Origin of the sequence: Ideonella lacteola (genome assembly GCF_038066555.1) — a bacterium.
Lineage (GTDB): Bacteria > Pseudomonadota > Gammaproteobacteria > Burkholderiales > Burkholderiaceae_C > Ideonella > Ideonella lacteola.
The window spans coordinates 286079-401160 of the sequence record NZ_JBBUTG010000003.1 but is presented as its reverse complement, the minus strand read 5'-3'; the positions used below and the strand labels follow the sequence as shown (position 1 = coordinate 401160).

The 115082-nt window shown below is 66.3% G+C and carries 99 protein-coding genes and 1 pseudogene (2 of these 100 running past the window's edge); 31 read left to right on the top strand and 69 right to left on the bottom strand.

Annotated elements, in window-relative coordinates; genetic code table 11:
* The 6 genes from AACH06_RS07540 to AACH06_RS07515 form a co-directional block, all read right to left on the bottom strand.
* Positions 1-777, bottom strand: the 5' portion of a protein-coding gene (locus tag AACH06_RS07540; protein ID WP_341425037.1) for a WecB/TagA/CpsF family glycosyltransferase. Its footprint begins 120 nt before the window's first position; the window shows 777 of its 897 coding nt (coding positions 1-777); it begins with the start codon at positions 775-777; its stop codon lies off the left edge, out of view.
* A gap of 53 nt (positions 778-830) precedes the next feature.
* On the bottom strand, positions 831-2015 hold the full coding sequence (locus tag AACH06_RS07535) for a glycosyltransferase family 2 protein (RefSeq protein ID WP_341425036.1): 1185 nt from the start codon (positions 2013-2015) through the stop codon (positions 831-833).
* Positions 2012-3229, bottom strand: a complete 1218-nt coding sequence (locus AACH06_RS07530) for a glycosyltransferase family 4 protein (protein ID WP_341425035.1) — start codon at positions 3227-3229, stop codon at positions 2012-2014. Before AACH06_RS07530 ends, AACH06_RS07535 begins: the two co-directional genes overlap by 4 nt.
* A 14-nt stretch (positions 3230-3243) precedes the next feature.
* Positions 3244-5367 (bottom strand): NAD-dependent epimerase/dehydratase family protein, encoded by a 2124-nt coding sequence (locus AACH06_RS07525; RefSeq protein ID WP_341425034.1) that lies wholly within the window; start codon positions 5365-5367, stop codon positions 3244-3246.
* Between the two features lie 21 nt (positions 5368-5388).
* Positions 5389-6399: a glycosyltransferase family 2 protein gene (locus AACH06_RS07520; protein WP_341425033.1), complete on the bottom strand. Its 1011-nt coding sequence runs from the start codon at positions 6397-6399 to the stop codon at positions 5389-5391.
* 118 nt (positions 6400-6517) lie between these two features.
* Positions 6518-8050, bottom strand: a complete 1533-nt coding sequence (locus AACH06_RS07515; protein WP_341425032.1) for an O-antigen ligase family protein — start codon at positions 8048-8050, stop codon at positions 6518-6520.
* Positions 8051-8302: 252 nt separating this feature from the next.
* Between AACH06_RS07515 and AACH06_RS07510 the strand changes: the two genes are divergently transcribed.
* Positions 8303-9667: an oligosaccharide flippase family protein gene (locus tag AACH06_RS07510; RefSeq protein ID WP_341425031.1), complete on the top strand. Its 1365-nt coding sequence runs from the start codon at positions 8303-8305 to the stop codon at positions 9665-9667.
* 7 nt (positions 9668-9674) lie between these two features.
* Positions 9675-10622 (top strand): glycosyltransferase family 2 protein, encoded by a 948-nt coding sequence (locus tag AACH06_RS07505; RefSeq protein ID WP_341425030.1) that lies wholly within the window; start codon positions 9675-9677, stop codon positions 10620-10622.
* A gap of 36 nt (positions 10623-10658) precedes the next feature.
* Here the strand turns inward: AACH06_RS07505 and AACH06_RS07500 are convergent, their stop codons facing one another.
* The 10 genes from AACH06_RS07500 to AACH06_RS07455 all read right to left on the bottom strand — a co-directional run bounded on the left by AACH06_RS07500 (position 10659) and on the right by AACH06_RS07455 (position 23292).
* Positions 10659-11921: a glycosyltransferase family 4 protein gene (locus tag AACH06_RS07500; RefSeq protein WP_341425029.1), complete on the bottom strand. Its 1263-nt coding sequence runs from the start codon at positions 11919-11921 to the stop codon at positions 10659-10661.
* A 104-nt stretch (positions 11922-12025) separates the two neighbouring features.
* Positions 12026-13873: a hypothetical protein gene (locus tag AACH06_RS07495; RefSeq protein ID WP_341425028.1), complete on the bottom strand. Its 1848-nt coding sequence runs from the start codon at positions 13871-13873 to the stop codon at positions 12026-12028.
* Between the two features lie 307 nt (positions 13874-14180).
* Entirely contained in the window at positions 14181-16082 is a 1902-nt protein-coding gene (locus tag AACH06_RS07490; RefSeq protein ID WP_341425027.1) for a hypothetical protein, read from the bottom strand.
* A gap of 195 nt (positions 16083-16277) precedes the next feature.
* Positions 16278-16988: an exosortase-associated protein EpsI, B-type gene (epsI, locus tag AACH06_RS07485; RefSeq protein WP_341425026.1), complete on the bottom strand. Its 711-nt coding sequence runs from the start codon at positions 16986-16988 to the stop codon at positions 16278-16280.
* A complete protein-coding gene (xrtB, locus tag AACH06_RS07480; protein WP_341425025.1) occupies positions 16985-17875 on the bottom strand; it encodes an exosortase B in 891 nt (296 codons plus the stop codon). Before xrtB ends, epsI begins: the two co-directional genes overlap by 4 nt.
* A gap of 208 nt (positions 17876-18083) precedes the next feature.
* The gene (locus AACH06_RS07475) at positions 18084-18992 is read right to left on the bottom strand and encodes a polysaccharide biosynthesis tyrosine autokinase (RefSeq protein WP_341425024.1); all 909 of its coding nucleotides are present in this window, start codon (positions 18990-18992) and stop codon (positions 18084-18086) included.
* The gene (gene epsF, locus AACH06_RS07470; RefSeq protein WP_341425023.1) at positions 18992-20416 is read right to left on the bottom strand and encodes a chain length determinant protein EpsF; all 1425 of its coding nucleotides are present in this window, start codon (positions 20414-20416) and stop codon (positions 18992-18994) included. Before epsF ends, AACH06_RS07475 begins: the two co-directional genes overlap by 1 nt.
* Positions 20417-20435: 19 nt before the next feature.
* Positions 20436-21302 (bottom strand): polysaccharide export protein EpsE, encoded by an 867-nt coding sequence (gene epsE, locus AACH06_RS07465; protein WP_341425022.1) that lies wholly within the window; start codon positions 21300-21302, stop codon positions 20436-20438.
* Entirely contained in the window at positions 21299-22339 is a 1041-nt protein-coding gene (locus AACH06_RS07460; RefSeq protein ID WP_341425021.1) for an EpsD family peptidyl-prolyl cis-trans isomerase, read from the bottom strand. Before AACH06_RS07460 ends, epsE begins: the two co-directional genes overlap by 4 nt.
* 119 nt (positions 22340-22458) lie before the next feature.
* Positions 22459-23292 (bottom strand): hypothetical protein, encoded by an 834-nt coding sequence (locus AACH06_RS07455; RefSeq protein WP_341425020.1) that lies wholly within the window; start codon positions 23290-23292, stop codon positions 22459-22461.
* 283 nt (positions 23293-23575) lie between these two features.
* Between AACH06_RS07455 and AACH06_RS07450 the strand changes: the two genes are divergently transcribed.
* Positions 23576-24568 carry a hypothetical protein gene (locus tag AACH06_RS07450; RefSeq protein ID WP_341425019.1) on the top strand — a complete coding sequence of 331 codons (993 nt, stop codon included), beginning with the start codon at positions 23576-23578 and terminating at the stop codon, positions 24566-24568.
* A 72-nt stretch (positions 24569-24640) separates the two neighbouring features.
* On the opposite strand, the gene AACH06_RS07445 is transcribed toward AACH06_RS07450, so the two are convergent.
* Positions 24641-25423 carry a sulfotransferase family 2 domain-containing protein gene (locus AACH06_RS07445; protein WP_341425018.1) on the bottom strand — a complete coding sequence of 261 codons (783 nt, stop codon included), beginning with the start codon at positions 25421-25423 and terminating at the stop codon, positions 24641-24643.
* Between the two features lie 11 nt (positions 25424-25434).
* Here AACH06_RS07445 and AACH06_RS07440 point away from each other — a divergent pair, with 11 nt between their 5' ends.
* The gene (locus AACH06_RS07440; protein ID WP_341425017.1) at positions 25435-26586 is read left to right on the top strand and encodes a hypothetical protein; all 1152 of its coding nucleotides are present in this window, start codon (positions 25435-25437) and stop codon (positions 26584-26586) included.
* Between the two features lie 45 nt (positions 26587-26631).
* On the opposite strand, the gene AACH06_RS07435 is transcribed toward AACH06_RS07440, so the two are convergent.
* Entirely contained in the window at positions 26632-27561 is a 930-nt protein-coding gene (locus tag AACH06_RS07435; protein ID WP_341425016.1) for a sulfotransferase family protein, read from the bottom strand.
* Between the two features lie 112 nt (positions 27562-27673).
* Positions 27674-28366 carry a sulfotransferase family protein gene (locus AACH06_RS07430; RefSeq protein WP_341425015.1) on the bottom strand — a complete coding sequence of 231 codons (693 nt, stop codon included), beginning with the start codon at positions 28364-28366 and terminating at the stop codon, positions 27674-27676.
* A 74-nt stretch (positions 28367-28440) separates the two neighbouring features.
* Here AACH06_RS07430 and AACH06_RS07425 point away from each other — a divergent pair, with 74 nt between their 5' ends.
* Positions 28441-29151 (top strand): sulfotransferase family 2 domain-containing protein, encoded by a 711-nt coding sequence (locus AACH06_RS07425; RefSeq protein ID WP_341425014.1) that lies wholly within the window; start codon positions 28441-28443, stop codon positions 29149-29151.
* A gap of 137 nt (positions 29152-29288) precedes the next feature.
* Here the strand turns inward: AACH06_RS07425 and AACH06_RS07420 are convergent, their stop codons facing one another.
* The 20 genes from AACH06_RS07420 to AACH06_RS07325 all read right to left on the bottom strand — a co-directional run bounded on the left by AACH06_RS07420 (position 29289) and on the right by AACH06_RS07325 (position 57143).
* Positions 29289-30026 (bottom strand): sulfotransferase domain-containing protein, encoded by a 738-nt coding sequence (locus tag AACH06_RS07420; protein ID WP_341425013.1) that lies wholly within the window; start codon positions 30024-30026, stop codon positions 29289-29291.
* An 89-nt stretch (positions 30027-30115) separates the two neighbouring features.
* The gene (locus AACH06_RS07415; protein WP_341425012.1) at positions 30116-30925 is read right to left on the bottom strand and encodes a hypothetical protein; all 810 of its coding nucleotides are present in this window, start codon (positions 30923-30925) and stop codon (positions 30116-30118) included.
* Positions 30926-30999: 74 nt separating this feature from the next.
* On the bottom strand, positions 31000-33336 hold the full coding sequence (locus tag AACH06_RS07410; RefSeq protein ID WP_341425011.1) for a glycosyltransferase: 2337 nt from the start codon (positions 33334-33336) through the stop codon (positions 31000-31002).
* Positions 33333-34097, bottom strand: a complete 765-nt coding sequence (locus AACH06_RS07405; protein WP_341425010.1) for a hypothetical protein — start codon at positions 34095-34097, stop codon at positions 33333-33335. Before AACH06_RS07405 ends, AACH06_RS07410 begins: the two co-directional genes overlap by 4 nt.
* A gap of 111 nt (positions 34098-34208) precedes the next feature.
* Positions 34209-35393 carry a glycosyltransferase gene (locus AACH06_RS07400; RefSeq protein ID WP_341425009.1) on the bottom strand — a complete coding sequence of 395 codons (1185 nt, stop codon included), beginning with the start codon at positions 35391-35393 and terminating at the stop codon, positions 34209-34211.
* Positions 35393-36418 (bottom strand): hypothetical protein, encoded by a 1026-nt coding sequence (locus AACH06_RS07395; RefSeq protein ID WP_341425008.1) that lies wholly within the window; start codon positions 36416-36418, stop codon positions 35393-35395. Before AACH06_RS07395 ends, AACH06_RS07400 begins: the two co-directional genes overlap by 1 nt.
* On the bottom strand, positions 36415-37716 hold the full coding sequence (locus tag AACH06_RS07390; RefSeq protein ID WP_341425007.1) for a glycosyltransferase: 1302 nt from the start codon (positions 37714-37716) through the stop codon (positions 36415-36417). The genes AACH06_RS07395 and AACH06_RS07390 overlap by 4 nt, the downstream gene beginning before the upstream one ends.
* Positions 37717-37737: 21 nt before the next feature.
* Positions 37738-38703: a hypothetical protein gene (locus tag AACH06_RS07385; protein ID WP_341425006.1), complete on the bottom strand. Its 966-nt coding sequence runs from the start codon at positions 38701-38703 to the stop codon at positions 37738-37740.
* A gap of 75 nt (positions 38704-38778) precedes the next feature.
* Entirely contained in the window at positions 38779-39534 is a 756-nt protein-coding gene (locus AACH06_RS07380) for a DUF6478 family protein (protein ID WP_341425005.1), read from the bottom strand.
* Between the two features lie 93 nt (positions 39535-39627).
* Entirely contained in the window at positions 39628-40590 is a 963-nt protein-coding gene (locus AACH06_RS07375) for a sulfotransferase family protein (RefSeq protein WP_341425004.1), read from the bottom strand.
* 47 nt (positions 40591-40637) lie between these two features.
* Positions 40638-42314, bottom strand: a complete 1677-nt coding sequence (locus AACH06_RS07370) for a beta-1,6-N-acetylglucosaminyltransferase (protein ID WP_341425003.1) — start codon at positions 42312-42314, stop codon at positions 40638-40640.
* Entirely contained in the window at positions 42302-43066 is a 765-nt protein-coding gene (locus tag AACH06_RS07365; RefSeq protein ID WP_341425002.1) for a sulfotransferase domain-containing protein, read from the bottom strand. The genes AACH06_RS07370 and AACH06_RS07365 overlap by 13 nt, the downstream gene beginning before the upstream one ends.
* Positions 43067-43241: 175 nt before the next feature.
* The gene (locus AACH06_RS07360; protein WP_341425001.1) at positions 43242-44939 is read right to left on the bottom strand and encodes a sulfotransferase family 2 domain-containing protein; all 1698 of its coding nucleotides are present in this window, start codon (positions 44937-44939) and stop codon (positions 43242-43244) included.
* 12 nt (positions 44940-44951) lie between these two features.
* Positions 44952-45938, bottom strand: coding sequence for a glycosyltransferase family 2 protein (locus AACH06_RS07355; protein WP_341425000.1), 987 nt, complete (start codon positions 45936-45938; stop codon positions 44952-44954).
* Positions 45929-50131 (bottom strand): glycosyltransferase family 2 protein, encoded by a 4203-nt coding sequence (locus tag AACH06_RS07350; RefSeq protein WP_341424999.1) that lies wholly within the window; start codon positions 50129-50131, stop codon positions 45929-45931. Before AACH06_RS07350 ends, AACH06_RS07355 begins: the two co-directional genes overlap by 10 nt.
* The gene (locus tag AACH06_RS07345; RefSeq protein ID WP_341424998.1) at positions 50128-52746 is read right to left on the bottom strand and encodes a glycosyltransferase; all 2619 of its coding nucleotides are present in this window, start codon (positions 52744-52746) and stop codon (positions 50128-50130) included. The genes AACH06_RS07350 and AACH06_RS07345 overlap by 4 nt, the downstream gene beginning before the upstream one ends.
* A gap of 70 nt (positions 52747-52816) precedes the next feature.
* Complete coding sequence (locus AACH06_RS07340) at positions 52817-54574, bottom strand: polysaccharide biosynthesis/export family protein (RefSeq protein ID WP_341424997.1); 1758 nt, start codon at positions 54572-54574, stop codon at positions 52817-52819.
* A 5-nt stretch (positions 54575-54579) separates the two neighbouring features.
* A complete protein-coding gene (locus AACH06_RS07335; RefSeq protein ID WP_341424996.1) occupies positions 54580-55608 on the bottom strand; it encodes a KpsE/RkpR family capsule polysaccharide export protein in 1029 nt (342 codons plus the stop codon).
* 65 nt (positions 55609-55673) lie between these two features.
* Positions 55674-56348 (bottom strand): ABC transporter ATP-binding protein, encoded by a 675-nt coding sequence (locus tag AACH06_RS07330; protein ID WP_341424995.1) that lies wholly within the window; start codon positions 56346-56348, stop codon positions 55674-55676.
* Positions 56349-56357: 9 nt separating this feature from the next.
* On the bottom strand, positions 56358-57143 hold the full coding sequence (locus tag AACH06_RS07325) for an ABC transporter permease (RefSeq protein WP_341424994.1): 786 nt from the start codon (positions 57141-57143) through the stop codon (positions 56358-56360).
* 287 nt (positions 57144-57430) lie between these two features.
* Here AACH06_RS07325 and AACH06_RS07320 point away from each other — a divergent pair, with 287 nt between their 5' ends.
* Both AACH06_RS07320 and AACH06_RS07315 read left to right on the top strand, forming a co-directional pair.
* Positions 57431-58660 (top strand): glycosyltransferase, encoded by a 1230-nt coding sequence (locus tag AACH06_RS07320; protein WP_341424993.1) that lies wholly within the window; start codon positions 57431-57433, stop codon positions 58658-58660.
* Positions 58661-58691: 31 nt separating this feature from the next.
* A complete protein-coding gene (locus AACH06_RS07315; protein WP_341424992.1) occupies positions 58692-59687 on the top strand; it encodes a glycosyltransferase family protein in 996 nt (331 codons plus the stop codon).
* 3 nt (positions 59688-59690) lie between these two features.
* Here AACH06_RS07315 and AACH06_RS07310 read toward each other — a convergent pair whose 3' ends face one another.
* Complete coding sequence (locus AACH06_RS07310; protein WP_341424991.1) at positions 59691-61229, bottom strand: YifB family Mg chelatase-like AAA ATPase; 1539 nt, start codon at positions 61227-61229, stop codon at positions 59691-59693.
* A gap of 298 nt (positions 61230-61527) precedes the next feature.
* Between AACH06_RS07310 and AACH06_RS07305 the strand changes: the two genes are divergently transcribed.
* The 5 genes from AACH06_RS07305 (at position 61528) to AACH06_RS07285 (ending at position 67317) form a co-directional block, all read left to right on the top strand.
* Complete coding sequence (locus tag AACH06_RS07305; RefSeq protein ID WP_341424990.1) at positions 61528-62262, top strand: TorF family putative porin; 735 nt, start codon at positions 61528-61530, stop codon at positions 62260-62262.
* Between the two features lie 25 nt (positions 62263-62287).
* Positions 62288-62626, top strand: a complete 339-nt coding sequence (locus tag AACH06_RS07300) for a P-II family nitrogen regulator (protein ID WP_329723913.1) — start codon at positions 62288-62290, stop codon at positions 62624-62626.
* A gap of 25 nt (positions 62627-62651) precedes the next feature.
* Positions 62652-64193 carry an ammonium transporter gene (locus AACH06_RS07295; protein WP_341424988.1) on the top strand — a complete coding sequence of 514 codons (1542 nt, stop codon included), beginning with the start codon at positions 62652-62654 and terminating at the stop codon, positions 64191-64193.
* A gap of 360 nt (positions 64194-64553) precedes the next feature.
* On the top strand, positions 64554-65846 hold the full coding sequence (gene gshA / locus AACH06_RS07290) for a glutamate--cysteine ligase (protein WP_341424986.1): 1293 nt from the start codon (positions 64554-64556) through the stop codon (positions 65844-65846).
* A gap of 211 nt (positions 65847-66057) precedes the next feature.
* A complete protein-coding gene (locus AACH06_RS07285; protein ID WP_341424985.1) occupies positions 66058-67317 on the top strand; it encodes a cation:proton antiporter in 1260 nt (419 codons plus the stop codon).
* Positions 67318-67332: 15 nt separating this feature from the next.
* On the opposite strand, the gene AACH06_RS07280 is transcribed toward AACH06_RS07285, so the two are convergent.
* From AACH06_RS07280 to AACH06_RS07260, 5 genes are all read right to left on the bottom strand, one after another.
* Positions 67333-69240, bottom strand: a complete 1908-nt coding sequence (locus AACH06_RS07280) for a potassium transporter Kup (protein WP_341424984.1) — start codon at positions 69238-69240, stop codon at positions 67333-67335.
* A 135-nt stretch (positions 69241-69375) separates the two neighbouring features.
* Positions 69376-70071, bottom strand: a complete 696-nt coding sequence (locus AACH06_RS07275; protein WP_341424983.1) for a response regulator — start codon at positions 70069-70071, stop codon at positions 69376-69378.
* The gene (locus AACH06_RS07270; RefSeq protein ID WP_341424982.1) at positions 70068-71681 is read right to left on the bottom strand and encodes a sensor histidine kinase; all 1614 of its coding nucleotides are present in this window, start codon (positions 71679-71681) and stop codon (positions 70068-70070) included. Before AACH06_RS07270 ends, AACH06_RS07275 begins: the two co-directional genes overlap by 4 nt.
* Before the next feature lie 50 nt (positions 71682-71731).
* Positions 71732-73792, bottom strand: coding sequence for an ATP-dependent helicase (locus AACH06_RS07265; RefSeq protein WP_341424981.1), 2061 nt, complete (start codon positions 73790-73792; stop codon positions 71732-71734).
* Positions 73793-73829: 37 nt separating this feature from the next.
* Complete coding sequence (locus AACH06_RS07260) at positions 73830-74252, bottom strand: Lrp/AsnC family transcriptional regulator (RefSeq protein WP_341424980.1); 423 nt, start codon at positions 74250-74252, stop codon at positions 73830-73832.
* 258 nt (positions 74253-74510) lie between these two features.
* Between AACH06_RS07260 and AACH06_RS07255 the strand changes: the two genes are divergently transcribed.
* The 5 genes from AACH06_RS07255 to AACH06_RS07235 all read left to right on the top strand — a co-directional run bounded on the left by AACH06_RS07255 (position 74511) and on the right by AACH06_RS07235 (position 79683).
* Complete coding sequence (locus tag AACH06_RS07255; RefSeq protein WP_341424979.1) at positions 74511-75581, top strand: ornithine cyclodeaminase; 1071 nt, start codon at positions 74511-74513, stop codon at positions 75579-75581.
* A gap of 233 nt (positions 75582-75814) precedes the next feature.
* Positions 75815-76399: a CBS domain-containing protein gene (locus tag AACH06_RS07250; protein ID WP_341424978.1), complete on the top strand. Its 585-nt coding sequence runs from the start codon at positions 75815-75817 to the stop codon at positions 76397-76399.
* A gap of 61 nt (positions 76400-76460) precedes the next feature.
* On the top strand, positions 76461-77060 hold the full coding sequence (locus tag AACH06_RS07245; RefSeq protein WP_341424977.1) for a shikimate kinase: 600 nt from the start codon (positions 76461-76463) through the stop codon (positions 77058-77060).
* Positions 77041-78570 (top strand): alkaline phosphatase D family protein, encoded by a 1530-nt coding sequence (locus tag AACH06_RS07240; RefSeq protein ID WP_341424976.1) that lies wholly within the window; start codon positions 77041-77043, stop codon positions 78568-78570. Before AACH06_RS07245 ends, AACH06_RS07240 begins: the two co-directional genes overlap by 20 nt.
* 96 nt (positions 78571-78666) lie before the next feature.
* On the top strand, positions 78667-79683 hold the full coding sequence (locus AACH06_RS07235) for an AEC family transporter (RefSeq protein WP_341425122.1): 1017 nt from the start codon (positions 78667-78669) through the stop codon (positions 79681-79683).
* Positions 79684-79716: 33 nt separating this feature from the next.
* Here the strand turns inward: AACH06_RS07235 and AACH06_RS07230 are convergent, their stop codons facing one another.
* Both AACH06_RS07230 and AACH06_RS07225 read right to left on the bottom strand, forming a co-directional pair.
* Positions 79717-80319 (bottom strand): GNAT family N-acetyltransferase, encoded by a 603-nt coding sequence (locus AACH06_RS07230; protein ID WP_341424975.1) that lies wholly within the window; start codon positions 80317-80319, stop codon positions 79717-79719.
* Positions 80316-81401, bottom strand: coding sequence for a S66 family peptidase (locus AACH06_RS07225; RefSeq protein WP_341424974.1), 1086 nt, complete (start codon positions 81399-81401; stop codon positions 80316-80318). Before AACH06_RS07225 ends, AACH06_RS07230 begins: the two co-directional genes overlap by 4 nt.
* Before the next feature lie 101 nt (positions 81402-81502).
* Here AACH06_RS07225 and AACH06_RS07220 point away from each other — a divergent pair, with 101 nt between their 5' ends.
* Positions 81503-82447 carry a peptidylprolyl isomerase gene (locus AACH06_RS07220; RefSeq protein ID WP_341424973.1) on the top strand — a complete coding sequence of 315 codons (945 nt, stop codon included), beginning with the start codon at positions 81503-81505 and terminating at the stop codon, positions 82445-82447.
* Between the two features lie 32 nt (positions 82448-82479).
* Here the strand turns inward: AACH06_RS07220 and AACH06_RS07215 are convergent, their stop codons facing one another.
* The 3 genes from AACH06_RS07215 to AACH06_RS07205 form a co-directional block, all read right to left on the bottom strand.
* Positions 82480-83160 carry a helix-turn-helix transcriptional regulator gene (locus AACH06_RS07215; protein ID WP_341424972.1) on the bottom strand — a complete coding sequence of 227 codons (681 nt, stop codon included), beginning with the start codon at positions 83158-83160 and terminating at the stop codon, positions 82480-82482.
* Between the two features lie 16 nt (positions 83161-83176).
* The gene (locus AACH06_RS07210) at positions 83177-83566 is read right to left on the bottom strand and encodes a VOC family protein (RefSeq protein WP_341424971.1); all 390 of its coding nucleotides are present in this window, start codon (positions 83564-83566) and stop codon (positions 83177-83179) included.
* 74 nt (positions 83567-83640) lie between these two features.
* Entirely contained in the window at positions 83641-84036 is a 396-nt protein-coding gene (locus tag AACH06_RS07205) for a VOC family protein (RefSeq protein ID WP_341424970.1), read from the bottom strand.
* A 142-nt stretch (positions 84037-84178) separates the two neighbouring features.
* Between AACH06_RS07205 and AACH06_RS07200 the strand changes: the two genes are divergently transcribed.
* The 4 genes from AACH06_RS07200 (at position 84179) to AACH06_RS07185 (ending at position 89515) form a co-directional block, all read left to right on the top strand.
* Positions 84179-84763, top strand: a complete 585-nt coding sequence (locus AACH06_RS07200) for an ECF-type sigma factor (protein WP_341424969.1) — start codon at positions 84179-84181, stop codon at positions 84761-84763.
* A gap of 49 nt (positions 84764-84812) precedes the next feature.
* Positions 84813-87827: a protein kinase domain-containing protein gene (locus tag AACH06_RS07195; RefSeq protein ID WP_341424968.1), complete on the top strand. Its 3015-nt coding sequence runs from the start codon at positions 84813-84815 to the stop codon at positions 87825-87827.
* An 89-nt stretch (positions 87828-87916) separates the two neighbouring features.
* Complete coding sequence (locus AACH06_RS07190; RefSeq protein WP_341424967.1) at positions 87917-88609, top strand: hypothetical protein; 693 nt, start codon at positions 87917-87919, stop codon at positions 88607-88609.
* 294 nt (positions 88610-88903) lie between these two features.
* Positions 88904-89515, top strand: a complete 612-nt coding sequence (locus AACH06_RS07185; protein ID WP_341424966.1) for a DUF2087 domain-containing protein — start codon at positions 88904-88906, stop codon at positions 89513-89515.
* Positions 89516-89561: 46 nt separating this feature from the next.
* Here AACH06_RS07185 and AACH06_RS07180 read toward each other — a convergent pair whose 3' ends face one another.
* Positions 89562-90614 carry a hypothetical protein gene (locus AACH06_RS07180; RefSeq protein ID WP_341424965.1) on the bottom strand — a complete coding sequence of 351 codons (1053 nt, stop codon included), beginning with the start codon at positions 90612-90614 and terminating at the stop codon, positions 89562-89564.
* 140 nt (positions 90615-90754) lie between these two features.
* Here AACH06_RS07180 and AACH06_RS07175 point away from each other — a divergent pair.
* From AACH06_RS07175 to AACH06_RS07145, 7 genes and pseudogenes are all read left to right on the top strand, one after another.
* Positions 90755-91093: pseudogene (locus AACH06_RS07175) on the top strand (arginine deiminase-related protein); the annotation flags it as partial.
* Positions 91094-91196: 103 nt separating this feature from the next.
* The gene (locus tag AACH06_RS07170; protein ID WP_341424964.1) at positions 91197-92807 is read left to right on the top strand and encodes an FAD-binding oxidoreductase; all 1611 of its coding nucleotides are present in this window, start codon (positions 91197-91199) and stop codon (positions 92805-92807) included.
* Positions 92804-94450, top strand: coding sequence for a glycerol-3-phosphate dehydrogenase/oxidase (locus tag AACH06_RS07165; protein WP_341424963.1), 1647 nt, complete (start codon positions 92804-92806; stop codon positions 94448-94450). The genes AACH06_RS07170 and AACH06_RS07165 overlap by 4 nt, the downstream gene beginning before the upstream one ends.
* Positions 94451-94460: 10 nt before the next feature.
* Positions 94461-96026: an FGGY-family carbohydrate kinase gene (locus AACH06_RS07160; protein WP_341424962.1), complete on the top strand. Its 1566-nt coding sequence runs from the start codon at positions 94461-94463 to the stop codon at positions 96024-96026.
* Between the two features lie 60 nt (positions 96027-96086).
* A complete protein-coding gene (locus AACH06_RS07155) occupies positions 96087-97169 on the top strand; it encodes an AraC family transcriptional regulator (RefSeq protein WP_341424961.1) in 1083 nt (360 codons plus the stop codon).
* Positions 97170-97303: 134 nt separating this feature from the next.
* Positions 97304-98608 carry a tryptophan--tRNA ligase gene (locus tag AACH06_RS07150; RefSeq protein WP_341424960.1) on the top strand — a complete coding sequence of 435 codons (1305 nt, stop codon included), beginning with the start codon at positions 97304-97306 and terminating at the stop codon, positions 98606-98608.
* Between the two features lie 73 nt (positions 98609-98681).
* The gene (locus AACH06_RS07145) at positions 98682-99422 is read left to right on the top strand and encodes a glycine-rich domain-containing protein (RefSeq protein WP_341424959.1); all 741 of its coding nucleotides are present in this window, start codon (positions 98682-98684) and stop codon (positions 99420-99422) included.
* Between the two features lie 22 nt (positions 99423-99444).
* Here the strand turns inward: AACH06_RS07145 and AACH06_RS07140 are convergent, their stop codons facing one another.
* Both AACH06_RS07140 and AACH06_RS07135 read right to left on the bottom strand, forming a co-directional pair.
* Positions 99445-100239: a hypothetical protein gene (locus tag AACH06_RS07140; RefSeq protein ID WP_341424958.1), complete on the bottom strand. Its 795-nt coding sequence runs from the start codon at positions 100237-100239 to the stop codon at positions 99445-99447.
* An 84-nt stretch (positions 100240-100323) separates the two neighbouring features.
* Positions 100324-101349, bottom strand: coding sequence for a Gfo/Idh/MocA family protein (locus tag AACH06_RS07135; RefSeq protein WP_341424957.1), 1026 nt, complete (start codon positions 101347-101349; stop codon positions 100324-100326).
* A gap of 295 nt (positions 101350-101644) precedes the next feature.
* Between AACH06_RS07135 and AACH06_RS07130 the strand changes: the two genes are divergently transcribed.
* Entirely contained in the window at positions 101645-103324 is a 1680-nt protein-coding gene (locus tag AACH06_RS07130; RefSeq protein ID WP_341424956.1) for a helix-turn-helix domain-containing protein, read from the top strand.
* 5 nt (positions 103325-103329) lie between these two features.
* On the opposite strand, the gene AACH06_RS07125 is transcribed toward AACH06_RS07130, so the two are convergent.
* The 15 genes from AACH06_RS07125 to AACH06_RS07055 all read right to left on the bottom strand — a co-directional run bounded on the left by AACH06_RS07125 (position 103330) and on the right by AACH06_RS07055 (position 112495).
* Positions 103330-104073 carry a glycoside hydrolase family 25 protein gene (locus tag AACH06_RS07125; protein ID WP_341424955.1) on the bottom strand — a complete coding sequence of 248 codons (744 nt, stop codon included), beginning with the start codon at positions 104071-104073 and terminating at the stop codon, positions 103330-103332.
* Positions 104074-104101: 28 nt separating this feature from the next.
* A complete protein-coding gene (locus tag AACH06_RS07120; RefSeq protein WP_341424954.1) occupies positions 104102-104365 on the bottom strand; it encodes a hypothetical protein in 264 nt (87 codons plus the stop codon).
* 79 nt (positions 104366-104444) lie between these two features.
* Entirely contained in the window at positions 104445-104852 is a 408-nt protein-coding gene (locus tag AACH06_RS07115) for a hypothetical protein (RefSeq protein WP_341424953.1), read from the bottom strand.
* Positions 104853-104861: 9 nt separating this feature from the next.
* Positions 104862-107036: an alpha/beta hydrolase gene (locus AACH06_RS07110; protein WP_341424952.1), complete on the bottom strand. Its 2175-nt coding sequence runs from the start codon at positions 107034-107036 to the stop codon at positions 104862-104864.
* A gap of 15 nt (positions 107037-107051) precedes the next feature.
* The gene (locus tag AACH06_RS07105) at positions 107052-107696 is read right to left on the bottom strand and encodes a hypothetical protein (RefSeq protein ID WP_341424951.1); all 645 of its coding nucleotides are present in this window, start codon (positions 107694-107696) and stop codon (positions 107052-107054) included.
* Positions 107693-108409, bottom strand: coding sequence for a hypothetical protein (locus AACH06_RS07100; RefSeq protein ID WP_341424950.1), 717 nt, complete (start codon positions 108407-108409; stop codon positions 107693-107695). Before AACH06_RS07100 ends, AACH06_RS07105 begins: the two co-directional genes overlap by 4 nt.
* 65 nt (positions 108410-108474) lie before the next feature.
* A complete protein-coding gene (locus AACH06_RS07095; RefSeq protein WP_341424949.1) occupies positions 108475-108885 on the bottom strand; it encodes a hypothetical protein in 411 nt (136 codons plus the stop codon).
* Positions 108882-109997, bottom strand: a complete 1116-nt coding sequence (locus AACH06_RS07090; RefSeq protein WP_341424948.1) for a hypothetical protein — start codon at positions 109995-109997, stop codon at positions 108882-108884. The genes AACH06_RS07095 and AACH06_RS07090 overlap by 4 nt, the downstream gene beginning before the upstream one ends.
* A 24-nt stretch (positions 109998-110021) precedes the next feature.
* The gene (locus tag AACH06_RS07085; protein WP_341424947.1) at positions 110022-110369 is read right to left on the bottom strand and encodes a hypothetical protein; all 348 of its coding nucleotides are present in this window, start codon (positions 110367-110369) and stop codon (positions 110022-110024) included.
* Between the two features lie 25 nt (positions 110370-110394).
* On the bottom strand, positions 110395-110988 hold the full coding sequence (locus AACH06_RS07080) for a RebB family R body protein (RefSeq protein WP_341424946.1): 594 nt from the start codon (positions 110986-110988) through the stop codon (positions 110395-110397).
* A complete protein-coding gene (locus AACH06_RS07075; RefSeq protein WP_341424945.1) occupies positions 110985-111221 on the bottom strand; it encodes a RebB family R body protein in 237 nt (78 codons plus the stop codon). Before AACH06_RS07075 ends, AACH06_RS07080 begins: the two co-directional genes overlap by 4 nt.
* Positions 111222-111256: 35 nt before the next feature.
* Complete coding sequence (locus AACH06_RS07070) at positions 111257-111529, bottom strand: RebB family R body protein (protein ID WP_341424944.1); 273 nt, start codon at positions 111527-111529, stop codon at positions 111257-111259.
* 62 nt (positions 111530-111591) lie between these two features.
* Positions 111592-111858 carry a RebB family R body protein gene (locus AACH06_RS07065; RefSeq protein WP_140626220.1) on the bottom strand — a complete coding sequence of 89 codons (267 nt, stop codon included), beginning with the start codon at positions 111856-111858 and terminating at the stop codon, positions 111592-111594.
* A gap of 32 nt (positions 111859-111890) precedes the next feature.
* The gene (locus tag AACH06_RS07060; RefSeq protein WP_341424943.1) at positions 111891-112160 is read right to left on the bottom strand and encodes a RebB family R body protein; all 270 of its coding nucleotides are present in this window, start codon (positions 112158-112160) and stop codon (positions 111891-111893) included.
* Positions 112161-112204: 44 nt separating this feature from the next.
* Entirely contained in the window at positions 112205-112495 is a 291-nt protein-coding gene (locus AACH06_RS07055; protein WP_140626222.1) for a RebB family R body protein, read from the bottom strand.
* 464 nt (positions 112496-112959) lie between these two features.
* Here AACH06_RS07055 and AACH06_RS07050 point away from each other — a divergent pair, with 464 nt between their 5' ends.
* Positions 112960-113490, top strand: a complete 531-nt coding sequence (locus tag AACH06_RS07050) for a hypothetical protein (RefSeq protein ID WP_341424942.1) — start codon at positions 112960-112962, stop codon at positions 113488-113490.
* Between the two features lie 48 nt (positions 113491-113538).
* Here the strand turns inward: AACH06_RS07050 and glpK are convergent, their stop codons facing one another.
* Positions 113539-115082, bottom strand: partial view of a glycerol kinase GlpK gene (gene glpK, locus AACH06_RS07045; protein ID WP_341424941.1) — the 3' portion only. It continues 34 nt past the right edge of the window; 1544 of the gene's 1578 nt are visible here — the last part of the coding sequence; the start codon falls outside the window, past its right edge — the gene reads right to left on this strand; the stop codon is at positions 113539-113541.

Below are 115082 nucleotides of genomic sequence, written 5' to 3'. Positions count from 1 at the left end.
GTAGCGGCGGGGTTCGCTGATCACGCGGTAGGCCCACTCGAGGCCCAGGCGGCGCATCCAGACGGGCGCACGCTTGACCTCGCCGGCCTCGTAATCGATCGTCGCGCCCACGCCCATCAATACTTTCACGCCAGGCATCTGATGGCGATACCGCGCCAGCCAGATCTCCTGCTTCGGCGCGCCCAACCCCACCATGAGGGTCGTGGCACCGCAGTCGCGGATCATCGCCAGCACGCTGGCGATCTCCGCGTCGTCGTCAACAAAGCGCATCGACGGTCCGTGCGCCCCGACCACGAGCTCGCGGCCAGCCGTGGCATTCAGGCGCTGCCGCGCGCGCTCGGCCACCCCGGGCATCGCGCCTAGCAAGAAGATGCGGACGTTCGGGTTGGACGCATGACGGCGGCAGTACGCGGGCACCAGATCAGAGCCGGTGATCTTTTCCTGCACCCCATGGCCCTGCCAACGCAGGGCACTGAAGACGTAGTGGCTGTCGACGGTGATGAAGTCCGCTTGACGGTAGGCCGCAGTGAAGGCGGCATGGTTCTGCAGGTGGTAGAGGTGATCCGGGTTGATCGTGAAGACCAGCCCCCCTTCGGCGTCCAGCCGGTCGAGCAACTGCGCCTGGGTGAGGTCGTCGGCCCAGACGTTGAGCAAGGGCACGCGCGGCCAGGGGCGGGCCGATATCTGGAAGCCTGGGGCGCCAGCGGCGGTCACGACAGACGACCGCTCGTTCACGGAAGCGGCGGGTGCGGCAGAAGGAGGCGGCGGGCGGCTCATCGGCAACGAGTTCCTGTCTGGATGCTACGGGCGGCGGCGGGCGTTCGTGGCGGCTACTGGCGGTCCGTTCGGACCCAGTCTTTCTGGCGCCGCGACCAGAACCGCAAGTAGATCGCCAGCTTGGACAGGGCGTACCAGGGCGCTCGCAAGAGGTCCCAGGGGCTCAGAACCGCTCGGCCCCACAGCGCCCACGCCACCAGCACGGCCGCGGCCACCACGCCCAGGAGCGCCCCCGCGCCCCACACCGCCACCGCACCGGCGCCGATCCAGCCGCACAGCAGCGCGACGCCACCGAGCGCCCCCACCAGCATCACCAACAGGGCCAGGGGCGGCACGGCGAGATCCAGCGCCAGCCCCAGCAGCCGCCAATCGGCGCGGCGCAACGCCTGCCGCATCATCGGCCAGGCGTGCTCCGTCAGCATGCCCAGGTGGCCATGTTCCCAGCGCGTTCGCTGGGTCGCGATGGCGGTCGCACTGGTGGGGAAATGGCTGGAGACAGTGGCGGCCTCACAGAAGCGCGGCGCGTGTCCGCTGCGCGCCAGCACCAAGCCCAGTTGCATGTCTTCGACGATGCTGCCATTGGCCAGCGGCGCCGACTCGATCAGCGCCCAAGGAAACGCCATGCCGCTGCCGGTCAATTGGCAGGGCCAACCCAAGCGACCGGCGCCGCGCGGGCGCACCCAGTTCTTCACGCGCCAGGCGAATTCGGCCACGCGGCCATTGAGCCCCACGTCGCCTTCGTGCGTCATCAGGTACTTGGCCTGGATCGGCGCGCCGGTGCGGTCGCACGCTGCGGCCAGCGCGTCGAGTGCGCCCGCCTCGAGTTCACAGTCGGCGTCGACGATCACCACCACCGGCGGGGGCGATCGACGCAGCGTCTCGATGCCGAAGGCCAGTGCAAATCCCTTGCCCCGCTCCGTGGCGTGCTGCCGCTCGACCACCTCGGCACCTTCGGCGCGCGCCCGATCGGCCGTGTCGTCGCTGCAATTGTCGGCCACCACCAGCAGGCGATCTCCGGGTCGCATCTGGCTGCGCAGATTGCGCAAGGTCGCGGCGATCCCCAGGGCCTCGTTGTGGGCGGGCACCAGCAACGCCACCGGCGGGCGCATCGATGCCCCGGCGCTGCGCCGCCGAGGCAAGCACGCAGCGGCAATTTCGAGGGCGAACACGCACACCGGCACCGCCAGGACCAACGCCAGCAGCCCGAGCAGCCATGACACGAGGCCCAACCAGCTCATCGTGCAGCCCCCGCCGCCGAACGCCACACCGCGAGCAAGCGCGCCGCCTCGGTGTCGACATGGTGGCGAGCCAACACCCGCTCGCGCCCCGCACGGCCCATCGCGTCCAACACCTCGGGCGTCGCGGCCAGGCAGGCCCGCATCGCGCGTGCCGCGGCCTCGGGCGAACCGGCCTCGAACAACCATCCGTCCACGCCATCACGAACCAGCTCGGGAATGCCGGCGACATAGGTGGTCAGCACCGGCCGGCCCACGGCCATCGCCTCCATGATGACCACCGGCAACCCCTCGGCAAAGCTGGGCAGCACCATCGCCCGAGCGGCCGCCAACTCGTCGCGCACCTGCGCACTGGAGATCCACCCGGTGATGCGAACGCGATCTGCGAGGTGGTGGCGGCGGATCGCCGCCTCGACGTCTGGCCGCATCTCGCCGTCACCTGCCAGCACCAGCTCGAACGGCAGGCCCTCCGCGGCCAACTGGGCCGCGGCGTCAACCAGCAGCAACTGGCCCTTCTGCTCGCACAGCCGGCCCACGCAGACCAGCCGCGGGGCGCTGGACGGGGGCACCACCGCATCGCCGAAAAACTGCGGCTCCAGCCCGCAATGGACGATGTGCACCTTGGCCCAATCCGACAGCGCCGCCCAGCGCCACAGCTGGCTGCGACCGTAGGCGCTGATCGCCACCACCGCATTCGCGCGGTGGATCTTTTCAGCCAAGCCTAGAAACTGCGGCTTGTCGAACTCTTCCGGGCCATGCACGGTGAAACTGAAGGGCGGGCCACCCAGCGCATGCGCCAGCATGGCCACTTCGGCGGCGTTGGTTCCGAAGTGCGCATGCAGCTGTTCAGCGCCGCCCTGCGCCGCCAAGGCTCGGACGAGCGCACAGGCCTCGGCCAGATAGATGAGGTGGAAAGGCCATGGCCGATCAGCGCGGCGCGACATGCGCAACGCCAGCGCCAGTGCCGCCAGAAACCTCGACGGCGTCGCCACCGCCTGGGCCACGGTGGCCCGCAGCAGATGCCCCAGCCCGCCTTGCAGCAGGTAGTGGGTGCGGCCCCGCTCGGCCTGGTCGTCCGGGTCGACGACTTCGGCATCCCAGCCGCGCACCGCAAAGCGCAGCACCTGGGCGCCCAGACGTTCCAGCGCGGCGATTTCACGCCGGATGAAGGTGTGGCTCACCTTCGGGTACTGGTTGACCAGATAGGCCACACGCATGCCGGCGCCCTCGATCAGCGCAGGTAGTGGCGCACCGATGCGGCGATGCCGCGCTCGATGAGGCCTTCGCGGGTGCCGGCGGGCTGCCAGCCCAGCACCTGGCGGCTGCGGCTGTTGTCGAAGCGCGAGGTCAGCTGACGACACGCCCAGTCGTGGTAGCTGGGCACCTTGCGGTTGGGGTGGCGGATCGCGTTCTTGACCAGTTCCTTGGCCACATCCAACGCGAAGAACTTCCAAATGGGCGTCGGCGTGGCGCGCAGTTGCGTCTGCGTGAGTCGGGACACCTCGGCCACATACTCGCGCGCGCTCAGCAGCGGGCCATCGGTGAGAAGGAACGACTGCCCCTCAATGCCGGGCTTGTCCAGCCCGAGCACCAGCGCATCGGCGACGTCATCGACCAAGACCAACGGCAGCTTGTTCTCGCCGTCGCCCCAGTACTGGACACGGGTGTCGCTGTGGAACATGCCCACGCCCCAATGGGCCGGCGGACAGCCCTCCCCGATGACCACCGCGGGGCGGAAGATCACCAATGGCAAGCCCTTGTCGCGGTGCATCTCGAGCAGCAAGGCTTCGCAGGCCGCCTTGGAGCGCGCGTAGAGGTTGCGTGTCTCGATCGCCGGATCGAGCGGCGTGCTGCCATCGATCACCTTGGAAGGGTCGGCCGCGTCGTAGGAGTCGATGGTGCCGGTGTAGATGAAACGCTTCACCCCGGCGGCCAATGCCGCCTCGGCCAGCACACGGGTGGGCTTCACGTCATTGTCGACGTAGTCCTGCCAGCGTTGCCCCACCGCCTTGGCCAGGTCATAGACCACCTCGATGCCCTGCAAGGCCCGGCCCACGGCCGCGGCGTCGTCCAGTGCGCCTTCCGCCACCTCGACGGGCAAGCCTTCGAGCTCGTACAGGGCCGTGGCCTTGCTGCGCGACAGCACCCGCACGCCATGGCCCTGGGCGAGCAGCGCGCGCACCAGCCGCTTGCCGATGAAGCCGGTACCCCCGATGACGAGCACATTCGACGGCCTGCTGGGCGCGGCCGGAGCCGCCGGCTGCGAACGCGGCGTGAGCGACACGCCAGCACTGTCCGCCACCTGCTCACACGTGCGGATGACGGTGGCCCCGAAGCGGCCGTCCAGGCGCTCGTCCAGCTGGCCCGATTGAACGCCGGCGTAGAAGGCCGCGACGCTGCGCGCGATGCTGTCGAGGAAGACGTTGGCGTGCGGCCCCTTCTTCAGCGTGGACAGGAACTGCCTCTGGAAGTTGCCCCACGCTTGGGCCCGCCAGGCTGCGCTGCCGCGGCGGCCCTGGCCCAGCCCATCGAACAGCGCGCTGTTGGTGCGCGCCTCGAAGAAGTGCAGCAGGTCCCGATCGAAATCGAGCTCGGCACTCGCGGCGTAGCCTCGCACACGAACGCTGCGGTCGGCTTGGCCCGGTTGCACCGAGAGTTCCAGGCTGACGCCCGTGGTCCCCTGCCGGCCGATCAGGCTCCAATGGCGAAAGACTCGCTGCCCCCCGGGCAGGTCGATGGGCAGCGAGGCCTGGGCCTTCAGCTCATCGAGCGGCCCCACCAGGTCCGTCATGAACGCCACCAAGTGCGGGCCCAGTTCGTAGAACAGGTTCGCCTCGGCCCGCAACATCCAGTTGTTGTACGGGCCAAACTGGATCAATCCCAAGGGGTAGAGCCAACGCAGCGAGACATGGTCCAGCCGGCCGATCACGCCTTGCTTGACTTGCTGGCGCAGCCGTTCGTAGGAGGGAAGGAACAGAAAGTTGTGGTTGACCCCCAGCTTGACGCCCTTGGCGGCCGCCAGATCGGCAAGCGCCGCACAAGCCTGTGAATCCAGCCCCATCGGCTTTTCGACAAAAGCGTGCACGCCGGCTTCCAGGATTTGGCGCGTCACGTCGATGTGCAGCTGCGGCGGCACCAGCACATGCACCGCGTCGATGCCGGACTTCAGCATCTCCGCCAGCGACGTGAAGACGCCCTGGATGCCGAAGCTGGCAGCGGCGGCCTCGGCGCGTCCGCGCGAGACATCGCAAACCGCGGTGATGTCGACATTCGGCAGCGCCTGAAGCGCCTTGGCGTGAGCCTGCAGGATGTAGCCGGCGCCAAGCAGGCCGACGCGCATACGCTGGGTGGTCATGACAGTTGTTCTTCTCGCGGTTTACTTGTATTCGATGATGCGGAAGCGCCCCCTCAGGCGGTTCCATTGGAAGCGCAGCAAGCCGCGTCCATTGGCCAACTTGGCCAGCAGGTTGAAACGGGTGTAGAGCCAGGCATCCGCCACGGTGTCGCCGCGCCCGCGCCGGTAGCGAAAGATGCGCCAACCGAGCAAGGCGTAACCGCCCAGCAGCAGCAGGCTGAGGCCCCGTGTCGGCCACGCCAGCCCCGCCACCAGCAGCGGCAACGCCACACCCCAGACCCACGTGCTGCGGCGCTCGCGCGCGCAATCGCGCAATGGGCCGTCGCCGTGAAGAAAGGCGCGCTGCCCGATGGCGTGCCCGGCACGCACCGAACGCGTCCACCATTGTGAGAAACGGTGCATGTCGGCGTCGTGACGGGCCATCGCCACGTCCAGCTTGCGGACCTGCAGGCCGGACTCGCCCACGCGCACACCGAATTCCGAATCTTCGCCTGCAATCACCTCGGCCCGGAACCCACCGAGCGACTCGAACACCGCCAGCTTCACCATCATGATGCCGCCCAGCGCGCCGTAGTTCTCAATCAGGCCGGCGGGCGATTGCCACTCCAGGGCGCACAGCCGGTTGTAGACCGACGCCTGGGGATTCATCTCCTGCAGGTGCCCGATCACGACAGCCAGTTTCGGGTCGGCATCCAGGGCCGCTTCGGCGGCGTTCAGCCAGTCTGGCTGCATCAAGCAATCGCCATCGATGAACTGCACGTGCCGCAAGCGCGGATGCCGCTGTCGCAGCAGCGCCGCCCCTTCGTTGCGTGCCCTGGCCGCCGAGAAGGGCTTGGCCGGGTCCAGCGGCAGCACCGCATCACACAGCGGCCGAGCTCGCTCTACGCTGCCGTCAGACGAACCCGAGTCGACATAGATGACCGGGCGGGGCTGCGCACGCAGCGCCTGCAGGCAAGCCAGCAGGCGCTCGCCTTCATTGCGGCCAATGACCACCACCCCGGCGGAGGTCGAGGTGGCATCAGGCAGCGGCATGGCACGGGGCGGCCCAAGCGGGCGGCAGAAGCAGGAGCATCACGTGGGCGATCCGAAATGGGGGCCCAGGCGGCCGGCGGGTTGGGCGCGACTCCGGGGCGGTCTCAGGGCGAACCCTCTATTGTTGCTGACGCAGGGCCACCAGACCCTCGGTGAGCTGCAGCGATTTCTTGGGGGGTCGGTACAAACGGGCGCAAGAAACGCCAATGCCCACCAACATGTAGGTCAGTTGAAGCACCACGACGATGCTGCTAGTCGTCACGAGGGTGAACATCAGCGCCAGCGTCGTGGCCAGCAGGCACGACGCCATGTGGCGCCCATCCGGCGGCACCTCACGACTCTGCCGCACTCGCCACAGGCCCCACATCATCGACACCAGCATCCCGACGAAGCAGAACACGCCGACCACACCGGTGGTGAGGGCGACGGCCAGATAGGAATTGACGATGTCGATGATCCCCTGGCCCTGGCGCAGTTCCTCCATGTAGTTCAAGTAGCCAGGCACCCCGAGCCACGGGCTCTGAGCGATGAGGCCCAGCGAAATCTCCAGCAGACGTTGGCGGTACTCGACGTTTTCGCTGTCGACATTGCCCACGAAGGGCAGCATGTCGATCACGAAGCTGAGGGCGGGCACGGCGGCCGCGATGCCAAGGAAGGCCACGCCGCCACCGCCAATCAACAACAGGTTGCGCACGGGCGCGCGGCCCATCGCGACCATCAGCACGGTCAGAACGCCCGCACCCAGCCATGAGCCACGCGCCAGTGATGCGGCCAGCCCGGCCAGCAGCCCGAGGGTGCCGAGCGTGACCCAGATCCGTTGCTTGAGCTCGGTCTGAACGATCCACCACCATCCCCACGCGACCAGCAGAACGCAACCCAGCATCAGCGAATGCCCGGCCGAGGCTTTGGCTCTCAGCAGGCCCGCGCGCTCGAGGAAGACGATCATGTCCCAGTCGATGCCCCAATGCACCGAGACGGCGTCATAGAGCGGCCAGCGCCGCACCGACTCGAACATCGCCAGCACCGACAAGGCGAGCGCCACCAGCACGAACGCCCTCAGGGCACTTCGGATGCCCTCGACGTCGACAAAGGCGCGACTGAACACCCAGTAGGGCAGCAAGGTGTCGACACACAAGACAAAGGCCTGGCGGATCAGGTCGGTGGTCGAGGCGTACGGAACCAGCACCGCGAGCTGAACCAGAAAGTACGCGAGCACGAACCAGTCCGTCACGATCCCGAGCAGGCCGGGGCGCTGGGCACTCTTCTTGGGCATCATGACGATGGCCGGCACCAACAGCGCAAAGCTCAGTGCCCGGGTGTGCGTCATCTCGAAGAAGTTGCTGATGCCACCAATGCCCGCGATGTAGGCGCCCGCGTTGGGCACGGCCAGCATCAGCAGCGCCCACAGCACGGCCGCACGCTGGGCACGCTCACCTTCAGGCGCCAGAAACGCGGCCACCACCAGGGGCATCGCGAGCACATAGATCCAGATGCTGGGCGTGACGAACGACAGGACGGTGACCAGCACGAACGCCCAGCGCCAACGTCGGATGTCTGGGCGCGCCGATTCGGGCCACGCCACAGCCGCCATCCAGAACACGGGCAGCGCAACGGCCAGGATGACGACCAGCGCCTTGATTTGAGAAAGCATGGGCAGGGGAGATGCCGCATCGTGCGGCGGCGCAAGCGTACCTCATGGCTTTTGTCGGCCTGAACGACGAATCGCCACCGTCCGAGGAAGGCTTCTCGCTCGAGCACCGGCGACCTGAACGTTTTGTCCAGTCTCTGTGAGAGGGGGGCGTTAGCAGGCCAACAGCAAGTCCCCCTAAAGCGGCAAATGCACCAGTTACCACGGTGGTTCTTGGCGACAATAGGCCGCTTTGCCCCGCCCCCACCTCCTTCGATGACCGACGCCACTCCCGCGAACGCCGCGGCACCCAGCAGCCTTCGCCAGCGGGCCGGTTCGGCGGCTTTGTGGATCGGCCTCGGCTTCGCATTCACGCAAGCGGTGCGGCTGGGCAGCAGCATCATTCTGACGCGCTTGCTGGCGCCGGAGATGTACGGACTGATGACGATGGGCACCGTCGTCATTTCGGCGGTCGTGATGATGTCGGATTTCGGCTTCTCGCAAAGCGTGATCCACAACCCACGCGGCGATGACCCCGATTTCCTCAACACCATCTGGTCGTTGCAGATCGGCCGCGGCGTGGCTCTGTGCCTGTTGATGAACCTCGCCGCGCTGGCGATGTACACCTCGCACAACTGGTGGCCGGGGCTGCTTCAAGGCAGCTACGCCGATCCGCATCTGCCCGGCGTGGTGGCCATCCTGTCGCTGGTGCCCATCGCGATGGGGCTGGAGTCCACGAACCTGGCGCGTGCCCAGCGGGCCCTGGCCATGGGCCGGGTGGTGCGCAATGAAGTCGTCGTCCAGTTGGGCGTGACGACGCTGATGATCGCGCTGTCGCTGCACTGGCAAGAGTATTGGGTGCTGCCGCTGGGCTGGGTGGCCTTTTCGGCCGGCGTGACCCTGCTCAGCCACCTGACGCTGCCGGGGCCGCCCAACCGCTTGGGTTGGGATCGGGCGGCCGCCAGCGCCGCATGGCATTTCTCCAAATGGATCCTGCTCTCGTCGCTGCTGACGTACCTGTTCCGCGAGGGTGACCGCATTCTGCTCGGCGGCCTGCTGACGGCGAAAGACCTGGGCATCTATTCGATCGGCGCCCTGCTGGTCAACGCCACCCGGGAGGTCATCTACCGGCTGGCTGCCTTTGTGGGCATGCCCGCGCTGGCGGAAGTGGCCCGTGAGCAGCCCCACCGCCTGCAGAAGGTCTACAAGCAGTGCCGGCTCCCCATCGACGCGGTGTGCCTGTTCGGTGCCGGCTTTCTCTTCGCAGCCTCCGACCGGATCATCGGCTTGATCTATGACGGCCGCTATGAGGCGGCAGGCCACGCGCTGGCCGTCCTGTCGCTCGGGCTGATTGCGTTCCGCTACACGGTGATGGATCAGTACCTGATCGCGACCGGCGAAACCAATCAGCTGTTCAAGCGTGGGATCCTGCAGAACATCACGATGTACACCGCCGTGCCGCTGGGCTTTTGGCAGTGGGGCATGACGGGCGCACTGGCGGGGATCTTGCTGGCACAGGCGGCGGTGGTTCCGCTGATGTTCAAGATCCAGCACGATCGGGGGTTGCTCGACTGGCGATTCGAGCTGGGCATCCTGGCCATCTTTCCGGTCGGCTGGGGTGCCGGCTGGCTCGTGAGTTGAGTTTCCGATGCATCTGACCACCATCATCGTCAGCTACAACACCAGGCATCTGCTGGACGAATGCCTGGCCGATCTGCACAAGGCGGAGGCCCCCGTCGGCGGCGGCGCCTGTGTGGTCGTGGACAACGCATCCCGCGACGGTTCGGCGGAGCATCTCGCCTCGCAGCATCCCGACGTTCGGCTGATCAGGCTGGAGCGAAACGTCGGTTTTGGGCGGGCGAACAATGCCGCGCTGCCGCACGTGCACACCCCCTACGTGCTGCTGCTGAACACCGACGCCTTCATGACGCCGGATTCGATCAAGCGGTCGATCGACTACATGGAAGCACACCCACGTTGTGGTGTGCTGGGCGCCCGGCTGTTGAATCGAGACGGAACCCCGCAGCCCAGTGCACGCCGTTTTCCGACGCCGTGGAACGTCTTTCTTCTTCAAGCCGGCCTTGAACGCTGGTTCTCGGGCACGCCCCGCATCGACCCCTCTGATTTCGACGCCGACCAGGCGCAGGAATGCGATTGGGTGCCGGGCTGCTATTTCCTGATCCGCAAGACAGTGATCGACCAAATCGGGCTCTTCGATCCGCTCTTCTTCCTGTACGCCGAAGAGGTCGATCTGTGCCGCCGGGTGAAGAACGCGGGTTGGCAGGTCCATTACTTCCCCGATGCCCACGTGGTTCACCTGGGCGGCGAGAGTGCCAAGTCGGACGGCGAGGTCACCGCCAGCCGCCAGATCGACGCCCTGTCGATCGAGAGCAACCTGCTCTACTTCCGCAAGCACCACGGCCGCGCCGGGCTGGCCGCGCACGTGTTGTTCGAAGGCTTGGCGGCGCTGCTGGTGGGCCTGCGAGACTGGGCGCGGCGCCGGGGCAGCGCACGATTGAGCACCGGGCTGCAGCGGTGGCGGGTCGCGCTGACGCTGCTGCGCCAGACCCGTTTCGGGACGACGCCCACGCGGTGAAACCGGACGACGTCGCCGCGCGAGGATCGCGGCGCGTCACAAGCGGCGGTAGAGCTCCAGCCACTGCGAGATGACCACGGGCCAGCGCCATTCCTGCGCCTGCTGGCGACCGGCGATCGACATCTGCTCGGCCAATTGAGGGTCTTCGGCGAGCCGGTCCATGCCGGCGGCCAAACCGCGTGTGATGCCGTCCATGCTGTCGGGTGCCACCAGAAGGCCCGAGATGCCGTCGCGCACCAGCAGGGCCGGCCCGCCCCAGTCCAGGCAGATGGGCGGCAAACCCAGCGCCATGGCCTCTTGGACGACGATGCCGTTCGCGTCTTCGAGGCTGGGCAGCACCATGCCCCGGTAGGCGCCGAAGCTGGCCACCAGGTCTTCGTGCCGCTCGTACCAATCAAGAAACCGGACCCGGCCCTGCAGCCCCAGTGACTCGACCAACTCACGGCATGTGGAGAGTTCGGGGCCGCGGCCCACAATGTCGAGCTCGATCGGCAAGCGGGTGCGCGCCAGCGCACGCAGTGCCAGCTGTGTGCCCTTGTGGAAGACGAGGCGCCCGAAGTGGACGAAGCGAAGGTTCACCCCCTGATGGGACAGTCGGGGACGATCGAGCAAGGTGGCCGGCACACCGCAGTCGACCGTGTCCACCATCGTGACGGGGTCCGTCCCCGCTGTCAGCAGCGACACGCGGGTGCGCTCACCCCCTGCGACGAGGATCAATCCGGCTCGGCGGCGGTACAGCGGTTGAATCCGCCGCAGCCACTGCAGCGGCATGTGCCACCGCCGGCGCAGCGACGCGCTGGTGCTCTCCCTGTCGCGAAAAAGCGCGGGGTAGTAGATGTTGCCGTTGATCGGCCCGAGGGCATTGGGATACCGCCGCGACAGCCACCGAGGCATCACCGGCGAGTTCGGCTCGACCTGGTGAATGACCACCTTCCGGCCCGCTCGCGCCGGGTCGGCGGCCAGGCGCTCCGCCAGTCGGACGGCTTTCCAGCAGAACCAAGGGTCCAGCAACGCCCGCAGCACCACCGAGCGCCACAAGGTGCGCGACACCCAGCTGTCCTCCACATAGGAAACGCTCGGCAACCCGAGGCGACCGGAGACTTCAGCGCGGTTGCGCGCATGCGTGATCTGGAGGGTCTCGGGCAGCGCACGCCTCAGCTCCCGCAGGATCTGCAGCGCCTTCATGGCCTCGCCACCCATCTGCTCGGAAACATTCGGCGCGATCAGGATGACCAACGGCGGAAGCTCCGGCGTGGTGGAACGGGTCATCGCGGGTCGTGCGTCGTCGGTCGTCGTCATGGGTGCAAGCGGGGCCAAGGATAAGGCCTCTGTCACGACACCTATGCAAGAAAAAAGCCGCCGGGTGATGCCCGGCGGCTTGTTGGGATGAGACTGAAATCAGCTCAGCGGGTGCAGCCTGCCCACCAGCACTGCTTGGTGTCGCGGTACGGCAGAACGGCTTGCCACTTGTAGTTGCTCGACTGCAGCTGGGTTTCCTTCAGGCCCCAGACGCCGTACTTGCTGGGCTTGTACACATGGTTGTACATCGTGTAGACCTGGCCACCGACAGCTTGCCAGTCCGTCAGGGTGCGCGAGTAGGCGGTGCCCATGCGCGGATCGCGGTTGGCGGCGGTCATCAGGTCCAGCCACTTTTGGTCAGAGTCGCCAGGGGCCATCACCAAGTGCTGGCCGCCTTCGTAGGTCATCAGGGGCATGCCACGGGCGTCAGCTTCTTTCTTGTTCGCCGACATCCAGGTCTTCACCTGTGCGACGGCGCCGTCGATGTAGGACTCCTTCGTCTTGCCGTACAGCGGCGGCGTGACCTTGTTGCCGTTCGCGTCCTGGCCCAGGATTTCCTGGAACAGCTTGTTCAGGCCACCGTCCGGCTCGGTGTACCAGGTCTTGACGGTGCTGCGAACGGACATGTCGCCGATGTAGCCACCGAAGTACGGGGCGATCGACATGCCGTCCATGCCCTTGTAGCAAGCCTGGCCGACTTGCGCCAACGCGTACGGGCAGTCCATCTGCATCTTGCTGACCCACGAGTTCGACGCCTGGCCGTTGAACACGCACTTCACGCGGTTGGCGTCGGCGCCGAATTCAGCCTTGATGACCTTGCACAGCTGCGCCGAGCGCATGCCATACCAGCTGGGCTGCAGGTCGTAGACGCTGACCCCCTTCTTGACTTGGTCGGGCCAGGTCGCGGCGGCCTGGTCGCGCATCCAGCCGGCTTGGCTGAACGCATAGTTCCAGGGCTCGTTGCTGTACTCGACGATCAGGTTGAGCTTCGGGGCCAGCATCTGCTTGAGCTGGCGAGCAAAGCGCATCGCGTAGTCGTCGGTGACGCGCGTCGGGAGGTTGATCCAGGGATCGGCACCCACTTCGTTGGCCAGAGAGACCATCGCATTGACGGGCACACCTGCCGGGCCGGTCCACATCGCGTCATTCCAACGCGGACGGTCTTCCCAGTTGGCCAACATCGAGGTGTTGGTGCGGTTCCAGTCGAGGAAGCGCAGGGTGCGGAAGCCCTTCAGGTCGTTGACATAGTTGGGATGCCAGGTGCGGCCATCCAGGTTCTCGAAAGCGATCAGCGTGCCGAGATTCTTGTTGGTGCACTCGGCGGAGGTCAGCGCAAACACGCTCTTGTCGCCCGAGCACACGCCACCCGGGGGCAGCACGCGGATGTTGCGGATGTAGTTGCTGGGGTTCGTGGCCTTGATCGTCACCAGCAGACCGGCGCTGTCGCTGTTCGTGACCTGCACGATGTCGCGGTTGGGCTTCGACTCGGCGGCCACCTTGGTGCCGGCGAGACCGTATTCGATCGTGCCTTCACCGTCGTACAGCACCGTGTACTTGCCGGCGGCGTGAACGCGGGCGTCGTCCTGGAACATCAGGGCCGACACCACGCGGTACTTGACGTTGGCGTCGTTGGCGGCCGGCAGGCTCTTGGGCCAGCCCGACTCGTCGAGGTCCAGCTTGGACTGCTCCAGCGTATCCCAGCCGCTTTGGCCTTGCGAGAAGTTCTTGCAGCCCGAATCGCGCGGGTAGGTGCACTGGGTGTACCAACCGCCCGCCCGCTTGAACTGGTCGATCGTCGCCACGTCCGGCGACCAGTAATCGAAACTGTTCACGTTGACGCCAACGCCGTGGTTCGACGGCGTGCCGGCGGCGTGAACAGCCAGGGAGGTGGTCAGGGCCACGACCGCGGCAGCGGCCAACGAGGCGGGGCGGGAGAGCTGGTTGAATTTCATGTAGGAAACCTTTTGTGCGTTAGCCATGCAGTCGGATGTCTTCACTTGTGCCGCTACACCAAACTTCTGCATGAGCGACGCGAGGTGATTCGTCCGCGCAGGGGCTGCTCTAAGCCGCCAACCGCAAGAAAATCTGCGGTTCTGAAACGAAAGTTAACTGCTGGGTTTTTCATGCTTTTCTCCGCAGATCAAAGGGGCGTAGACGCCGATAAAGACGCCCCGCAAGGGCTCGAACTGCAGCCCAGAAACACTTGAATACAGGGCAACGACACCCGTCGTTGGAAAGGCACCGGCGAGAAGAACGCCTTCATTGCAGGCACCCTTTCCACCAGCACGGCTGGTCGTCGCGAGCCGCCCGGACGGCTTGCCATTTCGGGAAAGCATCCGAGAACTGGGTTTCTTTCAGCCCCCAGGCACCGAACTTGGACGGGCGGCCCGCGTGGTTGAACCACACGAACACCTGCCCACCCGCGGCCTGCCAGTCGGCCAGATGGCGTTGATAAGCCCGGCTCATGCGCGCATCGCGGTTGGCTGCGGTGATCAGCCCGAGCCAGGCCGCATCCGAGCTGCCCGGCGGCAGCGTCAGGTGCTGTCCGCCTTCATAGGCCCACAACGGCAGACCGAACTCGTCGGCCAGCTTCTTGTCGGCGGCCATCCAGCCACGCGACTGCATCAACGCGCCACCGGCCGTCGCCGGCAACGGTGCCTTGGCCGGCATGCCGCGCCGATCTTCGCCGAGCAATTCCTGAAATAGCTGGTCCAAACCGTCGGCAGCCCGGGTCCACCCGGCAACCTGGGGCTGGACCGCTGCTTCGCCGAGGTAACCGCCGAAATACGGCGCGACGGCCACGGCATCCACGCGCTTGGCGCACGGCACGCCCAACGACGCAGAGGCCAGTGGACACGCCAGCGACTGTCGGATGAGGTCTGGGTTGGCGGCCTGGACGTTGAGCACGCAGCGCACCGGCGCAAGTTGCGTGCCCCATTCAGCCTTGATCGTCTGGCAAATCCGGGCGGACCGCCAAGCATGCCAGTTCACCGCCAGGGCCGCGTCCGACGCCTTGGCTGCCGGCCATTCGGCGCGCGCCTTTCGCGTCATCCAGGCACTGACCGGAAAAGCCTGGTTCCACGGCTCGTTGGCGTATTCCACGATCGCCGTCCGTCCGGCCGGCAGCTTCGCCTTGAGCAACTGCGCGAACTGGCGAACGTAGTCGTCGTCGGCTTGCATGGGCAAGTTCAGCCACGGGTCGGCACCGGTGACCCGGGCCACATCGAGCATGGCCTCGACCGGCACGCCGCTGGCTGAGGCCCACGTGGCGTCGTCCAGCTTGGGGCGATCCGACCAACGCACCAGCGTCGAGCTGTTGGTCTTGCCCCAATCCATGAAGCGCAGGACCCTGAAGCCGCGCACGTCCTGGATGAACCTCGGATGCCACCAATGATCGGCCGGCAACTGCTCAAAGGGCACAAACGCACCTTGGGACGGGCGATCGCAATCAGCGGCCGACATGGCATAGTGGCCGCCATCTCGCTCGCAGGCGCCTCCGGGAGGGAGCACTCGGATGTTGCGCAGCGGGTCTTTCGGATCCGTCGCCTTGATGGAGATGCGCCAGCCCCCGTCGGCCCGATTGTCGACCTCGACCACGTCCCGGCCCGGGCGAGACTCGCGCTCGAGCTTCCGCCCGAGCAGGTCGTGCGCCAATACACCCCGGCCTTCGTAAGTAACTACATACTTGCCGGCAGGGTGGCTGTGACCGTTGTCGTTGAACAGCAGAACGGCCACCGAGCGATAGTGCGTCTGCGCATCGTCGGCCGCGGGCAGGCGTCGCGGCCAACCCTGGGCGTCGAGCTCCAGCTTGGACTCTTCAAGCGTGTCCCACGGGCTCGCACCCTCCGGCATCCCGGTGCAGCGCTTGTCGGTAGAAGGCTCGCACTGCGTCAGCCAACCCGAACTGCGCTTGAACTGGTTCACCAACGGGAAGTCGGTGCTGAAGTAGTCCCAGGCGCTGAGATTCAGGCCGACGCCAGAACGAAAGGGACGAGCGGGGCCGCCGGCTTCGGCGGCCACGACGGCGCCAGCAGCGCCAAGGCACAGGAGGCCGGCGACGGACGAGCGACGGCGGGCGCCAAGACGCCGCGCACCATTCGGCCGCTGCCAGCGTTTGCCCTCCACCATGCCCTCCAACAAGTCGCCTACCCCGTGATCCATTTGGTTATTCAGTGACCGCCTCCCGTGAATTGGGGGGCGTCGTCGAGCGACGGATGATGCATGGGAGGCCGGCCGTTAGGCGTGACAGGGACCTTCCAATTGGTAAGAGAATGCTGCAAGGCTCAGGGTTAGCCCGAACAGAAGGTCACCAACCCGGCCCGCAGTCGCGTCCCCCGACCTGACTGAACCTTCGTGTCAAGGCAGCGCCGCCAGGCGGCGGCGGTCCGCGGTCGTCAAGCTCAAGAGCATGTCTCTGATGAACTGGTCCTGCAGCGCGAACGCGTCCTCGGTGCGAGGGCTGATCGACGAGACCCTCACCAGCATCCCGTCGACGATTTCGCCCCGCAGCCCATGGCGGATTTCCGCCAGCCGCTTGTCCATGCTGCTCATCGTCAGCTCGTCGCCGATCACCGTCCAGTAGGTCACTGGCTCATGCCGGGTGGTCGAAAAGACGGTTTCCAGGCGCCGCACCGGCAATCGGCCCATGGGCAGGTCCAGCACGTCCTCTCGGCGCTCGTTCAGCTGGAAGCCCTGCGCCGGGTAACAGACCTCCGGGTAGTGCATCTGAAGGCTGACGTCGGATTGGTCCGCGCCGTAGGCGATCGACAGCATGATGCGCTCGCCCGGGCCACGAACGTAGGTGCGCTCCAGGGTTTCGGTGTAGAGGCGCTTGAGCAGGGCCTCGGTCTGCGGGTTGACCACGATGCCGCGGGCACGGGCATCAACTTCCCAGCCGCGGAACCGCAGGGGGATGGCGTCAGCGAGCCTGAACGGGCCACGCCGATCGGCCATGCGGCGGGTCGGGATCATCGCCGTGCCCAACGCCGACGCACCCACCATCAGCAGCCCCGCCAGCGCAGCACGGCGCGTGACGCTGGGCAGCGGTTCGTCAGGCAGGCGGGTCATGAGCTACGCGCCGATCGTTGCCGCCAACGCAGCACCGAATCGCAGGCCACGATGAGGAGGAGCGCCGAGAGGAACAGCACGATGCCCGCCAGCTCGTGCAAGAACCCCTGCCCGGCGGCATCGCCCCAGTGGTAGGTGATGAGGGCCAAGGAAATCACCCGAATCACGTTGGCCACGAACGAAATGGGCACGATCATCAGCGCCAGCACCAAGTTGCGCCACCACGAGGCGGAGCGCACCAGATTGAGGTAGAGCAGGCCCATCGCTTCCAGCGTGAAGAGCGTGTAGAGCCCGGCGCAAGCATCGGCCACCAGCAACTGGTAGGGCCCGACCTGAAGAATCACGCCGCTGCGCGCCACCGGGTAACCCACCCCATAAAGCAGGTTGGCCGCGACCGTGGAGACGGCCAGCTTCATCGGCTGGGTCACGCTTTCGACCAGGGCGGCGGGCAGCGGCACCAGGAAACACATGAACAACAGCGGGAACCATATGGCCGCCAATGGGCGGGTACCCCGCAGCAGCAGCAGGCCGGCCGCCACAGCCGGGATGGCGGCCATCGTTTGTGCACTGAGAATGCGCTGCGAGCGCCCGAAGACGTGAAGGAGCAGCGCCAGCGCCAGCAGCGTCCAGCCCCATGACAGCCGAGGCGTGTCCACCCCCGGTTGCCACGTCAGCGCCTGACGTTCGCGCCAAAAAAGCCAAAGGCAAAGAAGCAGGACGATGCGGCCGTGGCCCTGCTCCTCGGTCGACCAGATGACCGTCCACAGGTCGCGCAAAGTGGGGCCGAACAAGACCGCGAACCCCACGGCGAACAGGGCCCATGGCAGCCAAGCCCTCAAGCCGCGGGCTGCCGGCATGGCGGAGCCCGTGGGAATGTCGGGCTTCAAGGTACTGCTCGCGCTCGATCAGAAGCCCAGCGAGGGGCCCAAGGCCTGGCCGCTCAGGCGAATCACACGACACGATGGGCGGCCGCGTACGTCAGCCCGGTCCGCCCCCCACGCCATCAGCAACTGGAGCCGTGCCCCGTTCGCTGAAGGTGGTGCATCGATGGATCGGACGAACGTGGGGCGCATGCTGTACGCGGGCGGATGGGCGTCAAAACTCGTTCATCACCACGCCCGCCAGGCGGGACTGGCCCGCTTGAAGCGAGACGACCAAGTCTTGCAGTTTGGACACCTTGCTCGCGTTGCGACGCGCCACCACCAGCGCCGCACCGCAGCGAGCGGCAATCACGACGCCGTCTGAACCGAACACCGCCGCCGGCGTGTCGATCAACACGTGATCGAATTTGGACGTCAACTCGCGCAGCAGCAGGCCGAACGCAGGGCCCTCGACCAGCTCGAGGGGATTGGGGGGCTGAACCCCCACGGGGATGACCCAGAGATTGGGCACATCGGGCACCGACTTGACCACGTTCTTGCCACCGCGGCCGGCGAGGAGATTCGACAGGCCGCGCGAATTGTCCACACCGAAGATCTGGTGCAGCCGGGCGCCGCGCATGTCCGCGTCGACCACCAACACCTTGGCCCCCAACTGCGCCAGTGCCACCGCGAGGTTGGCGCAGAAATACGTCTTGCCGTCGCCGGTGTCCGGGCTGACCACAGCGAGAGCCCGGCGCTGGGTTTCGTCTTCGGAGTGCGTTCTCAGCAAGATCTGGCTGCGGATCGCCCGAAAGGCTTCCGCTTGGTGGCCAAAGGGCTGGGTGAGCGCCACCAACTCTGGATTGGCCTTGCGTCGGTCCTCGTCGGCGTAGGCGTACTGGAACTGCTGGGACAGCGCGAACAGCACGTCCTCGGCATTCGCCAGCCCCAGCGCAATGGCGGCCTCGCCGAATCGCAGCTTGTGCTCGCGCTGGTACTTGCTGATGCGCTCGACATCTTCGGCGCTCAGGTTGCGCGCGTCGCGGATCAGCTCGCCGATCGCCCGAACCTTGAGGTCGGCCTGATCGAGCGACTGGATGGAATCGAGATCCGGCTCTTCGCCCGGCCCGCCCTTGGCATTCATCATGAGCCCTTGCCCGGCGCCGGCAGCCGGCGTCCGGAGATCATGCGGTCTTGCGCCTGCGCCAACTGCACTCGCATTCGGCGCCCGATGGTGGGCGTCGGCATGATGCCGATCACCGGCAAGCCCAGCGCATGCACCGCGTCTGACGGCACCCGGATCCGCTTGTCGAGCTGCTCAAGCAGGAAGGCGACGCCGACTCCGACAGCGAGACCAAAGACCAGGCCGATCAGCAAGTTGGCGGCCACCTTGGGTGAAGAAGGCGCCACGGGCGGCGTGGCGCGCGCCAGCATCGACGCGTTGCTCTGCCGGTTCTGGCTCTCCAGATTGCTTTGGTTGAATCGGTTCAACAACAGGTCATAGGAACGCTGTGCGTTCTCGACGTCACGTTGCAGAACCGACCCCTGGTCGCGCACCTCTTTCATGCGCAGCACCTTGGCACGCTGCTCTTCGAGGCTCGCCCTGACCTGGCCCTCTCGCGCCCGGTCGATGCGGGCGCTGACGGACACGCTCCCGGTGACGTTGCGTGTCTCGGCCGCCAACCTGCCCTTCAACTCATTCACCGTGGCCCGCGCTTCGACGACCTGTGGGTGCTGGTTGCCATAGCGTGAGTTCAATTCCTGCAGCTTGGCTTCGGCCCGGCTGAGTTCCGACTTCAACGTCGCGAGCAACGGGTTGTTCAAGACTTCGCTGAGGTTGTCGCCCGCTGCCGCGGCGCGGCTGCTGGATTCACTCGACGTGGCCTGCATCGACACGAGCTGCTGGCTCAGCATGTTGAGCCGGTTCATCTCGACGTCGAAGCGCTCATCGGTCGCGATGATGCCCTGAGCCTGCTGGAACTTGGACAGGTGTTGCTGCGCGGCCTCCAATGCAGCGCGGGCATCGTCGACCTGCTTGCTGAAGAAGCTGCTGTACTCGCGGGCCGGATCCACCCGCAGCTCCACCGCTGTCTCGAGATAGGCCTGGACAAATGCGTTGGCCAACGTGGCGACAAACTGCGCGTCGGTGCCGCGGTAGGCCACGTTCACCACATTGCTGCCCGCTCGCACCACTTGCACGTCCAGATTACGGAGCATGAACTCGACCAGCCAATCCTCGATGGAGCCGTCGCCTTTGCTGGCCCGTTCCCACAGCTTGCGGATCTCCGGGACTTCGGTGAGCTTCAGGTTGCGCACGACCCTCAGCGCCACCCGGTCACTCTTGAGCACCTCGACCTGAGTGTTCATCATCGCGGGCGAAGCTGCGCCGCCATAAAGCATCGCGGCCACCGGATCGGGCTTGATGTCAATGACCAGGGTGGCGGTGGCGGTGTATGTCTTGGGCGCCAGCGCGGTGTAGGCGACCGCAGCCCCGAGCACCAGGACGAAGGCCAGCACCGCCGGAAGCCAGCGGGCCCGCAAGACGGCGATGAGATTGGCAAAGTTCATGGAGGATCAGCCCGAGCGCTTAGAACAGGCTCTCGCGGACGAAGACGACATCACCCGCTTGGAGCGCATCGTCCAGCGACAGTTCAAGTGCCTGCACTTGACCGTTCGCCGCGCGGCGGCTCACCCGCAGACCGCGCTGCGTGCCCCGCTGCGTCAGGCCGCCTGCGCTGGCCAGGGCCTGCATCACAGTCATGCCACGCTCCAGTCGCAGCTGGCCTGGCCGCTGCACTTCGCCATACATGTAGACCACCGGGAAACGGTCGACCCAGATGGCGTCACCGGGTTGGATGACGATGTCCTCGCTTCGACCGTTGGGGGCGAACACCCGTGGCAGATCAATCTCGCGGCGGAAAGGCTGCCCGTTTCGCACGCCGGTGACCACCACCGTGTCCGAGCCTCCATTGGCGGCCACGCCACCCGCCAGTGCGAGGACGTCCGTCAGGCGCATCCCGGCCACATCCAGCGCCACACGGCCGGGCTTGCCGACCTGACCCAACACGTTGACCTGATTCGCCCGCACCTGGGTGACCATCACCGACACCTGCGGGTTCTTGATGAAGTCGCCCTTCTTCAACGCATTGGCCAAAGCCGTCTCGGCCTCGCTGACGGTCAGGCCGCCCAGGCGAATCGAGCCAATCAGCGGATAGCTGATGGCACCAGATTCGGTCAGCCGGGTTTCGAGGGACAGATCAGGGCTCTGGTAGACCGTGATGCGCACGGTGTCGCCGACACCCAGGCGATACAGGTCGGGCTCCCCCTTCGCCTCGGCGGCCGCTGGCTGCGCGTGCACGGGGATGGGCATGGCGGTTGCCGCGACCAAGCCCAAGGCGCTGAGGCCCATCGCCAGCCCACACAGACGCCCCCGAGTCCAAAGCAGTTCAATCATTTCAAGCCCATCCCTTTCTTGGCAATATTCGGATCCATCCCGCTGCCTGCCGAGGCGGGCAGCGGCGCGGCATCTGGCAACGGCAAGCGCACTGGCTCGCTGGCGCCTTCGGCTGGCGGTGCCAATGCCGGCAGCGCCTCGGCCGGCAAGGCAGAAGAGGCAGGCCGGCCCGCCGCGCCAGGGCCGCCGGCAAACTTGCCCTGGTAGGTGATCTGCGATGCACTGCGCAGCGCCTTCAGGTTGTCGTCGATCGCTTTGCGCTTGGCCAGCGTGCCGAGATACTGCTCGATGGCTGGGGCAGCGCGTTCAAAGCTCACCGGTTCGGTGCGCGATCCAGCGATGAACACCACCCGGACCCCCGGGGCGTCGGACATCACCGCCGAATCGCCGTCTTTCATGCGCGCAAAGCGCTCCACCCAGGCCATGGGCAGCTGTTCCGCCGGCTTGACGGTGTGGCTTCCGCTGTAGCGCACGCCCTCGGCCTTCAGGGCCACAGCGAAATCATCAGCTCCACGGGCCTTGCCCAATTGCTCCCGCATCCAACCGAGACGGTCGGGCGGGATGTCCACGGTCAGTTCCTGCAGTGAATACACCCGGCGTTCGCTGAACAGCGCTGGGGTGGACTCGTAATAGCGGCGGGTTTCTTCGGGCGTCGCGCGCGCCACCCCCTGGGTGATGCGCTCTTTGTAGGCGCGAGCCAGCACTTCGCGCCGCGCCGCCTCGAGGGCCTGGACCGTCTGGGGGTCGCGATCGAGTTTCAGCTCGATTGCCTTTTGTACCGCCAGCTCCTGATCGATCAGCGATTCGAGCACCTGCCTGCCAGTGCCATCGAGTTGGTCCGGTCGAAGGCCACGGTCCTGCTGCAACAGGAAGTTGATTTGATGGACGGTGACGTCGCTCTGGTTCACGCGTGCCGCCACCTGCGTGGCGTCGGGCCGGTGCTCACTGCAGGCCGACAACGCCCACGCCACCACCAGCGCAGTGGAGCACCAAAGCCATCGGGCCCCGCGGGGCAGATACAGATCTCGGGGCGTCATTCGGTTCGGCTCCCGGGCTCCGGCGCCCGGAGCCCAAGCTGGGGCAAGCCGCCGCGCAGCTTGGCGGCAGTTACCCGGATTTTACGAATGACGACGCCTGCCCGCGTCACCCCAACGCTTCAAACGTGGGGGCGCTGGTATCCGAAGCGCTCAATGATGAATTTTTCCCGCCGAGCGACCAGTTCCATGGACGATTCGTCGTAGAAACGCTCGATGCGCGAGGGGCGCCCGGCCGCCTTGGTGTCGTAGATCATCTTGCGATGTTCATCGGACAACGAGATGTTGGAACGCTCGAGCGCCATCACCAGGTCTTCGGTCAGGCTGTCGTGCCGGACCACGTGATGGACAAACGCGTTGGACGCTTCAAATGCCCGCAGCCCTTCTTGCGTTCCGATCGTCACCGGCATCTGTCCCGCCCCCCGCACGTAGAGCAGGAAATAGCGGTAGGTCATCAGGCCGCCGATCTTGCCGATCGGCGACTTCGCCATGCTGGGGTCGACCGCACGCCGTGTCTGCAGCGAGCACACCACCCGCAGCCACTCTCGAAAAGCCTCGACGTTGTCCGGATCGGCGTACCAGAAGGACGTGGCGCGATGCGCGCTGAGGTCGTCCGGCAGCACCACGCGTTTGACTTGGTCGGCCGGCGCCTGATCGGTGCGCGCCTTGGCGTTGGCCTCGAGCTTCTCGCCGATCTTCACCCACGCCTTGTCGCTGGTGAGCCGCTGGTAAAGGTCGCCTTGCTTGGCACAGCCCGCGCTCCACAGCGACAGATACCAACCCCATGGGTCACGCACCGAGCCGAGGACAACGCGCCCACTCGACAGCACGTCTTCCCCAGGCGCCTTGTGCTTGTTGTCGACCTCGCCGCCGAAGATCTTCTGCAACAGTTTCTCGACGTGGGAAGCGCCGGTGTTACGGAATTCGATAAAAACCAATTTGTCGGCGATCAGCATGCCCGCGAGTTCCAGAAAATCAACAACATTACGCAGCGCTCCGCGCACCTATTGGTGCGCAAGGGAGGGCGCTGCGATGATAGATGAGGCGCGAGAGCGGGCCGACAGCTTTACCGAAGTGCAAATGCGACACACATTCGAGGGATAGCGGCATTGTTCTTGCGTAGGACCGCTGTGCTAGTATCAAAGTGCTACTTTCATGGCACACCGCCAGTGCTGGAGCCGAAGGCCGTTAGAGCTGAGGTGAGGCCCTCCCACCCCGCAACCTTACAAGCAGTGATCAATGTTTAATCTTGTGCCCGATGAGGGTTCCGACATTCCCTTCCTGCCGGACAACAACGCCGAAATCACACGTGAAGCCGCGACGACGGTCGACCTGAATGGCGACTGGACGATCCCCGCGAAGGCCATCACGGTGATGCGCGTCAAGACGGGCAAGTTCACTGTCAACGTCTCGATCAATACCCTGCGCGCAGCGCAGCGTTTGGTGGTGACGTTCCAAGGTGCGCGCGCCGGTGGCAAGGAAACCACCTCGGCCACCCGCCCGATGTTCGCGCGTCGGAACTACGAAGCACTTTTCGAAGCTCCGATCCTGGCCATCAGCGACCCGATGACCGAAATCGACTGGAACTCGAACGTGCCGCGTTGCGGGTTCTACATGGGCACGATCGAAGACGATCTGGTGCCTGAGCTCAACGCACTGATCGATGTCTTCTGCGCCAAGCTGGGCGTGCCGGTGGACAGCGTGCTGATGTACGGCTCATCGGCCGGCGGCACCTCCGCCATGCTCGTTGGCAGCCGCCGCACCACGAAGACCGGCATCGTCGCCGTCTGCCCGTTCCTGCGGCCCGACAAGTACCGCGAGGGCGTGATCGCCGCGGGCATGCGTGCGCTCGGCAAGACGATGGACGACTACGAAGAGATGATGCAGACGACGCCGTGGCGCTTCAACGCGCTGACGGCCCTGAAGGATGCACACAGCAACGGCCAAGACATCCGTCTCGTGGTAGGCCAAAACGTCAAGGACGTGACCACCATCAACCGCCACTTCCCCGGCCTGTGGCGCCGCTGGGACATCGATCCCGAAGGTGGCGTGTCGCCGGACGGCCATGTGATGACGCTGCTGTACAACTCGGCCGAAGCGGGTCACGGCCCCGAGCCGGTGGAACTGTCGGTGCCGCTGTGGAAGCGTGCACTCGAGTTCTTCGACGCGCCGCTCAAGCGCACCCCGCGAAAGGCCGGCAAGAAGAAGACGGAAGAAGCTGACGCCGAATAATCCGGCGTCAGTTCATCCCAGACGACGGGGCGCCACGGCGCCCCGTTTTTCATGGGGCCCGCGCCGGTCGCGTCACCCCGCAGGCACCTCAAAGCGGTAGCCGAACCGCTCGATGACGGGCGCGTACACCTGTGCGACCAACTCGCGGCTCGCGTCGTCATAAAACTCGGTGTAGTGACGCTTCTTGGTGCCTTGGGCACGCTCGCTCGTGACGTTCTCCGCCAGGATCGTGATCGGGTCACGCACCCCCAGGCGCCGCAGAACCTCATCAAAGCCTTCTTGCAGCGCCTCGAAGCGGATCACGTAGTCGGCGTGATCCAGGTACTCGAGAGGCCCTTTTATGGTGCTTCCCTTTTCCCTGTGTTTGTGCAGCTGTCCCGCAATCCACTCCGGAAACGGTTGCTCCTGCGCCGCATCCATGCTGGCCTTGATCTTGGGGTTCTCCTGCGCCCAGCGGTACTTGTTGGGATCGTTGACAAACCGGCTCTTTCGCTTGAGGTAGCGGCTGACCAGCAGGTCGTACGGATTCCGGACACTCGTGAACTTGAACAGCGTGTCCAGTTGCTCGCGTGTCATCAGCCCCGCGTCTTGCAGGTCCTGCCACGTGGCATGGTGCTTCTTGATCGTCAGCTCACCACTGCGCCGAAGATCCCAATCAGGCATCGCTTGACCGTCGAGCGATTTGGTCAAGGTCTTGGCGATCGCCTTGCTGGCGGTCTGCGGGTTGGCAAAGAAGATGTACCGAAATCGAGACGAGTAGACAGCCACAGCACCCCCCAAGATTCGATGCGGCAGTTCACCGATGTCCCCAGCAAAAGCCACACCTATACTGAACAGGCGCAGGCCGCGCGTCACCCACGGACAACATGCTTACTTCCGACCACCTGATTCTCGTTGAACTGCACAAAGGCGGCTCTTCGCGGGTGAAGAAACTTCTAGGGGAAATCGTGGGCGGCGAGTCGACGGGCAAGCGCGCCGGCACCGCCGAAGAGTTGGCAGCGACGGGCAAACCGGTCGTCGGCTACCTGTGCAATCCTTTGACGTGGTACCTCAGCCTTTGGCAACAAGGATGCGCGGGCAAAGGCGACCTGCACAAGCGGCTGACAGATCCCGAGCGATGGGAGCAACTGCGCTCGCGACGCGCCGCCCGCCCTGCCAAGGCCACCTCGCGACCCGGCATGCTGGATATCCCGGCCGAGTGGGGGGCCGACCATGCGAAGACGGCGTGGTACGGCGACGCCGAGGATCCGGAAGCCTTCCGCGCATGGCTCAAGGCGATTTTGGCGACGCGCTCCATCCGCCGTCTCGTGGACAGCGGCTATGCCAATTCGCCCATCAACAAGCTGGGCGGGCTGATGACATATCAGCTGTTCGTCAGCCTGGTGTGTGGCGCCGACACCCTCGACAAATCGATCGACACGCCCGAGGCACTCGAGGCCTTGGGGGCGACGAATGCGATCACTCGCCTGTTCATTCGTGCAGAGTCCGTGGCCGCGGACCTGCATCAGGTGCTCGAATCCCTTGGGATCGCCTTGACCGAGGCGCAACGCAGCGCCATCGATGGCGTGAAGGAGCGAGGACAGGCGGATGCCAAGGCCATTCAACGCTTCTACGACGTTCCAAGCCTTCGCATGGTGGCCAAGCGCGATGAGCTGATCAGCAAGCTGTTCGGCTACACGGCGCCGACGGTGCCGGCCGACGAAGTGCCGAAGAAACCGAAAAAGGGCGATGACGCCGCCAGCGACAAAACCGCGCAAAAGAAGAAGACGAAGGGAGACGCCGCGCAGAAGCAACAAGCTCGCGAGGCGCGTCAGGCCAAGAAGGCCTCTGCATTGCAGGCGGCGAAGGATCCCGCCGCGGTGACCTCCGCCGGCGCCACCAAGAAGGCCAAGGCGCCGGGCGCCAAGGCCGGCGCCGCGAGCGGCAAGCCCAAGGCGGAGAAGCTGGCGCGCAAACAGGGCAAGCCCCAGAAGGCCGGCAAGGCCCAGAAGGTGAGCGCCGAGTCGGACGAAGAGTGAGATTTCCGGGCGGCGCCAGTGCGGCCGACGGACGACAGCCCTCGCTCAGCCCAGCACGCCCGGGCGGCTCCACTGCTCAAGCCACGGCTCGCACGCACGCTGGATCTTCTCAATCTCTTCGGCGCTGAGCACTTTGTGCGCGTCGGACGCTCGCTTTTGGATGGCGTGCGCTTTCTCTGACTTGCCTTCGGCCTTGCTGCCGGTCGCCTCAGAGGCCACCATGGTGGGCACGAACTCCATGCCCACGAATTGGCATATCGCCTCGATCGATTCAGCCGGCGAGTCGATCAGCCAGTCGTAGGGCGCCATGAACATGTCCTGGCCATGTGCCGGAATCGCTTCATTCACCATTCGCGTGAAGCGCTCGAAGACGCCAATCATTTCGTCAACGCCCTTGTCCAGCCAGCCGGTCTTCTCCGGCGGCTCTCCGTCGGCCTGCGCCTTCGCGAGCCGCTTGCGGTACGAAGCCACGACATCGACTGGATCGCGGCTGCACACCAGGATCTTGGAGCGCGGAAAGACTTCGAAGATCAGCTCCAGCTTGCGCAGATGCCCAGGCGTCTTCTCAAGAGGATGCCGGCCAGGGTAGACCATGTTGCCGGCAAAGTAGAAGAACGCGCGGATGGAGTCGGCCTCGGACAGCTCGCCAAACTCGGCTTCGTAGGACTCGACCCATTCCCGCAGTGCCATCAGGTTCGGGCGGCCCTTCAGATAGGCACGGGTGGGAAAGTGGATCGGGTCGACAAACGGTTGCCGCGGCCTGAGGAAGATGAAGGTCTCGCGGCAGTTGGCGATGTCGAACATCGTCGGATGCTGCGCAAACGCCACCTGGAGCATGGAGGTGCCAGAACGCGCCAGCCCGACGATGAAGATCGGTCGGCTCTGTTCGCACCATCGCCTCAGTTCCACCAAGTTCAGCTGGGGGTGTGCCGGCGCTGTAGCCTTGCCGGTCAGGCGCTGGAGCATGGAGGGCATAGCTTGCAACAGTTGGTTGGCAGTTGAAAAAAGTCGTGCCACCCGGCGGTGGCACGTTGGCACCTGTTTGGGGTCCATGGCACCTGGCTCGTTGGCGCCCCAGGAACCGTTCTCAGGCCTTGAACCGCGGATAACCGAATGTCTCGAAGTCGTCCTTGTAGGCTTCGTAGAGCGCCTCTTCCACTTCGGGCTCGTCGCTCAGCAGTTGCTGCAACGCTTGGTCGTCGGCCTCGCTCTTGTTCCGTTTCGGTGCAGCAAGCGCCTGCTTGGGGCGCTCCGGCAAGCCGGGGATCGCCTCTTGGATGCGCTGGAGATCCGCATCGAGAGATTCCAGTTTTCCGACTTGGCTGACCGCCAACTTGCCATCCTCATCGCACAGCCACTGCGTCTGCGACCACAGCAGGCGGTGGTACTGCTTGCGCTTGAGCTTCGGAGACAACGCAAAGCTCTTGAAGTCGGGCATGTTCTCGATGAACTTGAGGCGGTCCATCTCCTTGTTGCCACGCCAGCGCTTCATGAAGTGGAAGGTGCTCTGCGCCCGTGCGTACGGATTGCGAACGATGCCGAAGGAGTAGTACGTGCCCCAGACCTCAGGCCCCACGATGGCGCGGATTTCGCCGGCGGTGGCGTGTTTGGTGAGCCCGAACCGCTTCTTGAACTCGTTTTGGAGCACCTCGCCCAAAATGGTGCCGCCGACCTCAAGATCACGGTAGCTGCTGTACTGGCTGAAGAGCTCGGTGACCGACGTACCTGCAGATTTGGGGACGTGAACGAAGATGAATTTGTGGGTATGGTTGACGATCACAGATCTCGGCTCCAATGTGCAGTCGCTGATAATACCGACTGCATGGCGGCGTTAGGCGTGCGGAAGAAACATCGATGATCATTTCACTCAACAGGCGCTACGTTTTCGTTCACATCCACAAGTGCGCTGGTACCAGCATCGAGGTCGCACTGGCCAAGTCCCTCAAGCACAACGACATTGTGTTGGGATCCACCAAAAGTGGAGAGAAGTACCAAGAGTTCTTCAAACGCGCGATTGGCTTGAACAAGCACAGCACGGCCCTGGAGGCGCGCGGCTTCCTGGGTGATGCGCTGTATGCCAAGTTCTACAAATTCGCGTTTGTGCGCAATCCCATTGATCGGCTTCACTCGCTGTACTCCTACGCCCTGAAGCTGGCGCACGATGCGGATCTGACCGATGAGGAGCGGCGTCAGTTCGAGCAGTCGGGGCAGTGGCCCGACCGGCCGCCTTTCCGCTACAAGGCGGTGGCTGCGGCGCTGGAGTCCAAGTCGTTCAGCGAGTTCGCTTTGCACCCGCTGACGTGGGCGGATGCAGGTGCGCAACCGCAGTGGCAAAGCGTGTGCAACCCGCACGGGGAGCTGATTGTCGATTTCGTCGGCAAGGTCGAGTCCATCGAACAGGACTTCAACCACATCTGCGAGAAGCTCGAAGTCGCCGTGCCGCTGGAGGTGAAGAACTCCAGCCACGAAACCAAGAAGGCCCATGAGCTGTCGCCGCTGGCGCTGTCCACGATTCGCGAACGCTTCGCGCGCGACTTCCAGCTCTTCGGATACACCGCCGAGTGACCGGGTGATTCGCCGGGCCAACGGGCCCGGCCATCACGCTTGCTCACAACTCGGCACCAAAGAAAACGGCCGCACATGCGGCCGTCTTCTTTTCAGGGCGCACGGAGGGGCTTGTCAGGAGCCCGCTCCGGTGCCTGTCACCACTCGGTGCCGGCTTCGTAGCCCAAGCGCTGCAATGCGTCCGGGAAGCGCTGCTTGAACGCCGCCTTCAGCTCCGGCGTAAAGACGTTCACCCACTGACGCCCTTCGCCAGAGCGGATGTGGTCGGCCGGGTCGCTGCCGGCGGCGCCACCGAACAACGACAGCTCGCGAACAAACTTGAGCGCCATCTCCAGACGATCGCCCTCATAGCCAAGGAACTGCATCATCGGTCGGAAGATCTTCAGATCGCGGTCCACGATGAGGTCTTCGTAACGCGCCTCGAAGCACAGCTCTTTTTGATCGTAGTTCCATCCGAGCATCTCGCGGACGGTCTTGCCGCCGGTGTGATCCATCTCGAACACGAGCTTGTCGTGGTCGGTCGGCTGCGCGCTGATGGCTTGGCGGTAGGTCTTGCCGCCGTATTCCTTCTTCGGGTTGTTGGCCCACTTCTCGACCGTTTTCACGTGGTAGAAGCAGCCGGAAATGATCACGTCTCGCGGGTCGCGAATGACGTGCACGGCACGCACGCCACGGGCTGCGAAGCGAGATTGCAGCGCCTGCAGGTCCACCTTGCTGTGGTCCTGGAGGAAGATGTCGGTTTGCGGCGGCAGTTCAGCCTGCGACTTGCTGTGCAGGTGGAGCTTTTCCTGCCGTTTGATGGCGCGGAAGATGTTGGCCATCCAGACCGAACCGGTCTTGTGATGGGTACAGACGACGATCAGCGGAGATTTCATCGGACAACGATGGACGCGCGAGGCGCGCCTCATGACTTGGTGAATGGAAGATCATCACCCGCCGCGAAATCGCCGCAGGTGCATGGCGTTCAAAGCGCGATCGTTTCGAGATCGCGAATCTCGTCGTAGTTGGAGATGACGGCCGACAGCGGTTCGTCGATCACCTTCTTCAGCGCCGGCTGACGCTCGAACTGGTTGTCGACACTCAAGAACGAGGCCAGCCGCTCGCAAATGGCCGGCTGGAAGTCGCCCTGGTCGTCAAAGACACCCTCATAGTCCAGCGACAGGCGCTGTCCGTCTTCGAACGAAGAATCGACGATGTCGGCAGCGCGCTTGCGCTTCTTCATCGACGTCAACACCAGCGAACGCTCCACCGCTACCGCCCGCTTCTCGGGCAGCTTGGAGGAATCATCCGCGGGCTTGTGATAGCGCCCCGTCTGCACCGCCACCAGGTTCGACAGCACCGAATAGAAGTGCTGGCGACGCAAGTGCACCACCTTGAGTTGACTGCGCTTGATCAAGCGCAGCATGGGGGGATTCGTGAAGGGCAACTGCCAGGCGTCGTGGATCAGATTCAAGTGCTCGTACTTGATGTCGAGCAGCGCGATGCCGTCTTTGTCCTTGGGGACCAGCGACGCCACGTAGGACATGAACAGCTTGCCCTGCTGCTCAGGAAAGGCCAGGTCGGGATCCACGGCCACCTGCTCGCGCCAGTACTTGAAGAACCCTTGCGGGTTGTTCGAGTTGAAGATCTCTCCGCGGTCGCGCACGCGCGGGTGCGAGGCCAGCATGCGGCGGAACACGGTCGTGCCAGAGCGAACGCCGCCCATGAAAAACACGATGCGACCCTGGTCTTCCTCGCGAACGAGTTCGTGGGCCGGACGGTCTTTTTGTTTCATGCGAGGAGCGCTCCTGGTGGCGACGATAGGGAAAACAGCGGCTTCTGAGGCCGGACTTGGAGTTTACGCGCCTGCTACCAGAGCACGTTTTTGACGGAAACCGACTTCCAGATGTAGTTCCACCCCGCATCGCCCCCATAACGGGATTTCTCATCCTTTTGGGCTTGCGCCGTGAAGCTTGCAAGATTCCGGCCCAACGACATGACGAAATCTGCCAATTGCCACAGTGTCGGCGGCTCCAGCGAATCGACGCCTTGCGGGGGCTGGATGACAGGCACCTGGGCGCGGCGCAATGTTTCGCGGAAAACCTCGAAGTCCGGCGCGTCACCGGTCAAGTCCAACACCGCGATCGGCAAGGGGCGCAGCAAGCCGAAGCGGCCCAGCATCGTCCCGGCGTGCAATCGCGCACGCGCATAGACACCCATCGATGTCGGGCCGGCCTGCGCCAGGTCGCCAACCACCACCTGGGCAGGCGCCCAATCAGGGTGGAAACGATCCAGCGCATCGGCCAGTACATCCGCCAGTTCAACCTGATCGTCGCGAGCCAGCAAGAGCACCCGGTGCGGGCCGTCGTCGTTGTTCAAGAGCCAAGGCCGCCAGCGCCAGAACGGCACGTTGACCACACGGGCGTGCTCGGCCGCCTTCACCGGTGGAGCCAGCGGATGGCAATCGATCAGCGTCACTTCCTGGAACTGCGCGGTCAACTTGGCGACGGCGTCGCCTCCCAACACGGAAGGCTGGAACATGCGGAGAATGTCAAGGCGCACAAACAACGGGAGCCGGGCCGGCTGCTTGGGCAGGTGCAGCATTTCGGCGCACAGACGGGTCACCCACAGGGTGGCTCGGCCGTAAGCGGCCAGCACATCCTTCAGGCTGGCCTGCACGCTCGACAGCCCCAGAGACCGCCCCTTGGGGGCCTCCAGCCCCGGCGCCACCGCCACCTTGCAATGGGTGGACATGCCATGGAACGCCTCGAACAGCGCGTTCTGGTTGGCCGGCAAGGGCTGGTCGAAATAGAGCACCACCTGAGACAGGTGTCGCATCAGGTTGACCGTTTGGAAGACGTGCTCCCGGTAGGGGGAATCGAGCTCGAAGAAGCTGCGGTCCACCGTCATGACCACCGTCGGATAGTGCGTCAGACGGTGCAGCGTGTCATCGAAAGCAACCTTGGCCTGCGCGCGAACCAGCGCATAGGTGCTGGTGGTGCTTTCGGTCAAGCCGTCGAGCTGAGCCCGGTCGAACGCCACATCGCAGCAGACCTCGGCCACCTCCTCCATCGTCTGGCACTGGTGCCAGGGGTGGCGCGTCGGGATGCCTTCGAGCGCATGGCCCATCGCCACCAGCGGCATGCCGGTCGCGAAGGCCTCGACGGCCTTGATCTTCAGGCCGGTCGAGAACGCCAATGGCACGATGACGAGATCAACATCCCGGTAGAACTCGTCGGTGGTGTCGACGGGCCCCAGCAACTCGACGCCATCCATGCCTTCCAGATCCGGCAGGCGGCGGCACATGGCGCCGACAAAGCGGATGACGATCGGCGCCCCTCGCCGCGCGATGATCGGCATGGCCGCCTTGACGAAGGCGCGCGCGTTGTTGACGTTGATGACGTTGCCCGAACCCAGCATGCCGATAACGAGCTTGCCCTCATCCTTGGGCTGGCGAACCCGCGCGACGCGGGTCTCCGGCTCAATGTGCGGCATGGTGATGCACGGCGTGTTGCTGATGCTCCGGTAGAACTCGGCCTCTTCGTCCTTGATGGCCCACACCAACTGAGCGCGGTTCAGCGCGATGGCCTCCTGGTCGGCCGTGGTGTAGAAGAACTCCGGCGCGATGCCGTTGTCAGCCAGCAGCTGGCGCCGCCCCGTGAACTTGTCGTGGGTGTCCAGGATCTTGAGCGTGTTCGCCGGCGCGTACTCGAACGCCTTGCTCATGTAGGCGTAGTTGACGATGAACGCGTCGAAGCGATTGCGTTTGAACAGCCACTGCAGGTAGTCGCGAATGGAGTCGTCCCACCACTCATCGATGTGGTAGTCGGCCCCTTCCGGCTTGGTGTAGGTGTGCCGGGTGGCCGGCAGGAGGTGAAAGCTGTCCCACTGCGAAGCCATCTCCCGAACGAGATCATCGGGCAGGAAGTCGAACCACCACTCTTGCGGGTAGAAGACGAAGTGGATGCGCGCGCCGCGCCGCTGCAGCTCTTTGCAGACCGCGTAAATGCGCTTGCGGTTTCCCTGGTCGGTCGGCGCCGTGGGGGTCGGCGAAAGCACGAGGATGTCCGCACCCAGCAGTTGCACTTCCGGCTCGGACAGCCGAGCCAGCAATTCAGCATGCAGGGCGTCGTCTGCGGGCGAGGTGGCCTCGCCATCGGCCGAACCGGCGGCAAGCGTCGACGGGACCTCGGCGCGTGGAATCATGGCGTGTCGGTATCGGCCACCGGGGCGGCAGGCTTGACCAGCTTGTTGGGCGCCGTCTCGGCCGCAGACGGTTCAACACCCTTGAGCCAGTCGGCGTACTCGGTGTCGGAAATCTCGGCGACGCTCAGCCGCAGGAAAGGCACACCCAGCTGACGAGACGCACCTTCGTCCTCGTTCGAGGTGACCGTGCTGACCCGCTCAGAGAGGAACGTGAGCCGGGTGAGACCCAGCACTTCCCGCGGCAGCAGCACCCCCTCGAAATCCAGCACGCGATGGCCAGGACGGCGCAGCAAAGGCAGAGAAACCTCGTCGCAACTGGCACGCAGGCCCTGGGCGTGCTCAGAGCCCCACAGCGGCATCTGCAGCACAAAACGCAGCGGGACGGTTCGATCCAGGTGGAGGTCGAAGTGGAACGATCGAGTCGGGCCCGTCCAGCGGAAGGGGTTGCCCACACCATCGCGCTCCAGCGCATAGAAGCCTCGCTCGGCGGGCATCGGCATGCTTGCTTCGATGGCAGCCTGGCGGCGCCCAGCGTACTGCAGCTTGGCCTGGGGCAGGAGGATGTCGCGGCTCCTCTGAATCAGCCGGATCGCCTCCATCTCCTTGCGGACCTCGGCCAACTCGGCGGACACCTCGGCCAGCGCCAGACGGCTGACCGCCAATTCGCGCGCCAAAGCGTCCAGCACATTGTGCTCGCCCAGCTCATCGCGGATCTCGCGCGCGAGAGCCTTCAGCCGGACGGACTTGTCTTGTTCGCTCATGGATCAGCCTGCGAAACGAGGAAATGAATCAAGGGTTGAGGCGGCGCAATTTACCAGCCCGCGCCGAATGCTGCCCCCTCGGGACACGCTTCGGCGCGTCGCCATCACCGCTCAGACCCGCGACGCGAGCCAGCGCGCCAGGCGATCGACCTGGCCGTCGTACTCGGCATCGAGCGCGCGACGAGTGCTGGCAGCCATCTGAGACAGTTTTTCGACCGACTCCGCTCCGCTGCCGCGGCCGAAGTGCTCGAACATGTAGTCGACCAGCCCATGGTTGTCGTCAAACATCGGCAACTGCCACAGGTGGGTCAGCCCCTGAGCGCCCGGCAGCGTGGTCAAGACCGGCTTGCCGTAGCACAACGGTTCCACCGTCTTGATCTTGAGCCCGGTGCCGCCCACCATCGGATTGAGCGCCACGTCGATGGCGTCATAGAAGGTGTGCAGTTCTTGCACGAACCCCAGCTTGATGACGCCCGAGCCATCGCGCACATGCCGGCAAACACCGCCGGCCACGACGATTGGATGCGGAAACGCCACGCCACGCGCCTGCATTTTCGAAAGGAACTCCGCCATGCTGAGGATGTTCCAGTCGTTGCCGCTGCCCAGGTAGCCGAAGGTAAGCGGACGGTCGCCGCCGCGGGGCTGGAACGGACGCAGTGCGGGCTCGACGTACGGCAGGTAAAGAATGTTGCGGTGGCCCCGAGCAGCCAGCTCAGCAGCCTCTTCCTTCTGGATGGCCAGTGCCGCGTCGGCACGCCGCAGGGCCACGTCCTCGTCGGCATAGGTCGTGCTGAACCACTGCGGCTTCATGCCGGCGGCGGTGTACTTCGCGCGACGCTCGCCAAACACGTCGTGGGTGTCTAGCACCTTCACCACGTCCGAGCCGAATTGCTCGAGCAGCGGCGAATACCACACGTAGTTCACATGGACGACGTTGTAGCCGCGCAGCCGGTGCATGTCGCGCGCAGCCGCTTCGAGGCCCTTGTCGTACCAATCGACAATGCGGCAAACGTGGCCGGGCAGGATGTGCTTGGGAGCGCGGGAGCGTACGACCGTCACTCGGGCGAATTCACCTGCCAGCGCATGCGACAACGCAGGGTCGAAGCCCTCTTCATTGTGGTACAGCAGGTCGACTTCGAAACCCTGGTTCTTGTAGAGCCGGACCATCTGCATGATCCGGCGCGCATTGCCCTGATCCGCCGGCACCAGCCGGTTGAAGGTGACGACCAGGCAGCGAGGAGCCGCCATGGTGCTGGGCGCAAAGGTGTGGGGCGCGGTGGGGCTGGAGAGATCCATCATGCCGTCTCGACGGTGAATTCGGCGGCGCCGATGTCGCAGAAGCCGTCATTCGGAACGGCCTCGCGTGGCAATGACATGTGCAGCAACGCGTCGCAGCCCGGCTCCACCGGCGGCAGCGCCAGTTTCAGGAAGGCACCGAACTCGGTGTAATCGACCGCCAGGGGCGCCAAGCTCTGGCCCGCCATGGCGATCTGAAGCGTGTCGATGCGTGCCCGCACATTACGCAGGAGCAAGCGCGCCTGGCATGGCGCGCCCCAAGGTACGGCGAAAGAACCCAGGCCGCGGCTGTTGAACAAGGCGCGCCCTTCGTGGGCCAGGTGGTGGGCCAGCGTCACGCTGCCCGCCGCCGCCAAGTGGACCGGATCGATCCGCAAGCGCAATTTCAACTGCCCCTGCTCCAGCCGCTCGCAATGAAGGTCGGCCTGGCGAGCACGGCTGAGCTGGCCCGCGAGTGCGAGTGCACGCTCCACATCGTTGAGACCTGAGTCGCCCAAGGTGCCCGCCAGACTGGCACTCGCCAGGACTTGCGCACCGCCCGCGGCCACGGGCTGCAGCGCTCCTTGGCGAACCAGCCCGTCGAAAGCCGCCCACCCGGCGCTTTGCGGCAGGCCAAACAGCAGCAACGCGGCACGAGCCTGCAAGGCTTTGGCAGCGAGTGCAGCGATTGCAGCGGCGCGCTCGCGATCCGGGGACACGGCTGCCAAACAGAGGCTGGCGCGGCGCAGCATGCGGCTGGCATCGGCAGGCTGGCTGGCCGCATCCACCCGTACCCGCGGCGACGGCTGACCGTGCGCCACGGGGATGAAGTCCTGAAACTTGCATGCCGAGGTGTGGATCCAGCCGATCGGGGTCTGGGATTCCAGCAAGGGCATGACGCACAGCGAATCCGTCAGCACGACGGCCAAGCCCTGGCCCAGCGCGCCCTGCCGGGCGACGTTGGCAGCGAACAAGTCGACCCAGGCGTTCATGAAGAAGCCGGCGCGATGTGTCGCGGCGAAAGCGGCGGGATCTGGCGCGTTCATCGCGACACCTCCCAGGCCTGGTTGATCAGTTCACGAATGCGGGGGTACAGCGAGCGGGGGCTCAAGGTGTCGGCGCGCTGCGCCTCGACCTGGCGGCGCGCCGCGCGATCGGCCGCCTTGGGCATCGAGGCACACAGCGATTGAATGCTCGCGTACAGCTGGTCGACCATGGTCGGCCCGATCGCGACATGGCTGATCAGCGGCGACTCGAATTCGGGGTACGAGCCGATGTCCACCGTCACGACACGGCCGCCGCCCATGACGGCACGGGGCAGGATGCCCGAGGTTTCGCCGTAGGTGGGATACCGCAAGACGAAGGACAGGTCTGCGCGTCCCAGGAGGATGTCCAGCTCCCGCGCGTCCAGGTAGCCGGTGACACGAGGGCCGTCACCATCGGGCCAGAGCTGTTTGATCCGGGCTGAGATGTTGTATTCGTCTGGCCGCTCTTCCCCGGCGAACAGCAGCTTCAGGCGCGGCTGGCTGGTGCAGGCTCGCGAATAGGCCACCAGCACCTCATAAAGCATCTTGTTGCCCGTGAGGAAGCCTGGCACCAGCAACAGGATGTCGTTGGTGTCGATGCCGAATCGCTGCAACACCTGGTAGGCGTCCCAGGCCGGTGGCGCTGGCGGCAACACGAAATGAGGGATGCGCGCCATCGGCCGACGGTGTTCAGCGCCCAGCGGTATGTCGAAAGCGCCGCCGCGAAAGCGTGCTTCTGCATAGCGGCTGTGCAGCATCAGGCCCCGAGCCGATTCGGCGATGCGGCGCACCATCAGGCACTCTTGGTACAGCAACCCTGGCGTGCGGCCCAGCGAGCCGTCTCGGGCGACGAAATCAGCGGGCACCTCGTACCCGGTGTCGCGCACCCAGTGATTGAACATGCCGTTGGAGCGCTCCATCTGCAACGCCACCTGATGCAGGTAGAAGAGCGACACGTCATGGACCACCACCAGACCGGGGAAGCGGTGCAGGTGTTCCAGCATGTAGGCGCAGTCGCCGTTGTTGCCGATGTTGTAGAAGGTCTGAGCGCCGGTCTCTGGCTGACGCGCCAGGAAAACAGCCTCGTCGATGACTTGGAACGGAGCGCCAGGGAACTGCGCCGCGGCGGCCGCGCCTCGGCCGGCTTCGGCCACAAGGCACAACTCGAAGTCATCTGCCAGCATCGGCAGATACTCGACGATGTAATCCGCCAGACCGTTGCGCTGCGGCGGGAGGGGAGAAAAAAGATACAGGCGTCGACGCGCGCCAGCCGTTGTGGCGGGCAGGGATCGCACCTCGGGTTCAGCGTAGCTCGACACGGCGCTCGATCTCCGACGCCGTCAGGCCTTCGCCGCGTGCGGCGCTGTACCCAAGGGGCGCAACGGCGCATGGGCCACGCCGGCGGCAGACGCCGGAGCGGGCGCCGCGGGGCGCGCGAGCCACTCACGCTCGAAGTTCGTGCGTTGCAGCGTCATCATTTCGGAGCAGATGTTGACGATTTCGCTCTTGAGCAAAGCCAAGCGAGCCGGCAGCGCCTCGGGGTTCTGCGTCAACACCAGTCGCTTCAGGAACGCCACCTCAGCCTCCAGCGCCGCCAGCTTGCGGTCGCTTTCGCCGAGCGTTCCCACGCCCACATGGATGGGATAGCTGCCCAGCGGTTGCCCATCTGGACCCACGACGCTGATCTGGTTGACCCCGCTGATGAGCCGATCCATGCGCACCGGGATCGAGAAGTGGTGCACGCTGCCGTCAGCGGCGGATTCGTAGAAGGCCAGGGGCTCAGGCGACTGGTCATTCAGGCGGACCAGCAACGCAGGCCGCTGACTCACGCCGTGGAGATTGACGACACAGCCCTGCACGGCGCCCGATGCCAGGCCATGAAAGCGAACCTGATAGAGCAAGTCCACCGGTGCGCCGTCGGTCAGGCGCAGCAGCTCGTGCAGACCTTGGATCGCGGCCGCCAGCACCGACGTGCCGCGCGTCGTCCGCACCTCCAGTTCGACCGAGCCATTGCCCACCTGGCCCGGCACGAGCGCCGCCTGCGGTATGCGCAGCTCGAACGCCGAGTGTTCGCGTGACGGCAGATTCAGACCAGCGAGGTCGCGCGCGAAATCGAAAACCGAGAGATTGGCGACCGCCGAAGCGACACAGCGCCCATCCAGCCAAAGCTGGACGACGTCGAATGCCAGCGCGTCGTCCGCCGGAACGGAAAAGCCGATGATTCGACCGTGACCCCAATCGATGCGGGCCTGGGCAAGCGGCACGGCGCCGATAGAGGCGGGGTCGTTAACGTCGGAGGGATTCATGGTGGAACCTGCAAATAAAAACTTCCGCCTGGATCATCCCGGGCGGCTGGGCCGGCCGGGCCGCCGCAGTGGCTGTCAGGGAGCGGTTTCGAAGACGCTGGACGTGACAGGGACTTCTTCGTTACTGGGGGTGACCACGAGCGCCACCGTCAAGCGACGGATTTCGAAGCTGCCACGCCCCACCGGATTGAAGAACAAGTGGAAGTCGAGCGCATTGATCTGAGCCGGATCCAGCATGTCGACCGTGAGGCTGTCGGCCGCGAGCTGGCCGCCTTGCAAGCGAAGGGGCCGCTCGCTCCAGTGCTCGCCCACCTTCCACGCGCATTTGGCGTTCATGCCAGGCATCGGCGTGCCCCGCACCTCAACCGCCAGCGACAGGCGCGCGCTGCCGGCCGGCATGTCGGCCAGCAGCGACCGAGCGTCAATCACAACCGACAAGAAGCTGCCGTCGAAATCCGCATGGTTGACCACCAGTGCGTAGTTCTCATCGGCACCGCGCGGCTGACTCACCTGGATGACCTGGAGGAAACCACTGCGGTAGTCGCTGTAGACCGCGGTTTCGTTCCCCAGCCGATGCCCCGAAGGCGGGTTGCTGACGGAAGCCTGGTTGCTCGGCAGTCGCAGCCAAGCGGGGGCCAAGCTGCGCTCCATGCTGCCTTGCTCCAAACCCGCCAACGGCGACAAGCCGATCGGCTCGCTGCCGAGCTCATGCCCCGCCACCAGCTCGCACAGCTGGTCGATGGTGTCATTCAGCCGCCCTCTCAGGGCTTGCAACTCAAGGGTCAGACGGTGCACCTGCTCTTGGCGGCGCGGATCTACGATATTTGACATGGAAGACTCAGCAGCAAAAGTTGGGCCGGGCCAGTGCCGGACGCCCGGGCGAGGCGCCGTTGAGACGCCCATCTGGAAATCTTAGCGTCCCGCTCAGGCCGCCTTGGCGGCCTTACGGGCCCCTGGAACTTTGTTTGAGATCGCCTTGGCCTTCGCCTTGGCCTTCCCCTTGGCCTTGCCCTCCAACTTGCCCAAGCCGCCTTCGCTCGGCTCATAGCCATAGCGGCGGCGGCCTTGCGCGCAAGAGCGGCGAACGACAGCCTGTTCTGCGTCAGACAGAACCCCTTCGTCCTTGTGGTCGACCTGCCGGGTGTTGAGCTGAGCGAACCATTTGGCGTCGAACGGTTCGCCGATGAAATCGAGCAGCAGCTTGAGTTGAGGTTCCGGATCCGCCACGAAGTCTTCGTACCGCAATTCGAAGACACGCGCCGGGTAGGCTCGCTTCAGCCCGCTGACGATCTGCACCGCCTCATTCCAGTAGTTGCAGGCCCCGGTCAGGTTCTCGACCTTCACGATGCGACCGATGCGCAGGCTCGCGACCACATTGATCGGGTCGCGAACGATGTGCACAAACTTCGACCGCGGCATGCTGCTGGCAGCCAGCAGCGCTCCGTAGACGTTCTGAGGGGTCTTGTCGAACCAGCGCGTCGCACCCGGCTTCTTACGCTGGAGGTACAGGGCCATGTACCGTGTGTAGAGCTCAGCCCTGGATCCGCACTGCCTCAACAGATCAGCGAACTCCGGCTCCGTGATGCCATCGATTTCCCGATGTTTCTTCAAGACAGCGTTGTTGGACAACGAGCGGGACATGGCCTCCGTACCGTACGGCTCACCCCAACGGAAGAAGTGAGTTTCCTCTGGGCAGGCCAGATTGGGATGCATCCGGAGAGCATCACGCAGCATCGTGGTGCCTGAACGAACACAACCCAGCACGAAAAAGGGCGGTGGCGGCTCTACGGCCTCAGGCGATTCAAGCCCGACCGCAGCCGGCACAGCGGCCACCGGCGCTGCGGCGGCAGGTTTGGCTTTGGAAGCGGGGGCGGCCGGTTTATTCATGTCGGTAAAGCTAGGTCATCGAAGGCGCTGAGGGACGGCCCAGCGCGCTATTTCCAGAACTGACGCCAGGCAGCTCCGGGCGAAACATGATAGGGCGCTGGGTCGAGCGCATGATAAGCGGTGCGAAGCGCCAGCAGCGTGGCATCCCCCAGTTCAGGGCCCAGATCGCGCAATGCCACCGTTTGGCACGCCGGGGGGCGCACACTGCCGAGCAAGAACGCGTCGTCAGGCAGCGGACTTCCGTCTCGCATGGCCTGGAGCACCTGCTGGATCGTGCTCGCATCGGAGCTTCGGTCCAACTCCGACAACATCGTTGCCGCGCGCTGCTCTCGGCTGAGCAGGGGATCGACGTCCACCACCGTGGCGCGGGTATCCGCACGAATGGCTTTTCGCGCCCAACCGGGTTGCTTCAAGTCCAAGCCCCACGCCGCCGGCTGCAGCGGATCCGATTCGACCAGCTCAAGCAGGTAGGCGGCCGGATCATGATCGCGCCGGTAGCGATCCATGGGATGAAACCCTCGATAGGCCTCTGCACCGGCAATGCGAGCGGCATCGGCTTCGAAGGGGGCGTCGTAAATAGGCAGACGCTCCACCGTTCGAGCTCGCCGCAACAGGGCCCGTAGCCAAGCGCGTGAACTGGCGCGCAAGACATAGTAACGACGGGTGTTTGTTCCGAGAACGCCCTGCTCCCCGTTCTCCGGTGTACCCACATGGGCGCGCCGCGCCGCGCCAGTAGCCACCTCTCCGAGGTGGCGCACGTACCGCGACGTAGGCACTCCCACGCGATCGAAATAGCTCAGGTCCGACTCCGGCTCTCCAGCGCGAGCGCTCAGTGCGTCCGTCAGCACGGTTGCTTCAGGTGCCAGCTTACGAGCAAAGAAGAAGGGCTGTTCCAGCAGATGCTCGAGATGACCATTCTCCAGGACCAACGGCTGCCCGGTCGGCCCGAACTCGTAGTAGGTCAAGTTGAAGCCGGCCACCTTGGCAGGTGGACAGAACTTGGTCACCAAGGTTTGTATGGCGAATTCGTCAGGAATCCAGCACCACCGCAGCCAGCGTCGTATCGCAGGCCGCCCGAGTTCCGTCGCCACACGGGCCGCCGTAGCACGGGTCAGACAGAACCACTGAGAGCCAAACCTGACACTCAGCCCATCGGGCACACGCCTTCGCACGCGGAATTCGCGCTGTCGTTCGGTGAGCCATTCGAACCATGGACGCCGCGTCCTGTAATTGAACGGAAAGTAGTATTCGAAACGTTCACTTTCCAATCCTCCTTGGACCCACCGACCGTGTTGAGGGTCGTGCGCCTGAATGAATTCCGTGTCAGGCCGTTCCTTGAGATAGGCCTGGAGGCTGCTCACAGGGCGATAGGGAACGCATGACGTACTGAGCAGAACCAAATGATCTGCCAGAAAGTCACCGTCCTGAAGTGCCGATTCAATCAGGCGGCGCGTGGCTTCCACCAGCGTGTAATCGCCCCAGTTGCAGGCCACCGGAGACTCCACGAAGCGATAGCGCCCGTCCTCTGGCAGCAGCCGGCGCAGTTCAGCGCGATGGGCCGCGCTTCGACCGCCATCGTAGTGGATGTAGGTGGTGACATCGGGATGCCGGAAGAACAGTGCGTTCAGCCGCTTGGCGACCGCGGCGGGCGCCTCATGGCACAGCATCAGTAGCGCCAACCGCGGGCGACGGCCTCTCAACGCGGCATCGTTCAGCGGAACCATCTCGCCAACTGCCGACGCTTCAATTCCTCGACAAGCTTCGGGAAGTCGAGAATGCGCTCTTCGAGTGAACCCGGGTTCTGCTTCTGGATGGGCTCAGTCACCTCGGCGAAGCGATGCTTCGAGCCCGAGAAGCTGGCGATTTCGTTGAGCTTGTCGAGACTCTTGATTTCGTTGTAGTCGACTTGAAGATAGCTCTGCCCAGTCTGATGCAACACCGTCTGCACATCGTTGTAGTACAGGCTCTGGCGCAAGGAAAACGTCACCAGCTTGTTGATGTCGACCTTGACAGGCTTGGGGGGTGCCTTGGCCGCCTCGGTGGTCAGCCACACGCCGGTTTCGCGCGCGGTCTCGAGCGAGACGTAGGCCTCGAGCAGGTTCCTGGACAAGACGATCTTCTTGACGTTGGCGTCGTACAGCAGCCGGGCCGTCATCGCCGGGCTGTGGTCAAGAAACAGGCGCAATCCGACAACGGAGCGATCGCAGGCTGCGTCGACCGCCGCGGTGAAGGCCTCTTCATCCGCGTTCCGGGCAGCAGGATTATCCCGAGCGTAACCCGGGATTTTCGTGGCGACCTGGTGGGAAAAACCGATGAAGGAAGGGTTGAAGAGTTCGCCGTGACAACGAACGTCCGGCAACAAATTGAGCTGCCGCTCCAAGAAATTCGAGCCGCTGCGCATCATGCCCACCAACAAAAAGGCGGGGCGACCGAAGACAGGCTTCTTGTTCTGGGGCGGCTTGATAGAGATCTTCACTTCGACGCAATTCCTTGAAATGGCCTGAGCCGGCGCGAGGCGCGGGAACTGTACCGCAGCACCTCGCGCATGACCCGTCCGTCAGGTGAATCTTCATTCAAGGCGCAAGCAGTCTTCACGCCAACCCGTTCGTTCGACGGGCCGCGAGGCTGATGCTGCCGTTCCCGGGCACGCTTCATGAGGGCCGGCGATAGCCGAGATGGATGTAGTCCGACTCATAAAGCCGGTCGAGCTGAGCCTGGAGATCGGGTGTGAGAACCTCGTCGAACGAGAACGGCGCCGGCGGATTGGTCCAAGGACGCGCATTGACGTCGACCGCTCGCGAGACGCCCGCTCGATGAAGGATCAAGGCCAAGTCTGCGGCGAAGTTCTCCACCTTCCCCACCTGGTCGATCTTGATGTGCTGGCGGTATCTCACCAGCATGGGCCCTTGCGGGCACCAATGTGGATCGCGCCGAATGGGCGTGTCTCCGGCGAGGTTGGCCTCGACAAACCGTAGGAATACGCTGAAGTTGGCTCGCTGCAGTTCCAGAGTCGAAGCCTGCCCTGGTGCAGGTGGTCGCAATCCCCAATCCTTGATGAGCGCCTGCCGGATCGCCATGAAGCTGTGGCGCCCCTGCTGCATGATCTTTTCGTGAAAGCAGGCATAGGCCCGACGCCCCGGGTCGCGCACGAAGGTGAAGACCAGCGCACCCTCGTGAACTTGGCGGGATATCAGGTCGTGCGTCGCATCGTTGTCTTCACGGCTTCGACGCAGCCCATCATTTTGGTGAATGTCTCGCGGCTGATCCGCGTACCGGCCGTCAGCAAGAAACAGCAGGTGGTTCTGGATGGTGGTGCTGGCGCACTTGGGCAGATTCAAATAGATCAAGGGCACCCGCTCCGCAGTGACCACGCCCATGGGCCAGCGCTCCCTCGAAGGCCGCGCGGCGGGCGGAGCCCGGCGGGCGGACTGTGTCCCATGCGGATCCTGAGCCGCCACCGACGGCCCATCAGTTCTCGCCTTCCAGGCATCGCGCAGCAACAGCGCGCGCGGGTGTTTGTCGTCAAGGACCAGCGCTTGACTCAGGTGTCGCCACCGTCGCGGTGGCCACACCCCGCGCTCCGCCAAGTGCACATGGTAGTCGGCCCAACGGAGGCGCTCACGGGCCATCTGTCGAAAGCGCTTCTCATCGAGCGTGCCCTGGAGTGCCTCGTCAAAGACAGTGCCCAGAAGCCCCAGCCCATTCAACGCCTGGGCGGTGGTGTGGCCCACGAACGGAAGCCGCAGATTGATGCGGTTATGCGTGGGCAGGCGCAGGGCGTGCAATCGATCCTTGATCTGATAAGGGTCGTAACACACGTACACACGCTCGGCGGTTAGTGCGCCGTCCACGCCATCGATGAAGTCGCCCTTCCAACTCGCAGCCCGAGCGCCTGCGAAGCGTTGGTCGAACCATACGCGGTCGGGTGCCAGAGTCGACTGCGGATTGAGTGCCAGGATGGTGCACCCGGGTGCCGCTGCAGCCAGAGCCAGGGCCGCGTATCCGCCCATTGACGGTCCATAAAAAAGGACCCGTTCAAAGTGGCCGAAGAAGTCGCGCGTCTGCAAGCTTCGAAACAGTCGGTGCAACTCGACACTGCGGTACCACGCTGTCGCCGCCCGCTTGACGCCCAAGACCGAATGCCCGCGCTTCTGAAGAAAGGCCTGCCCCCAGGCCGGGCGATTCAGGTCGGGTTCCGACTTTCCCATCGCCGCCGGCTCGAAGGTGACGACCAGGACGGCCCCCCCCGGGAGAAAGTCAACTTGATACCCGGGAAACCTCAGCAGCGACGTTTCGGATTGGAGGCTACGCGCGACGAAGTCTTCGATCGCGCCTTCAGACAAGGCCATGTGCTGAAAGCCTCAGAACCACGCGCCGGCCTGCATGAAGCCCAGGTCCTGCAATTGACGTGTACCGCCGAACCGAACCGACACGTCGGGATCGAAGAGCACCGGGTCTCCAGCGTCGAGATAGGCCCGGTACTCCGAGCTGCCGTCATAGTGTTCACCACGTTGCATCTCCTCGGCGGCCTTCTGACTCAACAGGTTCACATACTTGAAATGGAACAGGACGCCGGAGACCGCGGTGCGGTTTCCCCGCACGGTGCAGTTGAGTTCACGCTGGTTCGTATGGTGCATGGACGACACGTAGCGCAGTCCGGCTCGCCATTTGATCAACGGGACCTTGTTGAGGGCCGGCGCCTTCATCGGGTCTTGCGAGAAGAACCGGCGCATTCGGACTCCGCCTTGGACCCAGAAGCTGCCACTGGCATCGTCCCACCGCTGGGTCAGGTTGAAGCGGTCAAAGTAGGGACAAAGCTCGAACGGGTCGGTGTCGGCCGTCAACGGAGTTTCGCTGAGCCGACCTGCCCCGTAGACGTCGATCAAGGGCGCGAAGAGACTGGGCTGGCCGATGCTGTCCATGTAGCGGGTCAAGCTCTTCAGGCCTCGCTGCTCACAATAGGGAAACAGCAAGAACTCATCGGGGTCCACCGTCACGCACCACTTGTTCCGTCCGAAACGACCCAGCAGGTGGTTGCACCAGTCCATGCCAAAGTTCGACGCCTTGTAGCTGCCCTCGGCCCGCCAGACGGAGCAATCCGGCTGCTCGAGCAGGTAGGACTCGGTGTCATCGGTCGAGGCGTTGTCAACGAAGAGAAAGTGGGCCGCGCCCAAATGCCGATAGTGGCCCAGGAATCGCGTCAATCGAGGCCGCTCGTTTCGGACGCAGACGACAACGATGCACCAAGCCTTGTCGATCGCGGCGGTGTCGACGCGGCGCGGCTGAAGCTCCCGGCCATGCCTGGCAATGCGGCGTCGGATCGACAGCTCTTCCAAACTCAGTTCCATGGGATATCCGCAAACGAATATGAATCGACGTAGCGCCTCGACAGGGCCGCGTCGAACATCATGCCCCGGGCTTCGGTCCAAAGCGCACGGTATCGGCGGTACTCCTCGGCCCCGTTGTAGTGCTGTTTGCGCGCCACCTCTTCTTCGACCTTGGCGCGAAAGCCCTTGTGGTACTTGAAATGGGCCAAATAGAGCCGACACCCTGAAGGGCGCAAGCCGGACACATAGTGCAGGCCCTCCGATAGTCGAACACCTGAGTGATAGCGCATCAACGGCAGCTTCTGAGCGGTGAATTGGTTGGGCGGGGATTCGGGCAACAGGCGATGGCGAACAGCGCTGACATACGTGGGGCCGTTCGAATAGTGCCCCGAGCCCAATCTCCAAGGCAGGCAAGGGGCAGCATCAAAGCACGGGGCCTCCATGAAGGGGCGCCCACGCTCGAAGTCGGCGTCCTCCAGACTGCCTGTGGGATACATGTCGACCATCAGTGCCATGGCCGCGCCGGCGCCTTCCGCGTCCAGACGCCCACACAAGGCTGCCAGCCCTTCGCGCTCGCATCCGGGCCACACCAGAAGTTCATCGATATCGGCCACCACCGCCCACCCGTGCTGACCATGTTCGCCCAGCAAGGCCTGCTGCCACGACACGCCGTAGTGTGAGTCACGGTAAGGCGTGTCGACCGAGTACAAGCACACATCCTGCTGCTGCAGGAGGAACTCGCGGCTGCCATCGGTAGACAGATTGTCGGCAATGAAGAATCGACGAACGCCGAGCCCGCGATAGTGGTCCAGAAAGTGGGGCAGCAGCACCCGTTCATTGCGAGCCACGGCGATGACGCAAGGGGCACCACTCAGATCGTCGGGCAACGGCGCACTCAGACGCACCAGCTGTTGCGACGCGCTGCCAATGGCCGAAGGTCGGGGCAGCACGTCCAGGGGCCAGATTCGACTGGGCAGCGGCGTACCGTGAACTTCCGGAGCCAACACCTCCTTCGGGTCTTCATCGTCGTCGATCGTCGTCAGGATCGTCGGGCTGCCGCTGCCAGGCAACCAGAAGTTGTGAAAACGGTCTACCGTCGGGTGATGGGGGCCCGGCACGCGACGAAGGTGGACGAAGTGCCCGTCGGATCGAGGGGCCACATGCAACAAGGCCAGAGCATGCGCCAGGCGGATCGCTTCGTCCGTGGAAAACAGGCCGATCCGCGCGCCAGCCCGGCTTCGCGCAATCCGTTCTGCCCACTGCGCCGCCGCCCGGGAGACAGTCAGCCCTTCCGTGGGGTCCACCCACGGCAAGCCGATGATGTCGGCGCGCTCGCGGATGGTGCCGTGGTAGTGCTCGGTCAACGCACCGGATTCCGCATGCAACGCATCGGGAAGAAGGTGAACATCATCGTCGACGAACATGAAGCGCCCGAATGCGGTGCTGCGCGTCAACCAAGATAAGAGAGCGAGTCGCCCTCCCCCCTGGAGACTCCACACACCGGTTTCGCCCGCGGCTGGCTGCTCCTCTTCGACTGGCCCGTCGCCGGGGCGCCAACTGCACCACGCGGCTCCGTGCTTCGTGAGCTCCAGGCCCCATGTGCAGGCTATGCGGCGTAGGCGGTCTGTCGCCCTCGAAGCGCCTGAGACGGTGACGATGACCAGCAGGCTGATCCCGGGTAGTGGAGCGGAGCGCACCGTGTTGGCCGCAAGTTCGCCACTCGAGTCAATTGCCAAGACGCCACCCCACGACGCCTGGATCCACGCGCGCGCTTCCCGAAGCGTTTCGGACCATGGTTCCGGCGATCGATCATCGGCGCGCAGGGTCGCCATCCAATCGAGCACCGCAAGCCACGCCGCTGGCGGAGCACTGAACAGGTCGCGCTGGCGCTGCAAGATGGTCTGAACCCGTCGAACCGCGCTGTCGATGGCGCACCCAACACGTTGCAGCAACAAGGCTGACGGTCCGTCGACAGCCGCGGATGGCCCGGGCCCGACAACCGCACCGAGCGCAGCCCATGCGCTGACAAGGTGCAAAAGGCCCGCGAAGCGGGTCGATTCCGAAGCCAATTGAATCCAGGCGGGGCCTGCGGCCTCCCAGAGCTTGGACAGCTGTTGAGCGTCGCGCCTCGTCACCGCATCGTGCCAATCTTGCAGCAGCCGTTGCGCGCTGCGTCGCAGATCGGCGTGCGGCGCCACCGGCACGGGGGCCACACGATGCCAACACCATGTGGCCAGCGCCTGCGCAGGTCGGGTGCGCAGCGTTTCCACGGGCGGCAGACCCAGGTCGATGTGAGGCTTCTTCCACCTCGCCAGCCAGTGGCGCGCTTGCCAATCCGCGTCGGCAATGCCCAGCTGTCTCAGGTCGGCCATGGCCCGCTTTACTTCGGAGGCATCGGGTGTGGCTCCGTTCAAAACCGAACTCCAACCGCAGTGCGCCAGGTAGGCGCGGGCGAGGGTTGGGTGCTGAAGATCGTCGTGGCTCAAAGCCGCCCAAAACGAGGGAACGGTCGCGTACCAGCGAATGGCATCTTCGAGCACAGCCTCACCCGTCGGCTCATCGAGGTGGGGATGGAACCGCACCAGCTCGACCATCGCCTCGACCAGGTACCGATCGTGAAGCCTCGACCAGGGCCCGGCGTCCAGTCGGTGGTACACCATCCGCACGGCATCGGCCAAACGGTGCAAATCGCGCGCTTCGAGCACCATGTCGTCGACAGCCCCGCGCAGTGCGCGAACGACATCCGCGAAGACTTCGGTGTTGAGCCAGCCACCCGGCACCGCGCGGGCGATTCGCTCCAGCACCCGTGCGCTTCTGTCCAAGGTGCCGTTGACGAGATCCTCCCTCAGCAGCACCGGCAAGATCAGCGAGAGCTCCCAAGCACCGTCGGAATGCAACAAGCGCTCGATGTCGGAAGTGGCCAGCAGCGGAATCAAAAGGTCCAGCGATTGCAACGCGCAAAACGATGGCACCAACATCACGGCGAAGCGTTCGAGGACGATGCTCGGGGCTGTTTGCGCCTCGCTGGACTGCAGCGCAGCATCCAGAGCCATTCGCCATCCAGCGCCGTTGAACGGCACCTGCCCGAGTTCGCGGTTGAGGCGGCGCTGAAGCGCCCATAGCGACGAGCTGAACTGCTCGGGAGACGGTACATCCTGCGCCGATGGGTGAAGCAGTGGCTCGGCTTCATGCGCGACTTCCGTGGTCCTGACGCCCGGAAGTGCTGGTGCTTCTCCAGGCTCGAGTCCCAGCGGTTCGACCCCACCCGAGGCTCGAAGATGTTCGCTCCACGCGGCCTCGAGGCACGCGTCGCAAAGCTGGGAATCGGTGCCGGATGCCCCGCCATCCGATGTGGGGGTGCCCGTCAGTCGATCGGCAAGTTGCTGGCGGCTCAACGTCAATGGATGGGGAGTCAGCCTTCGGCCATTCACCACCACCTCGAAATCGATATGTGATTCCGATCCTGCAGCCTCCCAGATCGCCGCGGGCAGGAGCAGATCGAACCCCGGCATCTCGCACGCGCCCGTCAGCATTCGACGGACATCGTCTCGATCATGGCGTGTCACCAGAGGCTGCAGCACCCTGTCGCCAACGCGTATTGAGAAGGTCTCTCCACGCCCCTGGCGGTCGCTCGCCCAGCCCGTCAGCACGATGCCGTCCTGACTCTCCAAAGACAGCTGAACGCGCGTGTCGGGATCCCCGCCCTGGAGCTCCCACTGATCCCAGACCCATGCCCAACGCGAACGATCCAGCGCCAGGAAGTCGCGCAGGCGGGGCCACTCATCGTCCTGCCGCTTTTCTTCAGCCGCCAGCACACCACGCGCCCACTCGTCCAGCATCGAATCATCGAACTGGACGCTGACTGCGACGTTCGCATCGTTGCCCAGCCTGAGTTCCAACTGGACCGTCGCATCGGTCTCAACGAAGAACTTCCATTGATCGGCGCGCCACTGAATCTCAAACCCTGGGCAGCAGTCTGGGGTGCTTCTTGTCGTCACGCCGAGATGGGTCAGCACATCGTCCCGGGGCAGGCGCCTGATGGGCAACTCGATCCGCCTTCCGTTGACGAATCCTTGCAGATCACCCTCGGTTCCGTCGCCGCCCCAGGCCCAGCCGCGCACTGTCGCGCACTCGACTTGCTCGACGTGGATGGCCGCCAGCTTGGCCGGATCTGCTTTCGGTGGCGGGCCTGATCTACGCCAGAAAGCCTTCACGCTGCCACCGGCAAAGCTTGCGGCGGCTCAGTGGCTGCCAGGAGCCGGTCGGCCAGTTCGTCTGGGCGGTCGGCCAGATCGAGAGGCAGCAGGAGGTGAGCCGGGTCATGCAGACGGGTCCGCTCGGCCTGGGCGCCCAAGTCAAACACGGCGATGCGGCGGCCGCTGTGCAGCGCGCCGGACAGCACGTAGCAATAGGTCTCAGGCCAGATCGACGGGATCAGCACGATGTGTGGATCGGCCGCACTGATTTTCTCAAGCAGCTCGTTGTCGAAGTAGCGCCCCAGCAAGGCAACGCCTTGATCGGCGAGGCGAGGGTCGTCCATGGAATAGCCCAGCAGCGACACCTTCAGGGGCAGTGCGCGATTACGCGCCGACTGCGCCAGGCCCAACACCACGTCATACCCCTTGATGCGGCTGATCGCACCTATCACCAGCACACGCAGCGACTCACCTGGCGCCAAGCGTGGTGGAGGCAGCTGCCGGGGGGGCGGATCGTCCTCATGCGGCTCCACGGTGACTGTGAGCTGTGGCGCCAACTGGGCGAGCCGACGTGCCACATCCATGGAAGGGACGATGACCTGCTGGGCGGCGCTCAACAACTGCAAGGACTGCCCTCTCCAAGTTTCAATCGTCCCGGTGTGGTCGATCATCTTGTCTTGCGAGAGGCAGCGATTGCAGTCCTCGGTCGTGGGCTCGCCACAGTAGCGGCCATCGGCCGTCACCAGATTCACGCGAGGGCAAACGGCGTAGTAATCGTGAACGGCCAGGCGGATGGACATGCCCAAGCGTCGCGCGACTCCCATGAGGTGCTGTGCGGTGGAGGAGGGAAAGTCGATCAGGTGATGCAGGTGAATTTCGCTGATGGAGAGCTCACGAAACGCCTCTTCGAGCATCCCATCGACATGCAGAGGCAAGGCGGCCAGATTCTGCAAACCGTAAAGCCCCGGGTGGAGCAGCGCCACGCATCCGTCTTCGTGCGACGGCCTCAATTCGAACGCAGCAGCACCCTGCGCCAGCAACTGTTGCGACTGCTCCAGCAGATGTCGCTCGGTACCCCCGCCCCGGTTATGGCAGACCAGCAAGACGTTGCGGTCGGTCTTCAAGCGCTTGAGTCGAGCCAGATCCATCCGCGCCCGGTACACCCACGCCGGATCGTCTGCAATGTGACGAGCGACGTCAGCTTCATAGTGCGGGTGCAGCTTGGCCAGCGTTCGGATGGCTTTGGCGGTGCGCTCCGCCGCTTCACCCTTGAAGCTGACCGATCCGACATGCCGGACATAGATGTCGCAGGCCAGCGCATTGCTCCATCCACGGCGGATGGCCCGCTGGCAAAAGTCGTTCTCTTCGCCGTAGCCCCGGCCGAAATGGCGTTCATCCAGCAGGCCGATGTCCCGAATGGCCTCCCGACGCATGTACATGCAAAAACCCACGCCCGTCGGCGTCGTCACATGCTTGCCGGCATTGACCTCGGCCGCCACAAGATCCACTTCGGCGGGCGTGATCTCGAGCCCCAGTCGGTTGTCGCTGAGTGTCTCGGGATAGCTGCAGATGGTGGCGTTGTTCGACAAGGGCGTGATCGTGGCGAGCCGCGGATGCTCGGCGGCGTGGCGCATCAATCGATCGAGCCAGTTGTTGTAGACCTCGGTATCGCTGTTCAGGATGACGACATCACGGTCCCGGTGCAGTCGAAGGCCGTGGTTGACCGTCTTCACAAACCCCTGATTGAGCCGATGCTGCTCCAGGGTGAAGAGGTCACGTCCTGCGAGGCTGCGAAGCATCGCGTTCAACTCGGGCACCGGACCCGCATCGTTGATCACAATCACCTCATGCGGCGTCTTGACGGGCGTGTTCAGCACCGTCCACAGACATCGCAGGGTTTCCTGGGCACCACCGTAGACCGGAATGAGGACATCAACCATGGGCTCCGCTGTCCGAGGGCGGGGTTGAACGCTGGCCCATCGAGCGGGGTCCAGCATGTCGATGTCGGCGCTGTCGGACAATGCCGCTGGGACAGTGCGCACCGGCTTCTTGTCGTTCAAATGGTGCGCAATGTGCCCGCTGGCGAACAGCGACAGCGGATTGCCCTTGGACACCCTCAGGCCGGGCTGTGACCCCAACAGGCGCCGCATATCGACGCCCGGCAGGGGGCTGCGCCCCTCACGCCATCCCCAGCGTTGAAAGTGTTCCAGAGCATCCATGCCGGACTGGGCGACATCCGGATTGCTCTGAAGGTAGTACTCCGCATCGAACCAAGGCGTTGGCGAAACACCTTGGAACCTCGACACCAGACCGTAATGCAGCAACCTGTTGATGCCGTGCCTGGGCCCAGCATGCGCATCGTAGTGGCGCAGATCGAACAGTGGCGTCGGTGACAAGTTGGCGGCGTCACCGATCAGCACGTAGTGCCTCAGCGGCGACATGCCACGCAGTTCGCTGGGCTCGATTTGTGCGAGGTAGTGCTCGCGATCGAACAGCCCCAGGTGGCGCGTCAACTCGATTTCGAACGACAACAGCGCCTGACGGTTGCCCCACAGGCGGCCGACCGCCCGCACCAGGCGGATGCTCTGTAGCATCACCTGGGCGTCGAGGGCCCGCTTGGGTACCGCAATCACTAAGCCGCCTCCTTGGCCGCCCGATTCGGGCTCGGCCCGGCCTGGTGGAAGCCGCGCCGAGCGCTCGCCGTCAGAAGGTGGTCAGCACCTTGGCCGAGATGGCCAACTGGTAGAGGATCGACGTGATGCCACGCGCGACTTCCACCCACTTGGTCTCGACCTTGGGGAACACGATAATCTCGTCGCCCGGGCCAGGCTTGCTGCCGCTCGGGGCAATGCTGCCATCAGGGCGCATGAGCAGGGTCTTGTTTCGATCGGAGCGCTGGGTGTAGCCGCCCACCAGATCCACATAGTCGTCGATGCTGTAGTTGGGCGCGTAAACCAGCGTGTTGGCGAACGTGACTTCGCCGCTGACGGCCACCAGGTTGCTGAGCTCCGGCAAGCGAACCACGTCACCGTCTTCCATGACCGTTTCACCGGCCTGGTTCTTGTCGGCCAAGACGACCTGCCCCTTGGGAACGATCTGCCGCGCCCGCTCGACGAACTGGAGGATCAGTTCGGCTTCCGTCTTGCGCAGGTTGGCCTCTTCCATCGTCGACGAACGGCCCGTCAGCGCCGTCACTTCCAGTCCACGCAGTGTCTGATCCAAACTTTCCTTTTGCTTGGCCGCCACCGAGCGACGGTAAAGCTGGAGCGCATCCATGTTGGCTTGCGGTGCAGGCTTGAGCCGCGCCACCACATCCTTGAGGCGGGCGCCATACGGCATCACAAACGAACGCTCACCCAGGTGGGCACCGTCGATCCGCACGAGGATGGTCGCTGGGTACTTGTCGGCTGTCACGCCCACTTCATCGCCAGCCTGGACGACAACCTCGCCGGCCTTGTCAATCGGGTGGTATTCGCTGCGCCGCTCGGCACCAATCGAGCGCACGATGCTGATGTGCGTGGCGTTCGGATTCGGCTGAGCCAACGCCATCAGCTCGGCCGCCGTCACCTGCGGCTTGCTCAATTCAAACTGGTAGGGGTTGAGCACCTCGCCCGTGACCACCACCGCATGGCGACGAGGTGGCACGACGATGGTGTCACCATCCTGCAGTTGCAGCGCCTCAATCTGACCCTTGAGCAGGAACTGGTACAGGTCGATGCGTGCGCGCAGCTTGCCGTTGCGCATCACATCCACGGCCAGATAACTACCGCGGTCCGGGTCGATCCCGGCTGCCCGGTCGATGTAGTAGAGAACCGAGTCCGACGACAGGCCGCCGTACAGGCCGGGCGCGCGCACGAAACCTGTGACGTAGACCTTCACCGGCTGTGCTGCCTCCAAGGTCGCATAGACGCCCACGTTGGCCCGGAACACCTTCTTGACCGCGTTGTCGACCAACTGGTTCAAATCACCGTTGCGAACACCGACAACTTTCACGGGGCCCACGTTGGGGATGAAGATGTTGCCCTGGGCATCGACCGGCTGGACCGCTTCATAGCCGGTGGCACCCCACAGACGAACCAACACGCGGTCGCCAATCGCCAGTTGGTAGTCAGGATTGAAGCCGCTGAACGTGACCGCGCCAAAACGGCCACTGAACATCTGGGAGCCGAAGACGATCGGCTTTGCTCCAGTGGTGGCGGTCGGGGAAGGCGGCAAGGGGGCGGTGGGGCTGGGCGGCGCGACGACAGGCGCTCCAACAGGCACCGGTGACTGCGGCTGCGCAGCCGTACCGGCTGTGGGCACGCCAGTGTTCGGCGTCGGTGTGGTGGTCGACGAACTCGTCATACCGCCCGTCGACGTGGGCACCGTCCCAGGCTGCGAAGTCGTCTGCGCGACCGCACCATGGGCCAGGAGACTCAGGGTCAAAGCCGCGACCAGGGCGCGTGGAAACATACGATTCATGGCATTCAGTCCTGATGTTCCTGGATGGTGGCAACGATCAGCCGGACCACCGAATAGAGGATGGCACACAGCGCGAGCAGAGTGAGCAGGTTATAGATACGGCGAGGGTACTCCGCCGACTGTGCCTTGATCGGCGCCTCGACGATGACCAGACTCTTCAACTTGCGAGCCGCCTCGAGACGGGCAGCCTCGAGTGCCGCATTGGCCGCTTTGTACTGGTCTTCGGCGATCGCCGCATCCAGCAAGAGCGCTTGATACTGGGTGTTGAGCACCCCCAAGCGGTCGCCTCCCTGGCCGTTGGTCGTTCGAGCCTTCTCCGAGTCGAGTTGGGCCCGGTTAGCGACAATTTGATTCTTCAGGGTGACGATCTGGGGCGCGTCGGGCTGCATGAAGGCCAGCTTGCTTTTCAGATCAGCCTCCAGCCGCGCAACCGTCGCTTGAAGCTCCGCCGTCAACGCGGAAGCCGCGGTGGACTGTGCGATCGGATCGAGGATCTTGTTGACCGTCTGGAACTCCACCAGCTTGGCCTTCGCCGTCTGCCATTTCACCGCGGCGGCATCGAATTCGCCCTTCGAGAACTGCATCTGCTCGCGAGCAATACGGTGCGAAAACTCGTTGACGAAGCGCTCAGCCGAATCCAGGATGGCGCGGTTGAGCTTCTCCGCCATCTCGGGGTCAAAGCCCTGGGTACGGATGGTCAGCAGACCGTTGACGTCGCTGAACTCCAGCTCAACCCGCGAGCGGTAGTACTTGAAGAACCACTCGGCGCTGGTGCCGGGCCACAGCCGGTAGAACAGATCGGCCCGCGGTTGCTCGAAGTGCTCTCGCAGTTTCAGCCGCTTGTCCAGTTCTTGGGCGAGCGTCACCGAGTGCACGTAGTCCATGACATAGAGGGTGTCCTGCCAGCCCATCAGCCCAGCGCCCGTCCCCAGCGAGATGGCCCCACCACCGGTCGGACTGACCAGCGCCGACTGCACGGCGATCATCGATTCGCTCGTGTAGCGGTCCGAGGCGATCACGGTGTAGTAGACCAAACCGAGTGCCATCGGCAGGGCAATCAGTGCCAGCTTGAGCCGGCGGGGCGTGAATGCGGATGCCTTCATGGTTGCGTTGCCTTGAGTAATTCCTGGAAGGCCGCGAGACCCTCGTCAACATCGTCGTAGACCGTGGCACAACCGTTGTGGATGAACACAACGGTGCTGCACAGGTCCTTGATGTCCTTGTGGTTGTGAGAGACCAGGATGACACCCGCCCCGGCCAGCTTTTCCCGAAACACTTGTGCAGCCTTCTTGCGGAATATGGGGTCGCCTACCGCCATGACCTCGTCGATCAGGTAGTAGTCGAAATCGAAGGCCATACTGATACCGAACGCCACGCGAGCGCGCATGCCCGGAGAGTAGGAGCGCATGGGCAGATCGAAATACTCGCCAATCTCGGCGAATTTTTCGACGTACTCGATCTTTTCGCGCTTTTCGGCACCCGTCGCACCGAAAACACGACAAACAAAACGAGTGTTGTCCCTGGCGCTCAATGAGCCCTGAAAGCCGCCTGACAGGCCCACGGGCCAAGAAATGCTGTCGGTGGTGATCACTTCCCCGCGGTCGGGCATGTCCAAGCCCGCCAACAGGTTCAAAAGAGTGGACTTGCCCGCGCCGTTACGCCCAATCAAGCCCACGCCCGATCCACTCGGGAGCTTGAAGTTGAGGTCTTTGAATACGTACTTCCGTCCGTTCTGCGTCGGGTACGACTTGGTGAGGTTCCGAAGTTCAATCATGAGCTCCCCTCACGACCGCAGCAAAACACGCTGGCGATTGACAAAGAACATCGAGACACCCAGGAAAAGCAGCAACAGGCCAACCACCAGTGGGTACTCGAAATTCACGCCCATCAACGGGTGATATGTGGGAAAGAAGGCCCAACGCGCCAACTCCACCAAATGTAGCAGCGGATTCCACATCAATACCTGGATGGCCAGCGGCGGAAAGGTCGTGATCGGAATCAAAACGCCGGAAGTGATATACAGCGGAAACGAGGTCAATTGCAGAAAGGTGCTGACGGCAGGCACTTTCTTGACCGCCACCGCAGACATCAAACCCGCGCCAATACCCCATATGACAAACAACGACACCACGCCCATGTATTCGAGGGGCCGCTCAGGCAGCCATCGATAGTCCATCCAGGCAAATATCACCATGAAGGTGACAAAGATCATGGAGTACAGCACCACTTCCATGATCGCCCGGGCCGCCATAGCGTCTGCAGGCTTCACCTGCCGATACCCGAACAAGCCCGCATTACCGTCGATGGCACCCATCATCCGGAACCAGATGTTCCGAAATGTGAAAAACGGGATCATCGCGACAACGAGGTAAACCGCCACGTCGATCATCACGCCGGCCGTGCGCTGCCGGACGATGATGCGCAACGCCAGCATCAACCCGATGTTGGCCATCGGTTCAAAGAGCACCCAGAACAGACCGACCATGCGGTTGCCAAAGCGCGTCTTAAGTTCGCGCAAGATCAGCGCGAAGACGACGGCTTTCTGGATCTGCCAGGAACTGCGTTTCATGGTCGGGGATGGGCACTGCCGGTCGGGCGCGCCAGCAAAGCGCGAACTCTATCCGACGCGGCGGGGTTGATCCCCGGCGGTCTGTCACAAAGTATCAGCACACGTCCCTCCGCGGCCGGGGCCCAGGCCAGCGCCGGGCGCCTTGTCATTGGCGCCGCCATTGTGCCGCGTGCGGTCGTCGCGGTCCTCCACGAATTGGGGGGCGGCGAGGCGGCGGCGCCACGTCGTACCCTCAAAAGGCGTGAAGATGCCACGCCCTGCCGGCCGGGTCGACAATGTCGCCGCCCATGAAGATCCTATTCATCCACCAGAACTTCCCGGGGCAGTTTCGCCATTTGGCCCCGGCACTGGCTGCGGCCGGACACCGTGTGGACGCGATGGCGATGCACCGGCGCCCGCCGCCCCCGGGCGTCACGCAACATGTGTACGGCGTCCAACGGCGTCCGGGCAAGGACGTGCATCCCCTCTTGCGCGAAGCCGAGGCCAAGGTGCTGCGGGCCGAGGCCTGCGCGGCCGCCATGCTCCACATGGCCAAGGATGGGTATCGCCCGGACTTGATCATCACCAACCCCGGTTGGGGCGAAGCGCTGTTTGCCAAGGACGTGTTTCCCGGCGCCAAGCTGGTCAGCTTGCTGGAGTTCTTCCACGGCACACCGGACGGCGATTTCGGATTCGATCCAGAGTTTGGCCACCCATCGATCGAAGCCAGGATGAAGCATCGCCTGAAAAACATGGCATTGGTCGAGTCGCTCCTGGCGATGGACCGCGGCGTGGCGCCCACGGCATGGCAGGCTTCGCGGTTGCCCGCCGAATACCGATCCCGCGTTGACGTGATATTCGATGGCATCGACACCGCGCACGTCCGACCCAACGCCGAGGCGCGTTTCACACACCCCCAGGTGCCGCAGGCGCTCGGCCCAGGCGATCCGGTGGTCACCTTCGTCAACCGCAACCTCGAGCCCTACCGCGGCTACCACGTCTTCATGCGCGCCCTGCCGGAGATCCAGCGGCGGCTGCCGCAGGCTCGCTTCCTCTTGGTCGGCGCCGATGGGGTGAGCTACGGCGCGGCGGCTCCCGCTGGCACGACCTGGAAGCAGCGATTCTTGGACGAGGTGGCGTCCGAATTGGACCTGCAGCGAGTCCATTTCCTGGGCCAACTGCCCTATGCGCAGTACCTTCAATTGCTGCAGGTCTCGGCCGCCCATGTCTACTTGACCTACCCCTTCGTCTTGTCCTGGAGCTGCCTGGAAGCGATGAGCGCTGGCTGCCATGTCATCGGCAGCCGCACGGCTCCGGTGATGGATTACATCGAAGACGGTGTCAATGGCAGCCTGTTCGACTTCTTCGACACCGCGTCACTGGCCGCACTTGTCGAGGATGCTGTTCGCCACCGCGACGCCCATGCACGGCTGCGGGAGGCCGCCCGACGCACCGTCATCGAGCGATGCGACTTGAAGCAGGTGTGCCTGCCGAAGTGGCGCTCCATGCTGTCCGATTTGATGGAGCTGCCCGTATGAGCACACCGGCCCGCGGGCGTGGAGTGAGGTGATGTGGAAGCGCCTGCTCGGGGGAAAGCTGAGCCCGCCCATGGATGTGGGCCAGCTTGCCGATGCCGGCCAGGCCAAGCGCCTGCTGATGTTGGAAGAGGGCGCCACGCCCAGCGGCGACTACATCCTCGGCCCCTGGCTGGCTTCGCTGGGCCCCCCCGTTGTCCGACTCGATGCTCGCCAGCCTCCGCACACCGGGCAGATCGAACCCGGCGATTTCATCGTCGTACAACGGTATCTTCATGCGCCGTGGCGCCACGCCATCGAACGCCAGCGCCGCGAGTTGGGCGGGCTCGCCTGGTTCCTGGACGACGATTTGCTCGATCCGGCGGCCTTGGCCGAGTTGGCAGAACCCTACGCCCGCAAGATCAGGCAGTTCGCCACCAGCCAGCGGCCGTGGTTCGAGCAGATGGCCGCGCAATGGTGGGTGGCGACCGAGGCACTGGCCTCCAAGTACGCGCAGATGCGTCCCACGGTGCTACCGCTCTCGCCGCCACGGGCCCTGATCGATCCCTGCCGGGCCGTCCGGGTGGTCTACCACGGCACCGCCTCGCACCAGCGTGAGATCGAATGGCTCCACGGGGTCATGGCAGAGGTTCAGCGCCGAAGCGACGTCACGCACTTCGAGCTGTTCGGGGAGTTGCCGGTGAACCGGCGCTTCCGAGATCTGCCGCGGGTCGCCGTTCTGCATCCGATGCGCTGGGAAAGCTACCTCGCCTACACCGCCAGCCGAACGGCAGACATCGGACTGGCGCCGCTGCTGCCAAGCGTCTTCAACGCAGGCCGCGGGCCGGTGAAGTTCATCGACTACACCCGCCAGGGTGCGCTGGGGCTGTACAGCCGCACGCCGCCGTATGAAGGCTTCGTGCGCGACAGAGTCGACGGCGTGCTGCTGGCGCAGGACGCGAACGCCTGGGTGGAGGCCATCCTCCACTGGGCGAACGATGCAGACGGACGGGCGCGCTGCGTCGACGCCGCCCGCGCCCGGTTCGGCTGAGCCTCAGGACTCGGGCAGGGCCCGGCGGTACTGAACGGCTTCCGCGATGGCGGGCGTGCCGACGGCATCCGCCCCGGCCAGGTCTGCGATGGTGCGGGCCAGCTTCATCACACGGTGCACACTGCGCCCCGACCAACCCAGGCGCGCCGCCACCGACTGCAGGAAGTGCGCCGCGGCGGCGTCCATCCGGCAGGCTGCGTCCAGTGCGCCGGCGGCCAGTTCGCCATTGGCCACGGCCTGGCGGGCCAGTTGTCGCTCGCGGGCCTCGGCCACGCGAGCCGCCACCACCGCACTCGTGTCGCCGTCCGGTGCGGCCATCAATGCCGCGGCGCCGATCGCGGGCACTTCGACTTGCATGTCGATGCGATCCAGCAGTGGGCCCGACAGCTTGGCCTGGTACCGCGCCACCGCCTCCGGCGAACAGCGACAGCTCTTGCCGGTGGCCGCAAAGGCGCCCAGCCATCCGCACGGACAGGGATTCATCGCTGCCACCAACTGAAAGCGGGCCGGATAGTTCGCCTGCCTGGCCGCTCTCGAGATGGTGATCTGGCCGGTTTCAAGGGGCTCGCGCAACGCCTCCAGCGCCGAGCGGGGAAATTCCGGAAGCTCATCCAGGAAGAGCACCCCGCCATGAGCGAGCGAGATCTCTCCGGGCCGGGGCGGCGAGCCGCCCCCCACCAGGGCCACGGCGCTCGCGCTGTGATGGGGATGTCGCATCGGTCTTTGGCGCCATCGCGACGGATCGAAGCCTCTGGCCGACACGCTGTGCAATGCCGCGGTCGACAGGGCCTCTTCGTCGGTCATGGGAGGCAGAAGCCCGGACAACCGCTGCGCCAGCATCGACTTCCCCGTGCCGGGCGGCCCAACGAGCAGCAGGCTGTGGGCCCCGGCCGCGGCAATCTCAAGCGCCCGCTTGGCGCCGGCCTGGCCCTTCACTTCGCGCAAGTCCAGTGCCTGTGATGTCGGCACGGCGGCTTCGGCCACCGCGTGCGGCAGTTCCGGCCTCGTTGCGCCGCTTTCGTCGGTCGGCAGCAGGGCACGCACCACGTCGGACAAGTGGCAAGCACTGCGGATGTCCAAGCCCTCGACCCGGGCGGCTTCAGCCGCACTGGACTTGGGCAGCACCAGTCGAGGTTGTGGGTCGGCCTTCCTGGCCGCCAGGGCCAGTGCCAGCGCACCACGGATCGGGCGCAGCTCACCTGCCAACGACAACTCACCCGCAAACTCGATGCCCTCCAGTCGGCGCGCATCGACGATGCCCTGCGCCGCGAGGATGCCCAGCGCAATCGGCAGATCGAAGCGCCCCGACTCCTTGGGTAGGTCCGCGGGCGCCAGATTCACCGTGATTCGCTTGTTGTGCGGAAACGCGAAGCCACTCTCGGCCAACGCAGCGCGCACCCGCTCGCGGGCCTCTTTGACTTCGGTATCGGCCAACCCGACCAGCGTGAAGCTGGGCAGCCCGTTGGCCAAATGGACCTCGACACGAACTTCCGGCGCCGCGAGCCCGTCCAGGGCGCGGCTGGCAACCACGGCCAACGACATGCGAAACAACCTCCCTCGATCGGGCGGCGGGTACATCGCCCGTCGCCCGAATGTCACCGCCATTGTGCGCGGCGGCCTCTTCAGCGCATTCCCCCCGCATGGGGGAGCCCATCACGCACCCGTCTGGTGCATTTCGCGACGTAGAGATGGGTTTTGGTGCAGCGTCGGTCTCCCGCCGTGCACCGCCGAACGACGTTTCGGCTTGTGACAGCCGGCCCCAGGTGCGATGGCACGGAAGCTGCAAAGCCTCGTGGAGGGAGTTCAGAACGCGAACCCTTTGCACTTGAGGAGTGTGTGCATGACGACAAGCAATCGCCTCGGCCGTCCGACCGCCCTGGCCACCATCCTGGCATCGGCCCTGCTGGCCCCCGTGGCATCGCAGGCCGCCGACACCTCGCTGGCCTTCAACATCGGCGCCGTCAGCGACTACCGCTATCGCGGCATCTCGCAGACTCGGCTCAAGCCCGCCATTCAAGGCGGCCTCGACCTGACGCTGCCCCAAGGCTTCTATGCCGGCGCATGGGCCTCGACGATCAAATGGATCGACGACGCGGGCGGCAACGCCAATGTGGAAATCGACCTGTACGGCGGCTGGAAGGGTGAGGTCGCGAAGGACCTCACGCTGGACGTCGGCGCCCTGACCTACCAATACCCCGGCAACGACCTGGACCCGAGCGCGAACACCACCGAGCTGTACGCGGCGCTGACGTACGCGATGTTCACGTTGAAGTATTCGCACAGCGTGACCAACCTCTTCGGCTTTGCCGACAGCAAGGGCAGCGGCTATGTCGACCTGTCGGCCTCGTTCGACGTCGGCAACGGGGTGATCCTGGCACCGCACATCGGCCACCAGACCGTTCGCCACCTGGGCGACGCGAGCTACACCGACTACTCGGTGACGATCAGCAAAGACTTCAACGGACTGGTGCCGAGCCTGGCCGTCGTCGACACGGACACCGACGTGTATGTCGGGCCGAACAACAAGAACCTCGGTCGCGCCGGCGTCGTGCTGGGCGTCAAGTACAACTTCTGAAGCCCTAACCTAGGAGCAAACAACCATGAAGATGGTGACCGCCATCGTCAAGCCGTTCAAGCTGGACGAAGTGCGTGAAGCCCTGAGCGCCATCGGCGTGCAGGGCATCACAGTGACTGAAGTGAAGGGCTTCGGTCGCCAGAAGGGCCACACCGAGCTCTATCGGGGTGCCGAGTACGTGGTCGACTTCCTGCCCAAAGTGAAGATCGAGGCTGCGATCGACGACGCGCTCGTCGATCGCGTCATCGAGGCGATCGAAGCCTCGGCCCGCACCGGCAAGATCGGCGACGGGAAGATCTTCGTCTCGGCGCTCGAACAGGTCGTTCGCATCCGCACCGGCGAAACCGGCAAGGACGCCCTCTAACCACACCGATACGAGACAACCCGACATGAGAAAACTTCTCGCCACCCTGGCCCTGGGCATCGCCGCCCTCGGCTTCGCCGGGGTTTCTTTCGCGCAGGACGGAGCTGCCTCGGCGCCTGCCGTCACGGCCAGCGCACCCGCCGCGGAAGCGCCCGATGCGGCCGCCTCGGGCGCCGCTGCCGCCGCTGCGCCGGCCGAAGCCGCTTCAGCGGCCGCCGCGCCGACGCCTGTCCCCAACAAGGGTGACACCGGCTGGATGATGGTGTCCACGCTGCTGGTCATTCTGATGACCGTTCCGGGCCTGGCACTGTTCTATGGCGGTCTGGTCCGCAGCAAGAACATGCTGTCGGTGCTGATGCAGGTGATGGTCACCTTCTCGATGATCGTCGTGCTGTGGGTGATCTACGGCTACAGCCTGGCCTTCACCGAGGGCAATGCGTTCATCGGTGGCTTCGACCGGCTGTTCATGAAGGGCGTCTGGGACAACGTCGCCGGCACCTTCGCCAACGCCGCCACCTTCAGCAAGGGCGTCTACATCCCCGAGATCGTGTTTGCTGCCTTCCAGGCCACGTTCGCCGGCATCACCTGCGCGCTGATCGTCGGCTCGTTCGCCGAGCGGATCAAGTTCTCGGCCGTGCTGCTGTTCATGGCGCTGTGGTTCACCTTCAGCTATGCCCCGATCGCGCACATGGTCTGGTTCTGGATGGGCCCGGACGCCTACACCGGCGCCGCCGGAGTGGCCGACGCGATGAACGCCAAGGCCGGTTTCATCTGGCAGATGGGCGCACTCGACTTCGCGGGCGGCACGGTGGTGCACATCAACGCCGCGGTCGCAGGCCTGGTGGGCGCCTACCTGGTGGGCAAGCGCATCGGCTACGGCAAGGAATCGATGGCGCCGCACAGCCTGACGCTGACCATGGTCGGCTCGGCGCTGCTGTGGGTGGGCTGGTTCGGCTTCAACGCCGGCTCGGCGCTGGAAGCCAATGGCTACGCTGCACTGGCCTTCATCAACACCCTGGTCGCCACGGCAGCTGCGGTGCTGGCCTGGTCGGTGGGTGAAGCACTGCACAAGGGCAAGGCCTCGATGCTGGGCGCCGCGTCGGGTGCCGTGGCCGGCCTCGTGGCCATCACCCCGGCCGCCGGCAACGTCGGCGTCGGCGGTGCGCTGATCATCGGCGTGATCGCCGGCTTCGCCTGCCTGTGGGGCGTGAACGGCCTGAAGCGCCTGCTCGGCGCCGACGATTCGCTGGACGTCTTTGGCGTGCACGGCGTGGGCGGCATCCTGGGTGCCCTGCTGACCGGCGTGTTCAACTCGCCCAGCCTGGGCGGGCCCAGCGCTGTGGCCGACTGGACCACCGTCGCCATGATCACACCCGATGCCTACTCCATCGCCGGCCAGGTGTGGACGCAGCTCAAGGCGGTGCTGATCACGGTGGTGTGGTCCGGTGTGGTCTCGCTGATCGCCTACAAGGTGGTCGACGCGGTCATCGGCCTGCGGGTGCCGGAAGACGAAGAACGCGAAGGTCTGGACATCACCTCGCACGGCGAAACCGCCTACAACAAGTGAAGCCCGCGGCGGCCCGACGGCCGCCCTCGCCTCAGAGGCTGAGAGTTTCTCGGCGGTGCCCGAAAGGGGCACCCAGGCGACCCGGATCAAGGCGCAAAGCACAGCCATAGCTCGGGCTATGGCGAGCATTTGCAACGAAGAGCCGGGGCGTTTGGGGGTTCAAGACGGGCATCGGCGAAAGACTCTCAGCCTCTCAGCACAGGCCGCCCACGGGCGGCCTTTTTGCTGCCCGCGGCGGCGTCGGGAAGTCAGGGGCGCTGGGAGGATGGCGCCTGTTGGCGGGCGGATTGCCAGCTGGTTGCAATTGGGCACCCCGACCCCATCTGCCAGAATCGTCTTTCCATCTGCATCGCCGTCGCCATGGTTCCGCACCTCGTCACCGCGCTCACCGGCCCCATCAACGAACTTGAGCAGCGCATCCTGGAGTCCATGCCGGCGATCGAGCGCTGGTTCCGACTGGAATGGATGGAGCACACGCCGCCGTTCTACAGCTCGGTGGACATCCGCAACGCGGGGTTCAAGCTGGCCCCGGTCGACACCGACCTGTTCCCCGGCGGCTTCAACAACCTGACGCCGGACATGCTGCCGCTGGCCGTCCAGGCCGCGATGGCGGCCATCGAAAAGATCTGCCCCGAGGCCAAGAACCTGCTGCTGGTGCCCGAACCGCACCTGCTGAGCAAGAAGTTCTACCTGATGAACCTGCAGCGGCTCGTCCAGATCTTCTCGCTCGCGGGTCTGAATGTGCGCCTGGGCATGCTCGACGATCGCCAGACCGACGCCAGCACCCTCGATCTGCCCGATGGCAGCCACCTGGAGGTGGAACCGCTGCTGCGCACCAAGCGCCGGCTCGGCCTGAAGAATTTCGACCCCTGCACCATCCTGCTCAACACCGACTTGTCCGCAGGCGTGCCGAAGGTGCTGGAAGACCTGCATGAGCAATACCTGTTGCCGCCGCTGCACGCTGGCTGGAGCCAGCGCCGCAAGAGCCGGCACTTCCAGGCCTACGAAGAGGTGGCCAAGAAGTTTGCCAAGCTGCTGGGCATGGACCCGTGGCTCATCAACCCGATGCACACCCAGTGCGGGGAGGTCGATTGGCAGCAACCGCAAGGGCTGGACTGCGTCCGGAGCAATGTCGACGCGCTGCTGACCAAGATCCGTCGCAAGCATAAAGAGTACGGCATCAACGAGAAGCCGTTCGTCGTCGTCAAGGCCGACGATGGGCCCAGCGGCCTGGGTCTGATGACGGTGCGCGACGCCAAGGAACTGGACGAACCCGGTTTCCGCGAGCGCCACATGGCGATCACGGGTGGCCAGCCCACCGGTGAGGTGATCATCCAGGAGGGGGTGCCCACCTACGAGCGGATGAACGAGGCGGTGGCCGAACCGGTGGTCTGCATGATCGACCGCTACGTCGTCGGCGGGTTCTACCGCATCCACGCCGATCGCGGCATCGACCAGAGCCTGAACGCGCCCGGCGCCAGCTTCGTCCCGTTGGCCTTCGCCGAGAGCCACCACCTGCCGCGCCCCGGCGAGAAACCCGGCGTGAGTGCGCCAAACCGGTTCTATATGTACGGTGTGATCGGCCGGCTCGCCATGCTGGCAGCCGCCTACGAGCTCGAGGCCACCGACCCGAACGCCGAGGTGTACGAGTAGCCTGCCAGGGCGGCGTCTGCCGGCGCATCGGCGCATCGGCTCATCGGCTAATCGGCCCATCGGTCGATCGGCCCGAAGCCACCATGGCAGCAGGCCCGGCCGGTTGGCGCAATCCGTTCGGCGGCGCCCCAGGGCAACACCCGCCATGGTCGGCGGCGGACGTTGGACAATCCAGCGTCCGTCTTGCTGAACGCCGTCACCAGCGCCCGCCATGGCCACCTCCCAGCTCTCCATCTATTTCTTCGCCCAGGCGGCCATCATCGTGCTGGCGAGCCAGCTGGTCGGGCGCCTGGCGCGACACCTCGGCCAGCCTCAAGTGGTGGGCGAGATGATCGCCGGGGTGCTGCTTGGCCCCTCTCTGTTCGGGTGGATCGCCCCCGAATGGCAGCAGTGGCTGTTTCCGAAGGAGACCAAGGGCACGCTCTACGTGGCGGCTCAGTTGGGCGTCGGGCTGTACATGTTCCTGGTCGGCTTGGAGTTCCGCGCCGACCATTTCCGCGAACGTGCGCGCAGCGCCATGTCGGTGTCCATCGCCGGCATCGCCGTGCCCTTCGTGCTGGCCTTCGCGATGGGCCCGTGGCTGCACACCGTGCCGGGGCTTTTCGCCTCGAAGACACGGCTGATCGAGGCCTCGCTGTTCATGGGCGCGGCCATCGCCATCACCGCGTTCCCGATGCTGGCGCGCATCATCCACGAGCGGGGGCTGGCGGGCTCGTCGCTGGGCACACTGGCTCTCACTGCCGGGGCATTCGACGACGCCGCCGCCTGGTGCATCCTCGCGGTGGTGCTGGCGAGCTTCGGCGGCGCCTGGACAGGCGCCTACGTCGCCATCGGGGGCGGCATCGCCTTCGCGGTCTTCATGACGACCGTGGGTAAAAAACTGCTCAGCCGGCTGGAACGCGGCGTGCAACACGACCGTCCGCTGCCCCACCCGCTCTTCGCCGCGGTGCTGGTGCTCTTCGCGCTGTGCGCGTTCGCGATGGATGTGATCGGCATCCACGCCGTCTTCGGCGGCTTCCTGCTTGGCTGCGTCATGCCGCGAGGTGCCCTGGCGAACAAGGTGAAGGAGAGCCTGCAGCCTTTCGTGGTGGTGTTCCTGCTGCCCATGTTCTTCACCTATTCGGGGCTGAACACGCGGCTGGGCATGCTCTTCGACCCGGCCATCCTCGTGGCCGCTCTGGCCATCCTGGCGGCATCGTTCGGTGGCAAGGGCATCGCCTGCTGGGCCGCTGCCCGGCTCAATGGTGAAAGCAACCAGGACGCGATGGCGATCGGTGCCCTGATGAACGCCCGGGGGCTGATGGAGCTGATCATCATCAACATCGGCCTGTCGGCGGGTGTGATCGAAACGGGCCTGTTCTCGATCATGGTGCTGATGGCCGTCACCAGCACGGTGATGGCCACGCCGATCTTCAACTGGGTGATGCGGCGCCCCGCCGCCCCGGCGCATGCCGCGGCCCGCGGGGCCTGACGCCCCCTCAGCGCTTCATATCTGCACCCGGGTGCCCAGCTCGACCACCGTGTTGTCGGGCAAGCGGAAGTACTCCGCAGCTGTCCGGGCATTGCGGCTCATCGCTGCGAACAGGCGCTCGCGCCAGCCCGCCATGCCGGCACCCGGGGTGGAGACCACGGTTTCCCGGCTGAGGAAGTAGCTGGTCTCGAAGGGCGGCACATGCAGGCCCTGCTTCTCGGCGAGCGACAGGGCCTCGGGCACGTCCGGCGTCTCCATGAAGCCGAAGCGAAGGCTCACGCGCCAGAAGCCGTGCCCCAGGTCCTGCACGGCCACACGATCTTCGGCGGGCACCCAGGGCACCTCTTCGTAGTGCACGGTCAGGATCAGGTTGCGGTCATGCAGCACCTGGTAGTGCTTCATGTTGTGCAGCAGCGCCTGGGGAACCACCTCCGGATTGGCCACGGGGTACACCGCGGTGCGGCGGCTGCGTTGCAAATCGGTGGGGTCCAGGCTGGCGATGAACGGGGCGAGCGCCACGCCGTCGCTGCGGATACTTTCCATCACCAGCGCCCGGCCGCGCGCCCAGGTGCTCATCAACGCGAAGATGGCCAGCCCCAGCGCCAGCGGGAACCAGCCGCCGTCGAACAGCTTCACGGCGCAACTGACGAACAGCAAGCCGTCCACCAGAAGGAACAGCGCCGTGGCGCCCCACGCCAGCGGCGCGGGCATGCGCCAGCCCTCGCGCACCACGAAGAAGGTCAGCACCGTGGTGATCGCCATCGTGAGGGTGACGGCGATGCCGTACGCGCCTCCGAGCGCAGACGAGCTGCCAAAGCCCACGACGGCACCGATCACGCCGACGAGCAGCACCCAGTTCACCGCGGGCATGTAGATCTGCCCCATCTCGCGCGCCGAGGTGAAGCGGATCGTCATGCGCGGCAGGAAGCCGAGCTGGATCGCCTGGCGGGTCATCGAATAGGCACCGGAAATCACCGCCTGCGACGCGATGATCGCCGCCAGGGTGGCCAGGCCGACGACACCCAGCACCCATGAGCTCGGGAACATCCGGAAGAACGGGTTTTCGAGCGCGGTGGGATCACCGATCAGCAAGGCCCCCTGGCCGAGGTAGTTCAAGGCCAGCGCGGGCATCACCAGCGCCACCCAGGCCAGTTGGATCGGCGCGCGTCCGAAGTGACCCATGTCGGCGTACAAGGCCTCGGCCCCCGTGAGCGCGAGGACGACCGCCCCGACGAGCGCAAACACATGCCAGCCACTGCCGTGCAGGAACTGCAGGGCGCGCATCGGGTTCAAGGCGCGCAGGATCTGCGGCTGCTCGACGATGTGCACCAGCCCCGCCACCGCCAGCACGACAAACCACAGCACGATGACCGGGCCAAAGAGCCGCCCGACCGCCGCGGTGCCGAATCGCTGCACCAGGAACAGGCCGACCAGGACGACGATCGACAGCGGGACGACCCAGCTCTTCAGATCGTCGGACACCACCTCCAGCCCCTCCATCGCACCGAGCACCGAGATCGCAGGCGTGATGACGCTATCGCCGTAGAACAAGGTGGCGCCGAAGACGCCCAGTGTCAGCAACCCAAGGCGCAAACGCGGCCGGTGCGCCACGGCATGGGCGGCCAGCGCTGTCAGTGCCAAGGCGCCCCCTTCGCCGCGGTTGTCTGCCCGCAGAATGAGGATCACGTACTTGAGCGTGACGACGAACATCAACGCCCACAAGATGACCGACACGGCGCCGATGATGTTGTCAGATGTCGGCGCCAGCCCGGTGGACGGGCCGAAGATTTCCTTGACGGTGTAGAGCGGGCTGGTGCCGATGTCGCCATAGACGACGCCGATCGCACCGAGCGTGAGCACCGCGAGCGCCGAGCGCTGCGGGGTGTGCGTGGCCGAGTGGCTCGACAGGGTGGCGGAGGTCATGCAGACCTCCTGGCCAGCCGGCCCGGGCGCAGAACAACGAAATCCTGATCGATGGTCTTCATGGAAGCATCCCTGTTGGACAGGGCGCGATGCTCCCCAGACCCGCGTCAGGAACGCATAAAGATTTGTAAAGCGTCAGGCCGCCGAATCGGCGAGCTGGTAGCCCACGCCGGGCTCGGTCAGCAGCCGCCGTGGGTCTGCCGGATCGGCTTCGAGCTTGGCCCGCAACTGGCCCATGTACAGGCGCAGGTAGTGGGTGTGTTCGGTGAACTCCTCGCCCCAGACATCTGCCAGCAACTGCCGGTGTGTCACCACCTGGCCGGCGCTGCGCACCAGGCGCGCCAGCAGCTTGAACTCCGTGGGCGTCAGGTGCACCGCTTCGCCCTTCAGCGTGACCCGGTGCGCCGCCAGGTCGACGACCAGCCCATCGGCTTCGTAATGCGTCAGCGCCGGCTTGAGCGCCGTGCCACGGTGGCGCAAGGCCACCCGCAGGCGGGCGAGCAGCTCGCCGATCGAAAAGGGCTTGACGAGGTAGTCGTCAGCGCCGGCGTCGAGCAGGCGAATCTTCTGGCCATCGGCCTGGCGCGCCGAGATCACCAGCACCGGCACCGCATCGCGCTTGCGCAGATTGGCCAGCATCGTTTCGCCGTCGCCATCCGGCAGCCCGAGGTCGAGCAGCACCACATCCGGTGGCGGGCGCGCGTGGGTCCACAGCGCCAGGCCTTCACTGAGGCTGGCGGCCGTGCTGACCTCGTAGCCTTCCAGTGCGAGCGCATCGCGCAAGGTGGCGCGAAGGTCCTTGTCGTCTTCAACGAGCAGTACGCGGATCATGTCTGGGCCTCGATCGGCATGGGCACGACGGGCAGCCAGAGCTCGAAGCTGCTGCCACCGTGCGCCCGGGTACGCAACTTCAGTTCGCCGCCATGGGCGCGCGCGATCGCGCGGCACACGGCCAGCCCCACGCCCGCGCCGCGGGCCTGGCCGGCCCCGTCGCCGCGCTGGAACACTTCGAACACCTTGGTGCGCTCGGCCGGCGCGACGCCAGCGCCGCGGTCCCGCACCGCCAGCACCACATGCGGCCCGACCGCGGCGCCCGACGCATCGGTTTCACCCGGCAGTGGCAGTTGTTGGCGCACCACCAACTCGACCGGCCCCTCGCTGTACTTCAGCGCGTTGTCGATCAGGTTGTCGAGCAGTTGCGAGAGCAGCATCGCATCGCAGCGCAGCAGCGGCAGGCCGGGTTCGAGGCGCGCCCGCAAGCGCTTGCTGTCAGCGCGGCGGCGAGCGTGTGCCAATGCGGTGCCCACCACCTCTTCGGCCGATTCCCAATCCAGCCTCAGCGTGACCCCGGGTGCATCGAGCCGCGCCAGCTGCAAGGTGTTGTCGGTCATTCGACTGAGCTGCTCCACCTCTTCGACGATCTGCGCCGCCAACCGGGCCCGCTGCACGGCAGACAGACGTTCGCCCTGATCCTGCAGCGACGACGCAGCGCCGAGGATCACCGCCAGCGGCGTGCGGTAGTCGTGTGAGATCGAGGCCAGCAGCGCATTGCGCACCCCCTGCGTCTGAGCCAGGCCCCGTGCCGCTTCGGTCTGCCGCGCCAACGCCGCGCGCTGCAGGGCCACGCCGAGCAGATCGCACAGGGCCTGCGCGCGCATGCGCCCGACGTCGCTGGCGTGGGCGGGCTCGGCCAGGCGAACGAGTGCGGCGCCATAGCTCGCCCCTCTCGAACGCAGCGGCAGGTACCAGGCCGGCTGCTCCCCATGCCGGCCGGTGCCCGGCCCGAAGGCCTGTGATTGACGCAGGCTCAACCACAGGCCGGCCCGCTCATCGGCGTCCAGCTCGCCGTGCTGCCATGCGGCCTCTGGCTGGTCGGTCGGCGGCATCTCGTCGCGCAGCACCAGCAGGGCCGCGGGCCGCCCGCCCAACTCGGACAGCACCTGGGCGACCGGCTCGGCCTGCTGCAGGGGATCGGCGCTGTCTCGCAGCGCTTCACCGACCGATTGCAACCGTGCCGCCCACCGGGCCGCGTCGCGTGCGGCGGCGGCCTGGGCTCGCAAACGCGCCAGCAGCCCGGCGATCAGCCAGCTGACGACGAGCATCGCCGCCAGCAACACGGCATGGCGTTCGTGGTCGATCTGCCACGTACCGCGCGGCGGCACGAAACCCCAGTCGAAGCTGATGGTGCAGAACAGGGCGAACGCGAACGCGGCGGGCGCCGACAGCCAGATGCTCGCCACCACCGGAGCGATGACGAACAGCATCGCCTGGTTGGCCAGGTCGGTGTGGTGGTCCAGCTGGGTGGCCCCGGTCCAGGCCAGGCCCCAGAGCGCCGCCGCCGCGGCCCAGCCCAAGGCCCGGCGCAGCAGCCGAGCCCGGTCGGGTGGTGTCCGCGCGGCCGCCTGCCCACCGCGGGCGCCAGGGAAAGTCTGCGCGCTCATGACGCGGAGGCTAACCGCACTGGCGTCAGGAACGCATCAGTGGGGGCACGTCATTCCGCCGCTGGCGCCGCTGCGGCACTCTTGGCGGCGAGCTCGGCCCGCAGACGCTTGAGCCGATCCTTCGGGTCTTCGCCGCTCCCGGCCTGGTTGAGCTTCATCTCGGCGATGAAGCGGCTGGGGATGCCCGCCACGGTGTCGCGGCCCTTCTTGCGGCGGCGCAGCGTGCTGACCACCAGCGTTTTCTGCGCCCGGGTGATGCCCACGTACATCAGGCGCCGTTCTTCCTCCAGGCGTTCGACGCTCATCTCTTCATCGTCCGCCTTGAAGGGCAGCAAGCCTTCGTTGACCCCCACCAGAATCACATGCGGCCACTCCAGGCCCTTGCTCGCGTGCAGTGTCGACAGCACCACCTGGTCCTGCTCGTCACCCCGCTCGGCCAGGCTGAGGATCACGCTGATGGTCTGCGCCACGTCCAGCACACTCTTCTTCTCGCTCTCGAAGGTGCCGCCCTCCTGCGTGATCTCGCCACCACAGCGCTTGGCCACCCAGTCGACGAAGTCGAGCACGTTCGACCAACGCGAGGCGGCGAGCTTTTCGCTGTCCTCGGTGTCGTACAGATGCTGCTCGTAGCCGATGTCCTTCAGCCAACCCAGCATCAGCGCCTTGGCGTCTTCCGCACCCGTGGTGGTGCGGGCCTTGTATTCGAGGTCGTTCACATAGCGGCCGAACTCGTGCAGCGAGCCGATCGCCTTCGCGCTGAGGGCACTGGGCAGGCTCTCGGCGAACAGCGCCTCGAACATGCTCGTCTTCCACTTGCCCGAAAACTCGCCCAGCTTGCCGATCGTGGTGTGGCCGATGCCGCGCTTGGGGGTGGTCACCGCCCGCAGGAAGGCGGGGTCGTCGTCCTGGTTGACGAGCAGGCGCAACCAAGCGCAGAGGTCCTTGATCTCGGCCTTGTCGAAGAAGCTCTGGCCGCCGGATACCTTGTACGGCACCTGCGCGGCCCGCAGCTTCTGCTCGAAGGCACGCGCCAGGTGGTTGGCACGGTAGAGGATCGCAAAGTCGGAGAACTTGATGCGGGGGTCGGTCGCCCGCACCGCCTGGATGCGCGCCACCGCACGGTCGGCCTCGTGCTCTTCGCCATCGCACTCCACCACCCGCACCGGCTCGCCGTCGCCGTGCTCGCTCCACAGCTTCTTCGGAAAGATCTTCGGGTTGCCCGCGATCACCTCGTTGGCCGCGCGCAGGATGGCGCTGGTCGAGCGGTAGTTCTGTTCCAGCGGAATCACCTTCAAGCTGGGGAACTCCTGCGGCAGCTTCTTCAGGTTCTCGATCGTCGCGCCGCGCCAGCCGTAGATGCTCTGGTCGTCGTCGCCCACCGCGGTGAACATGCCACGCTTGCTTTCGTCGGGGTGATTGACCAGCCCCTTGAGCAGCTCGTACTGCACGGCGTTGGTGTCCTGGTACTCGTCGACCAGCACGTGCCCGAACTGGTTCAACCACTTCTCCTGCGCCGCCGGGCAGGTGGTGACGAGCTTCAACGGCAGGCTGATGAGGTCGTCAAAGTCGACCGCCTGGTACGCCGCGAGCCGTTCTTCGTACAGCGCCATCACCTTGGCGGCCACCCGTTCGTCGTCGTTCTGTGCGGCGGCCATGGCGCGGGCGCTGTCGAAACCCTGGTTCTTCCAGAGGCTGATCGTCCACTGCCAACGGCGGGCGAGCGAGTTGTCAGTGCAACTGCCCGCATCGCGGATGACTCCCAGCACATCGTCGGCATCCAGGATCGAGAAGTTCTGCTTCAGGCCCAGCTGCTCGCCATCCTCGCGCAGCATGCGCACACCGAGCGAGTGAAACGTGCTGATTGCCAGATCCTTCGCAGCACGCGCACCCACCAGCGATTTGGCCCGCTCGCGCATTTCAAGCGCCGCCTTGTTGGTGAAGGTGATCGCGGCGATCCGCTTCGGCGGCAGGCCGGCCTGCAACAGGCGAGCGATCTTGTGGGTGATCACGCGCGTCTTGCCGGAGCCCGCACCCGCCAGCACCAGGCAGGGCCCGTGCAGGTATTGCACAGCCTCCATCTGGGCCGCGTTCAAGGTGGCGGGCGCGTTCATCGGGCCTCCTGGCAGTACGGCAGCATCGAGGCAAAGGTCATAACTTGTGGGTGGACAGCAGAAGACTGGTTTCAGTGTGGGCGATGCCCTCGATCAGCCGGATGCGGCTGAGCACGCGATCGAAGGCCTCGAGGCTGTCGGCGCGCAGTTCGGCCACGATGTCCCAGCGGCCGTTGGTGGTGTGCAGCGTCTGCACCGCCGGGTCACCGCGCAAGGCCCGGATGACCGCATCGGCCGCGTTGCCCTCGACCGCGATCGTCATCAGCGCTGCGATCCGGTTGGCCTCGGTCTGCGGCTTCAGACGCACGGTGTAGCCAACGATCGTGCCGTTGGCCTCGAGCTTGGTGATCCGATTTTGCACGGTGCCACGCGCCACCCGCAGCGTCTTGGCCAGCGAGGCCACCGAGGCCCGTGCATCTTCTCGCAGAAGGCTGAGCAACTGCTGGTCGACATCGTCCATGGATGTACCCCCATCCGGCCGGCTGGCCAGGGTCAATTGATCAAAACGTCAAGCAAGTCTAACGTTTCGCACAATCGGCTTCGCAGATTGCGCAGTTTGCTGGCTTCTTGTTGGCAGCCGTCCTGCCGAAAATTGTGACTCGGGACGGTGCGGGGGCCGCGCACCATGACCGGGATGCCCATTCAGCGCATCACCTCGCGTGCCACCCGGCATGCCACGAGACAAACCCAGGCCCGACAACCGCAAGACGAGAGTCCCATGGTCGACTACATCGGCATCGCCGACATTCAACGCCTGGTCCAGAGCATCGGCCCGGGCGCCTTCATCGAACGCCTGGCCGGAGAAATCGAAGCCGACTATCGGCGCTGGGCCACCTTCGAGAAATCTGCCCGCCTGGCCAGCCATTCCGACGTGGGCGTCATCGAGCTCATGCCCACGTCCGATGGCGAGCTCTATTCGTTCAAGTACGTCAACGGTCACCCGAAGAACACCTCTGAAGGTCTGTTGACGGTCACGGCCTTCGGCGTGCTCGCCGATGTGAACACCGGCTACCCGGTGCTGCTGTCGGAATTGACCGTGACCACCGCGCTGCGCACCGCCGCCATGTCGGCACTGGCCGCCAAGTGGATGGCCCGCCCGGACAGCCGCGTGATGGCCCTGATCGGCAACGGTGCGCAGAGCGAGTTCCAGGCGATCGCGTTCCACCGCATGCTGGGCATCCGTGAACTGCGCCTGTACGACGTGGACCCGCTGGCCTCGGCGAAGCTGGAGCGCAACCTGCACGCTCTGCCCGAACTGGCGGACCTGTCCATCACCATCTGCGGCTCGACCGCCGAGGCGGTGCAGGGCGCCGACATCATCACCACCGTGACCGCCGACAAGCGCAACGCGGTGATCCTCGAGCCCGCGATGATCGCCCCCGGCGTGCACATCAACGGCGTGGGGGGCGATTGCCCCGGCAAGACCGAGCTGCACCGCGACATCCTGCTGCGCGCCGATGCCCGCGTGATCGTCGAGTACGAGCCGCAGTCGCGCATCGAAGGCGAAATCCAGCAACTGCCGGTCGACTTCCCGGTCACCGAGTTCGCCGACATCGTCGCCTCCGGCCACAGCGCCCGCTCCAGCGGCGAGCAGGTCACCATCTTCGACTCGGTCGGCTTCGCCCTCGAAGATTTCTCGGCACTGCGCTTCCTGCACCTGCTGCTGCAAGAGCAGAACGAACAGCATCGGCAGATCGACCTGGTGCCGCGACTGGACGACCCGAAGGACCTGTTCGGCGGTGTGCTGGGCGGCACGCCGGCCCGCGCCAAGCTGCGTCGGGTGGCCTGAAGGGCACCGCCCTCACCCCTTACCAAGCCCGGGCCCGCCCGGGCTTGGTCGTTTTCGGCCCCGACGACGAGGCCGTTGCGACGCTTATGCGTCCCTGATGCCGCCTCGGCGAAGCTGCAATCTTGCGGGTGGCGCCTGGTTGGCCCCGCCGCCCTGCGCTGCGGCCCCGCCGCTGCGCCACGACAGGGCTGGCCACGCTCAGAGGCGCCATCGCGCCCAGGAGGGGCATCACCATGCCATCGCTCGCCGAGTTTCAGCGCCTGCCGCTGACCACTGTTTCGGGGCAGCCACAACTGCCACCCGCCACCCACGCGGCCTCACTCACCGACCCCGCGATCAGCCAGATGACGGACCTTCGGCTGGCCCCTTGCGTCACCGTCGACCACCGCGACGGCATCCCCGCCACCTTGCATGTGATGCAGCGCGCCGGTGTGCGCATGGCCTTCGTGGCCGGCGTCGGGGGCGAACTGATCGGCCTGGTCACGGTGGACGACCTGCAGGGCGAACGCCCCTTGCTGCGGGCCATCAACGACCACGTCGCCGTCGACGAATTGACGCTGGAGCAGGTAATGACGCCGCGCGCCGAATGGCGGGTGATCGACGCCTGGCAGATCGAGCACAGCCGCATCGGCAACCTCGCCGCCACGATGCTCGAGCATGGCCTGCGCTACCTGCTGGTGGCCGAGCGGGGCCAGCACGGCAGCCTGATCCGCGGCATCTTCTCGGCGCGCCGGCTGGAAGCCGCCCTCGGCATCGAACTGGCCAGCGGCCCGCGATCACGCAGCTTTGCCGAACTCGAAGCGGCGTTGATGCACTGACGCCGCGTCCACCCACGGGGTAAGCTCGCGCGGCCTTCAGGACCGCGCGCCGCCCCGCCCCGTGACGACCGTTTCCGCCCCTCCGCCCGCTCAACGCATCCACATCATCGGGCCGTCTTGCGCCGGCAAGACGACGCTGGGCCGCGCGCTGGGCGAACGGCTGGGATTGCCCTTCACCGATCTGGACGATCTCTGGTGGTCGCCCGGATGGGTTCAGTGCGGCCACCCCGTGCTGCGCGAACGCGTGGCCGACTTGGCCGCCACGCCAGCATGGGTGGTGAGCGGCAACTACTTCGCCAGCACCGAGGTGGCGCTTTGGCCTCGCTTGCAGTGGCTGATCGTTCTCGATTTCCCGCTGGGCCTCGTCACGCGCCGCGCGCTGTCGCGCACCTGGCGGCGGGCCGTCACAGGCGAGGCTTGCTGCAATGGCAACCACGAGAAGTGGTACCGGCTTTTCCACCGTGACGGGGTGATCCGCTACACCTGGCGCACCTGGGCGACGCGGCAAGCACGCTACCGGCAACTGTCAAACGATGCCGCGCTCGCGGGTGTCACGATCACCCGCCTCGGCTCGCCGGCCGAGGTCGAACGCCTCTGGCGCGACCTGTCCGTCGCCGTTCTTCGCAACGCCACGCCCCGCCATGCCACACCTGCCGCCTGATCTTCATCGCCGCCGCCTGCTCGCCGCCAGCCTGGCCACCGGCTGCGCCCCGGGGTTCATCCGCCAGGCGCTGGCCGCCGAGGTGGACCGCTTCGAGCTGGGCGTGGCCAGCGGGTTTCCGCGGCCCGACGGCATGGTGCTGTGGACGCTGCTCACCGGCCCGGGTCTGCCCGAGCGGGTCGACGTGGCCTGGGAGATCGCCGACGACGAGGCCTTCAGCCGCATCGTCGCCCAGGGCACCGAAACGGCCGAAGCCGCCTGGGGCCACAGCGTGCACGCCGAGCCGGCCGGCCTGGCGCCGGGCCGCTGGTATCACTACCGATTCACGGCCCTCGGGGCCCGCAGTGCCGCCGGCCGCACCCGCACCGCCCCGGCGGCCACCGAGGCGGCACCGCTGTCGTTCGTGATCGCGAGCTGCCAGCGCTACGACTCGGGCCACTACGCCGCATGGCGGCAAGTGGCCGCCGATGCCCCCGACCTGGTGATGTTTCTCGGGGACTACATCTACGAGTACCCCTCACTGCCCACCGCGCTGCGGCAGCACGAAGCCGGTTTCCCGCGCACGCTGGCAGCGTACCGGGCCCGCTACGCCACCTACCAGCGCGACCCGTTGCTGCAGGCCGCGCACGCCGCCTGCCCCTGGCTGCTGGTGTGGGACGACCACGAGGTCGAAAACGACTACGCCGGGCTGCAGGGCAACCAGTTGCAGACCGACTTTCCCGAGCAACGGGCCGCCGCCTACCAAGCCTACTGGGAACACTTGCCCTTCCCCAAGGCATGGCGGCCAGTGCAGGGCCAGATGCGGCTGTACGGCAGCCATGACTGGGGGCGCCTGGCCCGCATCCTGGCGCTCGACGACCGCCAGTACCGCGCCTCGCAGGCGTGCCAGAAGCCGGGCCGCGGCGGCTCGAACACCGTCACGATGAAAGAGTGCCCCGCCTTGGCCGACCCTCGCCGCACGCTGCTGGGCACCGCTCAGGAGCAATGGTTGGCGCAGGCCTGGGCCGAGGACCGGCCCTGGAACCTGCTGGCCCAGCAGACCTTGATGGCCCGCTTCACCTGGAGTGACCCCGCCGGCCCCGAAGGCGGCACCTACTGGACCGATGGCTGGGACGGCTACGCGCCGTCGCGCCAGCGCCTGCTCGCCACGGTGGCCGAACGGCGGCTGGGCGGCGTGGTGGTGCTGGGCGGTGATGTCCACGCCCACTACGTGGCCGACCTGAAGACGGATTTCCGCGATCCGCGATCGGCCACGCTGGCCACCGAGTTCTGCGGCACGTCCATCAGCAGCCTGGGTCTGGATCAAGCGCGCATCGACGCCGCACTGCCGCTGAACCCGCATGTGCGCTGGGGCCGCGCCGACCGGCGTGGCTACACCCGCTTCCGGCTCGATGCTCGTCAGATCGAGGCCCGCCTCATGGTGGTGGCCGACGCACTGGATGCCCGCAGCCCGGTGACCGAGGCGGCCCGCTTCGTTGTCGAGGCCGGCCGCCCGGGCGCGCAGGCATGACTTGTCCCGTGAACCGGACCACGTACTGCCTCGGCGCGAAGGGCGTGAGGTGCGTGAGGTGCGTCGCCTGAAGCCTCGCACACCCCGATGAGCGCCATCGTTGCCATCTTCGCCGTCACGCTGCCCTTCTTTGCGCTGGTGCTGTGTGGCTACCTGGCGGCTCAACGCCATGTGCTGCCCGCCAGCGCCATCCCCGGGCTGAACGCCTTCGTGCTGTTCTTCGCGCTGCCGTGCCTGCTGTTCCGGTTTGGCCAGACGACACCAGTGCTGCAGCTGCTGAATCCGGCAGTGCTCGGCGTGTACCTGATCGCCGCGCTGGTGATCGTGGGATTCACGGTGGCCGTCACCCTGGGGCCCGGCACGGCGGCTCGGCCCGGCGTCTCATTGAAAGACGCTGCGTTCGGTGCGCTGGTCGCCGCCTTCCCGAATTCGGGCTTCATGGGCGTGCCGTTGCTGGTGGCGGTGCTGGGCAAGGAAGCCGCCGGGCCCGTGATCTGCACCGTGCTGGCCGACATGCTGGTCACCACCTCTCTGTGCCTCGGTCTGGCGCAGGCACAAGGCGCGGCGGGCGCTCGCGAAGCCGGTCTGCGCGCGCTGAGAGGCACCTTGTCAAACCCGCTGCCCTGGGCCATCGTGCTGGGGGCGATGGCGGGTGTGGTGGGCTGGCCGCTGCCGGGGCCGGTGCAGGCCATCGTCAAGATGCTGGCAGACGCCGCGAGCCCGGTGGCACTGTTCACCATCGGTGCCGTGCTGTGGCGCTCGCGCGACCCGGCGCACCGCAGCGCCGATGCGGCCGGCGACGACTCGCCGCCACCGCCCGCACCGCTGCGCCAGGTGGCACCGGTGGCCGCGATCAAGCTGCTGCTGCACCCGCTGCTGGTGCTGATGCTGGGTGCCGGTGCCCGCCAACTGGGCGTGCCGCTGAGCGAGTTCCAGCTGACCGCCCTCACGCTGACGGCCGCTCTGCCCAGCGCCAGCAATGTCTCACTGCTGGCCGAGCGCTACGGTGCCGACAACGGCCGTGTGGCCCGCATCATCATGACCTCGACCGCCATGGCGTTCATCACCTTCAGCGCCGCGGCCTGGTTGTTCGGCGTTCGCCCTGCCGGCTGAACGCGAGCGCGGTTCAACGCGGGTCAGCGCGGTTCATCGCAGAGTCGGGCGCCCGGAGCGCCGGGCCAGCCAATCGGGCCGCAGCAGCCCGTACAGCCCGGAATCGGAGATCTCGCCCCCCACCTGCCAGCGCTCGCGCAGCGTGCCTTCGAGCTGAAATCCGAGACGAGTGAGGCTGGCGGCGGACGCCGTGTTGCGCGGGTCGATGTCGGCCTCCAACCGGTGCAGCCGCAAATCGTCGAACGGCGCCCCCGGTTGATGGTCGAAGGCCAGATCCACCAGAGCCACGAGGGCCTCGCTCATCAGCCCGGCGCCTTGGTGTTCGGCCCCCAGCGCGTAGCCGATTTCCGCGCGCCGGTTGCCGGCGTCGATGCGGAACAGGCTCACCGTGCCCACCACGCGCCCCAGGTCGCGTCGCACCAAACCCAAGCGCAGGTCTTCGCGTCGGGCCAGCGCCTCGCGGTCGCCCGCCACCAGGCGCAGCGCCTGCTCGCGGTCGGCCCAGACCGGCGTGGACCAATAGCGCATCACGCGCGGGTCGCCAAAGATCGCAAACAGATCGTTGGCGTCGGCTTCCACCAAGGGCCGCAGCGACAAACGCTCGGTGTGGATCGACAGGTCGGAAAAGGGGGTCATCGCAGAACAGAAGCCTCAAGGTCTTTGGTGAGGGGTCCATCGCCCCAGGTCTGGCTGAGCCAACCCCGGCCCCCATCGAAATGGCAGGTGGCGAGCGCGCCATTGACCAGCGTGAACTGCGGCTGCCGGTGGCCGATGTCGAGATCGACCAGCACCGGGCATGGCAGGTCACCCAGGGCCTCGTGCATGGCGCCGGCATGGTCCAGCCGCTGCGCATTCGTGACCTCGGGCGCCGCGCTGCGGCCGAGCAGCACGCCGGCCAGCCCCTCGAACCACCCATGCAGGCGCAGGCTGTACAGGGTGCGCAGCATTTCGCAGGGGTTCTGCTCGCAGTTCTCCAGGTACAGCAACACGCCCTCGGCGCGGTGCTTGCGGATGAAGCCCGGCACATCTCCAAACGGGGTGCCGGCCAGGCGGCTGACCGTGTCCAGGCAGCCGCCGATCAAGCGGCCGCGCAGGGTGATGGCTTCCTCGTCGCGGCCATCCAGGCGCCGCCAGCGGGTGGGCTCGGTCAGGTTGAACGCCGCCGCAGCATCGGTCTCGAACGGCGTCCAGGTGACCTGGAATCGTGGCGACGCGGCCTGCCGCAGCGGCGCGACGCCGTCGTGCGACAGCACATCCAGCACACCGCGGACAAGCGGATCAGTCTGGCTCGGTGCCAGGTCCATCAGATTGCTGCCGTGGGCGCTGGCCCAACTCGCGCGCAACAGCAGCGGCATCTGCAGCGTGCTGATGTCCGAGAAGCCCAGCAGCCATTTGGGCGGCAGTGGCCGCAAGGCGCCGAAATCGAGCCGGGGCAGCAGCTCGATGGCCCGCTCGCCGCCCCACGGTGGCAGCACCGCGGCCACCGCCGGGTCGGTGAGAAAGCGCATCAGTTCGGCCGCGCGCTGTGCCGCCGGCGCGCTCTGGTCGTGCCGCTGGGTGCGCAGACAGTCGCCCTCCACCACCCGAAAGCCCCGCGAGCGAAGGTGATCCAGCACCAGGTCCAGCCGCGCCAGCGCCCCGGTGGTCGCCACGCCAGACGACGGTGCCGTGATGGCCACGGTATCACCGGGGCGCAAGGGGCGAGGAAATCGAATCATCGCTTCAAACCATGGTTTTCCACAGGCCGCACAGACTACCTCAGCGCGCGAGACTCTCGGGCTTCGCGCCACCTGCGCCGTCATTCACCCTGCGCCCACCGATGAAACCTCTGTCTCGCCTCACCGTTGCCCTCGCCCTGATGACCTCTTGCGCAGCCGCCTCGGCGGCCCCGCCCGCCGGCCTCACGGTGGCCCAGGTGCTCGAACGCTCACCCGCCAACGACTGGCGGCCGCTGGACCCGCAGAACACGCTGCTGATGGACCTGGGGGCCGAGGGCTCGCGGCAGGTCATCATCGAGCTGGCCCCCCGCTTCGCGCCGCAGCACGCCGCGAACATCCGCACCCTGGCCCACGAAGGCTATTGGGACGGACTGGCCATCAACCGGGTGCAGGACAACTACGTGACCCAGTGGGGAGACCCCAACGCCGACCACCCCGACAAGGCCAAGCCGCTGGGCAAGGCGCTGGCCAAGCTGCCGGCCGAGTTCTCGGTACCCTTGAAAGGGCTGCCCCTGGTTCGGCTGCCGGATGCCGACGGATGGGCCGCCGTGAGTGGCTTTGTCGACGGGATGCCCGTGGCGGCCGACCCGAAAACCGGCCGGGCGTGGCTGGCGCATTGCTACGGCGTCGTCGGTGCGGGGCGTGACATGGCGGTCGACAGCAGCAACGGCACCGAGTTGTACACGGTGATCGGCCAGTCACCCCGCGGACTCGACCTGAACATCACCGTGGTGGGCCGCGTGTTGCAAGGCATGCAGCACCTGGCGGCCTTGCCCCGCGGCGGCGCCGAGATGGGGTTCTACGGCCCCGACGAACAGCGAACCACCATCCAACGCGTGAGGCTGCTGGCCGATGTGCCCGAGGCCGAGCGTCCGTCGCTCGAAGTGCTTCGCACCGACAGCGCCACCTGGCCGGCGCTGCTCGACGCACGCCGGGTGCGCAAGGAGGACTGGTTCGTGCACAGCCCGCGACACATCGGCCTGTGCAATGCCACCGTGCCGGTGCGCCCCCGTGCGCCACGCGCCGTGGAAGCCCCAGGCAAGTGATGCATTGCGTCGGTGGAGCGCCAATTGCGCGTCTAGTCGCACTCCACTGCGCGCAGCATGTCGGCCAGCGTCTTGCCCGCTTCGTCACGGAAGGGTTCATCGAGCATCGTCAGATTCACGATGCGGTCGAGGCGGAAATTGCGAAAGTCGTGGCGCTGCTCGCACCACGCGCCCAGCGTCCAGACGGCGCCCCAGTAAAAACAGCCCAGGGGACGGAGCGTGCGTGTGCTGTCGCGGCCGGATTCGTCGCGGTAGGCGATGCGCACCTTGCGGCGCAACTCGATCGCACCCCGCAGCCGTTCGAGGTGGGTGCGCACCGGGTCGGTGTCGCCGAATGTGGGGGCGTAGATCGCCAGGCTCTCCGCCGCGGCCCGCGCCGCGCTCGGCAGCACGGCGAGGATCTTCGACAGCGCCGCCTCCGCGGCGCGCGCCAGCTCGCCATCCAGCCGCTGCTGTGCCAGCCGCACCGAGGCGACCAGGGCCTTGGCTTCGTCGGTCGAGAACATCAGCGGCGGCAGGTCGTAACCTGAGCCCAGTCGATACCCCACCCCCGCTTCGCCTTCGATCGGCACGCCCTGGGCCTGCAGATCGGCCACGTCGCGGTACACCGTGCGCAACGAGACCTCCAGGCGCTGGGCCAGGAATGCCGCCGTCGACAAACGGCGGCCGCGGATCAGTTGAACCAGCTCGAACAGGCGGTCGGCGCGGCGCATCGGCGATCGGGCCCGATCAACCCATGGCGGTGCACAGCTCGACGAGCACGCCGTCGGGGCATCGCACATAGGCCACGGTCTGGCCCCAGGGCTTGACGGTCGGTGGTGTCAGAAGCCGGGCGCCGGCCGTCACGGCACGGTCACACGCCGCGGGCACATCCTCGGTCACCAGGCCGATCTCGATGCCCAACGGACGTTCGGATTGATCGGCCGGCAGGTAGTCCTGGCCGAGGCTGCCGCGCGCGGTGGCATGGTCGGCAAAGGCGAGCGCCGTGCCACCGGTTTCCAGCTCGCCATAGCCGCCACCCGGGGCCACAAAGCGGCGCTTCAGGCCGAACGCCTGCTCGAAAAAGGCCAGTGACGCCTCGACGTTGTCGACATAGGCGATCGTGTAAGCAAAGCGCATCGTTTTCTCCGGAGAAGCCGCCCATGCTACGCGGTGGCCGGCCCCTCGATGGGTGGCGTGAAGGGGGGCGCGTCTCAGCGCGACGCATGCAGGCCGACGCGGTTGCCTTCGCTGTCCTGGATGTGGACGAAGGCCCCCATGTCGCCGGGCAGGTCCACCCGAGGCAGCAGCAGCTTGCCGCCCGCTTCCCCCAGGCGCGCCACCACCACGTCGAGCGATGGCGCGGCATTCAGGTAGACCACCGTGCCTTCGGTGGTCGGTGCCGGGGCGTGCGCCGAGGCGTAGAGGCAGCCCCCCACGCCGCTGCCGTCGGTGTAGGGGAACACCGCCAGCGTGATCTCCGGGCCCATCGATTCGCGCCGCAGCGGCCGCGCGAACAGCGTTTCATAAAAGCGCTGGGCACGGTCCAGGTCGCGCACCGGGATCTCGAACCAGTTCAGGGCCTGGGTGGGGGTGTGGTCGTTCGTCATCGTCTCGTCCTCAAAATGGGGGATCTACCGGCTTTGCCCCCTGGCATCGCCTGGCATGAACGTCATGCTGCGTCACCCCTGCTGACAACGTCGTGGCAGCAGGGGATTGCGCGCAGCGGTCAGGGGGGCTCCAATCCTCCCTATGTCGTACCCCTCGCCTTCCGATGCCGAACCGCCCGAGGGTTTGCCTGAAGGCAGCGGTTCCGGCAGCGGCTCTGCCCAACTCGACGCGCTCTACGCCGATGCCTACCGCGAGCTGCGGCGGCTGGCCCGGGCGCGCCTGCATGGCGGTGGCCGCAACACGGTGCTCGACACCACCGCCTTGGTGCACGAAAGCTATCTGCGCCTGGCCCGCCACAGCGACATCGCATTTGCCGACAAGCTGCGCTTCATGGTCTATGCCGGCCGCGTGATGCGCTCGGTCATCATCGATCTGGTGCGCGAGCGCCAGGCCGAACGCCGCGGCGGCGATGCCGCCCATGTCACCCTCACCACCCAGCTCAGCGAACACCTGCCCGCCGATGCGGGCGAGGCCGAAATCCTGCGGGTGCACGACGCGCTCGATGAGCTGTCCAAGCTGGATGCGCGCATGGCCCAGGTGGTCGAGCTGCGCTACTTCGCCGGCATGACCGAGCCCGAGATCGCGCAAGCCCTGGGCATCACCGATCGCACCGTTCGGCGCGACTGGCAACAGGCGCGCCTGTTCCTGGCCGAAGCGCTGAAATGAGCGCCTGCTCTCAGGGGCCGCGGCCGAGCTGGCTGGGTCGTTCCACGTCATGAGCAGCCCGCTGTTCGACATGGCGCCCGAGCAGTGGGCCCTGCTGCGACGCCTGCTCGATGAAGCGCTGGAGCTGCCCGCGCCCGAACGCGCAGGCTGGCTGGCAAACCTGCCCGAGGAACACGCCGCGCTCCGGCCCCGGCTCGAGAACCTGCTGGCCCATGCCGACGACGACGAGACGCAGCAGCCCACGCGATCGGCCGACGGGGTGACACGCACCAGCACACGCTTCGGCAGCCTGCCGAAGCTCGCGCCGCTGGACGAGCCCCCACCGCCGCTGCCGCCTGACGCAGGCCCCTACCGCGCCATTCGCCTGCTCGGTGAAGGTGGCATGGGGCGCGTGTGGCTCGCCGAGCGCACCGATGGCCTGCTGCAGGGGCGGCCGGTGGCGTTGAAGCTGCCGCACGCACCGTGGCGCCATCCGCAGTTGGCCGAGCGCATGGCGCACGAGCGCGAGATCCTCGCGGTGCTGGACCACCCCAACATCGCCCGCATCTACGACGCGGGCGTCACCGCCGAGGGCCAGCCCTTCCTCGCGCTGGAGTACGTCGAAGGCGAACGTCTCGATCACCATGTGCTGCGCCTGGGTCTCGACACGCGTCAACGCATCGCGCTCTTCTTGCAGGTGACGGCCGCGGTGGCCCACGCCCATGCGCGGCTGGTGGTGCACCGCGACCTGAAGCCCGGCAACATCCTCGTCACGCCCCAAGGGCAGGTGCGGCTGCTCGATTTCGGCATCGCCAAGCTGCTGGCCGCCGATCCCGCCCATGCCGAGCTGACCGCACCGGCGCAGCGCGCGATGACCCCGCAGTACGCCGCGCCCGAGCAGATCCTGGGTCAGCCGATCGGCACCGCGGCCGACATCTACTCGCTGGGCGTCGTGTTGTACGAGCTGTTGACCGGCGTACTGCCCTACCAGCCCCGGCGTGCATCGGCCGCCGCACTCGAAGACACCATCGTCAGCACGGCGCCGGCACGGCCCAGCCAACGCGCGATGGACGTGCCCACCCGGCGCGCGCTGCAGGGTGACCTCGACACCGTGCTGCTGAAGGCCCTGAAGAAAGATCCCGCCGAGCGCTACGCCACGGTGCAGGCGTTCGCCGATGACCTGCGCCGCTGGCTCGACCACCGACCTGTCACCGCGCAGCCCGACAGCTCGTGGTACCACGCCCGCAAGTTCATCCAGCGCAACCGCCTCGGCGTCGGACTGGCCGCCGGCTTCGTGCTCTCCCTCGGCGCTGCCCTGGGGGTGGCACTGTGGCAGGCCAATGTGGCGCGGGCGCAAGCGGCCAAAGCATCGGCGATCACCGACTTCCTGGTCGGAGTGTTCAAGGCCAATGACATCGAACAGGCCGGTGGCCAAGCCAAACGTGAACAGAGCGTTCAACAGTTGCTTGAACAGAGCGCCGTCATGCTGTCAACAACAGGTCTGTCCGAGCAGCCCGGGGTGCGCGTCGAACTCCAACGGGTGGTAGGGGGTCTGCTGAATGACCTCGAAATACTTGATGCAGCGATCCGCGTCCGACAAGCGCGCGTCAGCGACCTGAAGCGGCAACAGGCGCCGCGTTCGCAGCAGGTGCTGGCGTTGCGTGAGTTAGGCGAAAGCTTGCGTGAGAACAGCGACTGGGAGAGCGCGCGCGCCAGGCTGAACGAAGCAAACCAGTTGTGCCACGACGGCGGGTTAGACGACAGCCTGGCTTGTCTGGGCGTGGTACTGGACTTGGGGCGAGTCGACTACGCGGAAAGAAAGGTGGATGCGGCTCTGGGGCGCGTCGAACCCTTGATCTCTGCACTTCAGCACCATCCGGAGGCTGTCGACGATTTGGCTGGAAGCCAGGAGCTTTTGGCATTGCTGCGGATGCTGCGCAATCAACCCGATGCTGCACATGCGGCATTTGAGCAAGCGCTGCAGCTTCGGCAAGCCCAATGGGGCGAGGGTTCGGTGCGCCTCGCTGACATGCGGTACCGATTCGGCCGCCACCTCTGGACGATGCGTCGGCTGGTGCAGGCTGAATCGGCACTGCGCACCGCGTGGCAGACCACCAGCTCCGCGCTGGGGCGCGATCACGTTTCGAGCTTGCGCATCGAGCTGTGGCTGGGTCGGCTGCAATCGACAGTCGGACTGTCGAACGAAGGGATGGCGCACCTACAGGGGGCATACAAGTCGATGCTTTCTAAGGCCGATCGTTTGGACCCTTCCGAGCTGTATCAATCCCGGTCAGCGTTGGCCAATGCCCTGGTGTTGGACGGCCGCCTTGTTGAAGCAAAGACCGCCCTGGAGGACGCCACTGCGCAGCGCCAGCGACTTGGCTCACGCGCGGGCACCGATCCGACACTCGACCTGACCGAGGCGCGCTGGCTGCTCGACACCGGCCGATTCGCAGAGAGCAGAGCACTGTTGCTCAAGCTGCGCGACGCCACCGCCGCTCAACTAGGGGGCCAACATCCCTATGTGGCTGACCGATATCTGCGACTGGCTCAAACCGACTTGGCATCTGGTGACCTGCACGCGGCAGAAACAGACCTCAAGGCCGCTCTGGCGACCGAGGACGCCGTCGAAACCGTGTTCGGCACGCCGAAGCATCGCGCGCAGTTGCTGCAGGTGGTGCTGTGGATCGAGCAGGGCCGCATCGGCGATGCAGTCGAACAGGCCGACAAGCTGGGCCGGCTGGCCGAGGCCACACCCCGGGCCGAGCAGTATCGAGACTCGTTCTTGCAATTGAACGAAACCATTGCGCGAGCACTGTCTGCTGCCGGCAAAACTGCCGAAGCGATACCCTACTTCGAGAGATTCATTGGCACGCTGGCGCCAGCGAATGCTCAGCACCCTTGGCTTGCGGCGGTTCGCGCACACTATGCACTGGCATTGATCGCCCATGGCCAGACGGGTGAGGCCCGACGCCAGGCTGACTTGGCCCGAAACGCCTTGGCGGCACAACCAGCTGTCGGGCCCCAATTCTGGCGCCCCGTGAAGGCCGTTGAAGCGCAACTGGCGCGTTCCGCCCCGTCGTGATGCGAACTGCCTGTCCGGTTTCGGACGACGGATTGCGTTGTTTTGTAGGAGAGGCCCCGTGCTTGGGCCGTTTGAATGTAGGAGAACACATGAACTCATCCATCTTCCGGCGCCCCAAGTTAAGGGCCGTGGCGTTGGCAGTCGTCCCGGGCCTGCTCGCCATGGGGCCAGCCTGGGCCGGTGAGATCGGGCCTCTGCAGACCCAGAAGTGCAACGATCCACCGCCCGCCCTGGCCAGCGTCAACGAGTTCGATCCCTTGGCAGACGGTCAGGTCACCGGCCTGTGGCTGAAGCCGGGTACCACCCGTACCACGGCGGGTACCAACTCGCGCGAATCACCCGAGCTGGCGGGCACCAAGCTCTACAGCAGCAGCCAGATGTTCGAGTTCAAGGACCCGAAGGGCCAGCTGATCAGCGGCAAGTACTCCGAGATGATCGTCGCGGGGACCGACAAGAAGTGCAAGTGCCACCTGCGCATCCAGGTGCGTGAAGGCTGCGTGACCAAGGTCGTCATCAACAAGTACCTCCACCCGCTGAAGCTGGTGGCCGACTACCGCGACGACCTGTCGGGCAAGATCCCGTCTCGCTCGGCCTCCCGATCGAAAGACGGCACGACCGTCACCTTCGACCTCACCTCGCCGGTCTGCGCCGGCCAGGACACTCGCTGGCTGCTGCTGAACACCAGCATCGAGGAAGTGGCGCCGCTCGATGTGCTGCAGTTCGTGACGCCGGAAGGCCAGTTTTCGCCACCGCTGCCGGTGCACGTGCCGCTGATCCAGTAGAGGCCAGATCCTGCAGCCGATACCGGGAAAGTCGCCTGTGGCCCAGGCGACTTTCCCGGCCGCACGACCGGGCGCTATGATTCGCGCCCGGTCGGCAGTTCACCCAGGCGTCGCCGCGGCCCCGCCCCTCCAGGCGGGCCCGAGCTAAACCTGCCCTGATTCCTCTTTCCTTGGTGCCCTGGTCCCATGTGTTCTCCGCGTTTCGAAGCGGCGCACTGAACCTCGGCTGCAAGTCGGCGACCCCAGCCCCCGGCCACCACCGGGACCGGTTCATGCGCGCGAGAAAGACGCACCATGACGACCATCGCCACTTCGCCCTCCACCGCAACACGCGGCCGTGAACGGGTGCCCCTTCACTGTGACGACCTGTCGCAGTTCGCCAAGACGCTGCGCTTGCAGCTCGGTGAGTTCCTCGAGAAGAGCCCCGGCTCGGCGCCCAGCCACGTGCAGCTGCTGAACATGCTGGCGCGCGCCGCCGGGCACCGCAGCGTGCAAGCCCTGCGCGCACAAGCCACGCTCACCCGAGCGCCTGAGCCTGCGGCAGCACTCGCGGAAGGCCCTGGCCGCCCCGCACCCACCAGCCTGAGCGCGCACGCCGCCAAGGCCTTGACGCAGTTCGACGAACACGGCCGGCTTTCGCGTTGGCCTTACAAGTTCGCGGTGCAACGGCTGGCGATGTGGGGGCTGTGGATGCGCTTCGACTCGAACCGCACCTACACCGAGCGCCAGGTCAACGACATCCTGAAGGCCTGGACGACCTATGGCGACCATGTCACCCCGCGCCGAGAGTTGGTCGAGATGAAGCTGCTGGGCCGAAAGCCCGACTGCTCGGCCTACTGGAAAGAGCCGCAGCGGCCGAACGATGAGGTCAGGGCGCTGCTGCAGGCCTTGCGCGCACGGCGCTGAAGCAAGCATCGACAGGCCACCCGCGAGGGCAGGTCGCCGCCCCCGGTCAGTCGATCTTCTTCAGGATCACGGCGACCTCCTCCCACGTGTCGGACCGGACGGCCTCGACGGCGATGTCGCCCTGGTTGTTGATGTCGTGGGCCTGGCGGATGAGGTAGCGACTGCGGTCAGCGGGGCGCAGCAGCGTGTTGAGGTCGTGCATGCCATTGGCATCGAAGAAAAAGGCGTGGTCCTGGTAGTCGTGGGAACGCTTCATCTGCGAATAGCCCACGACCTCGCCCGCATCATTGATGCCCAGCGCCTCGCTGGTATCGCTGTGGGGCAGGGTGCCCAGGTCTTCCATGACACCGTTGCGGAAGCGGAACGCATGGCGCTTCTGCGTCGACAGCTCGGCGACACCGGCCACGTCGCCCAGGTTGTTGACGGCGATCGCTTCGCTGCGCGAGCCGCCCAGCGTGCCCAGGTTGATCATCACGCCCTGGCTGTAGATGAAAGCGCGCGGCCGGTCGTTGGCGATTTCCGACATGCCGACGATGGCGCCGGCGTCGTTGATGTCCCGCGCCTTGGTGAACGGGCCACCGAACGTCGGCAACAACGTCATCACGCCGTCCTTCCAGTGGAAGGCGCGAAAGTCGTGGTCGTCCTTGGAGACCTGGCCGAAGCCAACCACCTCGCCGTGGACGTTGATCGCAGTGGCCTCGCTCATGAACTTCTCGTCTGGCGCCAAAGTGCCCAGGTTGGTCATGACGCCGTCGCGCAGCAGGTAGGCCCGGTAATGCTGGTGATCGGTGGTTCGGCCCACCACGTCGCCGAGCTCGTTGACGTCGTTGGCGAAGGTCTCCACATGGCCACCCGCGTCCGCCAGCCGGGGAACCGGTTTGCATGAATGCACACGGCACACCTCGGCGGCGAACCCTGGCGAGCCCTTGTTGACGACAGCCCGCCCGTCCTGGCTCAAGCCGACACTGGCGACGTCGAAGGACGGCGCGGGCTTCTTCAGCGGAAGCTCGATCACCTTGAACTGCTGGGCCCAGGCGCCGCTGGCCAACGTCAGCGAAGCGAGTGCAACGGCGGCGGATGTCTTCAGAAAGTCGGTCATGGCATTTCCTCGTGAAGCTGCGATCGGCGGGCATGCGTCGCTCAAGTCCACGACTGTACCCACCAATTTATACGTTAGCTTAACAACAACCCCCTTGACACTAGGGGTTGGCTGTAACGGTCATAGAAGCGTTCCGACGCCGCGAGGTGATCGCGCTCAGCGAGGCGCAGATCGGTGAGTTCGCCGGCAATGCGATCGAGTTGAGCAACGGCCGCGAGAGTTTGCTCGCGATGTCGACCCGGGCCGCCGCGGCGCTGACCCCCGACCAACGCGCCACCGTCGAGCGCAGCGCCCGCATCGTCGCGTCGCCGGTGCCGACGATCGAGCGGGCCGGCGGCTCGGTGCGCTGCATGATCGCCGGCATCCACCTCGCGCGAAGCCCCGGTTCGGCACCTGCAGGGCATGAGGGCCCGCACCCTGGCGCGATGTCGCAAGGCGGTGGCGCACCCGGGCAAGCGCAACAGCCTGCCGCTGCCTAAGCTCCCGCACCACCGGCCACCGCCTTGACGGAGCCGAGCGTCGCCCCACCCCGGAGCGACCGATGCGACAACCACGCAGCATGGACACAGGAAGGGCCGGCAGGTGCGACGCTGGAATGGCTGGGGCGACACGACGATCGACCTTGAACTCAACGCGGCCGCGCTCGGCTTCCTCACCGAGCGGATCGGCGCCGCACAGGACCCGGCCGATGCGCTTTGGAGCGAGGCCTTGGCGCAGGTTCAGGCGCAACCATCGAGGCTGCCGCCGCACCCGCTGGTGAGCATCGAATCCGCCGAGCGGCTGCAGGCCAGCTTCGGGCAAAGCCTGGGCGACTGGCTGCGACTGCGCTTCGGCCAGCTCGGCCGCGTCACCGACGGCGTGGCCTGGCCGGAAAGCCGCGAAGAGTTGCGCGAACTGCTGGGCTGGGCCTCGGCGATCGGTGCGGTGGTCATCCCCTGCGGAGGCGCCACCAGCGTGGTGGGCCACCTCACACCGCCCGACGGTGATCGCCCGGTGCTCACGATGCGGCTCGGCCGCCTGCGCCGCCTGCTCGCGCTCGACCCGGTCGCCCAACTGGCCACCTTCCAAGCCGGCGTGGCCGGCCCTGATCTGGAAGCCCAGTTGCGCGCGCAGGGGTGGACACTGGGGCACTACCCGCAGAGCTTCGAGTACGCCACATTGGGCGGCTGGATCACCACCCGATCGTCGGGCCAGCAATCGGCGCGCTATGGGCGCATCGAGGCGATGTTCGCCGGGGGCCGGCTGGAAACACCCCGCGGCACACTGGACATCCCCGCCTTCCCGGCCTCAGCCGCCGGGCCCGATCTGCGCGAATGGGTGCTCGGCTCCGAAGGCCGCCTCGGCGTGTTGAGCGAAGCCACGATGCGGGTGCAGCGCCTGCCCGAGTGCGAGCGATTCGTCGGCGTGTTCCTGCCCGACTGGCCGGCTGGCGAAGCGGCGGCGCGCGAGCTGGCGCAGGCCCGGCTCGGGTTGTCGATGCTGCGGCTGGCGAACCCGATCGAGACGGTGACCACGCTGGCGCTCGCCGGCCATGCACGCGCCATCGGCTGGCTGGAGCGCGCGCTGCGCTGGCGCGGCTGCGGCGCCGGCAAGGTGCTGCTGATGCTCGGCTTGACCGGCTCCGCCGCGCAGGTGCGGGCCATGCAGGCACAGGCTCGCGCGATCCTCCGGCGGCACGGCGGCGTGTCGACCGGCACGGTGCTCGGGCGGCGATGGCAGGCGAACCGGTTTCGCGGCGTCTACCTGCGCAACGCGCTGTGGGCCCACGGCTACGCGGTCGACACCATGGAGACGGCGGTGAACTGGCCCCAGGTGTCGGCCACCGTCGATGCGATCGAGCAGGCCGGCCATCAGGCGCTGCAGGCGATGGGCGAGCGCACCCACGCCTACACCCACCTGTCGCACGTCTACCCTCAAGGCTCCAGCGTCTACAGCACCTTTGTCTTTCGCATCGGGCCGGACTTCGACCATGCGTGGGCCCGCTGGACGGCGCTGAAACGGGCCGTCAGCCGCGCCATCGTGGGCCAGGGCGGCACGATCAGCCACCAGCACGGCGTGGGCAAGGACCATGCGCCTTACCTCGCCGCCGAGAAAGGCGAACAAGGCCTCCAGGCGGTGCAAGCCTTGATCGATCACATCGACCCGCAGGGCGTGATGGCCAGCGGCAACCTGATCCAGGGCCTGCCCCGATGAACCGCACCGAAAACCTCGCAGCCCTGCACAGCGGTGGCACCTGGGACGTGCTGGTCGTCGGGGGCGGCATCGCCGGTGCCGGCGTGGCCCTCGAAGCTGCCCGGGCCGGCGCGCGGGTCGCCCTGGTCGAGGCGCGCGATTTCGCCGGCGGCACCTCGTCGCGCTCGTCCAAGCTCGTGCACGGGGGCTTGCGCTACCTGGGTCAGGGCCGCCTGGGCCTCACGCACGAATCTCTGCGCGAGCGGGATGCGCTGCTCGCGCAGGCGGCAGGGTTGGTGCGCCCTTTGCGCTTCATGCTGCCCGTGCGCCGGGGCGCCCGGCCCGGCCGCCCCACGCTCGGCGTGGGCCTGGCCCTCTATGACGCCCTGGCCGGCCGGCGCACCCGCCGATGGCACGATGCGGCGGCCACGCAGGCGCTGGCGCCGGGGCTGCAGGCGCAGGCGATGCAAGGGGCCTGGTCGTACCTCGATGCCCAGGCCGACGACGCCCGGCTGGTCATGCGGGTGCTCCATGAAGCCCGCCGCCATGGGGCCCGGATGGTGAACCACCTGTCGGTCGAGCGCCTCCGGCTCAGCGGCCCCGAAGCTCGTGTGAATGGCGTCGAACTGCTCGATCCGCTGGGCGGAGAGCGATTTGGGCTGGCGGCGCGCTGCGTGGTCAATGCCACCGGCGTCTGGGCCGATGCGTTGCGCGCCGGCCTGGGCCGGGCGCCGCTGCTGCGCCCATTGCGAGGCAGCCACCTGTTGATACCGGACTGGCGCCTGCCGCTGCCCCAGGCGGTGGCGCTGTTCCATCCGCACGATGGGCGGCCGGTGTTCGCGCTGCCGTGGGAGGGCGCCACCCTGGTGGGCACCACCGATCTGGACCACCGCGACGACCTGGCCCGCGAGCCCGGCATCACCCGCGACGAGCTGGCGTACCTGCTGGCCGCGTTGCAGCACGCGTTCCCGGCGCTGGGCCTCGGCGAGGCAGATGTGCGATCGACCTGGTCGGGCGTGCGGCCGGTGGTGGCGTCCGGCCAGGGGGTGGCCCCCTCCAGCGAACCGCGCGAGCACCTGGTGATCGACGAACAGGGGCTGATCACCGTCACCGGCGGCAAGCTCACCACCTTCCGCGCCACCGCACGCCAGGCGCTGCGTTGCGTGGCTCACCACGTGCCCGGCCTGGCCGTCGAGAATCGGCGCACCGCCATCTTCCAGCCCCCGTCGGCCACCACCGGCACCGCGCTGGGCCCGCTGCCCGCCCCCTTGCGCGAACGCTGGCTCGCCCGCTTCGCCGATGACGCAGCTCGGGTGCTCGACCTGGCCGGGCCCAGCGAGACCGAGACCATCGGCAACACCGGCATCGCCTGGGCCGAGTTGCGCTGGGCATGCCGGCACGAAGCCGTCGTGCACCTGGACGACCTGCTGCTGCGCCGCACCCGGCTCGGGCTGCTGCTGCGCGACGGCGGCCTGGAACTCGTCCCTCGTCTGCGGCCCCTCGTTCAGCAAGAGCTGGGCTGGTCGATCGCCGACTGGATGCGCGAGTGGACGCGCTATCGTGCCCTCATGGCGCGGGCTTACGCCGTTCCGCCTGCGGCTGTAGCGCCAGCCGATGCAGCGCCGGCCGATGCGGAAGAGGCCGCGCTGAAGAGGCCACGCTGAAGGACGCCGCATGAACCTCGATCCCTGGATGCTGTCGCTCGATCTCGGCACGCAGAGCGTGCGGGCGCTCCTGATCGACCTGCGCGGCGAGGTGCGTGGCAAGGCGCAACTGGCCTTCGACCAGTACGTCAGCCTGCAAGAAGGGTGGCACGAGCACGACGCGGAAACGTTCTGGCAAGCCGCCGCCTCGGTGTGCCGGCGCGTGCTGCAGGCGCACGCCCACGACCACGCCGCCGAGCGCGTGCAGGGGCTGACGGTGACGACGCAGCGCGGCACCCTGGTGCCCATTGATGCCGCCGGCCAGCCGCTGCGACGCTTCATCACCTGGCTCGACCAGCGCCGCGCCAGCCGGCTGCCTCGGATCAACCCTGGGTGGTGGCTGGCATTCCGCGCGGCGCGGGTGGACGAGACGATCGACTACTTCCAGCGTGAAGCCGAGCTGAACTGGATGGCCGAGCACGAACCGGATCTGCTGGCCCGCACGCACAAGGTGTTGCTGGTTTCGGGCTGGCTGAACTACCGCCTCACCGGCCGGTACGCCGATTCGACAGCCTCGCAAGTGGGCTACCTGCCTTTCGATTTCAAGCGCCAGCAGTGGGCGAGCGCTCGCGACTGGAAATGGCAGGCGCTGCATGTGCGGCGCGAGTGGCTGCCCGAGCTGGTGCCGCCCGGCACCACGCTGGGCGGGTTGACGCCCGATGCGGCCGAAGCCACCGGCCTGCGCGTGGGGCTGCCGGTGATCGCCGCCGCGGCCGACAAGGCCTGCGAGATCGTTGGCGCTGGGGCGATCGAGCCGCACATCGGCGCGCTCTCGTACGGCACCACCGCCACCATCGACGTGACCACCCCGCGCTATGTGGAGGCACTGCCCTTCCTGCCTCCCTATCCGGCCTTGCTGCCTGGGCACTACAACACCGAGGTGCAGATCTTCCGTGGCTACTGGCTGGTGCGCTGGTTCAAAGAGCAGTTCGGCCACCCCGAGGTGGCAGAAGCCACAGGCGCCGGGGTCAGCGTCGAGCCGCTGTTCGACCGGCTGGTGGCGCAGGTTCCACCCGGCTCGCAGGGCCTGATGCTGCAACCGTACTGGACGCCCGGCATCCGCCACCCCGGCCCCGAGGCCCGCGGGGCGGTGATCGGCTTCTCGGATGTGCACACCCGCGCCCACCTGTACCGCGCCATCCTCGAAGGCCTGGGGTATGCGCTGCGAGAAGGCTGTGTGCGCATCCAACAGCGCAGCGGCACCACCGTGACCACCTTGCGCGTCTCAGGCGGCGGCGCCCAGTCGGATGCCGCTATGCAGCTCACCGCCGACATCTTCGGCCTGCCCGCGGCCCGGCCGCACACCTTCGAGACCTCCGGGCTCGGGGCCGCCATCGCCGGGGCAGTGGGTCTGGGTTTGTATGCCGACTTCCCCAGCGCGGTGGCGGGGATGACGCGCCTGGGCAGCAGCTTCGAACCGCACCCTGGTCACCAAGCGCTCTACGACGCGCTGTACCACGGCGTTTACCGTCGCATGTACGGCCGGCTGGCGCCGCTGTACGACCAGTTGCGCCGGATCCTCCCCGCGTCCGCCTGAACCACCGCGTCGGGATGCCCCCGACCAGGCCGCGCGGCGCGATGCGTCACACTGCGCGCCATGTCGCCCACCCACCCCCACGACACCCTGCACTTGCCGCCGCTGGAACGTGCGCGGGTCGTGGGCGCCTACGCCGCCACCGCGGTCGAAACGGCGCAGGCGTTGGGAGCGGACCTGCGCCGCCTGGGCGAGGCCTGTGGGCAGGCCCTGACGCAGCCGCTGCCGGACCTTTCGGTACGCCAGTACCTGCATCTGCTCGATGCCGCCGCGAATCAGCTGGGTGAGCCCACGTTCGGCCTGCAGGTGGGCCAGCGGATGCGGCTGGCCACCTTCGCCGGCTATGGGCTGGTGCTGTGCACCTGCCGCGACTTCCGGGCCGCCGCCGCCCAGACCTGCCGCTTCGAAGGCCTGGCCCATGACCTGGGCCGCTCGGAGATCGTCGAGCGCCAGGGCGTGGCCCACTACTACTGGCACTCGCCCTGGCTCGACCTGCCGAACGCGCGGCTGCTCAGCGAAAGCGTGGTCGCCGGCATCCGCGCCTTCGCCCATTGGCTGGCCGGGGGCACCTTGCCGGCCAGCGAGGTGCGCTTCACCCACCCCAAACCGGCCGAGGTGCCCATCGAGGCCTACGAACGGGCCCTCGGTGTGCCAGTGAGCTTTGGGGCACCAGTGACCGAACTGCGCTTTCCCGCCGCGGTGCTCGACGCCCACATCCCGCATGCCGACACCAGCCTGTTCCCGGAACTGGAGCGGCTGGCCGGCGAGAAGCTGGCCGCGCGCGACCGCGAATCGCACGAACCGCCGCTGCTGCGCCAGGTGCGTGAGCACATCCATCAACGCCTGATGCACGACCGTGCCACGCTCGGCGAGGTGGCCGCGGCGATGGCCCTGTCGGCCCGCTCGCTGCAGCGCCGCCTCACGCAGGCCGGTGTGCCATTCACCGCGCTGGTCGATGACACCCGCCGCGAGCTGGCGCAGCGCTATCTGCGCGACACCCGGCTGAGCCTCACCGAGGTGGCCTTCCTGCTGGGCTATCGGCAGCAAAGCAGCTTCAACCACGCGTTTCGAGCCTGGTTCGATTGCACACCCGCCGCCTGGCGGGTGCAGGCGCAAGCCGCCGCGCCGGCCCGCCGCGCGGCCTGAGGCGCCGGTCGGCGCCGCACCCCCGTTCCGCCACCGGGCCCACCCCCAAAGCCCGGCCACAAAAGCCAGCCACAATCGAGCGAACCGCCGCCGTGTGATCCACAGCGGCCCTCGTGATCACCTCGACACCCGCCATGTCCCAACGCGTTCTCACCGGCATCACCACCACCGGCACCCTGCATCTCGGCAACTACGTCGGCGCGATCCGCCCGGCCATCGCCGCCAGCCGCGAGCCCGGCGTCGAGAGCTTCTACTTCATGGCCGACTACCACGCACTGATCAAGTGCGACGAGCCTGACCGCATCGAACGCTCGCGCCTGCAGATCGCCGCCACCTGGCTGGCCGCGGGGTTGGACCCGGCCAAGGTCACCTTCTACCGCCAGAGCGACGTCCCCGAGATCCCCGAGCTGACCTGGCTGCTGACCTGCGTCACCTCGAAGGGGCAGATGAACCGCGCCCACGCCTACAAGGCCGCGGTGGATGCCAACGTCGCCGCGGGCGAAGACCCGGATGCCAACGTCTCGATGGGCCTGTACAGCTACCCCATCCTGATGGCCGCCGACATCCTGATGTTCAACGCCCACCGGGTGCCGGTGGGCAAAGACCAGGTGCAGCACATCGAGATGGCGCGCGACGTGGCGCAACGTTTCAACCACCTGTTCGGCCAAGGCGAAGAATTCTTCGTTTTGCCTGAAGCGCAGGTGGATGCGGAGATGGAACTGCTGCCCGGGCTGGACGGCCGCAAGATGAGCAAGAGCTATGACAACGTCATCCCCTTGTTCGAAGGCGGGGCCAAGGCGCTGCGCGAGGCCATTGCCCGCATCGTCACCGATTCGAAGCTGCCAGGCGAGCCGAAAGAGCCCGAGGGCAGCGCGCTGGTCACCATTTACGACGCCTTCGCCACGCCGGCACAGCGCACCGCCTTCCGCCACGAGCTGCGCCAGGGTCTCGCCTGGGGCGAGGCCAAGCAGCGGCTGTACGACCTGATCGACGCCGAGATCGGCCCGATGCGCGCCCACTACGACGCCCTGATGGCCCACCCCGAGCGCATCGAGGCGGCGCTGCAGGAAGGTGCCGCCAAGGCGCGGGGGCTGGCCGGCCCGCTGCTCGCCCGGCTGCGCGAAGCGGTGGGCCTGCGCCGTTTCCAGCCGCTGAAGACGACCGTGGCCGACGCGCCCAAGGCCAAAGCGGCGCTGCCCGTGTTCAAGCAGTACCGCGAGGCCGATGGCCGCTTCTACTTCAAGCTCAGCGCCCACGACGGCCGGGTGCTTCTGCAGAGCGAGGCCTTCGCTGGTGGCCGCGATGCGGGCGAATGGGTGAAGAAGCTGAAGACCGAGGGCGCTGCGGCGCTGGCCGGCGCGCCGGTCACGCGCGCAGAAGGTGTGACCGAACACGACGTGGCCGAGGCACTGACCGCGCTCTTGGCGGCCGCCGAGTAAGCAACCAGAACCGATCACACCGCGGGCTGCACCCGCGGACCGCTGCGCAGGGAGGAACGAGGTGACCAGCAGCATGCTCAGAGCGATTCAGGCCATCAGCCCCTTCGTGGTGGTGATGCTGGTGGCGACACTGATCTGGTGGTGGCGCCGCGACAGCGCGTTGCGGCGCGAGGCCTTCATCCGCGAAGCCCCGCTGCCGCGCGGCCTGTTCGAAGCCCTGCGCAAGCGCCGGCCAGATCTGAGCTTGAAAGACTGCCAGCTCGTCGCCACCGCGCTGCGGCAGTTCTTCCTCGCCCATCTGAAGAGCGGGCGGCGCTATGTGTCGATGCCCTCCCAGGCGGCCGACGACCTCTGGCACGAGTTCATCCTCTACACCCGCAACTACGACGAGTTCTGCCGCCGCGCGTTCGGCCGCTTTCTGCACCACACGCCAGCGGCCGTGCTCAACGGCGGCGGCCAGAAAGCGGATGCCGGCCTGCGCCGCTGCTGGTGGTATGTCTGCAAGCTCGAGAACATCAACCCGCGGCAGCCCACCCGGATGCCGCTGCTGTTCGCGCTCGACCACAAGCTGGGTATCGCCGGCGGCTTCATCTACGCACTCGACTGCCGATCGACGCTGCGCCGCGCCGACGACGGCACCGTCATCTACTGCGGCGCCGATCTGTCCTCATCCGGCGAGGGCAGCTTTGGCGATGGCGGCGGTGGTGACGGCTGGGGATCCGGCGACGGCGGTGGAGATGGTGGGGGTGATGGCGGCGGCGGCGATGGAGGCGGCTGTGGCGGTGGCGGCTGCGGGGGCGGGGGTGGCGATTGAGGGTCGGGCGAGAAGCACCGCCTCAGAACTGCCACTGCACCCGCACGGTGAACATGCTGCCGCGCCGGCGGTAGACGCTGCCCAACAGGTAGGCCGCCTGGTAGGCGAGCGTCTGGGCTGACGCATCGCCGTCACCCAGATCCACATGGCCAAAGAGTGCCGGTCCGGCACGATGAGACTGCCGGCCGGCCTCATCCCAGTGGCTCCATGGGCCCAGCTCACCGAAGCCCTGCAATCCGAAGTTCATCAATGGATGCCAGCGGTGCCGAATCTGCCACTGGTACTTCATCTGGATCGGCTGCGTGTCGTCAGGCTCGAATCGGCGCTCAAACAAGACGTTGGCATTCAGCTGGGTACGTCCCCAGTCGGTCTGCAGCAACGGGCCATATTCGATCGACCAGATGCGGCCATCGACGCCAGCCTCGCGGATCAGGCTGGCGTGCAGCGCCAGGTCGATCGGCCACTCACCTTGCGTCAGCAACCACTCGTTCTGCCACGCCAGTGAGCTGGGCACGATGTCCCAGTTCGCCGGGCCGATCGTGCTGTAGAGCAGCTCTGTCATCCAGCGGCTGTTGATGCCGTAGCCCAAGCCCACCTCTGGCCAGATGACTTCGGGCTCGCCATGGTGCTTCACGGTCCAGTAGCGCAGGTCCACGACCCGCAGCCCGTCGTTGTCGTAAGGAGCGAGCACGTAGTAACCCGGGTCTGCGCGCACCGACGTGGCGGGCACCAGTCCGACCGCCACGGTCGCGACCCACGCAAAAGCGGCGTGAGACCAGCGCGAAGCACGACCGAAGCACAGGCGACCGACCTTCATGAGCGGGCAGTCTGCGCTGCTCGAGAGTCCCGCGAACGCCGAAAAAGCAGCGTGTTCCGGCCTTGAGCACGGGGATGTCGAAGCTCACTCGAACGGGTAGCGCACGCCCAGCTCAGCGCGCAGCCGGTCCATCCACCCCAGCGTGGCGAGTGTCTCGTCCAGCGGCATCACCGGGCTCTCGATTTCGCCGGCTCGCACGCGGAGGACCACCTCGTCGATCTCACCTTCGAAGCCGTTGATCGCCAGCGGCGCACGCACCACCACCGGTGCCTCGCCCCCCACGTGCAACTCGGCCTCGGTGGCCTCCCAGAAGGTTCGGGGCACGACGATGTGCCCGCGCTCGCCGGCGATGCGCAGGCCGTTGTCGGCCGGGCCATCGAAGCCGCAGGTGAACTGCGACACCAATCCGTCGCCGAAATCGAGCATCGCCCAGACCCGCTGGTCGACACCGGTCGGCGCCAGGCGCCCGGTGACCTGCATGGCCTGCGGCTCGGGGCAGGTGCCGAGCGACTGTTGAAGCGCCCAGCGCGTCATTGTGAGGTTGTAGATGCCGATGTCCAGCAAAGCGCCGCCGGCCAAGGCCGGGTCGTACATCCGGCTGTGCGGCTCGTACTCGGTACGAAAGCAGAAGCTGGACTGCATGCCGCGCAACGGGCCGATGGCGCCGTCACGCAACCAGCCACCCACCGTGCGGTACAGCGGCAGAAAACGCGTCCACACCGCCTCCATCAAAAACACCCGCCGCTGCCGAGCCAACTCGATCAGAGGCTGGGCCTCGGCCGCGCTGGCGACCATGGGCTTCTCGCACAGCACCGCCTTGCCAGCCATCAGCGCGGCGCGCACCGCGGGGCCATGGAACGAGTGCGGCGTGGCCACGTAGACGCCATGGACATCGGGCCGCGCCAACGCTTCGTCCAGCCGATCCGTGGCCGCGACGGGCACCACGCCGTCACGCGTCCAATGCTGGGCAAAGGCCTCGGCCCGCGCCGGATCACGGCCATGCACCACGGCCAGATGCGTGCCTGGCAGCCCATGCACCGCCTCGGCAAAGCGATGGGCGATGCGGCCGGGGCCGACCAGGCACCAACCGAACGACTCTGATGACTTCATTGGCACATTATGCGAAGCCAGCGTGGCCCGGCCGCATCCCGTTCGACGGCCGCGGGCGCTAACTCGTCATTTCCTGCCACTGCGTCAATCTGTCAGCCCTGACAGGTTGACGCGGGTACCGCCCCCCCTATTCTTCGACGCCTGAGTCGGCAAGGCATCGAGCCACCCGTGGGTGGAGTCGCTGGGAGGCGACCGCAGTGTTCGGAGGCGACGTCAGGGCATCGGTGCAGGTGTCCGGCAGAGAACCACCGAACGATGTGTCTGGTGACACGCGTCGGCATCGACAACAAATGCCATGGTGCTGGAAACGGACATCGTTGCGGGGCGGGTCGAGCGCCGGAGGCCAAGCCGGGCGCCGCTGGTCGGCGAGTTCATACGCGGGGCCTACCACCCCAAGCGCACGCTGCCGGAGCTGCTGCGCGGACTGATGGGCTCGCTGGCTGGCCAAGTGGCCGCACGGCGCGGACAGCTGCGCCTGTCGGGGCTCGGCACCTTGGCGTTCGAATCGGCTGCCGGTGCGTTCAATGCCGGTTGGATCGATGGCACGAACGGACACGCGCGCAATGGACGGCACCACCCGTCCGTCGCGACCGCGGCCAGCCCCGCCAAGCCGAGCAACGGGAGCCACGGCCCGGGGCCTTCGGCACCACCGACGGCGTTCCCACTGGTGTATGGCAACGTGGCCCTGGGCGAGTTGCAACTCGAGTGGCCCGCGGCCCAACCAGGCGCCGTGGCCTGGCAGACCATGTGCGAGGAGTTCGCCGCCCATTGCGCTCGACTCGCGATGCGTTTCGAGACACAGCGCTGGGCCGGCCAGCGGCTCGGCCGACCCTTGCTCCTGGTGGGTGCATCGGAAGCGCTGTTGCGCATCGAGTCGTTCGTCGAAATGGCCGCTTTCAGCACCCTGCCCGTGTTGTTGACAGGCGAATTCGGCACCGAGAAGGCGTTGCTGGCAGCGGCCATCCACTGCTGCGGCCCCTGCGCGGCCGCGCCGTTCGTGGAGGTGCCCTGTGCCTCGGCGGGAGGCCAGCCGGCGCAATGGTTCGAGCAAGCCCATGGGGGCACCCTGTTCTTCAACGGCATCGATGAGCTGCCACCCCCGCTGCAACAAGAACTGCTGCAGCACATGCACTCGCGCCTGGGACAGAGGCTCAGCACCCCCGCCGCACCCGAACTGCGGGTGATCGCATCCAGTACGGCCGACCTGTACAGCCTGGCGCAACAGGGTGGTTTCTCGCGCGCCCTGCAGGCCGAGCTCGATTTCCTGCGGGCCCGGGTGCCGCCGTTGCGCGAGCGGCCAGAAGACATCGAGGCCTTGGTGACCGCCGCCATCGAGCGCCAAGGGTTCGACGCCGGCCGGCTGCTGACTGACGACCTGCTTGCCCAGTGCCGCGCGCATGCCTGGCCAGAAAACCTCTTCGAGCTGGAGCGGGTGATCGCCCGCCTGGCCGTGATGTCGCGCGGGCAGCCGATCCGCTATGCCGACCTGCTGCACCATGCGCCCCACCTGGCGGCCGACAGGCGGATCGCGCCGCGCCCGTCTCCTTCCGCCCCGTTGCCGCCGCCCGCACCGCGGCCTGCCGAACCACCGCTGGCGCACTGGGTACGCTGCGCCATGACCCGCAATCTGCCGGAACTGGCCCGGTTGCACGACGGGCTGCGAAAGGCGCTCGTCTATCTGGGCGAGCACCACGCCGATGCCATCTCGCTGGACGGACTCGCACGACAGGCGCATGTCAGTCCGTCGCATCTGAGCTTTCTGTTCCGTACCACACTGAAAACGACGTTCAAGTCACTGCTGCAGCACATCCGCATCGAGCGGGCGAGGCAGCTGATGGCCGAAGACCCCCGGCGCCGGATCACGGACATCGCGCTCACCGTCGGCTTCGTCGACCTCAGCCACTTCGAGAAGTGCTTCCGGCGCATCATCGGCAGCAGCCCGCGTGACTACCGGCACCGCGGCGAGCCAAGCTGACCGCGTCATCGCACCTGCAACGCGCGGAACTTGTCGAGGTCGCCGTGGAATCGGTCCAGATCGACCGCTCCGTCCACGCCAGCCACGCGGCCGGTCTGGCTGTATTGCCAGAACGTCCAGCCGGACCAGTCCGATGGCATCTTCGGTGTGGACGCCGAGGTGTAGTCGGCCAGCCACAACGGGTAGGCGGACAGCCCTGCCAGGTACCCGTTCGCAAACGACTCGCCCGCATAGATGATGGGCCGAACACCGTACCGCTGCTCCACCAACCCGATGTACTGCTTCAACGCGGCGACCAACTCGGCGGACGATCCACCGTTCAACGACTCGATGTCGATCACCGGGGGCAGGTCGCCCGGCTGGAGTTGGACCTGGGACGAAAAATTGGCGAACTGCGCCTGTGGCGTATCGCCGGTCACGTAAAAGTGGTAGCTGCCCGCCGCCAGCCCGGCCGCGCGTGCCGCCTGGATGTTGCGGGGATAGTCCGCATCGGCCACCGTGGCCCCCTGGCTGGCTTTGATGAACACGTAGTCGACGCCGGCCCCCTTGAGTTGCGCGAAGTCGACCTGGCCTTGCCAGTTCGACAGGTCCACGCCGTCGATCAAGGTGGGGCTGACGGCGGCGACAGCGCTCGCAGGCACTGCCGACGCCGGCAACGCGACCGCGGCAGGAGCACCCGCACGGTCGCACGCCGCCAGGGCCAGGCCCAGCACAGCCCCGGCCGCGGCGCCCAAACATCGGCGGATCACCGGCATCGCACTCACCCGGCGGGCGCCCTCAGGCGGCGACCAGCGAGGTCTGACCGGAGCCATCGGCCGTGACATTGAAGGTGATGTCCTGGTCGCCGATCTCGACAAACCCTTCAGGGTTGCCCTCGCCCTTGCCGTAGTACGTGGTGTAGGTGGGGTCATCGTCGCCCGTCATTTCGGCTGCGGTGCCCCAGGCGTGGCCGTTCTGGCCCCAGCGTTCATTGCCCACCACGATCGCGGTGAGGTTCTCCTTGTCGGTGCCGCCAACGAGGCGCAGGGTGACTTTCGGCATGCTGTGTCCTTTCGAGCAGTTTCAGGTTCAGCGGACGCACATCGCACATCAGGCCGGGGCGTTCGATGCCGGCCGCGGCTCAGGGGCCGTAGACCTTGCGCCAGTGGTGCCCGACGGTCTGGGTCAGGTGGGCGCGCAGATCGGGGAATCGTTGGCCGGTGTTCAGCGTCTGGCCCCGGTTGCCCACGAACCGGATCGGCTGGCCGTAAAGCCGCGACAGGTCGTCGACATGGTGGACACGGAAGGCGATGCCGGTCGGCACGGCGTGGTAGTGGGTGATGTGCTCATCGCCGATGTGCAGTTCGAAGGCGCTGGACGTGAACGGCGGCAGGCCGTGCAGGTGGAGCGTGACGTGGTGGACCACCCGCCCCGCCTTGGTGTGATCACCGCCTGCGCGGTGCAGAAGGTGGCGCATGTCGGCCGCGTTGGGTGCACGGTTCTCCACCGTCGCCGCCACCAGGTGATGCCAGTCACGTGCACGCATCATCGTCTGCTCCTACAGCGACAACTGAAGATCGTCGAAATACATCACGCCCTTGGCGGTGACGTCGAAGACGAACTCGATCCGGCGAATCTCCCTGACATTGACGCCGGCACCGGCAATCTCGCTCAGCGGGATGCGCAGGGTCTGCATCACGGTCTTGCGCTCGTACTCGCTGAGATCGGGCGGATCGGACAGCGGCCCCGGATACGGCAACGCGGCATAGGCAGAGGCTTGAGCGCCAAAGGTGGTTCCGGCACGATCGGTCACCAGGATTCGGAAGTCCTGTGGCGTGTCTGCGGGGTTCTGCGCCTCGATGGACTGGCCCGCGCGCACGCTGAGTACCTGCAAGCGTGCCGTATCGCCATGGAAATCCAGGTCGGAGACGATGTAGCGTTCGCCGCTGGTGTTCCACAGTACGCGCAAACCGCCCGTCTGTTGATAGAGGAATCCGGTCGGGTCATCCCGATGGAGATCGCCGGGGTCACTCACCGCCAGGTAGCGCTGCTCGGCCGTGCAGTTGCGGGTATCGGGGACGCCCGTCACCGGAGCGCTCACCTGCAGCAGGCCGGAGTTGTCAAAGGTGTGCACCCACAGCCGGCATCGGTCGTGGTACTGCGACACGAGCGTGACGTCGGCCGACAGCCAGGCGTTGGTGCGCGCCAGCTGCGGTCGGCGCACGATGGGCCAGTACGACGACCGCCCCAGCAGGTGCACCTGCGCCCAGGCACCGAAGACCACCGACGCCAGCTGCCGCTGCAGGTTCGGGTCCATCACCTTCACCGGGTCCTGGTCCGAGTCGTGTCCCCACGTGGTGTTGAAGTAGTTGTGGTTGGCCTGGTAGACCCACATCAAGGCCTTGTAGCCCGTGGCCGGTTCGCGCATCCGGTCGAGGTCATACGGCAAGGCGCGGTCGTAGGCGCGATAGCCGTCGAAGCTCACGACGTCGGCGTCCATCGTGCCGTGGATCAACAGGTAGCTGGTGCGATCGATCACCGTCGACACCACCCCTTGATGGAGCAATGGGGCGACAGGCTTGTACTGGTCGTCGGTCGGTGCGATCGCGATGAGCCCGCGCAGGCCGAACGCGTATGGCCCGAGGGGCTGGGTACCCGTTCCGTCGATGGCCACGGGCGCCCGACGCCACGCCGGCGTGAAGCTCGTCATGCGGTTGAACATCGAGGCGTGTGCAACGGCTTCGCCGCCCCGCGAGTGGCCCGCGAGCATCACCCGGCTCGTGTCGACCTTGTTGTGCAGCCGATGACCAGGCCTGGCGTTCCAGCCCTCGAACTGCTTGACATGCTCGAGCTGGAGGATGGCCCGCGCACCGTTCTCGCCGTGCAGGTTGGCATTCAGGAAGTTGACATCGATGGTCGCGGCGATGATGCCGTGCGAGGCCAGCTTCTCGCAGAGGTATTGGTAGCCCGGGGTGGAGTTGTCCAATGGCGAATGGTTGCCATGGGCGAACACGATGAGCGGAAAGGGCCCTGCCCCTTTGGGCACCCACACCATGCCGTTCAACGGAACCCTGGTGATGTCGAACGGCCAGGCGTAGTTCGCCTTCGCGGCCAGGTAGGCCGAACGGGCTCCCACCAGCTTGATCTCGTTTGTGAGGGTGGCGCTGGCCTGGAACGCGTCATAGGCCTCAGCGAACGCCCAGTACTCCGGGCTGGAAAGCGAGGCGTCGCTGACCTCGTCGATCACGCCCGAGAGATCGATTGTTCCAGTGTTCCAGTCCACCGTGGACGGCGCGAACAGGGCGTAGCCCGCGATCAGCCCGCTCGGGTAAGCGAGCCCTGGGTCGGCATACACATAGGCATCGACCGGGAACGGCCCGGTCGCGCCCGGATTGGCCAGCACGGTGCGATCGTCACCTTTGGCCAGCAGGTCGCCATCCAGCGTCAACGCAGCGACCACGCCGCCACCGGGCGCAATGATCTGCAGAGATCGTGAAGGCGGGAACACCGCATTCGCCGACATCCGGCCGGCCAGCGTCACATCGATCGCGGTGGCGGTGTCTGAGACGGCGACCACCCGCGAAGCCAACAGGCGACGGCCATCCGGCGCCGTGATCGACAGCGTCTGCGGTGTAGCCTCGGCCAGGTTCTCATCCTCGCAATAGGCGGCGAAGGCGATGTGGCCTTCGACAGTGAGGCTGAGCACGAGGGCTCCGTTGTATTGGACGATCACCGCAAGCTCCTGGTTTCAGGGCGCCATCTCGTCATCAGTCGCCACATGCACGGCCAAACCATGCTGGGCCAGAAGGATCTGCAGCCGCGTGTCGCAGTAGGTGGAAAAGGCCACGTTCTCGGTGAAGTGGTTGACACCCCACAGCATCAGACGGCCGGTCTCCAGGCTGGTCGCACTGTGCAGGTACTTCGCGATCAAGGAAGCGGCGGACGTGTCGCGGATGGTCAGCCCCGTTGAAAGAAAGAGGTTCACCTCGCTGAGGTTCTGCTCCTTCAGCACGGCCCGCGCCTGGTCATAGTCCATGTCGGCAGCCAGCACCTGGATGCCGTGGCCGATCGCGGTGGCGGTCAGGCTGCGCAGATCCGGCTGGGCATCCTGGGCGTTGAGTCCCTGGAAGTAGCTGCCCAGTGCCTCCCAGGCGTGGGCTTCGTCGAGCCCTTGTTCCAGCATCTCGGAGATCGCTGCATTGAGGGTGGTGCCGAACTGGTCGGCGATGCGCTGGGAGGAAGTACGTGCCGTTCGCTGGAACTCGATGAAGAAGACCTTCACCGCCCCATCCCTCCGGAGCAGTTCCTGCGCCTTGCGGCGCGCCGTGGGTGAACGATGCTGGTCCGGCAGCGCGACGATCGCCGGCGTCTCCAGCCAGCCCTCGAGCCTCATGGGGCGCCCTCCTCGGCATCGCGGAGGGACTTCAACTGCTTTTCGTGCCGGATCAGGTGCAAGGTGATTTCCTCCACCTTCTTGAGCAAGAGCATCAGCGTCACGGCGGCATCCAGCCCGTCGGCCGCGACTTCTGCGGCGCTGGGCATGTCGGGCAGGTGCCGGTGGCGCTGGACAAAGGCGGCCACCTCGTCGAGACCACTGAGGCGGTACCCCGGCTCGAAGACGTAGTCGGGCACCGACAGCTCCCAGTTCTTGATCTTCAGCGCACCGCCGATGGAGACGTTCTGCTTGAACGTGGCATCTCTGCCGGTGGTCAAGGTGCCGCCAATCTCCACCTTCTCGCGCAACTCGACGTCGCCGCTGGCACGAATGCCGCCGCTGACGTTCATGCCGCCTTGGAAACCTGCCACCTCCGAGACCAGCAGGGCCTGCTCCACAGTGAGCGTGCGGCCGCAGTTGACATCACCATTGGCGTGGAGCGTCAAACCGGCGGCGTCCTGCTGATTGCGGCACAGGTGCCAGGCGTATCCGCTCGGCCGGTCCGGCCGGGCGTAGAGCATTGCGGGGTTGTTGTCGCCCTCCACCGTCAGCGCCAAGCCCGTGCGGCTGTTGGTGGCTTGCGCGGCGGACAGCTGCAGTTGCAGCAGTCCCTGCGTGGGGTCGCCGGTGCCCACGCCCGCCGGCCCGTCGGAAGGAAAGATGTTTGGCATGGAAGAGACCTTGGGTTCGGGCGGCCGAGGCGCTGCGCCGCCAGACTGAAGTTGCGCCGCCTCGCTCAGCCGCCGGGTGCCGCCGGAACGGCGGAGCCTGCCGACGGTGTGCCCGCGACCGCCGCGGCTACAGCGGCATCCACCTGCTGCCGTGCCGTGGCCAGCGCCTCTTGCTGGGCCTGCTGGGCTTGCTGCATGGCTCGCGCCACGTCCGCCTCGTGATCTTTGAGTGCAGCCTCGGCTTGAGCGACGGCTCGGGAAGCCGCCTGGCTCAGATCCGTCCGGGCGGTGACGGTCATGGCCGATTTCAGTGCGCCGTCGACCGCCTGTATCGCGGCCTGGATCTGCTGCTCTGCAATCTGCACCGCCTGCTGCGCCAACTCGGCAGCACTCTCCGGAGCCATCGGCGCCGAGGCCGGCCCCGAAGCCGGGCCCGGGGCAACAGCCGGCGAAGAGTCGGAGGCATCGCTGGTCATGACTGGGTCTCCATCTGAAGCACATCGGTCGCAGCCGCCGAAGGCGGCGGTGGCGTCGCGGGGCGAGCCGGCACCAGGCCATAGCTGCGCAGCGAGATCACCCCGTTCGCGCCGAGTTGCAACTGCGCCTGCTGTTGCCCGACCTCGAGCGGATACAGGCACGTCGCGCCGTCCTGGCCCATGCGCCCGTGCCGCACGCGTGCGGAGGCGAGGAACGACTGTGCCGACGCCAGGTAGAGGTCGACGATGCGCTGGGCCGCCGCGCCGGCTTCGTCGCGGTAAGCGGTATGCATCACGAGTTGCTGCAGCCCTTCGGACAGGCGCGCGAAGCCGATGCGGCGCCCTGTCGTCAGCCACGCGCTGACGGCTTGCGCCACGGCGCCCGGAGACGGCAGGCCGGTCACCTGCGGACAATCCAGCGCCCCGAAGAAGCAGGGCAAGAGCGCCTGCATCCGCTGCACCGCGCGGTCATGGCGACCCTGGGCACCGAGCGACGTGGCATCGGGCTGGGCGGCGAGGGCTTGGTAGAAGCGCATGTAGTCCACGAATTCGGACGGTGTGCGCGCCTGCTGCACGGCAAACGCCGCGGCCTCGGCCTCCGTCGCAGCGTCACCCGACACGGTCGAGTCAGGCAACGAGCCTCGCATCAACTCACCCACGGCCACGCGGTCGTTCAAGCTCATCGCCTGGCACACAGCGGCGCCGCCCACCCCCAGCCCGGCCAGCCAGGTGTCGACCGCTGCCAGATCGGACTGGACCAGCAAGCCGTGATCGGCCAAAACCCGCTGCTTTTGCGATGCGGTCACCGTGCTGGCATCGCCCCCCTCGGCTCGAGCCAATACGCGCAGGTCCGCCAAGCCCAAGGTCATCAGCTTCACCGGGCTCACCATCAGTGACAGTGTGGGCAACAGCGTCCACGCAGACGCATGCAAGCCCTGCTGCACCTGGGAGACCAGCATGGTTTCGTCGTCGAAGTCATAGCGTGCGCTCGGGCTGGCCAGAGCCCAGGCCAACCACTCCTGCCCTCCGTCGACGAATGCCAGCACCAGGCGGCACAGATCGGACAGCGACGACGGCTGGGGAATGGGTCGGCCGGCGACAGAAATCGACATGGCATGCGCTCCTGTGGACGAGGCTCAACCCGCCGGGAAGCCTTTGAGGACCGAGGCGGCCGCGGCACCGATCTTGGTGTAGTCCTCGGTGGCCCCTTGCATCAGCTCCTGGGCCTTGCTGATGGCATTGGCGTACTTCTGGTCGCCCGTGGCCAGGTACTGCGCCATCGCGACGCCGACAGCGGTGGTGGCGATGGTCGAGATGTTGCGCAGCGCATCGGTCGCGTCCTGCACGGCGATGGCCGTGGACTGCGCCACCGACTGGTAGGCCTTGCCTGCCCCGCTCGTGAGCACCACCTGCGGTGCCAGCGTGGCGCGCTGAACTTGATTGATGACGTCAACGACCTGGGCGTTGACCGTGGTGGGGTCCATGACCGCTCCTTGGGTTGTCTGGCCATCAACCGGCCGGTGCCGGTGCCGGTGCCGGTGCCGGTGCCGGTGCCGGTGCCGGTGGCGGTGGCGGTGGCGGTGGCGGTGGCGGTGGTGGTGGTGGTGGCGGCGGTGGTGGCGGTGGCGGTGGCGGTGGTGGTGGTGGTGGTGGCGCAGCGGCGGCTTGCGCCAACTGCTTCAGGTCGGCCTGCGCGGTGGCGGCATCCTGGCTGGAGCCGGAGGCCTGGACCTGCAACACCTGGATGGCCGACTGGCCTTCCGCCATCGCCGCGGCGATCAAAGACGCCGGGGGCAGCGGCGCAGGCGGTGGTGGCGGCACGGGCACCACCACCGGTGGCGGCACCGGTGCCGGCGGCGGCGACAACTCGATCGGAAAGGGGGCGGCCAGCATCTTGGCGCACGCCGCCGTCACGGCGGCAGAGCTGATCATGCCGGCGCTCTGCTGCCGGTTGACCGCGTTGTGCATGGCCATGCCGAGCGTTTCGAGCAGCACGGCATCCAGCATGCCCAGGGCCTGGGACGGCGATTGGCCGGAAGTCAGCGTCACGACGCTGCTGACGGCGTCGACGATCTGGCTGTTGACGGTGCTGTCGTCGCTCATGAGCTGGCGGCTCCCTTGGTGATGATCAAAGCGAGGACCTGGGCCAGCGCAGCTCCCGCGAGCACCTGCCCACGTTGCTGGTTGGCCACGGCGTTCTCCATCGCGAGGCCGAGGCTGTCGGCCATCGCGACATAGGTCATGCCCATCGCGAAGGACGGCGCCAAGCCGATGGCCAGCGCCGATCCTTCGCCCAATGGCCCTGCGATGCGGGCAACGCCCGAGGTGGCGGACAAGCCGCGACTCCCGCGTCACCCGGCCCGCGGGCGGATCACTTCAGACCGAGGATCTCGGTGGTGGCGATGCCCGTGGACGCGGTGTCGACCGACAGCAGTGTCGACACCCCCTGCGTGGTGGAGGCCTGCATGGTCACGTAGGACTGCTGCTGGTTGTTGGTGGCGTTGTGCGCAGCGTTCGACAGGGCCTGGCTCGTGGCAACGAACAGGTTGCCCATCGCCACGGCGGGGGCGTCGCCCAGCACTTTGGTGTTGGCCTGGGTGATCGAGTCGGTGATCTGGCTGTTGACGGCGGTTGGGAATGCCATGACGTTTTCTCCTTGCGGGTCGAGGGGTGATGAAGGGAAGAGTCAGCCGGCAGCGCGGGCCGTCAGCCGAGGATCTTCTTGGTGGCGGCACCGGTGGCACCGGTGTCGAGCGAGTACAGCAGCGAGACGCCCATCGTCGTCGCGGCCTGGGCCGTGACGTACATCTGCTGCTGAGCCAGCGTGGCGTTGTGCGCCGCGTTGGCCAGCGCCTGCGCGGTGGCCTGGTACAGGTTGCCCATCGCGATGGCCGGCGAGGTGCCGAGCACCTGGACGTTGGCCTGCGTCACCGAGTCGGTGATCTGGTTGTTGACGGCGGTGGGGAATGCCATGCCTCAGCTCCTTGTCACAAACGATGCGGGCTCTAGGCGCCCAGCACCGTCTTGGTGGCGACGCCGGTGGAGGCGGTGTCGATCGAGTACAGCGTGGCCACGCCCATGGTGGTGGCCGACTGGGCGGTCACGTAGCTCTGCTGCTGGGCGTTGGTGGCGTTGTGGGCTGCGTTGGCCAGCGCTTGCGCGGTGGCCTGGTACAGGTTGCCCATGGCGATCGCCGGCGCGTCGCCCAGCACCTTGGTGTTGGCCTGGGTGATCGAATCGGTGATCTGGCTGTTGACGGCGGTGGGAAATGCCATGTCGGTGGTCTCCTGGCTGGTGATCTATCGGATAGCTGCGAGGCTCAGGGGCCCAGGCCCTTGACACCAGTGCTCAGGATGTCCTTGGTGGCGACGCCGGTGGAGGCGGTGTCGATCGAGTACAGCGTGGCCACGCCCATGGTGGTGGCCGACTGGGCGGTCACGTAGCTCTGCTGCTGGGCGTTGGTGGCGTTGTGGGCTGCGTTGGCCAGCGCTTGCGCGGTGGCCTGGTACAGGTTGCCCATGGCGATCGCCGGCGCGTCGCCCAGAACCTTGGTGTTGGCCTGGGTGACGGAGTCGGTGATCTGGTCGTTGACAGCGGTCGGGAATGCCATGTCTTCTCCTGGTGAGTGCAGGGCCGCCCATGCGGCCGGGAAGGACTTCGCGATTCGAGCCGGCCGGTGCCCCGTGAGTGGGCGTCGATCGGTGAATCCATGCTATGCAGCGCCACCCCGGGACGATCGGCGGCGCTGACGGAAATGGCGGTTGATTCGCGCAACGCGGCGACGCTCGGGCGTTGGAATACGGGCGAATCGATGCGCGATTTCGCCGCCTGGGCCATGCCCCTGGGCGGCAGGGGCTGCCCGGCAGACGCGGAAGCTGGCGCGCCACCGGCCAAGGCCGTACGGCGAAATCGACGGAATGCGGGGAAACCTGAGCGGGCCACGTGCCTGGTTTCGGGCAAAAGGTTGCATCACATGCACCCCTAGAACCCGCCTATCGCCAGCGCCGCCCGGCTGCTAGCTTCTCGGCCGCGCCGCATCGGGCGCGAGCTCACACAAGCACAGGAGATGAAGGCATGCGAGCAATGTATTTCTGGCTGGCGGCTTCGCTGTTCAGCACCAGCGCCATGGCGGCTGGCTATTCGGAGAAGAAGTCGGGCGATCTGTCCAACAGCGGCGCCACGCCGACGGCCGTCAAGCTCAAGCTGGGCAACAACGTGATCTCGGGTAAGTACGGCACGAAGAGCGGCACCACCGACCGCGACTACTTCACCATCAAGATCCCTGCCGGGCAGCAACTGAGCGCGATCATCCTCGAGCCCGAAACCCAGGTCGGCATCAACGTGTCATTCATCGGCATCCAGAAGGGCAAGCAGGTCACCGTGCCACCGGTGGGCGGCTCGCCTGAGGATCTGCTGGGCTATGCGCTGTACGGCACATCCGACGAAGGCAAGGACATCCTGCCGGCCATAGGCCAAGGGTCGGGATCGAAGGGCTTCGTGCCGCCGCTGGGTGCGGGCACCTACAGCTTCTGGGTGCAGGAAACGGCCACCTGCGACTGCCAGTACAAGTTCACTTTCGTGATGAGTGCGGCCACCGGCGAGTGACCGGCACAGGCGACGCCGGCTGCCGGGCCGCGCGTCGCCGAGGGCGCATCAAGGCGCGACGGCCTGCCGCACGGCGCGCTCCCAGCGCGCCATCAGTTCTTCGGCCCGGTCGCGTGGCAGCGTCGGCTCGAAGCGGCGCTCGACCTGCCACTGGGCCGACAGCTCGTCGAGGTTCTTCCAGACCCCGGTGGCCAGCCCCGCCAGGTAGGCGGCCCCCAGTGCGGTGGTTTCGATCACTTGGGGCCGCACCACGGGGATGCCGAGCAGATCGGCCTGGAACTGCATCAGCAGGTTGTTGACGCAAGCGCCCCCATCCACGCGCAGCTCGGTCACGCCACCCAAGACGATCGTCGCCCCGGGCCGAGCGCTCGGCGGCTCCAGAGCCGCCCCGGCGCCTCCGGGGGCACCGCCCGTCGTACCCGCCGGGCGAGGGGCCGACAGATCGCGGCCCATGGCCTGCAGCAGGGCCGCGCTCTGGTAGGCGATGCTCTCGAGCGCCGCCCTCGCGATGTGCGCCGCGTTGCTGCCGCGGGTGAGCCCGACGATGGTGCCCCGGGCATCCGGCTGCCAGTAAGGCGCGCCGAGGCCGGTGAAGGCCGGGACGAACATCACGCCGCCGGAATCGGGCACGCTCTCGGCCAGCGCCTGCACCTCGGAGCTGGACTTGATCGCGTGCAGGCCGTCGCGCAGCCACTGCACCACCGCCCCTGCGATGAACACGCTGCCCTCCAACGCGAACTCAGGCGTGGTGGTCGGCTGGGCGGCGCTGGTGGTGATGAGGCCGTTCGCACTCGTCTGGAAATGGCCGCCAGCGTGCATCAACATGAAGCAGCCGGTGCCGTAGGTGTTCTTCGCCAACCCGGCCTTGAAGCAGGCTTGGCCGAACAACGCGCTTTGCTGGTCACCCGCCACACCGGCAATGGGAATGGGCGCGCCCAGCACATCGGCATCGGATTCGCCGAACACGTGGCTGCTCGGGTACACGTGGGGCAGCAGGCTTTCGGGCACGTGCAAGGCCCCCAGCAGGCCGGTGTCCCAACGGTTGTGGCGCACATCGAACAGCATCGTCCGCGACGCGTTGCTGACATCCGTCGCGTGGACGCGACCGCCCGTGAGTTTCCACAGCAGCCAGCTGTCGACCGTGCCAAAAGCCAGCTCGCCCTGCGCCGCCGCGATGTGGGCACCCGGGGCATGGTCGAGGATCCAGCGGATCTTGGTGCCGGAGAAGTAGGCGTCGATGATCAGGCCGGTGGTCTCGCGCACCTGGGGCTCGAGACCATGCTCCCGCAGCTGCGCGCACAGCGGCTCGGCGCGGCGGTCCTGCCAGACGATGGCGTTGTGCACCGGCTGGCCGGTGCGCCGGTTCCACACCACCGTGGTCTCACGCTGGTTGGTGATGCCGATCGCCTTGACGTCGCGTGCGGTGATGCCCGCCTTCGCCAGCGCCTGTCGCGCCGTGGCCAGCTGGGTGGACCAGATCTCTTCGGGATCGTGCTCGACCCAGCCCGGTTGCGGATAGATCTGGCGGAACTCTTGCTGCGCCATCGCGACGATGCGGCCACGCTCGTCGAACACGATGGAACGCGAACTCG

What these genes read in the sequence shown, in the direction of transcription:
- AACH06_RS07145 (WP_341424959.1), top strand. Translation starts at nt 98,682, where the DNA reads ATGCTCAGAGCGATTCAGGCCATCAGCCCCTTCGTGGTGGTGATGCTG.
- AACH06_RS07435 (WP_341425016.1), bottom strand. Translation starts at nt 27,561, where the DNA reads ATGCCCTCCATGCTCCAGCGCCTGACCGGCAAGGCTACAGCGCCGGCA.
- AACH06_RS07130 (WP_341424956.1), top strand. Translation starts at nt 101,645, where the DNA reads ATGGTGCTGGAAACGGACATCGTTGCGGGGCGGGTCGAGCGCCGGAGG.
- AACH06_RS07150 (WP_341424960.1), top strand. Translation starts at nt 97,304, where the DNA reads ATGTCCCAACGCGTTCTCACCGGCATCACCACCACCGGCACCCTGCAT.
- AACH06_RS07385 (WP_341425006.1), bottom strand. Translation starts at nt 38,703, where the DNA reads ATGAATCCCTCCGACGTTAACGACCCCGCCTCTATCGGCGCCGTGCCG.
- AACH06_RS07070 (WP_341424944.1), bottom strand. Translation starts at nt 111,529, where the DNA reads ATGGCATTCCCAACCGCCGTCAACAGCCAGATCACCGACTCGATCACC.
- AACH06_RS07095 (WP_341424949.1), bottom strand. Translation starts at nt 108,885, where the DNA reads ATGACCAGCGATGCCTCCGACTCTTCGCCGGCTGTTGCCCCGGGCCCG.
- AACH06_RS07395 (WP_341425008.1), bottom strand. Translation starts at nt 36,418, where the DNA reads ATGAACGCGCCAGATCCCGCCGCTTTCGCCGCGACACATCGCGCCGGC.
- AACH06_RS07380 (WP_341425005.1), bottom strand. Translation starts at nt 39,534, where the DNA reads ATGTCAAATATCGTAGATCCGCGCCGCCAAGAGCAGGTGCACCGTCTG.
- AACH06_RS07050 (WP_341424942.1), top strand. Translation starts at nt 112,960, where the DNA reads ATGCGAGCAATGTATTTCTGGCTGGCGGCTTCGCTGTTCAGCACCAGC.
- AACH06_RS07520 (WP_341425033.1), bottom strand. Translation starts at nt 6,399, where the DNA reads ATGCCGCTGCCTGATGCCACCTCGACCTCCGCCGGGGTGGTGGTCATT.
- AACH06_RS07135 (WP_341424957.1), bottom strand. Translation starts at nt 101,349, where the DNA reads ATGAAGTCATCAGAGTCGTTCGGTTGGTGCCTGGTCGGCCCCGGCCGC.
- AACH06_RS07220 (WP_341424973.1), top strand. Translation starts at nt 81,503, where the DNA reads ATGAAACCTCTGTCTCGCCTCACCGTTGCCCTCGCCCTGATGACCTCT.
- epsE (WP_341425022.1), bottom strand. Translation starts at nt 21,302, where the DNA reads ATGATTGAACTGCTTTGGACTCGGGGGCGTCTGTGTGGGCTGGCGATG.
- AACH06_RS07200 (WP_341424969.1), top strand. Translation starts at nt 84,179, where the DNA reads ATGTCGTACCCCTCGCCTTCCGATGCCGAACCGCCCGAGGGTTTGCCT.
- AACH06_RS07205 (WP_341424970.1), bottom strand. Translation starts at nt 84,036, where the DNA reads ATGACGAACGACCACACCCCCACCCAGGCCCTGAACTGGTTCGAGATC.
- AACH06_RS07340 (WP_341424997.1), bottom strand. Translation starts at nt 54,574, where the DNA reads ATGAATCGTATGTTTCCACGCGCCCTGGTCGCGGCTTTGACCCTGAGT.
- AACH06_RS07260 (WP_341424980.1), bottom strand. Translation starts at nt 74,252, where the DNA reads ATGGACGATGTCGACCAGCAGTTGCTCAGCCTTCTGCGAGAAGATGCA.
- AACH06_RS07225 (WP_341424974.1), bottom strand. Translation starts at nt 81,401, where the DNA reads ATGATTCGATTTCCTCGCCCCTTGCGCCCCGGTGATACCGTGGCCATC.
- AACH06_RS07515 (WP_341425032.1), bottom strand. Translation starts at nt 8,050, where the DNA reads ATGCTTTCTCAAATCAAGGCGCTGGTCGTCATCCTGGCCGTTGCGCTG.
- AACH06_RS07425 (WP_341425014.1), top strand. Translation starts at nt 28,441, where the DNA reads ATGATCATTTCACTCAACAGGCGCTACGTTTTCGTTCACATCCACAAG.
- AACH06_RS07155 (WP_341424961.1), top strand. Translation starts at nt 96,087, where the DNA reads ATGTCGCCCACCCACCCCCACGACACCCTGCACTTGCCGCCGCTGGAA.
- AACH06_RS07210 (WP_341424971.1), bottom strand. Translation starts at nt 83,566, where the DNA reads ATGCGCTTTGCTTACACGATCGCCTATGTCGACAACGTCGAGGCGTCA.
- AACH06_RS07120 (WP_341424954.1), bottom strand. Translation starts at nt 104,365, where the DNA reads ATGCCGAAAGTCACCCTGCGCCTCGTTGGCGGCACCGACAAGGAGAAC.
- AACH06_RS07415 (WP_341425012.1), bottom strand. Translation starts at nt 30,925, where the DNA reads ATGAAACAAAAAGACCGTCCGGCCCACGAACTCGTTCGCGAGGAAGAC.
- AACH06_RS07525 (WP_341425034.1), bottom strand. Translation starts at nt 5,367, where the DNA reads ATGACCACCCAGCGTATGCGCGTCGGCCTGCTTGGCGCCGGCTACATC.
- AACH06_RS07085 (WP_341424947.1), bottom strand. Translation starts at nt 110,369, where the DNA reads ATGGACCCCACCACGGTCAACGCCCAGGTCGTTGACGTCATCAATCAA.
- AACH06_RS07140 (WP_341424958.1), bottom strand. Translation starts at nt 100,239, where the DNA reads ATGAAGGTCGGTCGCCTGTGCTTCGGTCGTGCTTCGCGCTGGTCTCAC.
- AACH06_RS07315 (WP_341424992.1), top strand. Translation starts at nt 58,692, where the DNA reads ATGTGGAAGCGCCTGCTCGGGGGAAAGCTGAGCCCGCCCATGGATGTG.
- AACH06_RS07440 (WP_341425017.1), top strand. Translation starts at nt 25,435, where the DNA reads ATGCTTACTTCCGACCACCTGATTCTCGTTGAACTGCACAAAGGCGGC.
- AACH06_RS07450 (WP_341425019.1), top strand. Translation starts at nt 23,576, where the DNA reads ATGTTTAATCTTGTGCCCGATGAGGGTTCCGACATTCCCTTCCTGCCG.
- AACH06_RS07505 (WP_341425030.1), top strand. Translation starts at nt 9,675, where the DNA reads ATGCATCTGACCACCATCATCGTCAGCTACAACACCAGGCATCTGCTG.
- AACH06_RS07055 (WP_140626222.1), bottom strand. Translation starts at nt 112,495, where the DNA reads ATGGCATTCCCGACCGCTGTCAACGACCAGATCACCGACTCCGTCACC.
- AACH06_RS07100 (WP_341424950.1), bottom strand. Translation starts at nt 108,409, where the DNA reads ATGCCAAACATCTTTCCTTCCGACGGGCCGGCGGGCGTGGGCACCGGC.
- AACH06_RS07495 (WP_341425028.1), bottom strand. Translation starts at nt 13,873, where the DNA reads ATGAAATTCAACCAGCTCTCCCGCCCCGCCTCGTTGGCCGCTGCCGCG.
- AACH06_RS07195 (WP_341424968.1), top strand. Translation starts at nt 84,813, where the DNA reads ATGAGCAGCCCGCTGTTCGACATGGCGCCCGAGCAGTGGGCCCTGCTG.
- AACH06_RS07180 (WP_341424965.1), bottom strand. Translation starts at nt 90,614, where the DNA reads ATGACCGACTTTCTGAAGACATCCGCCGCCGTTGCACTCGCTTCGCTG.
- AACH06_RS07490 (WP_341425027.1), bottom strand. Translation starts at nt 16,082, where the DNA reads ATGGATCACGGGGTAGGCGACTTGTTGGAGGGCATGGTGGAGGGCAAA.
- AACH06_RS07080 (WP_341424946.1), bottom strand. Translation starts at nt 110,988, where the DNA reads ATGAGCGACGACAGCACCGTCAACAGCCAGATCGTCGACGCCGTCAGC.
- AACH06_RS07325 (WP_341424994.1), bottom strand. Translation starts at nt 57,143, where the DNA reads ATGAAACGCAGTTCCTGGCAGATCCAGAAAGCCGTCGTCTTCGCGCTG.
- AACH06_RS07160 (WP_341424962.1), top strand. Translation starts at nt 94,461, where the DNA reads ATGAACCTCGATCCCTGGATGCTGTCGCTCGATCTCGGCACGCAGAGC.
- AACH06_RS07500 (WP_341425029.1), bottom strand. Translation starts at nt 11,921, where the DNA reads ATGACGACGACCGACGACGCACGACCCGCGATGACCCGTTCCACCACG.
- AACH06_RS07420 (WP_341425013.1), bottom strand. Translation starts at nt 30,026, where the DNA reads ATGAAATCTCCGCTGATCGTCGTCTGTACCCATCACAAGACCGGTTCG.
- AACH06_RS07215 (WP_341424972.1), bottom strand. Translation starts at nt 83,160, where the DNA reads ATGCGCCGCGCCGACCGCCTGTTCGAGCTGGTTCAACTGATCCGCGGC.
- AACH06_RS07115 (WP_341424953.1), bottom strand. Translation starts at nt 104,852, where the DNA reads ATGATGCGTGCACGTGACTGGCATCACCTGGTGGCGGCGACGGTGGAG.
- AACH06_RS07405 (WP_341425010.1), bottom strand. Translation starts at nt 34,097, where the DNA reads ATGAGCGAACAAGACAAGTCCGTCCGGCTGAAGGCTCTCGCGCGCGAG.
- AACH06_RS07190 (WP_341424967.1), top strand. Translation starts at nt 87,917, where the DNA reads ATGAACTCATCCATCTTCCGGCGCCCCAAGTTAAGGGCCGTGGCGTTG.
- AACH06_RS07510 (WP_341425031.1), top strand. Translation starts at nt 8,303, where the DNA reads ATGACCGACGCCACTCCCGCGAACGCCGCGGCACCCAGCAGCCTTCGC.
- AACH06_RS07455 (WP_341425020.1), bottom strand. Translation starts at nt 23,292, where the DNA reads ATGCTGATCGCCGACAAATTGGTTTTTATCGAATTCCGTAACACCGGC.
- AACH06_RS07270 (WP_341424982.1), bottom strand. Translation starts at nt 71,681, where the DNA reads ATGAGCGCGCAGACTTTCCCTGGCGCCCGCGGTGGGCAGGCGGCCGCG.
- AACH06_RS07240 (WP_341424976.1), top strand. Translation starts at nt 77,041, where the DNA reads ATGCCACACCTGCCGCCTGATCTTCATCGCCGCCGCCTGCTCGCCGCC.
- AACH06_RS07400 (WP_341425009.1), bottom strand. Translation starts at nt 35,393, where the DNA reads ATGGATCTCTCCAGCCCCACCGCGCCCCACACCTTTGCGCCCAGCACC.
- AACH06_RS07090 (WP_341424948.1), bottom strand. Translation starts at nt 109,997, where the DNA reads ATGTCGATTTCTGTCGCCGGCCGACCCATTCCCCAGCCGTCGTCGCTG.
- AACH06_RS07330 (WP_341424995.1), bottom strand. Translation starts at nt 56,348, where the DNA reads ATGATTGAACTTCGGAACCTCACCAAGTCGTACCCGACGCAGAACGGA.
- AACH06_RS07065 (WP_140626220.1), bottom strand. Translation starts at nt 111,858, where the DNA reads ATGGCATTCCCCACCGCCGTCAACAACCAGATCACCGACTCGGTGACG.
- epsF (WP_341425023.1), bottom strand. Translation starts at nt 20,416, where the DNA reads ATGAACTTTGCCAATCTCATCGCCGTCTTGCGGGCCCGCTGGCTTCCG.
- AACH06_RS07370 (WP_341425003.1), bottom strand. Translation starts at nt 42,314, where the DNA reads ATGGTTCCGCTGAACGATGCCGCGTTGAGAGGCCGTCGCCCGCGGTTG.
- AACH06_RS07530 (WP_341425035.1), bottom strand. Translation starts at nt 3,229, where the DNA reads ATGCGTGTGGCCTATCTGGTCAACCAGTACCCGAAGGTGAGCCACACC.
- AACH06_RS07355 (WP_341425000.1), bottom strand. Translation starts at nt 45,938, where the DNA reads ATGGAACTGAGTTTGGAAGAGCTGTCGATCCGACGCCGCATTGCCAGG.
- AACH06_RS07535 (WP_341425036.1), bottom strand. Translation starts at nt 2,015, where the DNA reads ATGAGCTGGTTGGGCCTCGTGTCATGGCTGCTCGGGCTGCTGGCGTTG.
- AACH06_RS07185 (WP_341424966.1), top strand. Translation starts at nt 88,904, where the DNA reads ATGACGACCATCGCCACTTCGCCCTCCACCGCAACACGCGGCCGTGAA.
- AACH06_RS07460 (WP_341425021.1), bottom strand. Translation starts at nt 22,339, where the DNA reads ATGACGCCCCGAGATCTGTATCTGCCCCGCGGGGCCCGATGGCTTTGG.
- AACH06_RS07295 (WP_341424988.1), top strand. Translation starts at nt 62,652, where the DNA reads ATGAGAAAACTTCTCGCCACCCTGGCCCTGGGCATCGCCGCCCTCGGC.
- AACH06_RS07060 (WP_341424943.1), bottom strand. Translation starts at nt 112,160, where the DNA reads ATGGCATTTCCCACCGCCGTCAACAGCCAGATCACCGATTCGATCACC.
- AACH06_RS07475 (WP_341425024.1), bottom strand. Translation starts at nt 18,992, where the DNA reads ATGAATGCCAAGGGCGGGCCGGGCGAAGAGCCGGATCTCGATTCCATC.
- AACH06_RS07265 (WP_341424981.1), bottom strand. Translation starts at nt 73,792, where the DNA reads ATGAACGCGCCCGCCACCTTGAACGCGGCCCAGATGGAGGCTGTGCAA.
- AACH06_RS07305 (WP_341424990.1), top strand. Translation starts at nt 61,528, where the DNA reads ATGACGACAAGCAATCGCCTCGGCCGTCCGACCGCCCTGGCCACCATC.
- AACH06_RS07230 (WP_341424975.1), bottom strand. Translation starts at nt 80,319, where the DNA reads ATGACCCCCTTTTCCGACCTGTCGATCCACACCGAGCGTTTGTCGCTG.
- epsI (WP_341425026.1), bottom strand. Translation starts at nt 16,988, where the DNA reads ATGACCCGCCTGCCTGACGAACCGCTGCCCAGCGTCACGCGCCGTGCT.
- AACH06_RS07320 (WP_341424993.1), top strand. Translation starts at nt 57,431, where the DNA reads ATGAAGATCCTATTCATCCACCAGAACTTCCCGGGGCAGTTTCGCCAT.
- AACH06_RS07300 (WP_329723913.1), top strand. Translation starts at nt 62,288, where the DNA reads ATGAAGATGGTGACCGCCATCGTCAAGCCGTTCAAGCTGGACGAAGTG.
- AACH06_RS07310 (WP_341424991.1), bottom strand. Translation starts at nt 61,229, where the DNA reads ATGTCGTTGGCCGTGGTTGCCAGCCGCGCCCTGGACGGGCTCGCGGCG.
- AACH06_RS07280 (WP_341424984.1), bottom strand. Translation starts at nt 69,240, where the DNA reads ATGACCTCCGCCACCCTGTCGAGCCACTCGGCCACGCACACCCCGCAG.
- AACH06_RS07285 (WP_341424985.1), top strand. Translation starts at nt 66,058, where the DNA reads ATGGCCACCTCCCAGCTCTCCATCTATTTCTTCGCCCAGGCGGCCATC.
- AACH06_RS07165 (WP_341424963.1), top strand. Translation starts at nt 92,804, where the DNA reads ATGAACCGCACCGAAAACCTCGCAGCCCTGCACAGCGGTGGCACCTGG.
- AACH06_RS07360 (WP_341425001.1), bottom strand. Translation starts at nt 44,939, where the DNA reads ATGGCCTTGTCTGAAGGCGCGATCGAAGACTTCGTCGCGCGTAGCCTC.
- AACH06_RS07375 (WP_341425004.1), bottom strand. Translation starts at nt 40,590, where the DNA reads ATGAATAAACCGGCCGCCCCCGCTTCCAAAGCCAAACCTGCCGCCGCA.
- gshA (WP_341424986.1), top strand. Translation starts at nt 64,554, where the DNA reads ATGGTTCCGCACCTCGTCACCGCGCTCACCGGCCCCATCAACGAACTT.
- AACH06_RS07275 (WP_341424983.1), bottom strand. Translation starts at nt 70,071, where the DNA reads ATGATCCGCGTACTGCTCGTTGAAGACGACAAGGACCTTCGCGCCACC.
- AACH06_RS07255 (WP_341424979.1), top strand. Translation starts at nt 74,511, where the DNA reads ATGGTCGACTACATCGGCATCGCCGACATTCAACGCCTGGTCCAGAGC.
- AACH06_RS07250 (WP_341424978.1), top strand. Translation starts at nt 75,815, where the DNA reads ATGCCATCGCTCGCCGAGTTTCAGCGCCTGCCGCTGACCACTGTTTCG.
- AACH06_RS07105 (WP_341424951.1), bottom strand. Translation starts at nt 107,696, where the DNA reads ATGAGGCTCGAGGGCTGGCTGGAGACGCCGGCGATCGTCGCGCTGCCG.
- AACH06_RS07410 (WP_341425011.1), bottom strand. Translation starts at nt 33,336, where the DNA reads ATGATTCCACGCGCCGAGGTCCCGTCGACGCTTGCCGCCGGTTCGGCC.